This window comes from Pseudomonas sp. AS2.8, assembly GCF_014190935.1.
Lineage (GTDB): Bacteria > Pseudomonadota > Gammaproteobacteria > Pseudomonadales > Pseudomonadaceae > Chryseomonas.
In genome coordinates this window covers 1,417,016-1,529,594 of record NZ_JACHVV010000001.1, presented here as the reverse complement: position 1 = coordinate 1,529,594, position 112,579 = coordinate 1,417,016, and the positions used below count along the sequence as shown (strand labels likewise).

Sequence of the window (112,579 nt, the reverse complement as noted above, 5' to 3'; positions counted from 1 at the left end):
GTGAAACGATGCATCGCCGATGGTAGTGTGGGGTTTCCCCATGTGAGAGTAGGTCATCGTCAAGCGCCTAACACCCAGCACCCCCGCTCAGTTCACTCTGACGGGGGTGTTGTCTTTGGGGCGAGAAAAGTTTGGCCGGGCATCAGGGCGCTTAGGCGCTTGGAGCAGATAATCGGCTAGCGGGCGTCTGACGCTACGGAGCTGGGGCGGCCCTCACCCTAGCCCTCTCCCGGGGGGAGAGGGGGCCAGAAGCGGTGCAGCGGAGGGTTTGGTGCAGTGCCGGCCAGAGGGGTGCTGCCTGGAGCATGCAAGAGCACAAGAGCCCCAACAGCCCCAACAGCCCGGCTGCGCCGGGCTGTCCTGTTTTGAGCGCAAGAGGCGTGATCGCCCGTGAGGATCAGGTCGTAGGTTGGCGCCGAGCGCAGCGAAGCCCAACGCTTTGAGGTCGCTGCGGGCATGGCAGGTCTGGAAAAAAATGACCATCACGACGAGCTCCGGTTAGCTAGGCAGTCGTCTAGCCTGCGCTGCGTATATAGCGGGTCGGCAAATCTACGCTGGTCGAGATCGCCCGCAGCAGTCTGTCCTAAAGCCACCGGAGCCACCGGTAACCTGACCGGGAATGATTCTGATCTGGTACATTTTCCTTAACCTTTTCGGTATACAATGCCCAATGGCCTAAGGCCGGTAGGCAAGGGGTGCGAAGCGTCGTACCCCTTTTTTCTTTGCATGACCAACCAAATTTCTAGCGTGGCCTAGGATCCTATCCCTTGAACGTTAGGATCCACGGACAGGTGTTTAGGTGACGCAAGCGATGAAAGCGCAAGCGAAGGGGATTCGATTTTGATCAAGGTGCTAGTTGTCGACGACCATGATCTTGTTCGTACCGGCATCGTGCGGATGCTGGCGGATGTAACAGGAATCCAGGTCGTCGGCCAGGCAGACAGTGGCGAAAATGCGCTGATGCTGGCCCGTGAGCTCGAGCCGGATGTCGTCTTGATGGACGTCCGGATGCCCGGCATCGGCGGGCTTGAGGCCACGCGCAAGCTCTTGCGCAGCCGGCCTGACCTGAAGGTGGTTGTCGTCACCGCCTGTGAGGAAGATCCCTTCCCGACACGTTTGCTCCAGGCGGGTGCCGCAGGCTATCTGACCAAGGGTGCTGACATCGAAGAGATGATCACCGCCATCAAGCAGGCCTTTGCCGGTCGCCGTTACATCAGTGCGCAGATCGCCCAGCAGCTTGCCTTGAAGCCCTTCCAGTCCAAGGCTGAAGCATCGCCCTTCGATCAGCTGTCCGAGCGCGAGATTCAGATCGCGCTGATGATTGCCGGCTGCCAGAAGGTCCAGGTCATTTCCGACAAGCTCTGTTTGTCCCCCAAGACCGTCAACACCTATCGCTATCGGATCTTCGAGAAATTATCGATTACCAGCGATGTCGAACTGGCCATGTTGGCTGTTCGCCACGGCATGGTAGATGCAACGAGTTGATATGAGTCAATCTTTTGATGCTGCGGCCTTTTTATCCGGTTGCAGTGGACGTCCGGGTGTCTACCGGATGTTCGATGAGGGCGGCAAGCTCCTCTATGTAGGTAAGGCCAAGAACCTCAAGAACCGTCTTTCGAGTTATTTCAGAAAGACCGGCTTGGCGCCCAAGACGGCTTCCATGGTGTCCAAGATCGCCCAGATCGAGACCACCATCACCGGCAACGAGACCGAAGCGCTCTTGCTGGAACAGAATCTCATCAAGCAGTGGCGTCCGCCCTACAACATCCTCCTGCGGGATGATAAGTCCTACCCCTATGTCTACCTCTCTACCGAAGATAAATATCCTCGGCTGACCATTCACCGCGGAGAGAAGAGAGGGAAGGGGCGCTATTTCGGGCCCTATCCCAGCGCCGGTGCCATCCGCGAAAGTCTCAATCTGCTGCAGAAAGCCTTCCAGGTGCGCCAGTGCGATGACAACTATTTCCGCAATCGCACGCGGCCTTGTCTGCAATACCAGATCAAGAGATGCAAGGGTCCCTGTGTTGCGCTGGTGAGTGAGCAGGAATATGGCGAGGACGTTCGCCACTCCGCCATGTTTCTCGAGGGGCGCAGCAATGCCCTGGCCGAAGAGCTGCAAGTCAAGATGGAGAGCGCCTCGGTCAATCTGCAGTTCGAGCGCGCTGCCGAGCTGCGTGATCAGGTTGCCCTGGTCAGGCGTGTCCAGGACCAGCAGAGTATCGAAGGTGGTACCGGCGACGTCGATGTCATAGCGGCGCTCGTCAACCCGGGCGGTGCCTGTGTCCACCTGGTCAGTGTCCGCGGTGGTCGGGTATTGGGCAGCAAGAATTTCTTTCCAGAAGTGGGGATCGAGGAGGATTCCAGCGAGGTGCTGGCCGCCTTCCTGGAGCAGTACTATCTCGCCTACCTGGAGCGGGATCTGCCGGATGAGATCATCGTCAATTCCGTCCATGAAGACTTCGCTACCCTGATCGACGCCTTTGCCGAGGTCCACAAGCGGCAGCTGGTCATCGCTCATCGCGTCCGCGGGACCCGCGCACGCTGGCAGCAGCTGGCAATAACCAATGCTGAGCAGGCGTTGAATACGCGCCTGGCCAATCGGCAGCACATGGGTGTGCGTTTCGACGCCCTGGTCCAGGCGCTGGATCTGCCCGAACCGCCGCAGCGGCTGGAGTGTTTCGATATCAGTCACTCCAGCGGCGAGGCGACCGTGGCATCCTGTGTGGTCTTCGGGCCGGAAGGGCCTCTCAAATCGGATTATCGTCGTTACAACATCGAAGGTGTGACAGCCGGCGATGACTATGCGGCGATGCATCAGGCGCTGACGCGCCGCTTCAGTCGGCTGAAAGCGGGCGAGGGCAAGCTGCCTGACATCCTGCTGGTGGATGGCGGCAAGGGCCAGTTGGCCATGGCTCGTGAGGTACTGAGGGAGCTCGCTGTACCGGACCTGGTGCTGCTCGGGGTCGCCAAGGGCGTTACCCGCAAGCCTGGCCTCGAGGTCCTCTATCTGGACGATCCTTCCAACGAATTCACCCTGCCGGCCCATTCGCCCGCACTGCACCTCATCCAGCAGATCCGCGACGAGGCGCACCGTTTCGCGATCACCGGGCATCGCGCGCGCCGCGGCAAGGCGCGCCGGACCTCCTCGCTGGAGGAGGTCGCCGGTATCGGGCCCAAGCGCCGGCAGGAACTGCTGAAGCACTTTGGCGGGCTCCGCGAATTGCAGCGCGCCAGCATCGAGGAAATTGCCAAAGCGCCCAGCATTAGCAAAAAGCTGGCCGAGCAGATTTATGCCGCCTTGCACAGCGAGTAGAATCGCCTCACGTTCACCAACAGCCGCGCCAATGAATATTCCAAATCTGCTTACCGTACTGCGCGTCTTCCTCATTCCTCTGTTCGTCATCCTGTTCTACCTGCCGGTCCACTGGAGCTACTGGACCGCGAGCACCGTTTTCGCGATCGCCTGCGCGACCGACTGGCTGGATGGATATCTGGCCCGGCGTCTGGGGCAGAGCACGCCCTTTGGCGCCTTTCTGGATCCGGTAGCGGACAAGCTCATCGTTGCTGTGGCCCTGGTATTGCTGGTGCAGGAGCACGCCAACGCCTGGCTGACGCTGCCCGCCGTCATCATCGTCGGTCGCGAGATCGTCGTATCGGCGCTGCGGGAGTGGATGGCCGAGCTGGGTGCCCGTGCCCAGGTCGCGGTCTCCAATCTGGGCAAGTGGAAGACCGCGGCGCAGATGCTGGCGCTGGTCATCCTGCTGGCCAATCCGCCACAGATGACTTTCTGGGTCATTAGCGGCTACGCCTTGCTCATTGTCGCGGCGGCGCTGACACTGTGGTCCATGTGCACCTATCTGATGGCGGCCTGGCCGCATCTAATGAGTGCTGAGAAAAAGAAATAAGTTTTTTGAATCAATGGCTTGACATGAAGGGTGGCTCAGATAGAATGGCGCCCGTCACCAAGCGGGAATAGCTCAGTTGGTAGAGCACGACCTTGCCAAGGTCGGGGTCGCGAGTTCGAGTCTCGTTTCCCGCTCCATGTTTTACATGAGTGTCGCAAGACATTCAGGTTTGAGGCCGGGTGGCAGAGTGGTCATGCAGCGGATTGCAAATCCGTGTACGCCGGTTCGATTCCGACCTCGGCCTCCACTATTGAAAGCCCCGTAGATCTCTGGTCTACGGGGCTTTTCATCATCCAGGGATGTGTGAATACTGGATCAGGTTCTACGAATCCGGTCGTTTGCGGATTCGGTTCTGCCCGAGTGGTGAAACTGGTAGACACAAGGGACTTAAAATCCCTCGACTTAACCGTCGTGCCGGTTCGATTCCGGCCTCGGGCACCATCCAAATGAAAAGGCCACTCCTGTTCGAGTGGCCTTTTTCGTTTACGAGGGAATCGTCCAGTAGGGTGTCTCATCCGCGTCGCGCTCGATGCGTGAGCGGCTGTCGAGGATGAAGGCTTCGAGCATGGCAGCGTCGAGCAATTCGGTGCGGGCGATGGGGCGATTGAGTACCGACTGACCGCTACGAGAGAAGACCTCGACATCGTAGGCGCGTTGATCTCGCGTGGAGATCACGCAGCGCAGGGGCTCGAATCCGCCTTTCAGGGTGTTGAAGGCGCTGGCGAGTTCGACATAGAGGGTCATCCGGAAGAGCTTCCTGTTCAAAGGTGGCACTGTGACAGCATTGGCTGCTACAGGGTTTCACCTTTGCAGATAAGTGCCGTCATATCGCGATGCTAGTCGCAAAATTCCGGCCCTGCTTTCGGAGTTTCATTGCCAGCCTTGCAGCCAGCATTCTGCATCCTGCAACTCGTGCCAGTCCAGCGTCCAGGTGCGGCGAGTGAGAACCGCTTGTATATCTATCTGCGAGATGGGGTCGGTCTCGATGTCCGGGGTATGCACCCGGGTAACGATGAAATGCTTTTGCCGCTCGCGGGGCTGGACGGCCGTCCATTTGCTGAGCAGCAGCTTGTTGGGGTTGATGTGGCGCTGCTTCATCCCTGCATGGCCTCCAGCAGCGGTGCGCTCCGATAACGCTGCAGCAGGGCTTCCAGGTTGCGATCGGGCATGGCATGGGCTCGGAGCGCCGTGATGGTGCGCTCGACGTATTCCAGGGTGGTGCCGAAATGGCCGCAGGCCTCGGTCAGGACCCGGTTGAGGATGTCGTCGGGCAGGCTGCCGGCGTAGCAGGGCAGGTTGCGCTTCAGCACGAAGCCGAGCGCCTGCACCTTGCTGCCGTCTTCCAGGTGGCATTGCAGCCAGCGGGGGCGGTAGGACCCATCAGGCATCTCGCGCTTCCACAGGGCCAGCAGGTGGTCATCCAACTGGTCATCCGGCAACTGGTAGGCGAAACCGGAGCAGGAACCGCCGCGATCCAGGCCCAGCACCAGGCCGGGTTGCTCGGGGGTGCCGCGATGCAGCTGGGACCAGAGATAGAGGCCGCGGTGATAGCCGTGCACCCGCGCCCGGCGAACGTCGACGGCGGGGCACTCGGGGCGCCAGATCAGCGAGCCGTAGGCGAACAGCCAGACCGGACCGGGTTGGCGTTGGGCCAGGGTGGCTTCGAGAGAGGCCACCAGTTCTGGCTGGGTGAGCGGCGTGGCAGGCGCGAGCTTGGGGGGATAGGAATCGTGAATGCTGGAACAAATTTGTCTGTGCATATGCCGCCTGGTCCTCAACCGCTGGAGCTGCCAGGTCTAGGAACCTGGCACTAAGATCCTAACGAAAGTCCGGGAAGAACTCCTAGACCGTTCGTGCCCATCTTTATGACGCCTGGTTAGGTCGCAGCGAGAAACATGCCAACGCCTGGGGAAAAAGCACCAGACGAAAAAAAGCCCGACAGGTGTCGGGCTTGGAATGCAGCTAGAGATCGATCAGGCGCTGGTGCGGATCAGGTGATCGAAGGCGGCCAGGGAGGCCTTGGCGCCCTCGCCCAGGGCGATGATGATCTGCTTGTAGGGCACGGTCGTGACGTCGCCAGCGGCGAAGACGCCGGGCAGGGAAGTCTGGCAGCGCGCGTCCACTTCGATCTCGCCACGTGGCGAAAGCTCCACGGTGCCCTTGAGCCAGTCGGTATTGGGCACCAGACCGATCTGCACGAAGACGCCTTCCAGGTCGATGTGGTGGAACTCGCTGGAGTTGCGGTCCTTGTAGACCAGGCCGTTGACCTTCTGGCCGTCACCTTTGACTTCGCTGGTGAGGGCGCTGGTGATGACGGTCACGTTGGGCAGGCTGAACAGCTTGCGCTGCAGCACGGCGTCGGCACGCAGCTGGCCGTCGTACTCGATCAGGGTGACGTGGGCGACGATGCCAGCCAGGTCGATGGCCGCCTCGACACCCGAGTTGCCGCCGCCGACCACGGCGACGCGCTTGCCCTTGAACAGCGGGCCGTCGCAGTGGGGGCAGTAGGCTACGCCGCGGTTGCGGTATTCCTGCTCACCCGGCACGTTCATTTCGCGCCAGCGCGCACCGGTGGCGAGGATCAGCGTCTTGGCCTTGAGCGAACCGCCATCGGCGAAGCGTACTTCGTGCAGGCCGCCGGCTTCATGGGCCGGAATCAGCTGCTCGGCGCGCTGCAGGTTCATGATGTCGACTTCGTACTGCTTGACGTGTTCTTCCAGCGCCATGGCCAGCTTCGGACCTTCGGTCTCCTTGATGGAGATGAAGTTCTCGATGGCCAGGGTGTCCAGCACCTGACCGCCGAAGCGCTCAGCGGCCACGCCGGTACGGATGCCTTTACGTGCGGCGTAGACGGCAGCTGCCGCACCGGCCGGGCCGCCACCGATGACCAGGACGTCGAAGGCGTCCTTGGCCTTGAGCTTGTCGGCGGAGCGGGCGGCGGCGCCGGTGTCGAGCTTGGCGACGATTTCTTCCAGGCCCATGCGGCCCTGGCCGAAGGGTTCGCCGTTGAGGTAGACGCTGGGCACAGCCATGATCTGGCGGCGCTCGACTTCGTCCTGGAACAGGGCGCCGTCGACGGCGACGTGCTTGACCCGGGGATTGAGCACGGCCATGAGGTTCAGGGCCTGCACCACGTCCGGGCAGTTCTGGCAGGAGAGGGAGAAATAGGTTTCGAACTGGTAGTCGCCGTCGAGGGCCTTGACCTGCTCGATGACGTCCTGGCTGGCCTTGGACGGATGACCGCCGACCTGGAGCAGGGCCAGGACCAGGGAAGTGAATTCGTGGCCCATGGGCAGACCGGCAAAGCGCAGGTCGATGTTCTGACCGGGGGTCAGCAGGGCGAAGGAGGGACGACGCGCATCGCTGCCGTCGGTGCTGAGGCTGACCTGATCGGACAGGCTGGCGATATCCTGCAGCAGGCTGTGCATTTCACGGGACTTCGCGCCATCGTCGAGGGACGCGACGATCTCGATGGGGCGCGTGACGCGTTCGAGGTAGGTCTTGAGCTGGGCTTTCAGATTTGCGTCCAACATGGCGACGTGGCTTCCGTAAAAAATGGGCAAAAAAAGAGCGCGCGGGCAAGGCGCCCGGGCGCTCGGGCTAGATCAGGCGGGGGTTAGATCTTGCCGACCAGGTCCAGCGAGGGGGTCAGGGTCGCTTCGCCTTCTTTCCACTTGGCGGGGCAGACTTCACCCGGGTGGTTGGCGACGTACTGGGCAGCGCGAACCTTGCGCAGCAGTTCGCTGGCGTCACGGCCGATGCCGTTGTCGTGGATTTCGCACAGCTTGATCTGGCCTTCCGGGTTGATCAGGAAGGTGCCGCGCAGGGCCAGGCCTTCTTCTTCGATCAGCACTTCGAAGTTGCGTGCCAGGCGAGCGGTGGGATCGCCTACCAGCGGGTAATTGACCTTCTTGATGGCTTCCGAGGTGTCGTGCCAGGCCTTGTGGGCGAAGTGGGTGTCGCAGGACACGCCGTAGATCTCCACGCCCAGCTTCTGGAACTCGGGGTACAGGTCAGCAAGGTCTTCCAGCTCGGTGGGGCACACGAAGGTGAAGTCGGCCGGGTAGAACACGATGGCGGACCACTTGCCCTTCAGATCGGCCTCGGTCACCTGGACGAATTTGCCGTTGTGGTAGGCGGTCGCGGTGAAAGGCTTCACTTCGGTGTTGATCAGGGACATTGATGACTCCTTGATGGGGTTAAGTCAGGGTTGAAATCGATAGGACGCATACTAATCGCATTTTGACGATTCACCTCATTGTTAAAGGCGATACTGGCGATTAGGCGCCTCTATCGGATACTACAGGTTATGAGCCAAATCAGAGGCTTAGCCGGGCGTCAGGCAGCGCCCAGGGCCTTGGTGGTGGCGGGATGCTGACCCCATTCGCTCCAGGAGCCGTCATAGAGCCGGCCATCCGGGAAGCCGGCGACACTGAGGGCGAGCAGCAGCACCGCGGCGGTGACGCCACTGCCGCAGCTGGTGATCACCGGGTGCAGGCCATCGATACCCAAGGCTTGGAAGCGCTGGCGCAGCTCCTGGGGTGGCAGCAGGGTGCCGGCCGCGGTCAGCAGGCTGTCGTAGGGCAGGTTCTGGCTGCCGGGCATATGACCGGAGGCCACGCCCGGGCGCGGCTCGGGGACCTCGCCGGTGAAGCGCTTGGCGCCGCGCGCATCGAGCACCTGGGTCTGGCCCACGCTGAGCGCGGTCTGGACATCGCCCAGTCCGCAGAGCAGGCGGTTATTGAAGATGACGGGGTAGGGCGGCTGCGATCTGGGCGGGTTCTCACCCGCTTCCAGCGGCAAGCCCTGTTCACGCCAGAGCGGCAGGCCGCCATCGAGCACCATCACCTGATCGTGGCCGAACAGGCGGAACAGCCACCAGGCCCGGGCCGCGGAGAAGAGACCCTTCTGGTCATAGACCACGAGGGTGGTCTCCGGGGTGACGCCCAGTTCGCCAGCCAGCCGGGCGAAGCGTCCGGCGCTGGGGACCATGTGCGGCAGCGCGGTGTCCGGGTCCGAGAAGTGTTCGATATCGAAACGCAGGGCGCCGGGGATGTGCTGTTGCCGATAGGTCTCGTCGGCGACCTGTGGCTCGTTGGGCAGATAGAGACTGGCGTCGAGGATCAGCAGATCCGGGCGGCCGAGTTGCTCGTGCAGCCAGGCGGCGGTGACCAGCGGGGAAGCGATCATGGGTGGCGCTCCTTGATGGGCAAAGGACGACAGCTTAGCGCGCCTGGCGCGACGTGGGCTGTCAGGGACCAGCGGATACTTTATCCTCGTCAGCCTGGCAACTGGATAGATGACTTATGAGCGAACTTAACGGGCAATCCGCGGGCGGCAACGACTGGCAACTAGGGCGCATCGTTGGTGAACTGCATGAGGCGCGCAGCCAATGGCGCGAGACCCATGGACGTTTTCGCGAATTCAGTGGTCGCGAGCTGCCGTCGCGCAGCGTCATGGCCAGCGTGATCGAATCCCTCAGCGGAGCGCTCTTCCCGCTGCGCCTCGGGCCGGATCAGCTGCGCCAGGAAAGCGAGGACTTCTATGTCGGCTTCGAGCTGGAGCGAGCGCTCAATGCCCTGGTGATCCAGGCGAAGCTGGAGCTGGACTATTTCGCCAAGCAGCGTGGCGAGAACGGCGTCAATCGCGGCGATGAGGCACGCCAGCTGGTGCAGGCGTTCGCCCTGGCGCTGCCGGATCTGCGCCGCCTGCTGGATACCGACGTGATCGCCGCCTACCAGGGCGATCCCGCCGCGCGCAGCGTGGACGAGGTACTGCTCTGCTATCCGGGCATCTACGCCATGATCCACCACCGCATCGCCCATCACTTCTATCGCAGCGGCCTGCCGCTGCTGGCGCGGATGGTCAGCGAGCGAGCGCATTCGGCGACCGGGATCGACATCCACCCGGGTGCCCAGATCGGCGAGGGCTTCTTCATCGATCATGGTACGGGCGTGGTGATCGGCGAGACCTGCATCATCGGCGACCGGGTGCGCATCTATCAGGCGGTGACCCTGGGCGCCAAGCGCTTCCCGGCCGATGCCGAAGGCAATCTCAAGAAGGGCCACCCGCGGCATCCCATCGTCGAGGACGACGTGGTGATCTATGCCGGGGCGACCATCCTCGGACGCATCACCATCGGCCAGGGTTCGACCATTGGCGGCAATGTCTGGCTGACCCATGGCGTGCCGGCCAACAGCAACGTCAGTCAGGCCAGCCTGCAGGGCTGCGCCGGCCTGGCTCAGGAATAGTCGGCGGCGCTGTCGCGAACGAACTTGGCCAGGAAGCGCCGGGTTCGTTCTTCACGCGGCTGATTGAACAGCTCGGCCGCCGGACCCTGTTCGACGATGCGGCCACCGTCCATGAACAGCACCCGGTGGGCGACGTCGCGGGCGAAGGCCATCTCGTGGGTGACGATGACCAGGGTACGACCCTCCTGGGCCAGCCCGCGAATCGTCTCCAGCACCTCGCCGACCCGCTCGGGATCCAGCGCCGAGGTGGGTTCATCGAAAAGGATGGCCTGGGGACGCATGGCCAGCGCCCGGGCGATGGCGACCCGCTGCTGCTGGCCCCCCGACAGCTGCCCGGGATAGCTATCGGCCTTGTCCGCCAAGCCGACCTTGGCCAGCCATTCACGGCCGTGGACGATGGCCGTGTCGCGCGCCTCGCCCTGGACGATGATGGGGCCCTCGATCACGTTCTCCAGCGCGGTGCGATGAGGAAACAGATTGAAGTTCTGGAAGACGAAACCCATGCGCTGACGCAACTGGCGGATCACGCTCTGCTGGCCCTTGAGCGGTCGGCTGGCATCAATACGCAGGTCGCCCAGGCTGATACTGCCGGCGTCCGGGGTCTCCAGCAGATTGAGGCAGCGCAGCAGGGTGGTCTTGCCCGAGCCGCTGGGACCGATGATGGCGACCACCTCGCCCTGCGCCACCTGGAGGTCGATGGCCTGGAGCACGGTCTGCTGCCGGAAGGACTTGGACAGCCCCTGCACCTCGATCATGACGGGCCTCGCTCGTTGATATGACGCCCATAGTGCCGCTCCAGGCGGTTCTGCAGGGTGGACAGCAGGCTGGCCAGCACCCAGTAGAGCAGCGCCGCGGCCAGGTAGAGGCTGAAGATCTCGAAGGTGCGGGCGGTGATCAGCTGGGCCTGGCGGAACAGCTCCGGTACCTGGATGGTGGCTGCCAGCGAGGTGTCCTTGACCAGCGCGATGAAGCTGTTGCCCAGCGGCGGCAGGGCGATCCGCAGCGCCTGGGGCAGGATGGCGCGCCTCAGGGTCTGCAGGGGTGTCATGCCGATGCTGGCGGCGGCTTCCCACTGGCCGCGGTCGATGGCGCCGATGGCCGAGCGGATGATCTCCGCGGTGTAGGCGGCCATGTTCAGCGAAAAGCCGATCAGGGCCGCTGGCAGTGGATCGAGCTGCAGACCGAGTTCGGGCAGGCCGTAGTAGATGACGAACAGCTGCACCAGCAGCGGCGTACCCCGGAAAAACGAGATGTAAAGCCGTGCCAGGCTACGCAGCGGCAGACTCTGGGAGCGGCGCAGCAGGGCCAGGCCAAAGCCCAGCAGCAGTCCGAAGAGCATGCCGCCGAGGCTGAGGACCACCGTCCAGATCGCGCCCTTCAGCAGGAAGGGCAGCGAATCGAGCAGAAGCTGTAGCGTGTCGCTCATTGGGTGACGTCGGCCTTGAACCACTTCTCGGAGATCTTGGCCAGGGTGCCATCGGCGCGCAGCTTGGCGATGGCCTGGTCGACCGCGGCATGGAATTCCGGATCGCCCTTGCGTTCGGCGATGCCCGATTCCTGGCGGCTGAAGGGCTCGCCGGCCAAGACGAGCTTGTCCTTGGTCTTGGACAGCAGCTCCAGGGCGGCCAGGCGGTCGACGAGGATGGCGTCGATGCGGCCCACGCGCAGATCCTGGTACTTGGTCGGATCGTCTTCGTAGGTGCGCACGTCCGCCTTGGGTACGTTCTGGCGCAGCCACTGCTCGTAGTTGGTGCCCAGGCCGACGCCGACCTTCTTGCCGGCGAGGTCGGCGGCGGTCTTGATGCTGTCCGCGTCGTCCTTGCGCACCAGGGCCTGGATGCCGGAGACGGTGTAGGGGGTGGAGAAGTCGTATTTCTTCTTGCGCTCTTCGCTGATGGTGACCTGGTTGATCACCACGTCCAAGCGCCGGGATTCCAGGGCAGCCAGCAGGCCATCCCACTTGCCGGGCTGGATCTTGGCGTCGACGCCCAGCTCCTTGGCCAGCGCCTTGGCGAAGTCCACTTCGAAGCCGGTCAGCTGGCCCTGTTCGTTCTGGAAGCTGAAGGGCGGATAGGTGCCTTCCAGGCCGACGATCAGTTCGCCGCGCTGCTTGACGGTCTGCAGGAGGTCTTCGGCCTGGGCGGTGGCCTGGTGGGCCAGGCCCAGGGCGAGCAGCAGGGCGGCGCTACGGAGCAGACGCTGGGGGAGGGGTTTGCGCATGGAAGAGATCCTTGAGTTTATGAGGGTGCGCCACTATGAGGGTGTCTGTTCTGACATCCCAAGTCCGAAAACTGCTGACGTTATGCCATCGTCCCGTGGCTTGGCTAGCCGGTCATGCCAACCAGTCGCCATAGGCGAAGGTGCCCGGGGCGCCGCCGGTGTGCAGGAATACCAGGGGGCCGGGTGGGAGAGCCTCGTTGGCCACCAGATCCAGCAGGCCGGCCATGGCCTTGCCAGTGTAGACCGGGTCGAGCACCAGGCCTTCCAGCCGCCCCAGGCGGCGGATGGCTGCCAGGGTGCCGGGATTGGGCTCGCCATAGCGGGGACCGAAGTAGCCGTCACGCAGGAGTGGCGGATCCTGCGGCAGGGCGACCCCCAGCAGCTCGGCCAGCTGTTGCCGCAGCAGGGCGACCCTGGGCAGCTGTTCGGCCTCGGTACGGGAGACGGTGACCCCGATCACCGGCAACTCTGGTCGCAGCTGGCGGAAGGCCAGGTCCAGGCCCGCCTGGGTGCCGGCACTGCCGGAGGCGAGGATGATGGCAGCCGGTTGCAGGTCCAGCTCGTGCAGCTGAGCGTCGAGTTCCAGGCCAGCACGGACGTAGCCGAGGGCACCCAGGGCGCTGGAGCCGCCGATGGGAATCACCCAGGGCGTGCGCCCTTGCTGGCGCAGGCGCTCGGCTTCGGCTTCCAGCTGGCTGACCGGATCATCGAGCGCGGCGACGGCGCTGATCTCGGCGCCGAAGAGCTCCAGCAGGAGTCGATTGCCGCCATGCAGGTAGCCGGGGTCCGCGGTGGCGATGGGATTTTCCAGCAGGGCGACGCAGCCCAGGCCCTGTTGCGCGGCGACGGCGGCGGTCTGGCGCACATGGTTGGACTGGATGGCGCCGGCGGTCACCAGGGTGTCGGCACCGGCCGCCAGCGCCGCGGCGACCAGGTATTCCAGCTTGCGCACCTTGTTGCCGCCCAGGGCCAGGCTGGTGGTGTCGTCGCGCTTGCAGTAGACCGGTCGGCCCAGCTCTGCCGACAGCCGCGGCAGGACCTCCAGCGGGGTCGCCGAGGATTGCAGCGTCAGGCGCGGAAAGCGGGCGAGGGCGGTGGCGAGCATGGCGGAACCCGGGGCAGTGAAGGGGGCATCACTCTAGGGCCTAGCCGCGCCTGGCAGCAATCCTGCGCTCAGGCGAGGTCCGGGCGCCGCGCCCAGGCCTGGGGTACCAGGGAGCGCAGCAGCACGCCGTAGAGGGGGACGAAGAGCAGCAGGCTGACCGTCAGCTTGACGCCGTAGTCGACCAGGGCGATCTCCGGCCAGTGGCTGGCCATGAAGGGGTTGTCGCTGTGCCAGAAGGCGATGGAAAAGAACGCCGTGGTATCCAGGGCGTTGCCGAACAGGGTCGAGACCGTGGGGGCCAGCCACCAGTGGCGCGAGCGCCGCAGGCGGTCGAACACCTGGATGTCGAGCAGTTGCCCGAGCACATAGGCGCAGAAGCTCGCCAGGGAGATGCGCAGGACGAAGACATTGAGGGCGGCCAGCGCCGTCCAGCCCTGGAAGCTGCCGTCCTGGAAGAGCACGGAAACCCCATAGGAGACCACCAGCGCCGGAAGCATCACCCGGGCGATGACCTGGCGCGCCGACGCCTTGCCCATCACCCGCACGGTGAGGTCGGTGGCGAGGAAGATGAAGGGGAAGCTGAAGGCGCCCCAGGTGGTGTGCCAGCCGAACAGCTGCAGCGGCAACTGCACCAGGTAGTTGCTGGCGATGATGATGAGAATGTGGAAAGCGACGAGCGCGGCCACGAGGGCACGCTGCGGGGTGGCAAGCAAGGCAGACATGGGCAGTCCTTTTTTGGTTACCTGGGGTGAGGGAACCCAGGGCGCGGAGGCGGGGCGACATTCTACGGATTCGCGGGGTGTCTGGCGAGGTCGCGGCGGTCGGGGCCGGATCGACAGTCGCATCGGACCGATGGGCAGAGCGGGCAGCCTCCTGCTAACTTGTATGACTTCCGCACCGACAGAGAGCTTCCTGATGCACTTTCGATCGCTGGGTCGTACCGATCTCAAGGTTAGCGCCATCGCGCTGGGCACCATGACCTGGGGTGAGCAGAACACCGAGGCCGAGGCCTTCGAGCAGCTGCGCGCCGCCAAGGCCGCCGGGGTCAACTTCATCGACACGGCGGAGATGTATCCGGTGCCGCCGCGCGCCGAGACCTACACCCGTACCGAGACCATCATCGGCAACTACTTCCGCCAGCATGGCGATCGCGCCGACTGGGTACTGGCCAGCAAGGCGGCCGGTCCGGGACGCGACATGGACTATATCCGCAAGGGCGGGCTGGCCTTTACCAAGGCCAATCTCACCGCGGCGCTGGACGCCAGTCTCCAGCGGCTCAACACCGACTACCTGGATCTCTACCAGCTGCACTGGCCGGATCGCCGCACCAATTACTTCGGCCAGCTGGGCTATGTGCACAGCGATGCCGACTTCACGCCCATCGAGGAGACCCTGGAGGCGCTCGACGGCCTGGTGAAGGCAGGCAAGGTCCGTCATGTCGGCCTGTCCAACGAAACGCCCTGGGGCGTGCAACGCTTCCTGCACCTGAGCGAGACCCGTGGCTGGCCGCGCGTGGTCTCCATCCAGAATCCCTACAACCTGCTCAATCGCAGCTTCGAGGTGGGGTTGGCCGAGCAGGCCATCCGCGAGCAGGTCGGCTTGCTGGCCTATTCGCCGCTGGCCTTCGGCGTGCTGGCGGGCAAGTACCTGCAGGGCGCTCGTCCCGAGGGGGCGCGGCTGACGCTGTTCGAACGCTTCCAGCGCTACAGTAATCCGCAGACGCAGCGGGCCGCTCAGGCCTATGTCGAACTGGCCCGGGAACGCGGCCTGGATCCGGCGCAGATGGCCCTGGCCTTCGTCACCAGCCGGCCCTTCGTGACCAGCAACATCATTGGCGCCACCTCGCTCGCCCAGCTGGAAAGCAACCTGGCGAGCAGCGAACTGGTGCTGGACCCCGAAACCCTGGCCGCCATCGAAGCCATCCACGTCGATCAGCCCAATCCGGCGCCCTGATCGCGCGCGGTACCCCGGCGCCCGGTACAGCTCCTGTGCCGGGCGCTTTTTTTACGCTCTCGGCTGAAATGCCGGGCTTCGACCAACAGGGCAACGGCGCAAGGGCTGCTGTCCGGGACGCCTATTAAAGCCCGGCGCCCGAGGGGCTAGAGTCGCTCAGACCCTTTCCTGAGTTGCAGGTGTCCGCCATGGCGTCCTACGAGATCGTGCTCCTGGGTGACCAGGATGCGTCCATTGTTGCCCATCGAGCCATCCCCCAGGCCCTGGCGCTGACCGCCACGGCGCTGGGCATCAGCCTGCGGCCGCGCTGGCTGCCGACCGAAGCGGCCGACGGCGTGCTCGCCGACTGCGACGGCCTCTGGTGCGTGCCGGGCAGTCCCTACCGTAATCGAGAGGGGGTGCTGGCGAGCATTCGCACGGCCCGTGAACGGCGCATTCCTTTTCTCGGCACCTGCGGCGGTCTGCAGTACGCCCTGCTCGAATACGCGCACTCCGTGCTCGGGTGGGCGGACGCCGCCCATGCCGAGGAGGATCCCCTGACGTCACGGGCCCTTCTGGCGCCCCTGAGCTGTGCCCGCGTCGAGTATCACAACAGGCTCCGCCTGGCGCCCGGTTCGCGCCTGGTGGCGGAAGACGCCAGTCTGGACGCTCAGGCCGCCTATCACTGCCGGTTCGGCGTGAACCCCGATTACCTGCCGGCATTGCTCGCTGCCGGCTGGCGCGTCCTGGCCTGGGACGAGGAAGAGCTGCCGGTGGCCTTCGAACTGGCGACCCACTCCTGTCATTTCGGCACCCTCTATCAACCGGAACGCGAAGCCCTGGCCGGACAGGTACCGCAGGCGGTGCGGGCCTGGCTGGAAGCGGTAGTCGCGGCGCGGAGCCTACGGACATGAGCCGGCTGGAGCTGCCCGAGGACTGCGTGGTGATCGCCTTCATCTCGCAGCGTGCGGACGAGGACCCCGCCTACGAGCGGATGGCCGCGCGCATGCTGGAGCTGGCGCAGGCACAACCGGGTTTTCTCGGTGTGGAGTCGGTACGCGGGGCCGATGGCCTGGGCATCACCCTGTCCTACTGGACCGACCAGGCCGCGGTCGCCGCCTGGGGCGCCCATCCGGAACATCGGCAGGCGCAGCGGCTGGGACAGGCGCGCTGGTATCGCTGGCATGACACCCGGGTCTTGCGGCTGCTGTCGACCCGCGCCGGTCCCGGCGTCACTCCAGACGAATCGCGCCCAGGGCCGGGGTGACGCGAATCCAGCCGATGCGGCTGTCTTCACCGATCAGCATGACCTTCTTCCAGGGACGAAAGGGTGCGCTGTCCAGGACCAGGATGCGATCGCCCGGCTTGAGCATGGCGATCAGCTGGCGGTTGGCGACCACGCTGCGCTCCGGCATGGCGGGATACTGCATCAGCGGGATCTGGCCGCCGCGAATTTGCCAGGTCTCGCCACTGGCCGCATTGATGAAGGTCGGCAGCCGCGTCAGCAGGATGGCCAGCGCGAAGAACCCGATCAGCAGCAGGACGAGCCGCTGCGTCACGGTGCGGACGGCAACGATATCGGGAGACAGCTTGCCAAGCGAGGACATGGGAATGGCTCTGGGCTGCGGACGGTAGGGGCTCGATGCTACCGTCAGGCGGCCAATTGACATCATTCGCATGAAGGAAAGGTCAACGGCTGCTCATTCGCCAGTGCCAGACTGTGAACGGCCGCAAAAGCGGCCGGCTAGAGGGGGGATTCAGGGCGCCAGCTGGCGGGTGACTTCCAGGGCCTTGTCGAAGGACGGATAGCCGCTCTTGGCCACCGCGAGGTCGCCATAGGCGCTCTTGTAGGTCTGAGCCTGGATCGGATCCGCCTCGGGAACCAGGAAGGGGTCGGTGTACATGCGATAGAGCAGGGCGTAGGCCAGCGGATAGCGATGATCGGCGGAGGCGTGCAGCAATTCCAGGACATCGTCGGTCTGCGGGCCCTGCTTGATGGCGATCACCGCCCGATAGAATTCCACCTCGCCATCGGCGCTGGTCCCGCCATTGCGCAAGAGCAGGGCATCCGCGAGCTTGAGCTGTTCTTCGCTGCCACCGAGGACCAGCAGCTTGGCCTGCAACAGGTCGTTCTGGCGCAGCAGGGTGGTCTGTTCCGCGCTCAGTGGCCGCGTTTCCGCTGCCTCGTGGTGACCGCCCAGGGAGCAGCCGGCGAGGGAAACACACAGCAACGGGAGCATCCATTTCTTCATGTCGAGATCTATCCGCGGAGTCGTGACGCTGGTTCCAAACTTTGGACGATAGCAGTTCTTTGCGGCTTTGCGCAGAACCGGAAGGCAATCCTGGAGTCGTATCCGCACGTCCACAGAGCGCCCATGCCTGGCTATTTCCAGCGTCGCGCGCTTCGGGCATTGTATGCGACAAGCGGCTGGATAGACCGCCGTTCGTTTTGCCTTCACGTACAGATCAAAGGACTCCCATGATCACCAAATGTCTGTTTCCGGCAGCCGGCTATGGCACTCGTTTTCTCCCCGCGACCAAAGCCATGCCCAAGGAAATGCTGCCCATTGTGAACAAGCCGCTGGTGCAGTACGCCGTGGAGGAAGCTCTGGAGGCGGGCCTGCATCAGATCGGGATCGTCACCGGTCGTGGCAAGCGCTCGCTGGAAGACCATTTCGACATCAGCTACGAGCTGGAAAGCCAGATCAAGAACACCGACAAGGAAAAGTACCTGGTCGGTATTCGCAAGCTGATCGACAACTGCACCTTCTCCTACACCCGCCAGGTGGAAATGAAGGGCCTGGGCCACGCCATCCTGACCGGCCGCCCGCTGATCGGTGACGAGCCCTTCGCCGTGGTGCTGGCGGACGACCTCTGCCTGAACCTGGACGGCGACAGCGTCCTCAAGCAGATGGTCAAGCTGTACAACCAGTTCCGCTGCTCGATCGTGGCCATCCAGGAAGTCCCGGCCAACGAGACCAACAAGTACGGTGTGATCGCCGGCGAGATGATCCGTGACGACATCTACCGCGTGAACAACATGGTCGAGAAGCCCAAGCCGGAAGATGCTCCTTCCAACCTTGCAATCATCGGCCGCTACATCCTGACCCCGGACATCTTCGACCTGATCGAGCAGACCGAGCCGGGCAAGGGTGGCGAGATCCAGATCACCGACGCCCTGATGAAGCAGGCCCAGGACGGTTGTGTACTGGCCTACAAATTCAAGGGTCAGCGTTTCGACTGCGGCAGCGCGGAAGGCTTCGTCGAAGCCACCAACTTCTGCTTCGAGAATCTGTACAAGGCGCTGTAAGACGCCCTGTGCACCGGACCAGGCCACCTGCGGGTGGCCTTGTCGTTTCTGGCGGTTGGCCATCCGCGCCGCTGCCCCGGGCGGCCTTGCGTTATGCTGGCGCCAGCAGCTGCAGAGAGAGAGCTCCATGACGACCTATGATTTCGACCTCTTCGTGATCGGCGCCGGTTCGGGCGGAGTGCGCGCGGCGCGTTTCGCCGCCGACTTCGGCGCCCGGGTGGCGGTCGCGGAAAGCCGCTACCTCGGCGGCACCTGCGTCAACGTGGGCTGCATGCCCAAGAAATACTTCATCTATGGCGCCTCCTTTCGTGACGAGTTCCGCCAGGCGCGTGGCTACGGCTGGGACGCCGAAGTGCCGGCCTTCGACTGGAATACCCTGGTCGCCAGCAAGGACCACGAGATCCGCCGGCTGAACGGCATCTATCGGGCCCTGCTGGTCAACAGCGGGGTGACCCTGCTGGAAGCCCATGCCCGCATCCTCGATCCCCACACCGTCGAGGTGGAAGGCCAGCGCTATCGCTGCGAACGCATCCTCATCGCCACCGGTGGCTGGCCGGACGTGCCGGATTTCCCCGGCCGCGAGCACGCCATCACCTCCAACGAGGCCTTCTACCTGCCGGAGCTGCCCAAGCGGGTGGTGGTGGTGGGTGGCGGCTACATCGCCGTGGAATTCGCCTCGATCTTCCAGGGGCTGGGCGCCAGGACGACCCTGCTGTATCGCCGCGAGCTGTTCCTGCGCGGCTTCGACCGGGGCGTGCGCGAGCACCTGCGCGACGAGATGCTCAAACGTGGCCACGACCTGCAATTCAATGCCGACGTGGCGCGGATCGACAAGGCCACCGATGGCAGCCTGCAGGTAACGCTCAAGGATGACCGGGTGCTGGAAGCCGATTGCGTGTTCTATGCCACCGGCCGCCGGCCGATGCTCGATGACCTGGGCCTGGAGAATACCGGGGTCGCCCTGGATGAGCGGGGCTTCATCGTGGTTGGCGAGACCTTCCAGACCGCCGAGCCGTCGATCTACGCCATCGGCGACGTCATTGGCCGGGTGCAACTGACCCCGGTGGCCCTGGCCGAGGGCATGACCCTGGCGCGGCACCTGTTCAGTCCGGACAGCTATCGCCCGTTGAACTACGACCTGATCGCCAGTGCGGTCTTCAGCCTGCCCAACCTGGCCAGCATCGGCCTGAGCGAGGAAGAGGCGCGCGAGCGTGGCCATCGGTTGAAGATCTTCCAGAGCAGCTTCCGGCCGACCAAGCTCAGCCTGACCGATGTCCAGGAGCGCACCCTGATGAAGCTGGTGGTGGATGCCGACAGCGACCAGGTACTGGGCTGCCACATGGTGGGGCCGGATGCCGGCGAGCAGATCCAGTGCCTGGCCATTGCCCTCAAGGCGGGGGCGACCAAGGCCTGCTTCGACGACACCCTGGGCATCCATCCCACCGCCGCCGAAGAGTGGGTCACCATGCGCAAGCCGGTTCGCGAGGACGAGGCGCGCTGATCGGGCGCCTCGCCGCCGCGCGCATCACTTGGGTAGCGGCGCCACCGCGGGGGTGATGGGCGCTACCGCCTCACGCTTGGCGTAGCGCTGGGCCAGCACGGCGCAGACCATCAGCTGGATCTGGTGGAACAGCATGATGGGCAGCAGCACCGGCCCCATGGTGCTGCCGGCGAACAGCACCTTGGCCATGGGCACTCCCGTGGCCAGGCTCTTCTTGGAGCCGCAGAAGACCACGGTGATCTCGTCTTCCTTGCTCATGCCCAGCAGCCGCGCGCTGTAGCGCGTGGCCAGCAGCACCAGGGTCAGCAGGGTGGCGCAGATGAACACCAGGCCCACCAGCGACAGGATCGGCGTCTCGCGCCACAGGCCTTCGATCACCGCGGCGCTGAAGGCGGTGTAGACCACCAGCAGGATTGACCCCTGGTCGACGAACTTGAGCTTGCCCTTGTGGCGATCGACCCAGTGGCCGATCACCGGGCGCAGCAGCTGGCCGGCGACGAAGGGCAGCAGCAGCTGCACGCAGATCTTGACGATGGCATCCAGGGTGCTCTGGCCGTCCGAGCCGCCGTGGGCGTCGAGCAGCAGCCGGACCAGCAGCGGGGTGAGGAAGATGCCGAGCAGGCTGGACAGCGACGCACTGCAGACCGCCGCCGAGACATTGCCGCGAGCCATGGAGACGAAGGCGATGGACGACTGCACGGTGGCGGGCAGGGCGCACATGAACAGCACGCCGAGGTAGAGCTCCGGTGTCACCAGGGGCGCCAGCAGCGGCTGCAGCGCCCAGCCGAGCAGCGGAAAGCTGACGAAGGTGAAGGCGAACACCAGCAGGTGCAGCCGCCAGTGGGTGATGCCGGCCACCAGCGCCTGGCGCGACAGCTTGGCGCCGTGCAGGAAGAACAGCAGGCCGATGGCGATGTTGGTCACCACGTTGGCGACCTGGGCAGCGAGGCCCTGGCAGGGCAGCACGCTGGCCAGGATCACCGTGGCGACCAGCAGCAGGGTGAAGTTGTCGGGCATCAGGCGGGGACGAGCCATGGTCTCTCTCGGGTTGTCTGTGGATGGCCTCAAGGCTATCGTCTCCTGACCTAGCCGACTAACGCGAAAAGCCCCAATGATGTCGTCAAACGGACAGTCTGCGGTCGAACGTCCCGTTCCCGCGCTCGCCCACCTGCCGCGACGGCTCTATGCCCGCGTCGAATCCCTGGCGCAACCGGCCTGGACGCCCTGGCACCGGCATCCCTGGGGGCAGCTGTCCTATGCCATCCGCGGGGTGCTCACGGTGACCACCGCCGAGGGCAGCTACGTCGCGCCACCACAGCGAGCGGTGTGGATCGCCGCCGATGTCGAGCACCAGGTGCGTTCCTCGCCGCAGGCGGAGATGCGCAGTCTCTATGTGAGCGCCGAGGCGGCGCCCTATGTGGGCGAACGCTGTCGCGTGGTGGCGGTGAGCCCCCTGATCCGCGAGCTGATCAAGACCTTCAGTGGCTTCGTCCGGGAATATGACGAGGAGGGCGCCGAGGGAAGGCTGGTGTCGGTGATGCTCGATCAGTTGCAGACGGCGCCCGAGGTGGGGCTGTCGCTGCCGGCGCCCCAGGACGGTCGCCTGCGACTGCTGTGCGAAGCCCTGGCGGCCAATCCGTCGGACGACCGCACCCTGGCACAGTGGTCGGGTGTGCTGGGGGCTTCGGAAAAGACCCTGAGCCGGGCCTTCGTGCGGGATACCGAGCTGACCTTCAGGACCTGGCGCCAGCGATTGCGGCTGATCAGTGCCCTCGAGCGCCTGGAGCGGGGCGCTGCGGTGACCGAGGTGGCGCTGGATTGCGGCTACAACTCACCCTCGGCCTTCATCGCGGCCTTTCGCCGCCAATTCGGCGCGACGCCCGGGGCTTTCGCGCTGGGCGTCTGACCTTCAGGCGGTGGCGCCGAGCAGGCTCAGGTAGTCGCCGAAACCGCCGCGGGCCCGGCAGTCCAGGCGCGAACTGGTGCGCACCCGCACGCTGTTGCTCCAGGCGATGCGCGCGCCCTGGGTCTTGAGTGCGGTGACCAGGGTGACGTCCTCGTCCACGGTCATGGATGGAAAGCCACCGGCGCGCAGATAGGCGGCCGCCGAGATGCCGAAGTTGGCGCCATGGATGTGCTGATGGCCTTCACGATCATGATAGGCCGCCTCGTAGCGCGCTCTCAGGCCAGGAGAATGCGGGGTCCAGTCGTCCACCTCGACCACGCCACAGACGGCATCGGCGCCATAGGCGAGCTGGGCGGCGAACCAGTCCGGTGCCACCTCGGAGTCGGCATCGGTGCAGGCCAGCCAGCGCGCGCCTAGCTGAATCAGATGGGCTGCGCCGGTCGCGCGGGTCAGGCCGACGTTGCAGGCCCAGACTTCCAGGGCGGTCACCGGCAGGCGGCGAACGATATCGGCGGTGCCGTCGGTGCAGCTGTCCAGCACGATGACGACCTCGACGGGTTCACCCAGCAGCGCCGGATGCCGCGCGGCGCGCAGAACCGATTGCAGACAGCGTTCGACGTGTTGCTCTTCGTTATGAGCGGGTATCACGGCACCTATCATAGAAGCTGCTCCCGGCGGGCGACGGAGGTGGGGTCGGAGGACCAGAGGGTGAGGACGAAATCGGCTTCTTCGAGATGGCTCAGGCGATGCAGGCCGGGCAGGGCGGCCATGCGAGCGTGGACCTGGTCGCCGGTCAGGGCGCAACCGTCGATGGGATGGCGCCAGTGACAGCCGAGCAGCACCCCGCCGGGCAACAGGGCACTGTGAGCGCGATCCAGCAGGGCATCCAGGCCGCGCTCGCCGAGGTAGTAGCCGATCTCGCTGATGACGATGAGATCGAAGGCGCCTGCAGGCCAGGCGTCCGGCAACAGCAGGTGGCGGACCTCGACATGCGGCTGGTCGGCCAGGCGCTCGCCAGCGGTGGCGACCGCCGAGGCATTGCCATCGCTGACCAGCAGCCGTTCGCAGCGGTCGGCCAGGCGGCGGGACAGTTCGCCGGTGGAGCAGCCTGGTTCGTAACCCCGGGTGTAGCGGCGGTGCGGCAGCACGGCCAGGGTCAGATCGCGCTTGCGCGCCTCGTACCAGCGATGGCGATAGTCCCAGGGGTCTGCGCTGTTGGCGTAGAGCGAGTCGAAATAGCTCATGGAGACGGTCACGTCAGATAGACCTCCCAGGCACGGGTAAGACGAGCGACCACCGCAGGCGGCAGGATCGGCCCCTGTCCCGTGCTGGCGTCCTCGGTCAGCTGACTGCCAAAGGCGCTGACCGCACGTTTCTTCAGCGCCAGGACGTCTTCTTCCAGATCCAGGCGCCGCGCACGTTCCCAGGGCACGCGCGGATCACCCGGGGCGGCCCAGTGCCAGGTCCAGACCGGCACCTCGATGCAGCGGGCCCCGCGCAGCCGGCAGGCTTCCACCGCCGCGCGGCCGGTCGCCTCGTGATCGGGATGGCCATCCAGCCGCCAGGTGGCGAAGACCACGTCTTCGGGGGTGATGAACTCCAGCAGTCGCTGTTGCAGAGCGCCTTCCTGCTCGCTGACCTGACCGTCCGGGATCGCCAGGCGGGTCACGGTGGCGCGCTCCAGGCGCAGCCGGCGTAGGGCTTCGCGGGTTTCCAGCGGGCGGGTATTGCGCAGGCGACTGGCGGGCCAGAGGGTGGACTGCGGGTGGCTGCCGTCGCCATCGGTGACCGCGACCAGCGCCAGCCGGCGACCCAGTTCGCCCAGCAGGCAGAGCAGGCCGCCGCAGCCGAGGATTTCGTCGTCCGGGTGGGGAGCAACCACCACGGCGCGATGTCCGGGCGGAACCAGTTGCGCGGCTTCGATTGCCGGCATCTCGGTGAAACCGGACCATTGCAGCCACGCCTCGGGCGAGGTGCCGGCTCCTTGAATCTGACGATCGCCTACAGTTGCCAAGGGGCACCCTCCAGCAGATTGAGGTCACCCAGTACCGCCAGGTCACGTTCGGCGTGACTCTGGCGCAGGTAGACGGGGAGGTCCGCCATGTGGCGGGCGCAGTAGGCATCACGGCACAGCGGCGCGGCGCCAAAGGCGCGGCCGGTGTGGCGGATGACGATTTCGGCGCACTGCTCGACCAGCGCCCGCAACTGGCAGACCGGATAGCGCGCATCCGCCTCGGGGTTGAGATCTATCCAGTGCGCCGCCTGGCGCAGGGCAGTGGTGGCGCCGAGCAAGGCGGCGTCCACATGGCCCAGGTGGGCGAGGGCATGGGGCTCGCGATGACGCTTGCAATGAGCGCGCAGGGTGTCGGCGAGGGCGGTGGCCGAGCCATACCAGCAGGCGGCGATGCCACCACCGCCATGCCAGAAGCCGGGGCGGTGCAGGTAGCGGCCGGGGGCTCCGACCAGCACGCCGGCGGCGCCATCGAATAGCACGTCGACGCTACCCGTGTGCTGCATGCCGATGGCACGCCAGCCGTCCTGGGTGACCTCGACGCCGGGTTGCTTCATTTCCACCGCCACCAGCATCGGATGGTCGTCCATCCAGGCGGTGACCAGCGCATGGCTGACCAGGGAGGCGCCGGAGCACCAGGACTTGCGGCCGTGCAGGGTGACCATGCCGTCGGCGCTGTAGCGCACCAGCAGGCGGGCGTCCGGCGGCTCGGCGGCCCAGACGCCCCAGAGGCTTTCGGGGGGCACATAGCCATCCAGTTCGCTCAGGATGGCCAGGGCATCGGTGTGGCCTTCGTACAGCTTGACCAGGCCCAGATCATGATGGGCTACCTGGGCCAGGGCACGCCAACGGTCCAGGGTCTGACCCTGGCCGGGCAAGGGCAGGCGGTCGAGACCGCGCTGGTTGAGAATCTGGAGTCGGTGTTGCAGCAGTGCGGGAGTGACCTCGTCATAGGCCCACTCGTCCAGGGTGTCCTGAAGGCTATCCAGATCGATCGACATCGGCTCCATCCCGTGGCTGGCGACGGCGCTGTCCACGACAGCGCTCGTTAGTGCAGACCACGGGGAGCGATAAGGGGTTTCGCTTAGTCGCTGCGCTTGCCGACGGCAGGCGTGCCGCTAGGCGACGCCCAGCCGTTTGCGCCGCGTCGCCGTGAGGCTCTGACGCACCCCGGCGTACCCGGCCCAGGGATCGTCCTTGAGCCCTTCGAGGCGTTGCAGGAGGGAGTCGAAGCGCCACTGGTCGCTGCCCTGCAGGTCGGTCAGCTCGTCGCGCGCCACGGGCACCGAAACGCCGAGGTGAGGACGGGCGCGCAGGGAAAAGGCGCTGACCGTGGTGGCACCATGGCGATTGCGCAGGTAGTCGACGAAGATCTTCCCCTGACGATTCTGGGCGCCCATCTTGGCAGCGAAGAGCTTGGGCAGGGTGTTGGCCAGGTGCTGGGCGGCGGCCTGGGCGAAGGCCTTGACGGTATCCCAGTCCTGACGCCGATCCAGCGGCACCACCAGGTGCAGGCCGCGGCCGCCGCTGGTCTTGACGAAGGCCTGGAGGTCCAGCTCGTCGAGCAGGGTCAGCACCAGCTCCGTCGCTTCCACCATGCGCGACCAGGGCAGGGCGGGATCGGGGTCGAGATCGAGAATGAAGCGGTCGGGGCGATCGATGCGGGCGGCGGTGGCATTCCAGGTATGGAGCTCCACCGTGCCCATCTGGGCTGCGCCGAGAAGCGCCTCGCGACTGTCGATGACCATCAGCGGCGCGTGACCGGGATCCAGCGTCGGATCGAGTTCGCGGATATGGGGGATCGCCAGGGTCTGCTTGTGCTTCTGGAAGATCTGCTCGCCAGCGATGCCCTCGGGCGTACGGACCAGGGCCACGGGCCGATCGGCCAGGTGCGGCAGGATCCAGTCGGCGACGGCGGCGTAATAGCCGGCCACGTCGAGTTTGCGCGCGCCGCTGGCTTCGTCGATGACGCGCTCGGGGTGGCTGATGCGCACCCCGGCCACGCTAGCCTCCCGCTGGCCGGCACCGGGTTTGCGCCGGGACGTGGCGTCGGGCCGTTCGGCTTCCCGTGCCGGCGTGGCCTGTTCGAGGCCGATGCCCTCGGCGAGCTTGTCGTCACGCAGGCCATGGAAGACGCCCTGGCGGACGATGCGATCCTGGGTCAGCTCGGCATAGGCGATCTCGCACAGCTGCTCGGGCCGCAGCCAGGTCACCCCACGGTAGGCGGCACCCTTGGGCGGATCCACCACCGGTGGCCGATCGACGATCAGCGGCTGGAATCTGGCGTGCAACTGCTTGAGCACGGCGGCGGTAAAGCCGGTGCCGACCTTGCCGGCATAGTGCAGCTGGCCCTGGTCGTCGTGCAGCGCCACCAATAGCGCGCCCAGGTGCTGGCGGCCGCCCTTGGGCGGGGTGTAGCCGACGATGATGAATTCCTGGCGATGGGCGCACTTGAGCTTGATCCAGTCCTTGTTGCGCCGGGAGCGATAGGCGCTGCCCAGGCGCTTGCCGATCACCCCTTCGAGGCCCAGTTCGCAGGCACTGGCCAGGATGCGCTCGGCCGGCACCTCGAAGGCGGCGGAGAAGCGCAGCAGCTCGCTGTCGTTGCTTTCCTCCAGCAGCTTGCCCAGCAGTTCGCGGCGCTGCTCGACCGGTACCTCGCGCAGGTCCGCGCCATTGAGATAGGGCAGGTCGAACAGGTAATAGGTGATGCGGGTCGCCTTGCCGGTCTCGAAGGCATTCTGCAGCGCCTGGAAGCTGGAAACGCCGCTGGCATCGTTGACCACGATCTCGCCGTCCAGCCAGGCGTTTTCCAGGCCGAGGTCCGCCAGGGCCCCGGCCTGCTCCGGCAGGCGCTCGGTCCAGTCGTTGCCACTGCGGGTGAAGAGGCGTACCTCGCCGTCCTCGATACGGGCGAGCAGCCGATAGCCGTCGTATTTCACCTCGTACAGCCAGTCGCCGGCCGGCGGACTGTCGACCAGGGTGGCCAACTGGGCCTCAAGGGTTTCAGGCAACTTGGCCTTGCGCGCCTTGGCCGTGGCCTGGCGTGCCGGCGTACCGGTCGCCTTGGGTTCAGTGGTGGTTTTGCCCTTGGATCTAGACGTGGTCCTGGGCTGCGCCAGCCGCGGCAGGGTCTTGTCGCTCAGCACACTGTCGGGCTCGGCAGCGGTCACCTCGTAGTCGGCGGTGTCGCGGGCCTCAGCGTCGCGCTCCTTGATCAGCAACCACTGCGGCTTGTCGCTGTGGCCCTGCAGGCGGGTGCGCACCAGGGTCCAGTGGCCGCGGAGCTTTTCGCCCCGGAGTTCGAACTTGAGCTTGCCAGCGGCATAGGCTTCGGCGGCATCGCCCTCCGCCTGCCATTCGCCGCGATCCCAGACGATGACATCGCCCGCGCCGTACTGGCCTTCGGGAATGCTGCCTTCGAAGCTGCCGTAGGCGAGGGGATGGTCCTCCACCTGCACCGCCAGGCGCTTTTCACCCGGATCCAGACTGGGACCCTTGGGCACCGCCCAGCTCTTGAGGGTGCCCTCCAGCTCCAGGCGGAAGTCATAGTGGAGGCGACGGGCATCGTGCTTCTGGATGACGAAACTCAGGGCGCCCTTGGTCTTGCGCCGGCGTGGGCGATCCTCGTCGGGCGGCTCGGCGGTGATGTCGAAGTTGCGCTTGCGGTTGTATTCGCTGGACGAGCTGGCCATGGCGGCGGTCCTCACTTGGCCTTGCGGGTACGGCTGGCGGCAGGGCTACGGCGACTGGTCGAGCGACCGGTACCCTTGGGCTTGGGCGCGTCCTTGGCTTTATCCTTCTTGCCGCCCAGGCTGCGCCGCAGCAGCTCGGTGAGGTCGATGACGTCGGCGCCGCTTTCCTCGGCTTCGGGCTCCTCGGTGACGGCTTCGAGCTTGCCATCCTTGAGCTTGCGCTCCACCAGGGCCATGACGTTATCCTTGAAGGTGTCGTGATACTGCTCCGGGTCCCATTGCTCGGTCATTTCCTCCACCAGGCGCTGGGCCATGTCCACTTCCTTCTTGGTGACCTTGGCGTCCAGCCCTTCGAGCCCGACGTCTTCCGCGGACCGCACCTCGTCGGCCCAGCGCAGGGTGTTGAGCACCAGGGCATCTCCCAGCGGCATGATCACCGCCAGGTGCTGCTTGGAGTGCATCACCAGGTTGGCCACGCCCACCTTGCCGGTGGCGCTCAGGGTGTCCCGCAGCAGCGCATAGACCTTTTCGCCGTTCTTGTCCGGCGCCAGGTAGTAGGGCTTCTCGAAATGCAGGATGGAGATCTCCCGCGCCTCGACGAAGGTGAGGATGTCGATGGTGCGGGTGGCCTCGGGCAGCGCGTTGTGGATCTCGTCTTCGCTGAGCACCACGTACTTGCCCTTGCCGTGTTCGACGCCCTTGACGATGTGTTCGCTGGGCACCTCCTTGCCGGTGGTCTTGTTGATGCGCTTGTAGCCCACCGGATCGAGGCTGCGTTCGTCCAGCCAGTCGAAGTCGATGCCCGATTGCCGGGTCGCCGAGACGACCGAAACGGGGATGTGCACCAGGCCGAAGCTGACGGCGCCTTTCCAGATCGAGCGGGGCATGGGCGTTCTCCTTTGGGGTGTCCCCTATGGATAGGCCGGCGATCCACTGGGTTCCGCCCTGGGGAACCCCGCTCCGCTGTTGGGTTCTACCCCCGGAACGACGATTTTGCCGTCGCAGGTGCAGGGTAGAGAGGAGCAGGGCGTGGACAGTGTCGATCAAGAAGTTTTGCGCATGACCCTGGCCTGGCGACGGGCAGGGCATGGCGTCTGCCTGTTCACCGTGGTCCAGACCTGGGGCAGTTCGCCACGGCCGCCGGGCGCCATGCTGGCCCTGCGCGAGGATGGCCAGGTCTGCGGCTCCGTGTCCGGTGGCTGCATCGAGGACGACCTGATCGCCCGCCTGCACGCGGGCCGGTTCGCCGGGGAACGCCCGGAGGTCATCACCTACGGTGTCTCCGGCGACGAAGCCGCGCGCTTCGGACTGCCCTGCGGTGGCACCCTGCGTCTGGTCCAGGAGCAGGTCGGTGAGTGGCGCTGGGTCGAGCAGTTGCTGCAACGCTGCGACGGCCACGAACTGGCCCTGCGTGAGCTGGACCTGGCGACTGGCGAGGTGCGAATCTCCAGCACCACCCGCGATGAGCCGGTCACCCTGGACGAGCAGCGGCTGCGGCTGGTCCATGGGCCGCGTTGGCGACTGCTGCTGATCGGTGCCGGTCAACTGTCGCTGTATGTCGCCGACATAGCGGCCATGCTCGATTTCGAGGTGCTGGTCTGCGATCCGCGCGAAGAATTCCGCCAGGGCTGGGAGACGCGCCAGGCGCGTTTCATCGCGGGCATGCCGGACGATGCCGTGCTGTCGATCTGCCCGGACGAACGCACCGCGGTGGTGGCCCTGACCCATGATCCGCGCCTTGATGACCTGGCGCTGCTGACGGCGCTGCAATCCGAGGCCTTCTATGTCGGCGCCCTGGGTTCGTTGCGCAACAACGACCGGCGGCGTGAGCGGCTGCTGCAGCTGGACCTGCCGGTTGCGGCGATCAATCGTCTGCATGGCCCCATCGGCCTGCATATCGGCAGTCATACCCCGCCGGAGATCGCCCTGTCGCTGCTGGCGGAGGTGGTGGCGGTCAAAAACGGCATCGCCCTGACCCAGAAGAAGCGGGCCCTGGTCGCGGTGGAGCAGGTCGCCTAGGGATGTCCGGCGTTCAGGTGCTGATCCTCGCGGCGGGTGCCGGGAGCCGGTTCCGCGCCGCAGGCGGTGGCGACAAGCTGCAGGCCACCTTGCCTGGTCCGTCCGAGCTGACGGTGTTGCAGGCGACCTTTCGACTGTGGCGAGGCCTGGGCCTGCCATGCCTGGCCGTGGTCTCGGACAACGCCCCCTGGCGCGCCGAGCTGGCGCGGCAGGAAGATCTGGCGGTGCTCAGCCTGCCCACCACCGGCATGGGCGACAGCCTGGCCGCCGCAGTACGAGCGACTTCCGCTGCGACCGGTTGGCTGGTGACCCTGGGTGACATGCCCTTCGTGCAGCCGGCGACGGCCCGACAGCTGCTGGAGCTGCATCACCCCGGGCGCATCGTCGTCCCGACCTGCCAGGGCGGGCGTGGCCACCCCGTGCTCTTTGGTCGGAATTTTGCCGCTGCGCTGGGCGAACTCACGGGTGACGAGGGAGCGAAACGGCTCCTGCGCGAGGGTGCGGTGCTAGAGCGGGAGGTCGCGGACGCCGGTATACACCACGACATCGACACGCCCGCCGACCTGGAAAATACCCGGCAATTGGCCCTAGAACTTCCCCGTTTCGCCGCTCTTCCAACGGAGGAGAACCGCTTTTGGGGACACGCACTCATGAACACCATCGAATCCATGCTGGACTATCTCAAGACGCGCGAACTGCAACTCACCACGGCCGAATCCTGCACGGCCGGCAAGGTGGTGGGGTTGCTGTCCGAGATACCCGGCAGCGGCAGCTGCATCGAATCGGGTTACGTCGTCTATTCGCCCGAAGCCAAACAACGTCTCCTGGGCGTCAGGCCGGAGACCATCGAGCGTCATAACCTCACCAGCGAGGAAGTGGCGCGGGAGATGGCTGCCGGCGCCCTGCGCGACAGTCCGGCCCAAGTGGCCATCGCCAATACCGGACTGGCCGGGCCCGGTGGGGCGGATGGCATTCCCCAGGGCACCGTCTGTTTCGCCTGGGGCTACCGGGTCGGCGATGACATCGTGCTCTATTCTGAAACCCAGCACTTTTCCGGTGATCGCGAGGCCGTGCAACTGGCGGCTGCCCGTCACAGCCTCGGCGCCGTGGTGCCCTATCATCAACGTCTCGAACGCGAATCAGAGGAGAACGCCCGATGACCGAAGCCCTTCAGCGCGACATCATCCAGGCCCTGCAGGTCCCCGAGCATTTCGATCCGGCCGCGGAAGCGGAGCGTCGTATACAGTTCCTCAAGGATTATCTGCTCGGCAGCCGGCAGGAGAGCTATGTGCTGGGCATCAGTGGCGGCGTGGATTCCTCCACCGCTGGCCGCCTTGCCCAACTGGCCGTCGAGCGGGCGCGCGAGGAGAGTGGCAATGCCCGCCTGAGGTTCATCGCCATGCGGCTGCCCTATGGCGTGCAGCGCGATGAGGCGGATGCTCAGCGCGCCCTGCAATTCATCCAGCCCGACGAGACCCATACCGTCAACATCAAGCCGGCCAGCGACGCCATGCTCGCCTCGGTTCGCGAAGCCCGGGTGGCCTTCGATGACGAACTCCACGAGGATTTCACCCTGGGCAACATCAAGGCGCGCCAGCGCATGATCGCCCAGTACGCCGTGGCCGGCGCACGCCGGGGCCTGGTGATAGGCACCGATCATGCGGCGGAAGCACTGATGGGTTTCTATACCAAGTTCGGCGATGGCGCCTGTGATCTGACCCCCTTGCACGGACTCAACAAGCGGCGGGTAAGGGCGGTGAGCGAGTGGCTGGGCGCACCGGCGGATCTGGTGCACAAGGTGCCCACGGCCGACCTGGAATCCCTGTCGCCCGGCAAGGCCGACGAGGATGCCTTCGGGATCACCTATGCGGAAATCGACGATTTCCTCGAAGGCAAGCCAGTCAGCCCGGCAACGCTGGAAATTATCCTCAACACCTACAGGCGCAGTGCGCATAAGCGTGAGCTGCCCTATACGCCATTCCAATGAAATCATTGGGTTAGGAAATTTTTATAATGTTGAATCCTGAGGTTTCCGGTGAAATTTGCCCTGATCTCAGGGAGCACTGCGGGGTCGCGCAAAAAAAGCAGCAAAGTTCTACGTGGAATCTATAAAAAGGATCATTTTGTCGTAGTAAGCAATTGATCTAATTGGATTTTGCGCGATTTCTAGAAGCTGTCAGTCGTTGCCGTTCGGCTGAACTTTTGCGCGCTGGCAGTGCTCAGACTCTTTCAGACACACCCGCGCGAGCGCTTCCGGTAGCAGTAAGGCTGCGGTTGTCTGGAACGGTGCCTTTGCTGGCACCGTTACGGGTCACCGACCCCTCTTGATAGGGCATCAGCCAGCCGGGCCTCTTTGGCGCAAGCCAAGCAGTAGCGGGTTCATGACCAAGGTCGCAGCGCCGGCGCGTTGCGGCCTTTCACGCGTCCCAAGATGGAGTCAGGCTCGATGTCGAACACCGATCTCCCCGGTTCTTTTTCCACCCTTTCCCTCGATCCCGCTACCGCTGCCCAGACCCCGCGCATCGCCATAGAGTCGGTCACCCCGGCCGTGGACAATGGCCAGTTCCCCGCCAAGGGCATCGCCGGGCGGGTGGTCGAGGTGACCGCCAAGATCTTCGCCGATGGCCACGACAAGCTGGCCGCCAGCGTGCTCTGGCGTCAGGAGGGCGAAGAGAACTGGCAACAGGCCCCGCTGACACTCGAAACCAACGACCTCTGGCGTGGGCGCTTCACCCCGCCGGTCGTGGGCCGCTATGAATTCGTGGTCCAGGCCTGGTGGGATGTCTGGGGCACCTACCGCTACGAGATCGAGAAGAAGTACGCCGCGGGTGTCGGACTGAACCTGGAATTGCAGGAAGGCCGCATCCACGTCGAGCAGGCCCTGTCCCGTGCCGAAGGCGAGCAGCGCGGCCCGCTGGAGGCGCTGCTGCAGCGATTGGACCAGGCCGGTAGCGAAGGCGACAAGGTCGCCGTGCTGCTGGCGGGCGAGGCGAGCCAGGCCATGAACCCGGTGGATGCCTATGTCCACCTGACCCACAGCATCGAATACCCGCTGGACATCGAGCGCCTGCGCGCCGAATTCGCCAGCTGGTACGAACTCTTTCCCCGCTCCATCACCGACGATCCCCATCGCCATGGCACCTTCCGCAACGTGATCGGCGAATTGCCGCGCGTCCGCGACATGGGTTTCGATGTGCTGTATTTCCCGCCGATCCATCCGATCGGCCTGGCCCACCGCAAGGGCAAGAACAACACCCTGGGCGCTGGCGCCGATCAGCCGGGCAGCCCCTATGCCATCGGTAGCCCGGATGGTGGCCACGATGCCGTGCATCCCGAACTGGGTACCCTGGACGACTTCCGGGCCCTGGTGGCCGCCGCCGCCGATCACGGCCTGGAAATCGCGCTGGATTTCGCCATCCAGTGCTCGCCTGACCATCCGTGGCTCAAGGAGCATCCGGGCTGGTTCTCCTGGCGTCCGGACGGCTCCATGCGCTACGCGGAGAATCCGCCGAAGAAGTACCAGGACATCGTCAACGTCGACTTCTATGCCCAGGACGCCGTGCCGGATCTGTGGCTGGCGTTGCGCGACGTGGTCTGGCACTGGGTGGAGCAGGGCGTGAAGATCTTTCGCGTCGACAATCCCCATACCAAGCCGCTGCCCTTCTGGGAATGGCTGATCGCCGACATCCGCGGTCGCGACGCCGACGTCATGTTCCTCGCCGAGGCCTTCACCAAGCCGGCGATGATGGCGCGCCTGGGCAAGGTCGGTTACAGCCAGAGCTACACCTACTTCACCTGGCGCAACACCAAGGCCGAGCTGACCGAGTACTTCACCCAGCTCAACGAAGCGCCCCTGCGCGATTGCTACCGGCCGAACTTCTTCGTCAACACGCCGGACATCAACCCGGCCTTCCTGCAGACCAGCGGCCGCCCCGGCTTCCTGATCCGTGCGGCGCTGGCCACCATGGGCTCCGGCCTCTGGGGCATGTACGCCGGCTTCGAACTCTGCGAGGGCGCACCGCTCACGCCGGGCAAGGAGGAGTACCTGGATTCGGAGAAATACGAGCTGCGCCCGCGCGACTTCTATGCCCCGGGCAACATCATGGGCGAGATCGCCCAGCTCAACCGCATCCGCCGGCAGAATCCTGCGCTGCAGACCCACCTCGGGTTGAAGATCTACAACTGCTGGAACGACCAGATCCTCTATTTCGGCAAGCGCACCGACGACCTCGGCAACTTCATCCTGATCGCGATCAACCTGGATCCCTTCAATGCCCAGGAAGGCCACTTCGAATTGCCGCTGTGGGAGCTGGGCCTCGACGATCACGCCACCACCTACGGCGAGGACCTCATGACCGGGCACCGCTGGGCCTGGCACGGCAAGACCCAATGGACACGGCTGGAGCCGTCGATGCCCTTCGGCATCTGGCGCATCCAGGCGGGCCACTAGCGATACCTCAGGCGCGGCGGATCAGGCAGCCCGGGGACGTGCCCCGAACGGCCTGATCCGCTGCGTCATCATCGCCGGACGGCCTGGACGACCGGTGCACGCATCCGCTTCAGACGCCCTGTTAAGGACCTGACGACATGGCAAAACCCAATAAAGCTCGTTCCCGCAAACCTGCCGCCTTCATCGACGATCCGCTCTGGTACAAGGACGCGGTCATCTATCAGGTGCACGTGAAGTCGTTCTTCGACTCCAACAACGATGGCATCGGTGACTTCCCCGGCCTGATCGACAAGCTGGACTACATCGCCAGCCTTGGCGTGAACACCATCTGGCTGTTGCCGTTCTACCCCTCGCCGCGCCGCGACGACGGCTACGATATCGCCGAATACCGCGGTATCCACCCCGACTACGGCACCATGGCCGATGCCAAGCGTTTCATCGCCGAGGCCCACGCCCGTGGCCTGCGGGTGATCACCGAACTGGTCATCAACCACACCTCCGACCAGCATCCCTGGTTCCAGCGCGCCCGGCGTGCCAAGAAGGGCTCGGCGGCGCGCAACTTCTACGTCTGGTCCGATGACGACCAGAAATACGATGGCACCCGCATCATCTTCCTCGACACCGAGAAGTCCAACTGGACCTGGGACCCGGTCGCCGGCCAGTACTTCTGGCACCGCTTCTATTCCCACCAGCCGGATCTGAACTTCGACAATCCGCAGGTGATGAAGGCGGTCATCTCCATCATGAGGTACTGGCTGGACATGGGCGTCGACGGCCTGCGCCTGGATGCCATTCCCTACCTGGTGGAGCGCGACGGCACCAACAACGAGAACCTGCCCGAGACCCACGTGGTCCTCAAGCAGATCCGGGCCGAGATCGATGCCAACTATCCCGACCGCATGCTGCTGGCCGAAGCCAACCAGTGGCCGGAAGACACCCAGCTGTACTTCGGCGATGGCGACGAATGCCACATGGCCTTCCATTTCCCGCTGATGCCGCGCATGTACATGGCCATCGCCCAGGAAGACCGCTTCCCCATCACCGACATCCTGCGCCAGACCCCGGAGATCCCGGCCAACTGCCAGTGGTCGATCTTCCTGCGCAACCACGACGAACTGACCCTGGAGATGGTGACCGACCGCGAGCGGGACTACCTCTGGAACTACTACGCCTCCGATCGCCGCGCGCGCATCAACCTCGGCATCCGTCGCCGCCTGGCGCCCCTGCTGGAGCGCGACCGCCGTCGTATCGAACTGCTCAACAGCCTGTTGCTGTCTATGCCCGGTACGCCGACGATGTATTACGGCGACGAAATCGGCATGGGTGACAACATCCACCTTGGCGACCGCGATGGCGTGCGGACCCCGATGCAGTGGTCGGTCGACCGCAATGGCGGCTTCTCCCGCGCCGACCCAGCCAGCCTGGTGCTGCCGTCGATCATGGACCCGCTCTACGGCTACCAGGCGATCAACGTCGAGGCCCAGTCGCGCGATCCCCATTCGCTGCTCAACTGGACGCGGCGCATGCTGGCCGTGCGCAAGCAGCAGAAGGCCTTCGGTCGCGGCACCCTGAAGATGCTGTCGCCCACCAACAGACGCATCCTGGCCTACCTGCGCGACTTCACCAACGCCCAGGGCGAGCACGAGACCATCCTCTGCGTGGCCAACGTCTCCCGCGCCGCCCAGGCGGTGGAACTGGACCTGTCCAGCTTCGCCGGTCAGGTCCCGGTGGAGATGATCGGTGGCAGCGCCTTCCCGCCCATCGGCCAGCTGCCCTATATGCTGACCCTGCCGCCCTATGGCTTCTACTGGTTCTACCTAGCCGGCAACGAACAGATGCCCGCCTGGCATACCGAGCCGCCGGCCCCCATGCCCGACTACCAGACGGTGGTCATCAAGCGCAATCTGCAGGAGTTGCTGGACGGCGAGCCGCGCCGCATCTTCGAAGAGGTGCTGCCGGTCTATCTGCCCAAGCGTCGCTGGTTCGGTTCCAAGGACGAGGCCATCACCGGTGTGCGTCTGGACTATGCCGTGCAGATCAACACGCCCAAGCTGCCGGTGATGTTCAGCGAAGTGGTGGTGACCAATGCCAAGGGCGAAGAGCGCTACGCCTTGCCGCTGGGCTTCCTCGCCGAGGAAGACCAGCATTGCAGTCCGCTGGCCACCCAGCTGGCGCTTTCGCGCATCCGCCACGTGCGGCGCGTGGGCCTGGTGACCGATGCCTTCGCCCTGACCAGCTTCGTGCATGGCGTGTTCGACGCCTTCCGCAAGGGTGCCAAGCTGGCGTCCCCGGCCGGTGAGCTGAGCTTCGAGGTCTACGACCAGGCCGAGGACTTCGCGCTGGATCCGGCGATCGAGATCAAGCACCTGGGCGTCGAGCAGTCCAACAGTTCGCTGATCGTCGGCGACCACCTGATGCTCAAGCTGATCCGCAAGGTGGCGCCGGGCATCCATCCGGAAGTGGAGATGGGGCGCTATCTGGCCCAGGCCGGGTTCGCCAACATCGCCGCGACCCATGCCGTAGCCCAGCGCATCGCGGCGGATGGCACGCCGCACGTGCTGATGCTGGTCCAGCAGCACATCCACAACCAGGGCGATGCCTGGACCTGGAGCCTCGACGGGCTGGATCGCGTCACCCGTGACCTGCTCAGCGGCGGCATCTCCGACGTGGAGAACGAATTCACCGCCATGGGCGATCTGACCGTCTTCGCCGGTGTGCTGGGCAAACGTCTGGGCGAGATGCATCTCGTGCTGGCGCAGCCCACCGAGGACGCGGCCTTCGCCCCCGAGACCGTGGACGCCCAGGCGGCCAAGGACCTGGCGCACCGGGTGCGCGTGCAGGTGGACGGTGCCCTGGACACCCTGCAGGGCATGGGCGATCAGCTCGACGCCACCGGCAAGGAGCTGCTGCAAGGCCTGGTCGGCAAGCGTGAAGCCCTGGCCAAGCGCATCGAGGCCCTGGCGGCCGACGTCGAGGGTGGACTGCGCATCCGTGTCCATGGCGATCTGCACCTGGGTCAGGTGCTGGTGGCCCAGGACGACGCCATCCTCATCGACTTCGAAGGCGAGCCGGCGCGGTCGCTGGAAGAGCGGCGTGGCAAGTACGGTCCGCACAAGGACGTCGCCGGGGTGCTGCGCTCCTTCGACTACGCGGCGGCCATGGTCACCCAGTCGAGCAACGCCGGCGCCGATACCTCGGAAGAGCATCTGCAACTGCGAGCGAAGGCGGCAGAGACCTACCGCAATGCTTCCTACGCGGCCTTCCTGGAAGGCTACCGCACTGCCGCGGCCGGTATCGGCCACCAGTGGAGCGAGCGGGGCGAGCAGGCGGCGCTGGATCTCTACAGCCTGGAGAAGGCGGTCTATGAGATAGGCTACGAGGCTGCCAACCGACCCACCTGGATCAATATCCCGCTACGTGGCGTCGCCGCCATCGTCGAGACCCTCTTGTCCGGAGCCCGCGCATGACCGATCACAACACCGCTCCTGTCGCTCCGCTGGACGACGCCCGGCTCTCGGCTGCCGAAGCCGAGTCCCTGGCCCGCGGCGAGCACGGCAATCCCTTTGCCGTGCTCGGCCCCCATCCCGATGGCGAGGGCCTGATCGTCCGCGCCTTCCTGCCCAATGCCCTGGGCGCGGAGCTGGTCGATCGCGTCAGCGGTCGGCCACTGGCCCAGATGCAGCCCGGGCGGGTGCCCGGGCTGTTCGTCGCGCGGCTGGAGTACGCCGCGCCCTACAAGCTGGTCATTCGCTGGCCCAGTGGCGTGCAGGAGACCGAGGATCCCTATTCCTTCGGCCTGCTGCTGGGGGAAACCGACCTCTATCTGTTCAACGAAGGTCGCCACCGCAACCTCGGCGAGACCTTTGGCGCCCAGCGCTGCCAGGTCGACGGCGTGGAGGGCGTGCGCTTCGCGGTCTGGGCACCCAATGCGCGCCGCGTCTCGGTGGTCGGCGACTTCAACAGCTGGGACGGGCGCCGGCTGCCCATGCGCCTGCGAGCCAACAGCGGCGTCTGGGAGCTGTTCGTGCCGCGCCTGCCGGTCGGCACCTCCTACAAGTACGAGATCCTCGGCCAGCATGGCGTGTTGCCGCTCAAGGCCGATCCCATCGCCCTGGCCGCGGAATTGCCGCCGCGCACCGCCTCGGTGGTGGCCGACAACAAGCCCTTCACCTGGCACGACCAGGACTGGATGGCCCGCCGTCGCGAGCTGCAGGGCGTAGAAGCGCCCATCTCGGTCTATGAACTGCACGCCGGGTCCTGGCGCCGCGAAGGCGGTGACGAGGGGCGCCAGTACAACTGGCGCGAATTGGCCGAGCGCCTGATTCCCTACGTCCGCGAGATGGGCTTCACCCATATCGAGCTGTTGCCGATCATGGAGCATCCCTTCAGCGGCTCCTGGGGCTACCAGCCCCTGGGCCAGTTCGCGCCCACCTCGCGCTTTGGCACGCCGGCGGATTTCGCCGCCTTCGTCGATGCCTGCCACCAGGCCGACATCGGCGTCATCCTCGACTGGGTACCGGCGCATTTCCCCACCGACGAACACGGCCTGGCCCGCTTCGACGGTACCGCGCTGTACGAATACGAGCATCCCTTCGAAGGCTTCCACCAGGACTGGAACACCTACATCTACAACCTGGGGCGCCATGAGGTGCACGGCTTCATGTTGGCCTCGGCCATGCACTGGCTCAAGCACTTCCACATCGATGGTCTGCGGGTGGATGCCGTGGCCTCCATGCTCTACCGCGACTACTCGCGCAAGCACGGCGAGTGGATCCCCAACATCCATGGCGGTCGCGAGAACCTGGAAACCATCGCCTTCCTGCGGCACCTCAACGAGGTGGTCCACGAGGAAGCGCCGGGTGCCCTGGTGATCGCCGAGGAATCCACCTCCTGGCCGGGCGTCAGTGCGCCGGTCAGCGAGGGCGGCCTGGGTTTCGACTTCAAGTGGAACATGGGCTGGATGAACGACACCCTCCACTACGTGGAAGAGGACCCGGTCTATCGCCAGTACCATCACCACCAGATGACCTTCGGTCTGGTGTATGCCTGGTCCGAGCGCTTCATGCTGCCCATCTCCCACGACGAGGTGGTACACGGCAAGGGCTCGATGATCGAGAAGATGCCGGGGGACGTCTGGCAGAAGTTCGCCAACCTGCGCACTTACCTGAGCTTCATGTGGACCCATCCGGGCAAGAAGCTGCTGTTCATGGGCTGCGAATTCGGCCAATGGCGCGAGTGGAGTCATGACCGCGAGCTGGACTGGTTCCTGCTGGAGCACGGCACCCACCGGGGCGTGCAGCAGCTGCTGGCGGATCTCAACCACCTCTATCGTCACGAGCCAGCGCTGCACGAGCGCGATCACCTGCCCGAAGGCTTCGACTGGGTGGTTGGCGACGACAATGGCAACAGCGTCTTCGCCTGGTTGCGCAAGGACGCCCAGCAGCGACCGCTGCTGGTGATCGCCAACTTCACTCCGGTACCGCGTCACGACTACCGGGTGGGCGTGCCGTCGCTGGGCCATTGGCAGGAGATCTTCAACAGCGATGCCGAGCGCTACGGCGGTTCCAACCTGGGCAATGGCGGCGGGGTGACGGCCGAGGAAATCGGCGCTCATGGCCAGCCGGCCTCGCTGAATCTGCAAGTGCCGCCGCTGGGTCTGCTGGTGTTCAAGCCGCAGGGCTGATCCGGGAGCGCTCCATAGGGGGCGCGTTCCGCTGACAGGCATCCCCGTTCTGGGCGATGCTTGTCAGGCATCTGGCAACCGAGAACACCATGATCGATCTCGCCGAATGGAATCTGACGGTTCCCGTACCCATGCCCGTGGCCCAGGTACAGACCGCCGAACTCAACAGCAGCGCCTTTCGCAGTCCCTATCTCGCGCGCGGCGAGGGGGGATCGCTGGTGTTCTGGGTCCCGGTGACCGGCACGCCGCAACCCTTCAACACCTATCCCGCCACCGAGTTGCGCGAAACGCGCCCGGACGGCAGTGCCTATGCGTGGAAGTATCGCGAAGGGGATGCCCTGCTGCAGGCCGAGGCCGCGGTGCAGCAGGTGCCCTCGCGCCCCGAGGTCATCATCAGCCAGATCGAAGACCAGACCGCCGTGCCGGCAGCGCCCCAGGCACTGTTGCAGCTGGTCTATCAGGTGGAAAGCGTGGCCAGTGGCAAGGGACAGGTCGAGCAGGGCCAGCTCATCGCCCGGCTGCGGGAAAGCCCCAGCGACAGCCCCAAGGACGTCATCCTGCTGGAGCACCTGCCGCTCAACAGCCGCTTCAGCTATGACATCAAGCTGGCCCGCAGTGGCGTGCTCACCGTACGCGCCCATGGCGCCGGTTCGCGCAACGGTGACCTGGGTCTACAACTGGACAGCGCCTGGAGCAGCCATCACCTGTATTTCAAGGCCGGTGCCCGCTTGCGCGATGGGGAGGGGCCCGCCACCGAGGGCGGGCGTGTGCTGTTCTACCGGCTGATTTCCATGCACCAGCCCAACAACCGCTAGGGCACGCCCTAGGAGGCGTGCTTTTCCTGCTGCTTGCGCTCTTCGCGGCGGTCGTTGCTGACCTTGAGTTTCTTGGCTCGGCTTTCCAGGGCGAAGTAGAGCACGGCCGCGATCAGTAGCGGCAGGATGAAATACAGCGTCCGGTAGCCGAGCAGGGCGGCGATGATCTTGCCGTGGGAGAGGCCATCGTTGGCCAGCAGGGCGATGAAGACCGTCTCCAGCACCCCGACTCCAGCCGGGATATGCACGATGACCATGGCGATGCTGGAGAGCAGCAGCACGCCCAGCACATGCAGATAGTCCACCTGGCGACCGAGGAACAGGTAGACGATGGCCGCCATGGCCATCCAGTTGACCGAGGACACCAGCAGTTGCAGGCAGGCCATGCGCAGCGAGGGCAGGGCGAGGCGCTGCTTGCGCACCGTCCATTCGCGCTGCTTGGCGAAGGCGCAGACGCCCAGGTAGAAGACGATGAAGGCCAGCAAGCCGAATCCGGTCAGCCGCAGGGTGGTATCACCGACGAACCAGTTGGGCGGCATGTCCACCACGCCGCTGACGAACACGCCGCCGGCGAGCAGGATGTAGCCGAGCCAGTTGGTGGCGATGCTCAGCGAAAAGATCCGGGTGATGGTGCCGCTGGAAAGTCCCAGTCGCGAATAGAGCCGGTACCTCATGCCGATGCCGCCAACCCAGGTGCTCAGGGTCAGGGTGAAGGCGTAGCAGATGAAGGACACCAGGAACACCTGGCGCTTGACCAGCTTGTGCCCGCAATAGGCGCGCCCGATCAGGTCGTAGCAGCCGTACATGATGTACGACAGCACCACCAGGCCGCCGGCCATGGCCAGCGTCGTCCACTTGTAGCCGGTAAAGACCTTCCAGACCTCGCCCCAGTCCACCTTGCGGGCATAGATCACCAGCAGCACCACCACCGCGATCAGAAAGACCCAGGTGAGGATCTTCTTCGCCAGCACCCAGCGACCGTTCTGCGGTTTGTCGGCGGCCTGCTGGTCGTCCTCGTCGTCGGCGTGATCCAGGGCGTCGCTGTGGCTGCTCATCGTTGGGGATACCTTGAAATCGAGGAATCGACCCGATCCTGGGTTTCGAGCTCGGGCTGCACCGGCGGACTCACCAATTCGATCTTGGGGGTATGACCGGGCAGCCAGCCGACCCAGGCGGGGAAGTGGCGCAGGAAGTGAAAGACCAGCATCGTCTTGGCCAGGTGCCAGTAGGTGCGCTTGGGCACCTTGCTGCTGTCGACGTGCTCGCAGTGATTCTGGATCAGGGTTTCCAGGCGACCGCGCAATTCACGGTTGAAGGCATGGTCGTGGAAGATCAGATTGCATTCGAGATTCAGCGAGAGACTCAGGGGATCGAGATTGCTCGAACCCACGGTGGACCAGTGCTCGTCCATGGTCGCTACCTTGCCGTGCAGGGGGCGCAGGCAATATTCGTAGATTTCCACCCCGGCCTTGACCAGGTAGTTGTAGAGCATCTGGGCGCCGACCTTGACGATAGCCATGTCCGGTTCGCCCTGGACGATCAGCACCACGCGGACGCCACGCTGGGCCGCATTGCGCATCTCCCTGAGCAGTCGATAGCCGGGGAAGAAGTAGGCATTGGCGATCACCACCTCGCGCTTGGCGTTGCGCAGCATCTCCAGGTAGTGCTTTTCGATGTCGGCGCGGTGCTCGTCGTTGTCGCGGAAAACCAGCAGCGCCTGGGCGTTGCCGGGATTGCGGTTGTCGGCCGGCTTCTGCGAACGCTTGCCCCACCAGCGGTGGGTCTCCTCGGGAGAGTTGATGGCATCGCGCGCGAAGCGGTGGATGTCGTCGACGATGGGGCCTTCGACCTCGACGGCATAGTCCTGCTTGGCTTCGGGGCCGAAATCGCCCAGGTGCTCGGCGGAGTAGTTAATGCCGCCGATGAATCCCAGGCGGGCATCCACCACTACGATCTTGCGATGCAGGCGGCGGAAGAGGTTGGTCCTCATGCCCATGACCAGCGGGCGCGGATCGTAGTAGCGAAACCGCACGCCGGCATGCACCATTTCGTCGATGAAGTCGCGTGGCAGATCGGGCGAGCCGTAGGCGTCCACGGTGATGTCCACCTGGACGCCACGCTTGGCCGCCGCGACCAGCTCTTCCTGCAGGGCCTTGCCGACCTTGTCGTAGAAGAGGATGAAGGTCTCGATGATGACTTCGCGCTCGGCCGCGCGGATCGCCTCGAAGACCCGTGGAAAGAAGTCCTCGCCGTTTTCCAGCAAGGCGATGCGGTTTCCGTCCCGCCATTCGAAATTCATAGGTGGAAGTCCGCAGCCAGGGGAGCATGGTCGGAGAGGTGCGACCACGGCTGATTGCCCAGCACCTGTGGGCGCCCGACACTGACGTTACGGGTATAGATACGATCCAGGCAGAGCAGGGGTCGCTTCGCCGGGAAGGTCTTGGGCAGACGCCCCGCGGTCTTCATGAACACCTCTTCGAGGCCCGCGCCCTGGCCGAGGATGTCGTTGGCCTTTTGGCGCCAGTCGTTGAAGTCCCCCGCCACCACGACGGGGGCGTCGCTGGGCAGGGAGTTGATGTGTTCGCAGATCAGCTGCATCTGCATCTGGCGATGTTTTTCACGCAGCCCCAGGTGCACGCAGATGACATGCAGATCCACGGCCTGATCCGGGATACGCAGGACGCAATGCAGCATCCCGCGCTTTTCCGGACCGGCGATGGAAATGTCGAAGTTGTCGTAACTGACGATGGGAAACTTCGACAGCACCGCATTACCGTGATGGCCATCCGGGTAGACCGCGTTGCGCCCGTAGGCGAAATCGGTCCACATCGAATCGGCCAGGAACTCGTACTGCGGTGCTGCCGGCCAGTTCTCGAAGCGCAACGGGTGCTTTTCGTGGGTACCCAATACCTCCTGCAAGAAGACAATGTCCGCTGACACCGTCCGCACCGCCTCGCGCAATTCCGGCAAGATGAACTTGCGGTTGAAGGACGTGAAGCCCTTGTGCGTGTTGATGGTCAGGACCTTGAACGAAAAACCCTGTTGCGCGTTCGTCATGCCTGGCGCTTCCTCCGCTTGGTCTGGGTCAGCTCGAACAGCAATACCGAGCGTCCGGTGACCTGATAGGTATCTCCGAAATTGAAGACGTCGCCAGCGTCCAGGTCTGGCTGATTGGTATCCAGCTGCAGGGACCAATGCTCGCCCATGGGGACTTCCGGCAGGGTGAAATCCACCACGTCATAATGAGCATTGACCAGAATCAGCAGCGAGGTATCCGCGCCCTTGCGACGAATGCCGGTCGGTTGGGCCCGGCCGTCGAGCAGGATGCCCATGCACTTGTTGCTGCCGTCCTGCCATTGCTCGTCGCCCATCTCGGTGCCGCCGGGCTGTAGCCAGGTGACATCCTTGACGCCCAGCTCTTCGTTGTAGGCGCCGGTGAAGAAGCGGCTACGACGCAGCAGCGGGTAGCGACGACGCAGGTCGATCAGGTTGCGCACGTATTCCTGCAGCTCGGCGCTCTTCTCGCTGATCTCCCAGTTGACCCAGCCGATCTCGCTGTCCTGGCAGTAGGCGTTGTTGTTGCCGCCCTGGGTCCGGGCGAATTCGTCGCCGGCCAGCAGCATCGGCGTGCCCTGGGAAAGGAAGAGGGTGGCCAGCAGGTTGCGCATCTGGCGGTAGCGCAGCTCGATGATTTCCGCATCGTCCGTCTCGCCTTCGGCGCCACAGTTCCACGACAGGTTGTGGGAGTGGCCGTCCTTGTTGTCTTCGCCGTTGGCTTCGTTGTGCTTGTCGTTGTACGACACGGTATCGGCCAGGGTGAAGCCATCGTGGGCGGTCACGAAGTTCACGGACGAGTAGGGCTTGCGACCGCGACGATTGAACTTGTCGCCGGAGCCCAGCAGGATCTTCGCGAAATCGCCGATCTTGTCTTCGTCACCCTTCCAGAAGGCACGGGCGGTGTCGCGGAAGGTGTCGTTCCACTCCATCCAGCCGGGCGGGAAGTTGCCGACTTGGTAGCCGCCGGGGCCGCAGTCCCAGGGTTCGGCGATGAGCTTGGTCTCGGCCAGGATCGGATCCTGGCGGCAGGCGTGGAGGAAACCGCCGCCTTCGTCGAAGCCGTCCGGCTCGCGACCCAGGATGGTCGCCAAGTCGAAGCGGAAGCCGTCCACACCCATCTCGGTGGCCCAGTAGCGCAGCGAGTCGGTCACCATCTGCAACACGCAGGGGTGGCTCATGTTCAGGGTGTTGCCGGTGCCGGTGTCGTTGATGTAGTAGCGCGCATCATCGGGCATCAGGCGGTAGTAGTTGGCGTTGTCGATGCCTTTCAGCGAGAGGGTCGGGCCCATCTCGTTGCCTTCGGCGGTGTGGTTGTAAACCACGTCGAGGATGACCTCGAGGCCGGCGTTGTGCATGCGCGCGACCATCACCTTGAATTCGCCGATGGACTGGCTGGCCATGTAGCGCGAGTGCGGGGCGAAGAAGGCCAGGGTGTTGTAGCCCCAGAAGTTTCTCAGGCCCTTTTCCAGCAGGTGGTTGTCATCGAGGAAGTAGTGGATCGGCATCAGTTCGACGGAGGTGATGCCGAGCGACTTGATGTAGTCGATCACTTCGCTTTCCTGCAGCCCGGAGAAGGTACCGCGGGCGCTTTCTGGAACGGCCGGGTGCTGCATGGTGTAGCCACGGACATGGGTCTCGTAGAACACGGTACGATCACGGGGTACCCGCGGGTGGGTGGTGTTGCCCCAGGTGAAGGCCGGGTCGATGACGCGGCAGCGCGGCATGAAGGGTGCGCTGTCACGCTCGTCGAAGGACAGGTCGCCATCGGCGTGGCCGATGGTGTAGCCGAACAGGGCGTCGTTCCACTCCAGCTCACCGACGATCTGCTTGGCATAGGGGTCGATCAGCAGCTTGTTGTGGTTGAAGCGATGGCCATTCTGCGGCTCGTACGGGCCATGCACGCGGTAGCCATAGAGGGTGCCGGGACGGGCGTCGGGCAGATAGCCGTGCCAGATCTCGTTGGTGAATTCCGGCAGTTCGATGCGTTCGATTTCTTCCTTGCCTTCGTCGTCGAAGAGACAGAGCTCCACCTTGGTGGCGTTGGCGGAAAAGATGGCGAAGTTCACGCCGGAGCCGTCCCAGGTAGCGCCCAGGGGGTAGGGCAGGCCTTCACGAACACGAGACTTGGACTTGCTGATGAACGCGGTCGCTTCGGTTAAGGGCTTGTTGGAATCGGTTGATGTCATTTCGACGCTCTCGGGGATAGCTAGGAAGGAAGTAGCTCTGACTCGGCTCTCAATACCTGCCGGTGGCTGAATCGATACAGATCCGGCTACCTGCATATGAAAGGCCCGACGCAGCGCAGTTCCGAGCCCTGATGGCGAACCGACAAAGCGTTGTTTTTTCAGGAAAAATCAGGAGAACAGCGGTAACGCGGGCACCGCAGCGAGGCGGCAGGGGGAAGGCCTGGCCGAACGGCCAGGCCGGAACATCACATCACTCGGTGGCGGCGGGCTTGGCCGTGGCCGCCTTGGCGCGGGAAGGGCGCGGCTTCTTGGGCGTGGCCGGTGCCACACCCACGCCGGTAGCCTCGACGTTGGTGTCAGCCTTGGCCTTGCTGGCCGGGGCCTTGCTCGCGCTGGTCTTGCCTGCACCGGGCTTGACCGCCTGCTTGACCTTGGAGGCGACCTTCTTGGCGGCCGACTCGACCTTCTCGGTCACGGACTCACCGGCAGCCGCGTCTTCGGTCGCGGCCTTCTCGCTGCCACTCTTGGTCTTGCCGGTAGTGCGGGCCTTGCTCGCGACAGGCTTTTCAGCGCTGGCTGCGGCCTTGGTCGCGCGGGGCTTCTTGGCCGCGGTCTTCTTGGCCACGCCTTCCTGTTCGGCTTCGTACAGTCGGGTCGCCATCTCCCAGTGGCGATCGTGTTCGTGGGCCGGCCGTCCTTCGGACTCCCAGATCTGGTAGGCGAGCTGCTGGATGCGTTCGTCTTTTTGGGTCATTGCGGTGCGGCTCCTTGAGTGATGTCTTGTGTGCTGAGCAATCCAAGCGGAAAACGTGCCAGAACCTCGCCGACAGAAAGCTCTTTCTTCTGGTCATGGACAGATGCCGGGGCAAAAGTTTCCCCAAAACGGTACATGGACAAGGTTTCGGGGAGTTTTATCCGGGTGTCCTGCCAAGCCTCTGCGGAAAAGCGCAGTTTTCCGGTGTTCTCCAGCCGTTCGGAGGCATGCACCGGCACGATGACGATCACCGCCTGTTGCTCCCAGGTGCGGGCGAAGGCCAGCACCTGATCGGCATGGGCACCCACTACGGTCAGGGGCAGGTAGCGACCTTCGGTGAACAGTTGCGGCTGCTGCTTGCGCAGTTGCAGTACGGCGGCCAGGACCTGTTGCTTGATCTCGCCGTTCTGCCAGGCATCCAGGACAGCCTCGACGGAGGCGTGCTTGGCCAGCGCCTGCTGCCGTGGGGCATAGTCCACGGCGCGGCGGTTGTCGGGCTCCACCAGGCTGAAGTCCCAGAATTCACCGCCTTGGTAGAGGTCGGGTACGCCGGGTGCGGTGTTGCGCAACAGCATCTGCACCAGGCCGTTCAGGGCGCCAGCCGGAGCCAGCTCGCCTACCGCGGTGACGATCTCGCTGCGCAGGGCGCGGTACTTGTCGTCGGTGAGCAGACCTTCCAGGAAGGCCTTGCAGGCCGCTTCGTAGTCGCCATTCGGCGCCCACCAGTCGGACTCCAGTTTCTCTTCGCGCAGGGCCTTTTCCTGCCATTGCAGCAGTCGCTCCAGATAGGCCTCCAGACCCTTCTGGTCATCGGCCTGGAGATGCAGCGGCCAGCTGGCGAGCAGGGTCTGGTAGAGCATCAGTTCATCGCCCGGCGTCGGCGCCGGGGCGTCGTTCCACTGGCCGCGCAACGGTGCGGCCTGTTCCATCCAGCGGGTGGCCTGGGCGATGTAGGCGTCCGGGCGCTCCGAGACCACCGCCAGGCGCGCGCGGGTGTCCTCGCCACGTTTGTGGTCATGGGTCGCGGTGGTCAGCATGTTGCGCGGGAAGTGCTCGGCGCGCCAACCGCTGGCCTGGTGGAAGGCGCTGACCGGCTGGGCAAAATGCTGCGGATCGAAACCCACGTCGTTGCGCGACAGCAGGGGCGCGGAGCGGTAGCAGGCGGTGTCTTCCACGGCCTTGGCGGCGATGGGCGAGGTGAGCTGCTGGAACTTGGTGATCGCTCGGCGCTGTTCGCGACGGGCCACGCTGCCCACCGGCTTGTGCCGCGGCGCATCACCACCCAGCCAGGCACGCAGCTGTTCGAGTAGCGGTTGCTCGGCCTCGCTGACGTGGGGGCGGGCAGCTTCCAGCGCGGTATCGAACCACTGGGCATCGTTGCCGACGAAGCCCGCCGCGCCGGCGTAGGTGCGGTAGACCTTGAACTGCACGATCAGCTCCAGCAGCACCCGGCGGATGGCGCCCTGGCTGGTGTCGCGGGTGCGCCAGTCCTGTTGCGCCAGCAGGTGCAGGGTGTGCACGGCCGATTCGAATTCGCTGTTCAGCGCCGTGGTGAGTACCAGGCGCCGCGCTTCCCGCACCTCTTCGAGGAAGTCCTCGGTACGGCCGGTCCGCTCGGCCCAGAACCGGCGGAGCGGGGCTTCACCGCTGGCGGCATGCTGCACCGCCGAGACCTCGTTCATGAATTCATAGCCAGTGGTGCCGTCGATGCCCCAGCCTTCGCGGAGCTCTTCGCCTTCGGCAAGGATCTTCTCGATGTAGATGGGGAAGCCATCTTCCGGTGCACCGCCGGCGCGGCTGGCACAGAGGTCGTCCACGCGGCGGCGCAGCTTCCGGCAATAGGCGCGCGGATTGGCCAGGCCGTCGATATGATCCAGGCGCAAGCCATCGAGCAGGCCTTCGCTGATCAGGCGGAAGATCAGCGAATGGGTTTCCTCGAACACCTCGTGGCGCTCCATGCGCAGGCCACCGAGTTCGGTGATGTCGAAGAAGCGCCGCCAGTTGATGTCGTCCGAGGCGGTGCGCCAGCTGGCCAGGCGATAGTGCTGATTCTCCAGCAGGGCGTGCAGGCGTTCCTGATTGGCCGGCTGGCTGCCATCGAAGGCGGCGACCGCCTTGTCGATCGCCGCCGCCACGGCGGGATCCTTGGCGGCATCGGCCAGCTGGCGCTGGGCACCGCGGGCTTCTTCCAGGTCCTTGGCCCGTGCCGAGAAGGCATCGGCGAACAGACTCAGCTGCGGCAGATCGCTTTCGCGCAGGATCTGGCCGTAGGTGCCCGGGTTGATGGGGAAATGGTGGGCGTAGTACTCCACGCGGAAGGCGCCTTGCTCGGCGTCGAACACCAGCTTGAGTTCGCCGGCCTGCAGCACGTTGCCATAGGCGTCACCGAGGAAGGGCAGCAGCACCTGACCCTGCAGATCCGGGTCGGGGCCATACCAGTTGATGTCGTAGAAGCCGGCGTAGCGGCTCTGGCGACCCCATTCGAGGATGTCCAGCCACCAGGCGTTTTCCGAGCCGCCCACGTTGGTGTGGTTGGGCACGAAGTCGGCGATCAGGCCCATGCCGTGCTCGCGCAGGCGGGCGACCAGGCGCCGCAGCGCCGCTTCGCCACCCAGCTCCGGGTTGACCCGGGTCGGGTCGACCACGTCGTAGCCGTGCACGGAGCCGGCGCGCGCGGTGGTGATGGGCGAGGCATAGAAGTGGCTTATACCCAGCTTGGCGTAGTAGTCCACCAGGGGCAGGGCATCGTCGAAGGTGAAGTCCTTGTGGAACTGCAGGCGTACGGTAGCGCGCAAGCGACTCATCGAGTGTTCTCCGGATTATTACGCGCAGTGCTCAGCACGCTCAGGCGTCGTTCAGGGGTAGCAGCGTTCAGCAAGCGTTCGGCTGGGTCGTCCCAGCGGCGCAGCCAATTGGGGTGTTCGTTGGTGGTGCCGGGCAGGTTGGCCTGCTCCAGCTGGCCCAGGGCGTCTTCCACCGGCAGGATGATCAGCGGTGCCGGGGTGCGGCCGATGAAGGCGATGGCGGCATCGACCGCCTGTTCGACGTTGCTTTCTCGGGTGTCGTCCAGCTCCAGCACCTTGGCCAGGTATTGGCGATCCTCGGCCCGCTCGTCGAGTCGGTCCTGGCGCGAGGTGCCGTCGGGCAGCAGCCCCAGCTCCTCCTGCCAGTCGGCATCGCGACCCTGCCACCAGCCGGTAAGGGTCGGCAGGTCGTGGGTGGTGGGCATGCCCATGGCCGTGTCCGACCACTGGGCGGCGGGCTTGAAGTCTTGGCCATCGCGTTCGAACAGCAGCACCTGCATGCCCATGATGGCGCGCTCGGCCAGGCGTTCGCGGAAGCCCTCGGGAACGGTGCCCAGGTCTTCACCCATGACCACGCAGCGATGACGCCAGGATTCCAGGGCGACCAGCCGCAGCAGGTCGTCGATGGGGTAGGAGAGATAGGCACCGTCGGCCGGCGAAGCGCCCTCGGGCACCAGCCAGAGGCGCTGCAGCCCCATCACGTGGTCGATGCGCACGCCGCCGGCATGGGCGAAGTTGGCCCTGAGCATCTCGATGAAGGCGCGAAAGCCATGCTTGACCATGCCGGTGGGCGAGAAGGCGGAAATGCCCCAGCCCTGGCCTTTCTGGTTCAGCAGATCCGGTGGGCAACCCACGGTGACCGAGGCCAGTAACTCTTCCTGACGACTCCAGGCCTGGCTGCCACCACCGTCCGCGCCCACCGCGATATCGGCGATCAGGCCGATCTTCATGCCCGCTTCGCGACACTGCGACTGGGCCGCGGACAGCCCTTCGCTGGCCAGCCACTGGGTGAAGGCATAGAACTCAACGTCCTGGGCGTGGCGTTCGGCGAACTCGGCCACTGCGGGATTCCGCGGATCGCGATACTGCTGCGGCCAATGCTGCCAGCTGGGCGAGGCATCGCCCTGGGTGAAGGAGGCATGCAGGGCTTCGAAGCGGCAGTGGTTTTCCAGGGCATCGCCACCGTCGCGGCGGAACGCCTCGAAGCGCTCGCGCAGCGCACCGCCGGCGGTACGGAAATCCAGGTGCAGGGTGCGCAGCAGGCGCAGGCGCAACCTGGCCAGCGCCGGCCAATCGATCAGCTCCAGCTGCTCCAGGCGTTCGGCTTCCGCCTGCAGACCGGCGCGCTGCATGGCCTGGCGCACGGGCTCGGCGCCCAGCACCAGCTCCGGCGCCGCATAGAGCACATTGAAGAACACCCGACTCGACGGCGAGTAGGGGCTGTAGCGGCTGCCATCGGCGCTGAACATGGCGTGCAAGGGGCTGATGGCCAGGGCATCGGCGCCCTTGTCGCCAGCGGCCTTGGCGAACTGCACCAGGCCCTGGAGATCGCCGGCACCGCTGCCCCCTTCGCGTCTCAGGCTGTAGAGCTGCACGGCCAGACCCCAGAGACGGGCCCGCTCATTGCCGGTGGCGTCGGCGATGGTGAAGCAGCTTTCCGGCGCGACGGCCAGGGTCAGGGCTTCGCCATCGACCTCGGCCTGGTGATAGCCGGCGACGCCGATCGGCGCCAGCTGTCCCCGGTCATCGACCTGGCCTTCCAGACGCTCGCCGCCTTCCAGCTGTACCTGGTAGCGGACGCCGCGTTTGAACTGGTCCGGCGCCCCGACCGGCTTGTCGACCACCGCGGTGATGAGCGGCGGCAAGTGGTGCTTGTCGCCCACCTCGGCCAGCTTGCGCAGGCTGGCGTCGATCTCGTCGTCACTGTCCGCGGGCAATTCGATGGCGTTGAGCAGATTGCGCAGTGCCTCGGGGCTCACCCGCTGGCGCTTGCCGTCGTAGGCGGTCCATTCGATGGCGATGCCGGCGGCCTCCGCCAGTTGTTCCAGACGATCCCCACTCATGCCTTTTTCTCCAGCCAGACCAGTGCCGAATGAGCGGCCAGGGTGCCGCCCTGGCGAGCAGGCGTGGCCGAGGCGTCGCTGCTGTGCAGCAACTCGCCCTGGGGCGCCTCGTCCAGCTGTACGGCCTTGTCGCTCAGGTTGAGTTCGATGGTCAGGCGGCTGCCGTCGGCGAGGCTCCAGCGCGCGCGCACGGCGCGGTCGGCCAGGGCTTCGGCGCCCAAGGGACGAGCCCCTTCCAGACGCGGGAAGAGTTCGCGACGGCGGATCTCCAGCAACTCGCGGTACAGCCCCAGCCAGGCGGCGTGGTCGGGCTGATCGGCTTCGCCGAAATTGGGCCTGGAGTCTTCGAAGGTCTTGGGCGCGTTCGGATCAGGGATCTGCTGGCGATGCTCTTCACTGGTGAAGAAATCGAAGTCCTTGAACTCGTTACGACGGCCATCGCGGACCAGTTCGGCCAATTCATCGTTGTGGCTGGTGAAGAACAGGAAGGGCTGGCGGCTACCCCATTCCTCGCCGATGAACAGCAGCGGAATCATCGGACTGAGCAGTAGGAGGGCGGTGGCGGCTTTCAGCGCCGGCTCCGGTGCCAGGCGGGTCAGGCGTTCACCGAAGGCGCGGTTGCCGACCTGGTCGTGGTTCTGCAGGAAGATGACGAAAGCCGAGGCCGGCAGGTCCTTGCTGGGTTCCCCACGGGCCTTGCCGTGGCGGGTCTGCTCGCCCTGGTAGATGAAGCCTTCGCCCAGGCAGCGCACCAGCTTGGCCGTGGCGTCCTCGGTGAAGTCCTGGTAGTAGCCTTCGTTCTCGTCGGTCAGCATGGGATGGATGACGTTGTGCCAGTCGTCCGCCCACTGCGCGTTGTAGTGCTTGCCGCCCAGCAGGGTGGCGGTGTTGTCTTCGTTTTCCAGCATCAAGTGGATGTGGCGACCCGGCTCGGCGGTGCCGCGGATCTCCTCGGCCATCTCTTCGAGGAAGCCCTTGTCGTTGATGGCATGGACCGCATCGAATCTCAGGCCATCGAAGCGATACTCCATCAGCCACATCAGAGCGTTGTCGATGAAGTAGCGGCGCACGGCGTCCTGGCGGAAATCGATGGCGGCGCCCCAGGGCGTATGGATGTCTTCGCGGAAGAAGCGCTCGGCGTAGGCGTGCAGGTAGTTGCCGTCCGGCCCGAAGTGGTTGTAGACCACGTCCAGGTAGACCATGACGCCATGGCCGTGGGCGGTGTCGATCAGCGACTTGAGATCGTCCGGGGTGCCGTAGGAGGCTTCCACCGCATAGGGCAGCACGCCGTCATAGCCCCAGTTGCGATCGCCGGGAAATTCCGACAGCGGCATCAGCTCGATGGCGGTGACGCCCAGCGCGGCCAGGCGGGGTACCAGTTTCTCGACACCGGAAAAGCCACCCAGGGTGCCGACATGCAATTCGTAGATGACGCTTTCGTGCCAGGGGCGCCCCTGCCACTCGACGCTTTGCCAGTGGTAGGTGGTGGGGTCGATGACGATGCTTGGCTCGTGCACATCGCCCGCTTGGGCGCGCGACGCGGGATCCGGGACCAGCAGGTCCTCGATCTGATAGCGATAACGGGTACCGGCGCCGCACTGGGCCTCGACCGCGAACCAGCCGTCTTGCTCGGCCTCCATGGCGAGGGTCATGCCACCTTCCAGGACCACCGAAACGGCATCGGCGCTGGGTGCCCAGAAGTGGAAGAGCGTGCGGTCCTTGCCCACCAGGGTGGCACCGGCACGGGTTTGCCAGGCATAGCCCCCGGTCACCGCGGCTGCGTCGCGCGAAATATCAGTCATGGATAGAGAACTCCCGAAGCCGGACGGCAGAAAAGACACTGCGACCCAGTTGGCCGCAGTTGCTGTTATGACCGGTGAGAGTTGCTCAAAGTTGGGCGGGGAAAGCGCTTTTCGTCGGCCTTTTGGCGAAGGAAAAGCGCTTGGTAGCCAGGTCGGGCGTCAAGCGCCGACGTGACGCTCCTGGTGCGCGGTGGCCTGGAGCAGATCGAGGTACAGCGAGGCATAGGGCTTGGCGCATTCGGACCAGAAGAACGGGCCCTGCATGGCTCGGTGACGCATGGCCAGCAGCAGGTCCTGACGTTCGAACACGCCCAGGGCGCGGTCGATGGCGCTGATGTAGTTTTCCAGCGACAGGGGGGAGAACAGGAAGCCGGTGGTGCCGTCCTCGATGCTGTCGGCCAGGCCGCCGGTGCGGGTGGCGATCGGCAGGGAGGCGAAGCGCTGGGCGTACATCTGACTCAGGCCACAGGGCTCGAAGCGCGAGGGCATCAGCAGGAAGTCGCTGCCGGCGTACATGCGCCGCGCTTCGGTTTCGCAGAAGCCGATGTGGGCACTGACGCGACCGGGATAACGCAGGGCCAGGGCCCGTACCTGACGCTCGATGTGCGGTTCGCCACAGCCGATGATCATCAGCTGGCCACCGCGGGCAACGATGTGGTCGGCGGCCTGGATGGTCAGGTCGATGCCTTTCTGCTGGACCAGCCGCGAGACCACTGCGAACAGCGGACCGTTGGAGGGCGCCAGACCGAATTCCTCGCGAATGCGCGCCGCGTTGACCGCCTTGCCGTCCCAGTCAGATTCGGTGAATTGCTGGCACAGGTGCGGATCGCTACAGGCGCTCCAGTCATCGTCGATGCCGTTGAGGAGGCCGGTCAGCTTGCCTTCCCGCGCCTTGACCTGCAGCAGCCCTTCCAGGCCGCACCCGAACTCGGGCGTGGTGATCTCGTGGGCATAGGTGTGGCTGACCGTGGTGATGTGGTCGGCATAGACCAGACCGGCCTTGAGAAAGGAGACCTTGCCCCAGAACTCGAGACCTTCCATCTGGAAGGCATGGGCGGGAATGTCCAGGTCGGCCATGACCGAGGCCGGGAACAGACCCTGGTAGGCAAGATTGTGGATGGTGGTCAGGCAGGGGGTGCTCGCACCCTTCCAGCGCAGGTAGCCGGCGGCGAGGCCGGTCTGCCAGTCGTTGAGGTGCAGCAGGTCCGGTACCCAGCGAATGGAGGCGTCGCCCAGGGCGAAGTCGGCGGCTGCACTGGCCAGGCGACCGAAGCGGATGTGGTTGTCGGCCCAGTCGGCGCCGTTCAGGTCGCCATAGGGGTTGCCCGGACGCTCGTAGAGTTCGGGGCAGATCAGCACATAGACGACCAGGCCGTCTTCCAGGTTGACGCGGCCGATCTCGCAGGCCGGCATGGCGGCGCGAGCGGCGATGCGGCCCACCATCTGGACACGGTCCTTGATTGCGGCCATCACCTGACGATAGCCGGGGATCAGCACCCGGACGTCATGGGAGGCGGCGAGGGCGCGGGGCAGGGCGCCCGATACCTCGCCCAGGCCACCGGCCTTGACGAAGTCGGAAATTTCCGGGGTCACGAAAAGGATGCGTTTGCGGCTTTCGACAACGGAGCTCAGCGTCAGCTGAGGCTCATCCGTGCGCTTGCGAGGAGAGCTGGATCTGGTGGAACGAGTGGCGGTTTCAACGGGCTCCAGAGCCCCAAATTTCCCCACGACGGCATTTGCCATGGTGCGCTCCCAATGCAGCAAGTTCGAGACTGAGGTTTACCTGATTGCTTCTTCCTGAAGCTCGATGCTCCTGGTTCAAAAACGCCTACAGCCGAGCTGCTACAGCCTTTTTGCCGGTCACCTCTTCTGAGATGTCTGGATCTAGGCGAGAACTGCTTCGCGGATTTCCAGATTGCTCTCGCACTGACTCTCGGACAACCTCACAAGTTTCCCGCTCGAATGTTGCGGTCCTGCTTCGTATTGCCAAATACATGCCCAAAAGCTGACGCTCACTCTTGGTGCGCTAAGAAATAAGCCGCAGGTGAACCGCTTAATGGCTGCCTGATCGAGGCAATTGGCCGAAAAATCAGACTTCTGGCTGACGAACGACCGGCTCGTGCCTTTCGTCGGATTGTGGTGTGGGCAGTACATCGCGACGTCCCAGTTCGGTTCGCAGCTTGGGCAGGCAGAGGGGGAATTCACGATTGATATAGGTGATCAGCCGCTCCCGCACGAAGCAGCGCAGATCCCAGTTCTTCGAGGAATCGCCCGAGCTCACCAGCACCCGGATCTGGATGGAGTCATGGGACGCATCGGTCACCTGCAGCACGCAGACACGCTCGTCCCATAAATGGGGCACCTCGGCACAGGCGCGTTCCAATTCGGTGCGGATCGGCGCCAGCGGCAGGGAGTAGTCAACCCATATGAAGACGGACCCGATCAGGCTGGAGGAGGAGCGCGTCCAGTTCTGGAAGGGGGTCTCGATGAAGTATTGCAGTGGTACCACCAGGCGACGATCGTCCCAGATGCGGACTACCACGTAGGTGCCGGTGATCTCTTCCACCCGGCCCCATTCCCCCTCGACAATGACCACGTCGTCGAGCCGGATCGGCTGCGTCACGGCGATCTGCAGGCCGGCGATGAGATTGCCCAGTACCGGGCGCGCGGCGATACCCGCGACCAGGCCGGCGACGCCAGCGGAGGCGAGGAGGCTCGCACCTACCTGGCGAACGGCGGGAAAGGTCATCAGCATCAGGGCGATACCCACCAGCAGTACGATGAAGCTGAGGCTGCGTATCAATACTCGATTCTGCGTCTGAATACGGCGCGCCCGCAGGTTGTCCGCCACATCCACGGGATTGCGCAGGGCGATGGTGGCGCCGACGGCCTTGACCGCCCTGAGGCCCAGCCAGGTGAAGGCAGCGATGCTCAGCAGGCCGGTGAGGTGCTGTACCGCACGCAACAGCGGCAGGGCATCGGGTGCGGAATTCCAGACACCTTGCAGCACCACAAGGGGTACCGCCAGCCGCGCCGGCTTCTCGGCGTACTTCACCAGGTTGCGCGCCAGCAGGAAGGGATTGGCCAGCCGGCGAATGGCCGCGAACGCCAGCATCAGGAGGATGCTGCTGATCAGCAGGGCGACCCCTGCCGCGATCAGCGTGGTGATCCAGGGGGCGTTGAGCCAACCTGTCCAGTCGATGGCCGTCATGCGCATTTCCTCAGGCAGACGGCTTCCCGGGATCCTGAAAAGCTGACGCGTCGGAATCGCGGGAAGCCTTTCGAGATACCTGTTTTCCGACTGAGGGGCTTCGCCACGGTTCCCCGCAGGCTCGGCAAAACGCGTTTACTTCTAATACCACCCCTATAGGAGAACGCCTATTCGGCTCCCGGCAGACTTTTCTGTCGATCAGTGGGGCAGGATGTCGCACCTCGCGTCTAAGCTCAGAGGAGACTGCGCAGCGGACGCAGGATAGGAGTAGAATTCGCGCCCCAACGAGATACGTCCAGTCAGATGGCGGACCTGCGGAGATCGAGACGGATTTATGAAGCCAGTGGTAGTGGTTGTCGAAGACGAGAACATGTTGCTCGGACTGATGGAAGAGGTGCTCGAAGGCGAAGGCTTTCAGGTGCACACCTTCGGTACCGCGGACCAAGCCTGGGAATACCTGTCGAGTGCACGTCCGACGCCGGATCTGCTGATCACCGATGTCCGGATGCCGGGTGTCATCGATGGTCTGGAGCTGGCACGCCGCGTCAAGCAGCAGCTGCCGGGTCTGCCCATCATCGTCTCCTCGGGTTATTTCGAAGAACTCCAGCCCGAACGCGCCCCGGATATCTACTATCTGCCCAAGCCCTGGCGCTTCGATGACCTGCTGGCCGGCTGCTTCCGCTTCCTCAATCAGCGCAAAGGCTGATTGCTGTCCTCTGCGGCCTGGTTCCAGGCCGTATGCGTTTCTCGACGCTCAAGGTGTCCGTAGCTGTCCAGCTCCGTACCTAAGCTGATTCCATTTTGTTATTTATCTGACGATCCTTAGATCGTTTAGCTTGGCCTCCAACAGGCATCGAGTCGATGCCGAGGGCGTGCTGCGGCGCGCCTACCGACAAGGAGGCCTTTGTGAATTCGCTGATCAAATCCCTGGTTCTGGCTATAGGCGTGGCAGCCCTGGCGGGGCAGGCGGCCGCTGCTGATCTGGTGGTGGGTTACCAGACAGGTGTCGATCCATCCAAGGTTGCCCAGGCCGATGGCCTCTACGACAAGGCGATTGGCCAGAAGATCGACTGGCGTCGTTTCAACAGCGGTCCCGAGGTCGTCGCCGCGCTGGCGTCTGGTGATGTGCAGATCGGCAATCTCGGCTCCAGCCCGCTGGCAGCGGCCACCTCGCGCAAGCTGCCGCTGGTGACCTTCATCGTCTCCGCCCAGATCGACTCCGCCGAGGCGCTGGTGGTGCGCGATGGCAGCGGTATCGACAAGCCCGCGCAACTGGTCGGCAAGACCATCGCCACCCCCTTTGTCTCCACCTCGCATTACAGCCTGCTCGGAGCGCTCAAGTACTGGGGGGTGGATCCGACCAAGGTCAAGATCGTCAACCTCAATCCCACCGAGATCGCCGCCGCCTGGCGCCGCGGTGACATCGATGGCGCCTTCGTCTGGTCGCCCGCGCTGGGCGAGATCAAGAAGAATGGCAAGGTCCTCGCCGATGCGGCCCAGGTGGGCAGCTGGGGTGCGCCTACCTTCGAGGTCTGGGTGGCGCGCAAGGACTTCGCCCAAAAGCATCCCGAGATCGTTGCCCAATACGCCAAGGTCACCTTGCAGGCCTTCGCCGACTACCAGGCCCACGGCAAGGAGTGGGATGCACAGTCCGAGCAGGCCAGGAAGATCGCTCGCCTGACCGGCGCCGACGCTGCCGACATCCCCGAATTGCTGGCGGGCTCGCGCTATCCGGACGCCCAGGCGCAACTCGGCCCTGATCTGCTTGGTGGTGGCACCGCCAAGGCCATCGCCCGCACCGCCGAATTCCTCAAGGAACAGAAGCGCATTCCCACGGTGCTCGACGACTACTCGCCCTATGTCAGCGCCGAGTACGTCCGCAAGGCCCAGTGACGACCCCTTTCACGCCACGACTCGCCCCTCTCCGGAGGGGCTTTTTTTCCCTGCCGACAGGAGCCGGTCATGAGTCGACTCACCCTGGAACAGGCCAGCCTCGGATTCGTCCGGCGTGGCCGCCAGCACCCCATCCTGCAGCGTCTCGATCTCGCGGTGGAGAAGGGCGCCTCCCTGGTCGTGCTGGGCCCGTCCGGCTGCGGCAAGTCCAGCCTGCTCAACGTGCTCGCCGGTTTCCAATCCCTCGATGAAGGGCGCGTGCAGCTCGATGGCCGGACCCTGGAAGGGCCGGGCGGCGAACGCGGCGTGGTGTTCCAGGACGATGCCCTGATGCCCTGGCTCAATGCGCTCGATAACGTCGCCCTGGGGCTGCGCTTGCGCGGGCTGGGTCGCCGGGAACGCGAGGCCAGGGCCCGCGAGATGCTCGAGCTGGTGGGGCTGGCGCAGCATGCCGAGCACGCCATCGGCGAGCTGTCCGGTGGACAGCGCCAACGCCTGGGTCTGGCCCGCGCCCTGGCGGTGGATCCGGATTTCCTGCTGCTGGACGAGCCCTTCGGCGCTCTCGATGCCCTGACCCGGGAACGCATGCAGGTGCTGTTGCTGGACGTCTGGAAACGCACCGGCAAGGGCCTGTTCCTCATCACCCACAGCGTCGACGAGGCGCTGTTCCTGGCCACGGAGCTCCTGGTGCTGGATGGGCCACCCGCGCGCATCGTCCGCCGCCTGGAGGTGCCGTTCGCCCGCCGCTATCTGGCGGGCGAGCCCGTCCGCGAGATCAAGGCCGATCCCCGCTTCGCCGAGCTGCGCCAGGAGTTGCTCGACCTCTTTCTGCAGGAGTCTCCCGATCATGCCCTCTGACACCCTGACAACCGCCCTGCGGGATACCCGGGAACGCCGTCGACCGCACCTGGACCGCCGCCGCGTGGCAGCGCTGGGCACCCTGGTTGGCGTGGCGACGCTTTGGTGGAGCGCGACCCATCTGGGTTGGGTGGATACCCTGTTCCTGCCATCTCCCGAGCAATTGCTGGTCGCCCTGCGGGGATTGCTCGCCGAGGGCTATCTGGACGCCAGTCTCTGGCAGCATCTGGGCACCAGCCTGCTGCGGGTGCTGGCTGCGCTGCTGGCCGCCGTGCTGACCGCGGTACCCCTGGGTATCGCCATGGGTCTCAACCCGACCCTGAATGCCGCTCTGGACCCGCTGGTGGAGTTCTATCGTCCGATCCCGCCGTTGGCCTACCTGCCGCTGATGGTGATCTGGTTCGGCATCGGCGAGCTGTCCAAGGTGCTGCTGATCTATCTGGCGCTGTTCGCGCCCTTGCTGATCGCCACCGTGGGCGGGGTGCGCCGGGTCGATCGGGCGCGACTCCAGGCGGTGCGCTGCCTGGGCGCCTCGCGCGGCCAGGTGGTGCGTCACGTCATCCTCCCCAGTGCCTTGCCCGACATCCTGACCGGGCTGCGTATCGCCCTGGGGGTGGGCTGGTCGACCCTGGTGGCCGCTGAGCTGATCGCCGCCAATCGGGGCCTGGGCTTCATGGTGCAATCGGCCGCGCAATTCATGGCCACCGATGTGGTGGTGGTGGGCATCCTGCTGATCGCCAGTATTGCCCTGTCCATCGAACTGGGCCTGCGCGCCCTGCAGCGGCGCTACGCCGGTTGGAATTAGGGAGGCGACCATGACCATCACCTTCGAACGTCTGAGCCCCGCGCTTGGTTCCCGCGTCCATGGCCTGGATCTGCGCGAGCCTCTGGATCCCGCGAGTCACGCCGCGCTACACCAGGGTTTGCTGGAGCATCAGGTGCTGTTTCTGCGTGACCAGTTGCTCACGCCACGCCAGCAACGGGACGTGGCGGCCCACTTCGGCGATCTGCACATTCATCCGATCTATCCCAAGCATCCCGAGCAGCCGGAAATCCTGGTGCTGGATACCGAGTTGAACGACCTGAGAGACAACGCGCTCTGGCATACGGATGTCACCTTCATCCAGACGCCGCCGCTGGGGTCGCTGCTCAGCGCGCGCCAGGTGCCCGCCTGTGGCGGCGATACCCTCTGGGCGAGCAATTCGGCGGCCTATGCGGCGTTGTCCGCGCCGCTGCGCGAGTTGCTCGACGGTCTCAGCGCCTGGCATGACCTGAGCAAATCCTTTCCGCTGGAACGCTTCGGCCATACGCCGGAAGGCTTGCAGCGTTTCCATGCGGCACGCGCGGCCAATCCGCCGGTGCGTCATCCGGTGGTAAGGGTCCACCCGGAAACCGGGGTCAAAGGGCTTTTCGTCAGTGCCGGCTTCACCACCCGGATCATCGAGCTGGAAGAAGCCGAGAGCGAGGCGCTGCTGCAATTGCTGTTCGCCCACGCCGCGCGACCGGAATTCCAGGTGCGCTGGCAGTGGCAGGCAGGCGATCTGGCGTTCTGGGACAACCGCATCACCCAGCACTATGCCTGTGACGACTATCGTCCGCAGCGGCGCGTGATGCACCGGGCGACCATTCTGGGTGACCGTCCCTGTGGGCCAGGCGAGAGGAGGTGACGGCCCATCCCGTGGCCGGGATAGGCCAGCGTCTCAGCCGGGCGATCAGTTGCCCAGGACGTCGACCAGCCCCAGCACGAAGAACAGCACGATGCACACCGCCGCCACGGCAACGGGGATGAAGCGCGGATCCTTGATGGCCTTCCATATGGCCTGACGATTGCTGCGCGACCTTTCCATGACACCGCTCCAGGAAGAAAGCCGGCGAGCTTAAAGCATCGCCGGGGGCGGCGAACAGCGGGGCAGTACGGCTCTCGTCGGCATTTCCGGCCGCTTCGGCCGCTAGGCGACGCCGATCTTCCACTGCGGCGGTGGCGGGGTGCCGTTGACCGCGAAGTCGCCGACGATGCGATCCTTGTAGATGCGCGGATTATGAGAGGCGAGGGTACGGGCATTGCGCCAGAAGCGATCCAGTCCCTGTGGTCTCAGCGTGGCCGAAGCGCCCAGGGCGTCGAACAGGCGGCCGGATGCCTCGATGATCAGGTCCGTGACCACATTGAGCGACTGGCAGACCTCCAGTTCGGCCAGTTCCACCGCGCGATCCTCGGCTGCCGGGTCATCCACCTGCCTGAGGTCATGCACGCGCTGCAGCGCCTCGGCATTCTTCAGGGTGATCACCCCGGCGCAGTAGGCGGCGCTGCGCACCTGGCCTACCACGGCCAACACCTGCGGATCCTGGCTGACACGATCGGCATTACCGATGGTGAAGGTGCGGGTGCGAGCGGCGACCGCGGCCGCCACCTCGCTGCTCATGGCCCGCCCCATGCCCGCCAGGTTGGCGAGGTGAAAGACCTGGAAGAAGCCAGGCGAATAGCGGAAGCGCTCGCCTACCGTAACCACGTCCGCAGGCTCCACCCGCACATTGGTAAAGGTGGCCGTGCCGCTGGCGGTCAGCGTCTGGCCGAAGCCATTCCAGTCGTCCACCACCTCCACGCCGGCGGCGTCGCGGCGGATGGTCGCCATGACGCGATTGCCGGCGTCATCGGTGGCGCCCACGTCGATCCAGTCCGCATAGAGCGAGCCCGTGGTATAGAACTTGGTGCCGGAGAGCAGCAGGGCGTCACCCTCCCGGCGCACGCGGGTACTGAATTCGGCCCGCCGGGCATCGCCGACCTCGCTGGAGGCCGGACCCAGGGTTTCACCCGCGGCGATACGGGCGAACCAACGGCTGCGGCGTGCCTGATCGTCGCTGTTGAGCAAGCCCTCGACAAAGCCCATGTGACCGCGCAGCGCCTGCACCAGATTGGAATCGGCCTCGCCCAGTTCGATGAGCAGGGCGAACAGTTCCGGCAGGGTGACGCCCGCGCCGCCATGCTCGACCGGCAACCGCAGGGCGGTGAACCCGGCCGCCTTCAGCCAGGCCAATTCTTCGACCGGCAGTCGCCGCTGCACCTCGCGTTCTATGGCGCCCGCGCGAATACGCTGGAACAACGGCTGAAAGCGGGCCGAGAGTTCGGCATGGCGCGCGGAAGGGCCGGCGCCCCAGCCTGCGGAAATGATGCTCATGGAAGAGGAGATCCTTCTGGTCGTGTCAGCAGAGAGTCGGGAAGCGCGAGCCCAAGACGAGCCAGCTCGAGACGAGCCAGCTCGGTATGGGCGGCTCGGGTGCAGCCGATCAGCACCATTGCCGCTACCAGACGACGGCCCAAGGCACCCACGAGGGATACCCGTGCGCTAGAAACGTATCGGGTGCGCGTTGCCGGTCTGATTCGACTCAGAGGCGTCAGCCTCGATAGCGGAGGGGGCCTGGGCACGTCGAACGCTTCCAGCCCAGCATCGAACTTCACCTGGGGAGTTCGTGCAGCTGGAGGGGGCAGAAGAGTGTCATCAGACAGCGGCATGGCGAACTTCGAAGAAGGTGAAAGTTGGTGGCAGTCTAGATGAGCGCTCAAGAGCGCCGCCAATCTTCAAAGCTGCTAAGGATATGTCTTTAATGGGTCTTCGATGCAGGTGTTGCTCAAGCAACAGCTGAGCGCTGCCTGCAAGGCGTTTGCTTATAAGCTTATGATTTTTGGGACATCTTACTATGTAAGGTAAGACGTACGAGTTGACTAGAAAAGGCGTTAAATCAGACGGAGTTTAAGGAGTGAGGTCGTCGAATAACGTCTTCTTCATGAGGTAATACCTTAACGATATTTGGCTTCTCTATTGTTTTTCCCTAGGGTCAGCTTTGATTTCTCGTTATCAGGACCCTGCGGTGACTGTCTATCTCGATGCGCGGCACCGCCGCCTGATCAAGTTGCTCTTGCATACCGCCACCGGCCGAAGCGAATGGCCAACCTGGAGCCTGATCATCGGTGTCTACGCCAGTTGGCTGACCCTCGTTTGTGCATGGCCGTTACTGGGTTTCTGGATCCTGCCGCCGCTGACGATCGTCGTCGTGCTGCATCAGTCCCTGCAACACGAGCTGATTCATGGCCATCCGACGCGCTGGCCCAGGCTGAACGCCTTGTTCGCCTATCCGCCCCTCGGCCTCTGGTTTCCCTTTCCGCTCTATCGCGATAGCCACCTGGCGCACCATCAGCGCGAGAACCTCACCGATCCGGCCCTTGATCCCGAGAGCCGTTATGTCGATGGCGAACTCTGGGAGCAGCGAGGGCAGGCCGGACGCGCATTGCTCTGGCTGGACAAGACCCTGATCGGTCGACTCCTGGTAGGCCCGGTCCTGTCGCTGCACGGCATGCTGGAGCTCGAAGTACGCCGCGGGTGGCGCGGGGAGCGGGGCGTGCTGCGCGTCTGGCTGATTCATCTGGCACTGTGTGCAGGCGTGCTCCTGGCGAGCTACGGGCTGTCTGGCATGCCCCCGGGAGTCTATGTACTGGGGGTAGCCTGGCCGGCGCTGGCCGTGGCGCTGATCCGATCCTTCTACGAGCATCGCCCGGCGCTGGATCCTGCACAGAGATGCGTACTCAACGAAAGCGGTGGGGCGCTGGGCTGGCTGTTTCTCAACAACACCCTGCATCTGGTTCACCACGACCTGCCGGGTTTGCCCTGGTATTTCATTCCACGGGTCTATCGAGCCAGGCGTGGTGCCTACCGGGCCCGCAGCGGTGATTTCCGGTTTTCCGGCTATCGCGAGTTGGCCCGGCGTTTTGCCTGGCGTCCCGTGGATGCGCCGCTGCATCCCGCCGCGCCGCCGTCAGCACGCCTGCTGACGGATCAGGATCGGGCCTGCGCCTACAGCCTTCCCTGGTAATACCACCCCAAGCAAATAAGTGCCATAGGCTAACTCCTGTGCCACACCGTCACCAGGGAAGGGCGGTGTGCAGAAAAGCCAGGGGTCTCTGCTAGAGTGCCCGCTCCGTCAGTGCTCCGAGGGGATAAGCGTGCAGGACTCAACCTTTGACGTCATTGTCCTGGGCCTGGGCGCCATGGGCGCGGCCACGCTTTACCAACTGGCCAGGCGTGGCGTGAAGGTCGCAGGCATCGATCGCTATGCGCCGCCCCATGAGCTGGGCTCCAGTCACGGCGCGACGCGCATCACCCGTCAGGCGGTGGGCGAGGGCGCAGCCTACGTACCCTTGGCGATTCGCTCGCAGCAACTCTGGCGCGAGCTGGAGGCGGAGCGGGGCGTCCGGCTGTTCGAGCAATGCGGGGTACTGATCATGACCGCCACCGCGACGGCAACCTCCCATCACGGCCGCCCGGATTTTACCCAGGCCACCCTGGAGCTGGCGCGCCAGTACGAGATCCCTCATGAGGCCTGGGACGGCGCCGCCATTCGCCAGCGATTTCCGCAATTCCGGGTAGCAGAAGATGCGCTCGGCTATTTCGAACCGGGCGGCGGTTATCTCTATCCGGAAGCCTGTATCCAGGCACAGCTGGACGGGGCGCGCGGGCGAGGTGCCCAGATCCATACCAATACCGTCATCGAACGCCTGGAGACGGACGGGCAGGGCGTATCGCTGCATTCGGCGCAAGGCCGCTGGCGGGCGAAGCGGGTCATTGTCGCCGCCGGCATGTGGAGCGCTGAACTGCTGGGCGCACCTTTCGACCAACTGCTGCGCGTCTGCCGTCAGACCCTGCACTGGTTCGAAGTCGCCAAGCCCGAACTGTTCCCGGCGGATTCACCGAGCTTCATCCTTGCCCAGGGCAGTGGCGATAGCGATCTCTTCTATGGCTTTCCCCCCTTGGCAGGCGAAAACGCCGTGAAGGTCGCCACGGAGCAGTACCAGGATAATACCACCCCAATAGGGATTAATCGGTCGGTCCGACCGGAAGAACCGAGCAGGCTGTTCAGTAGTCAAGTGGGGAGGTGGGTCGACGGTCTTGCAGACCGGGCAGTGCGCAGCACGGTCTGCGCCTACACGGTCACGCCCGACTTCGGCTTCATCGTCGACGAGCATCCGACGCTACCGGGCGTGACCGTCGTCAGTGCCTGTTCGGGGCATGGCTTCAAGCATTCGGCCGCCCTGGGCAAGGCGCTCGCCCAGCGGGTGACCACCGGGCGCAGCGACATCGATCTCGGCAGCTTCGGCCTGGCGCGATTCGGCTAGCGGCTGCGCACCGTCAGGGTGACCAGCCGGGTGACCACCAGGGCGATGTACATGACACCGGAGAACTGACCGAGCATGACCAGCGAGCGCGCCATCGGCTTGATCGGGTAGATATCACTCAGGCCGACGCCGGAGAGGATGGCGAAGCTGACGTAGAGCAGCTCGGTCCAGGTGCGTGCGGCCAGGGGATCGTTGGCGGCGGTGAAGCTGTTGGGCTGCAGGATCTGGCAGGCCGAATAGGCATGGGCGAAGGCCCAGGCCAGCAGGGTGAAGGTCGCACCCACGGCGAAGAGTTCATCGGTGGTCGCCCGCTGGTCCTCCATCATGTAGGCGATGAGACTGCCCGCGGCATAGAAGTAGAAGATCGCATCGAGGATGGCCAGGGACACCACCAGGTGGCGATTGCCCTGCCACTCGACCAGAACCGTGAGCACCAGGATGCAGCCGGCGAGGATGAACCCCAGCCACTGGATGGTTGGACTCCGTCGCACCATGCGCAAGGCGGTGGCGAGGACGATGATGCCGAAGGCACCGATGATGGCGCGCCCGTGTTCCTCCTGTTCCACGAAGGGGTAGAGCAACAGGCCGAGCAACTGGATGAACAGCAGGTTGGCGGAGGGGTAGCGGACCAGGTAGTGCAGCGGACTCTTCATCGCGACTCGGCGAAAGGCTCAGGGGGCGGCCAGCGTAGCGGGTGACGAAGCGCTTCGCCACGGGAGCCTTATGCTCCCGTGGCGCGGACCTCAGGCCGCCTTGCGGCGAGTGGAGGGCAGCAAGATGGTCAGGATGCCCAGCAGCGGCATGTAGGAGCACAGCTGGTAGACGTATTCGATGCCGCGATGGTCGGCGAGGTTGCCGAGGCCCGCGGCGGCGATGGCACTGACGCCGAACATCAGGCCGAAGAAGATCCCGGCGATCATGCCCACGTTGCCCGGCACCAGTTCCTGGGCATAGACCACGATGGCGGAGAAGGCGGAGGCCAGGATGAAGCCGATGATGACGCTCAGCACACTGGTCCAGAACAGATCGACATAGGGCAGGGCGAGGGTGAAGGGCGCCGCGCCCAAAATCGAGAACCAGATGACCGCCTTGCGGCCGATGCGATCGCCGATGGGACCACCGAAGAAGGTGCCGGCCGCGACCGCACCCAGGAAGAGAAAGAGGTGCAGCTGGGAGCTGGCGACGGAAAGGCCAAAGCGCTCGATGAGATAGAAGGTGAAATAGCTGGTGATGCTGGCCATGTAGATGTACTTGGAGAACACCAGCAGGGCCAGCACGACCAACGCGAAGGTCACCTGACCGCGCGACAGACCGTGGCTGACCGCGGCGGCCTTGCGCCCTTTGGCGCTGCGCAGATGGCTGCGATACCAGCGCGACAGCCCGTATTGCACGCCGATGGCGAACAGGGCGAAGAGCGCGAACCAGGCGACATGCGTCTGACCATAGGGAATGACGATGGCTGCGGCCAGCAGGGGGCCGATGGCGGTGCCGGCATTGCCGCCGACCTGGAAGGTGGATTGCGCCAGGCCGAAACGACCGCCCGACGCCAGGCGGGCTACCCGCGAGGTTTCCGGGTGAAAGGTCGAGGAGCCGACGCCGATCAGCGCCGAGGCGGCCAGGATCGCGGGAAAACTGCCGACGAAGGCGAGCAGCAGTACGCCAATCAGGGTACAGACCATGCCGGCGGGCAGCAGATAGGGTTTAGGATGACGATCGGTATGGAAGCCGATCCAGGGTTGCAGCAGGGAGGCGGTGATCTGGAAGGCCAGGGTGATCAGGCCGATCTGGGTAAACGTCAGGCCATAACTATCCTTGAGCATGGGATAGATCGAGGGCAGGACGGATTGGATCAGGTCGTTGATCAGGTGGGCCAGCGCACAGGAGGCCAGGATTCCCGCAACCATCGGCGAGGCGCCGGGCAGGGCGGCAGTGGGGGTTTCGCCAGGAACGGCTGGCGTGGCAGAGGAAACGGCCATGCAGGTATTACCCTTATTATTTATGTCCAGCCGCTCACTGTGGCATCCTGTGGTATCGGAATCCAGTGCCAGTTACCGGATGTTTCCGGCAACCGAACCCAAGCCAGGCGGCCTTTCGGTCCGCTTTGGGTGCGCGCGCACCTTCCACTCTTTTCACGTTTTGTATGGCAGATTCCATGACAGCCAAAGATCCACTGCTCCTTGACCAGCAACTGTGCTTTTCCCTGTATTCGGCTTCGCTGGCGATGACGCAACTCTACAAACCCCTGCTGGAGAGCATGGGCCTGACCTTCCCGCAGTACCTGATCATGCTGGTGCTGTGGGAGCACGACGGCCTCACGCTCAAGGAGCTGTCCAATCGGCTACGGCAGGATTCCGGTGCCCTGACCCCCGTGGTCAAGCGCCTGGAGGCGGCCGGGCTGGTCACGCGCCGGCGCAGTGCCGAAGACGAGCGCAACCTGTCGATCGAACTGACGCCAGCGGGTCGCACGCTGCGCGATCAGGCCAATGGTGTCAACAGCCGGGTGCGGCAGGTCTGCGCCCTGGGCGATGCGGGCCTGGACGATCTGCGCGAGACCCTGGTGATGCTGCGCACTCGCCTGGACGAGGAAGGTAACCCGACGTCCTGAACCAACCGGGTACGAGCGGTTCCCATGGCTACAGTCGCCGGGGAATTCGCATGACCTTCAAATACCAGCCTGACCAGGATTACCTGCTCGTGGATCTCACCAGCGGGCGCACCGCAGGCAAGTTGCTGCAAGGCGAGCTGCATATCGCCGAAAGCTGCCACGGGGAAGATCCCCGGACCTATGCGCGGCTGCTCGACGAGAAGACGCTGCGCAGCACCCTGGGCGACGAGGTCGGGCAGCGCGAGGGCGATATCCTTACCCTGCGTCGCACCGGCATCAAGCTGCGCCTGGTACCCCTGGAAATCGCCTGCGACTAGGCCGTGGCGCGGCCGAACAGCGCCTTGAACAACCAGGCAACCAGGGCCACGTTGACCAGCGCCAGCAGGCAGAGCAGACCCAGCACCGCGTGGGGGCCATGGTGCTCCAGGACATAGCCGCAGAGCAGGGGCGTGGCGGCCTGACCGAGTAACGCCGGGCGCGCCATGCGGCCGAGGACGGTGGCGTATTCCGCCGGACTCCAGAGCGCCAGTGGCAAGGCGCCGCGAATGATCGCCCTCAGACCATTACCCGCTCCGAAGATCACCAGGCCCACGACCGTTACCCAGACCAGGCCGGGCCCCAGGGTAACCAGCAGCAGTCCGGCGGCCGTGCAGACCACCGAGGCCAGGGCCGTCCACAGCGGGTGGCCGTTGCGGTTGAGCAGATCGATGATCCGCGAGGCGACCTGACTGGGTCCCAGGCAGGCACTCAGGGCCACGGCGCTGGCCAGGCTGTAGCCGATCCCCTGCAGCAGGGTGATCAGCTGGACGGAAATGGCCGTCATCAGCATCGCGCCCAGGGTGAAAAGTGCCGTGAGTACGATGTAGAGCGCCCGGTCGACCGGCACGGTCGATGCGGCCTGGCCGGTCCGGGGCGCCTGGGTGACGAGGACCGGCGCGGGCAGGGCGCGGCGATAGAGCGGCCAGATCGTCAGCAGCAGGACGGCCGCATAGGCCAGGCAGGCACCGCGCCAGCCGAGATGGCTGACCAGGAAGGCCGCCACGGGCCAGGTGATGGCGGTGCAGAAGCCGGAGACCAGGGTGATGCCGCTGATGGCCGAGCGGGCCTGGGTGCCATAGCAGGTGCCCAGGGTTGCGAAAAGGGCATCGTACAGACCCGCGGCCATGCTGATCCCCATCACCATCCAGGCGAGCAGGAACAGCGGCAGATGCTGGGCGCTGGCCATCAGCACCAGCCCGGCGGCCACCCCCAGGCCGCTCAGCGACAGTAGCGTGCGGCCGCCCTGGCGGGCGATCAGGCGGCCGCACGCCGGTGCGAGCAGGCCGGAGACCAGGACCCCGAGCGAGAGACCGCCATAGACCCATTGCCGGGACCAGCCGGTCTCCTGTACCACCGGATCGGCCAGCACCGCGAGAATGAAGAAGGAGCCGCCCCAGACGAGGATCTGGGCGATGCCGAGCAGCAGGATCTGTAAAGGCGAAGCCTTGGCGGAGGGGATAGTCATGACAGCGTCGAGCAGGATGGCGAACGGAGGGGACGGACCTTAGCCCCAGTTACCTTTTGTCGCAATCGTATGATTTTTTCGAATAATGGCATTTTGTAATCAACTCGACATCTTGCTTGCCTAGGCTCTTGTGCCTGACCGTCTTCATGCAGTGACGCCCCCATGCTTCGGATCCTCGCGCCCCTTCGCCGCCTGTCCCGCCGCTCCTGGTTGAGAGCCCTCAAGACCGGCCCGCGGATGCTGTTCTCCTTTACCTTCGCCGCCGTGCTGCTCGCCGGACTCGGCAGCTTTGCGCTGTGGGAGATGCAGCAGCTGCGCCGTCAGGCCCTGAGCATGGAGCAGGACTGGTTGCCCAGTATCGCCATCGCCGATTCCCTGGCGATCAACCTCGGCAAGCTGCGCAACCAGGCTTCGGTTGTCCTGCTCAATGCCGAGGATCCCGGCGCCGTGGCCATGAGCCGGGTCACCCTGGAGCAACTGGTCAACGAAACCGATCAGCTGTTCCGGGACTATGCGCCGGTCGTCACCGATGCGACCGAAGGGGATTCGATCAAGGCCCTGCATGACGCCTACCTGCCTTTCGTGGAAGGACTGCGCGAAGAGGTGCGCCTGATCGAGCAACAGCAGATCCCGGCAGCGCGGATGCAACTGGATACGGTAGTCGGCCTCAAGGGCGATCTGATGGACATGCAGGTGCAACTCCTGCACGAATTGAACAAGCAGGGCGCTGCCCAGGCCAAGGAGGTGGCAAACGTCCAGTTCCTCCAGGCCCGCGCCATCGTCTGGTCGGTCATTGGCGGCGCCATTCTGCTGTTGCTGCTGCTGGCCTGGCGGCTGACCCGTAGCGTGGTGCAGCCGCTGCGCCAGGCGTTGGACATTTCTGCTGGCATCGCCGCGGGTGATCTGCGGCAGGACATCCAGCCCCAGGGACGCGACGAGGCAGCCATGCTGCTGCTGGCGCTGGAGCGTATGCAGGGCAATCTGCGCGAGGTGCTGGCCCACACCGGAAATGCCTCGGAGCAACTGGCCTCGGCCTCGACCCAGGTGAGTGCCGTGATGGATGAAAGCTGCCGCAACCTGGAACAGCAGACGACCGATATCCAGCATGCGGCCAATGCCGTCACCCAGCTCAATCAGGCGGTCCAGGCGGTCTGCGAGCATGCGACCTCCACCTCCGCCGAATCGCAGCGCTGCGTCGATCAGGCCAAGCAGGGGCAGACGCAGGTCCGCCAGACGCTGGCCGCCATCACCCAGCTGGTGGGCAACGTGGACGAGGCGGCCAACCAGGCGGACCAGCTGGCCGAGCAATCCAAGGGCATCAGCAAGATGCTCGATGTCATCCGCAACGTCGCCGAGCAGACCAACCTGCTGGCGCTCAACGCCGCCATCGAGGCGGCACGGGCCGGGGACGCCGGACGCGGCTTCGCCGTGGTGGCCGACGAGGTGCGTGGGCTGGCCCGCCGTACGGGCGACTCCACCCGCGAGATCGAAGGCCTGATCGACGGCATGCAGCAGGTCAGCGAGAGGACGGTGACCGCCCTGGATCAGAGTCGGCTCCAGGCCAGCCATACCCGCGACCAGGCCCAGGCGACCTGGCAGGTGCTGGAAGGCATCACCCAGGCCATCACCGCCATCGGCCAGCGCAACGACGCCATCGCCGCGGCCACCGAAGAGCAGACGGCCACCACGGCGGCGGTCGATCGCAACCTGACGCTGATCCGTGACGCTGCGACCCAGACCGCCGCCGGCGCCCAGCAGACCAGTGCCAGCAGCCAGCAGCTTTCCGCCCTGGCCGCCGATCTCCACGGCGCCCTGCAGCGCTTCGTGGTCTAGGGCGGCCTGGGAGTCAGGCCGCCAGCATCACCCGGTCGCGGCCTTCCTGCTTGCCGCGGTAGAGCGCCTGGTCGGCGCGCTCCAGGGCGCTGGCGAAGGCCTCGCAATCGCGAATCTCGCACACTGCCAGGGTCGCTGTGACCCGCGCGGGACCGCGTTCGAGGGACTGGGTGACGTCGGTCAGGCGCTGGCGGATGCGCTCAGCCACGCCCCAGGCCACTTCGGTCCGCGCCTGGGGCAACAGCACCAGGAATTCCTCGCCACCCCAGCGCGCCGCCAGATCGGAATGTCGCACCTCGCGGCGAATGACGTCGGCGATCCCTTGCAGCACCAGATCACCGCAGTCGTGGCCAAAGCGATCATTGATGTGCTTGAAGTGATCGACGTCGAAGAGGATGAGGCTGCCGGTCACGCCACTGTGCTTTTCCGCCTGGTCGAGAATCCGCCGGCGGTTGTAGAGGTTGGTGAGGCTGTCGTGGCTGGCGGAATGCAGCAGGTCCAGCTGCATCTTGGTGCTGTGGTGGAAGGAAGCGCCGGTGCCGTAGAGCAGCAACCCCAGGGCGCTGATGATATTGATCGTGCCGAACAGCTTCATCGCCAGGGGCGCGAGGGTAGCGGGTGGGTGCAGCAGATAGCCGCCCGCCAGGGTCACCAGGATGCCGGTGACCAGCACCAGATGACGGATCGGCGCGGTGCGGTAGTTGTAGATGACGATCGGCAGGATGCACAGCACGTAGTAGTGGAAGTTGCTGTCCCAGCCGAGTTGCCAGGTGGCGAGCCAGGCGTGGGCGACGATCTCGCAGCACATGGTCAGGCTGGCGATGCGATAACGGCGCTGGCGCAGGGCGGCCAGGCAGCCCACGTAGGCCGCGAGGCTGAGTACGTTGGCCCAGGCCATCAGGATCTGGTCGAGCAGGACGAAGATGACCAGCAACGCCACATGAATGGCCATGGCCGCCTGAACCACGGGCTTGGCGACTTGCCAGAATTTGCCCAGGGAGTCGTTGAGAGCCTGGTTGCGATCACGATAGGAAAGAGCAGTCATGAAGAGGTCACCATAAAGCAGTGCGCCAATGATAAACGCGCTAACAGTAAGCTTAATGGCAAACGGCCAGTCTGGGGGATCCTTTAGCCGAATGGAGGCTGGAAAGGATCGAGCGGAGCGCTGCCGCGACCATCGGCGCTCCTGACGGCGGTTCTGAACTCTGCTTTTTCCGCGCTACCCGCCCAGCCGCCTGCTGATGGCCTGGGCGGCGGCGTGCAGACGGCTTGCGGCGGCGCCTTCGACCTCGGCCTGGAAACCCGGCGCGGCGCCGACCAGGGTCAGCACCCCGGCCAGCCGGCCGCCGGCTCCGAACAGCGGCGCGGACAGTGCATTGACGCCCGCCATCAGCAGGCCATGCACCGGCTGGACGAGGGTTTCCCGCAGCTGGCGTGCGCCTTCCGCCAGATCCGCCGCGGTCGGCGCATCCGCTCGGTGCAGTTCTCCCGCGCGCAACGCCGCGGTCTCGACATCCGGCAAAAAGGTGTTGAATACCAGGCCCGTGGAGGAGCCCAGCAGCGGCAGCACCGAGCCGACCTGGGTCACCAGGGTGACGGCGCGCAGCGCCTGTTCCACCAGCACCACCGTCGGCCCCTTGTTGCCCCAGACCGCCAGAAAGCAGGTCTCGCCGACCTCGTCGCGCAGGTCGGCCAGCACCGGCGCCGCCAGCTTCACCACATCCAGCCGGCCCAGGGCGGCCAGGCCGACGAAGAGGGCGGCCTGACCGAGTCCGTAGTGATTGGTCCGTGGATCCTGTTCGGCGAATCCGCTGGCGATCAGCGCCTGCAGGTAGCGGTGCACCTTGCTGGCGGGCATGTCCAGATGGCTGGCCAGGCGCGACAGGGACGTGGACGGCGCCAGCTCGGCGAGGGCCTTGAGGATGTCGGTACCGACCTCGGCTGCCTGCACCTTCTGTCGCCGGGGAGGCGCTGCTTCGGGGATGTCTGTCATCGGTTCGATCGCGCGGGGAAAGGCAGCGTTATAGCTTGACGCTCTCCTGGGTTCAATTTACTTTTTGCGTAAACCTATTACGCATAATGGGTGGCCCAGGTGAACAGACAAGAACAAGCAGCACCGCCCGTGACCTACCAGGCCGGCTTTGGCAATCATTTCAGTACCGAGGCCCTGCCGGGTGCCCTGCCGATCGGGCAGAATTCGCCGCAACGCGCGCCCTTCGGCCTCTATGCCGAGCAACTCTCCGGCACGGCCTTTACCGTGCCGCGCCACGAGGCCCGACGCTCCTGGCTGTATCGGCTTCGGCCATCGGCCGCCCATGGCCGCTTCGAGCGCTGCACCGGCCAGTTGACCGGCGCCGAACTGGGCGCGCCCACGCCCAATCGCCTGCGCTGGAATCCCTTGCCGATCCCGGCCGCCGCTACGGATTTTCTCGGCGGGCTGGAGCGGATCGTCGCCACCGCCGCAGCCGACCAGGCCGAAGGCGTCAGCCTCTATCGCTATGCCGCCAATGCCAGCATGACCGCCGTCTTCTACGACGCCGACGGGGAATTGCTGATCGTGCCGGAGCAGGGACGCCTGGAGCTGGTGACCGAGTTGGGCCTGCTGCGCCTCGAACCGCTGGAGGTCGCCGTGATTCCACGCGGCCTGAAATTCCGGGTCGAGGTGGTAGCGGGCGAGCCGATACGGGGTTATGTCTGCGAAAACCACGGGCGATCCCTGCGGCTGCCCGAGCTGGGGCCGATCGGCAGCAACGGTCTGGCCAATCCGCGAGACTTCCAGGCACCCGTGGCCCGCTTCGAGGATATGGAGGCACCCACCCGGCTGGTGCAGAAATTCCTCGGCGAACTCTGGGAGACCGAGCTGGATCACTCGCCGCTGGACGTGGTCGCCTGGCACGGCAACAACGTGCCCTACAAATACGACCTGCGCCGCTTCAACACCCTCGGCACGGTGAGTTTCGATCATCCGGATCCGTCGATCTTCACCGTGCTGACCGCCCCGGGCGCCAGCGAGGGGGTGGCCAACATCGACTTCGTGATCTTTCCGCCGCGCTGGATGGTCGCGGAAAACACCTTCAGACCGCCCTGGTTCCACCGCAACCTGATGAACGAATTCATGGGCCTGATCCAGGGCGCCTACGACGCCAAGGCCGATGGCTTCGCGCCGGGTGGCGCCTCCCTGCACGGCTGCATGAGTGCCCATGGCCCGGACCATGTTTCCACCCAGAACGCCATCGCCGCCGAATTGCGGCCGCACAGGATCGAGAACACCATGGCCTTCATGTTCGAAACCGGGCGCGTCCTGCGACCGACCCGTCACGCCCTGGCCTCGCCGCTGCTGCAGCCCGACTACGACGCCTGCTGGGCGGGCCTCACCAACACCTTTGTCGCGCCTGGCGCGGGAGAATCGGCATGACCCACGAATTGCCCAGCTGGGTGGCCTCGGCCAACGGCCATGCGGATTTCTCCCTGCACAACCTGCCGATGGGTGTGTTCAGTCGCGGCGAGGAGACGTCCCGCGGGGGCGTGGCCGTGGGTGACTTCATCCTCGACCTGGGCTTCGCCCTCGAAGCCGGGCTGTTCCGTGGCGAGGCCCAGCGGGCCGCCGAACTGGCCGCCCAGGAGACGCTGAATACCTTCTTCGCCGCCGGCCGGCCGGCGCGGGTCGCCTTGCGCCAGGCGCTGCAGGCGTTGCTGCGCGCCGACCATCCGCAGCGCGAGCAGCTCGAGGAGCTGGCCGAGTATCTGCTGGCACCGCAGAGCGCCTGCCGGATGCACCTGCCTGCGCGGGTCGGTGACTACACCGACTTCTATGTCGGCATCCACCACGCCACCCAGATCGGTCGGCTGTTCCGCCCGGACAATCCGCTGCTGCCCAACTACAAGCACGTGCCCATCGCCTACCATGGCCGCGCCTCGACCCTTGGCGTGTCTGGCGAGGCGTTCAAGCGACCCAAGGGGCAGACGCTGCCGCCCGGGCAGGAGGCGCCCGTGTTCGGGCCGTGCCGGCGGCTGGATTACGAGCTGGAGCTGGGCATCTGGATCGGTCCGGGCAATGCCCAGGGCGAGTCCATCGCCATCGGTGACGCGGCGGAGCATATCGCCGGTTTCTGCCTGCTCAACGACTGGTCGGCGCGGGATATCCAGGCCTGGGAATACCAGCCCCTGGGACCCTTCCTGTCGAAGAGTTTCGCCAGCACCCTGTCGCCCTGGGTAGTGACCGCGGAAGCCCTGGCGCCCTATCGCCAGGCGCAGCCGGCGCGGCCCGCCGGGGATCCCCAGCCCCTGGCCTATCTGTACGACGAACGCGACCAGGCCCAGGGCGCGCTGGACATCGAACTGGAGGTGCTGTTGCGCACGCCGCGCATGGTGGAGCAGGGGCTGCCCGCCCAGCGGATCGCCCTGAGCAATACCCTGAACATGTACTGGACGGTGGCGCAGATGGTGGCCCATCACACCGTCAATGGCTGCGCCCTGCAGCCCGGCGACTTCTTTGGTTCGGGCACCCTGTCCGGGCCGGATGCCGACAGTTGCGGCAGCCTGCTGGAGCTCACCCAGGGCGGCAAGCAGCCGCTGCAGCTGCCAGGCGGCGAGACCCGTACCTTTCTGGAAGACGGTGATGAGGTCACTCTCAGAGCGCGCTGTCAGCGGCCCGGGCTGCCCGCGATCGGCTTTGGCGAATGTCGCGGCCAGGTGCTGGCGGCGGGCTAGGGCGACGTGGATCGCTACCGACCTGAGCGCCGTTGACAAGGCCCCTGGGCAGGTGCAGATTCCTTTTAACGTAATGAACTTACGCATAATAAGAAGCCGACAGGCAAGCGCGGGGCAGTGTCGATGGACCTCTTCACCTATTACCGTTCGACCTCGGCCTATCGGGTCCGCCTGGCGCTGGCGCTGAAGGGGTTGGACTACCATGCCGTACCGGTCAATCTGCTGGCCGGCGAGCAGCGTCAGCCGGCCTATCGCGCGCTCAATGCCCAGGGACGACTGCCCAGCCTGCGCCTCGACAGCGGCGAGGTGCTGAGCCAGTCGCCCGCCATCCTCGAATACCTGGAAGAACGCTATCCTGCGGTTCCGCTACTGCCAGCCGAGCCGCTGCTGCGCGCCCGTCATCGGGGTGTCGCCGCCCTGATCGCCTGTGATGTTCATCCGCTGCACAACGTCTCGGTGCTCAACCGCCTGCGCGGTCTGGGCCTGGAAGAGCCGGCCATCCTCGACTGGATCTCGCACTGGATCGGCGAGGGCCTGGCGGCGGTGGAGACGCAGATAGGGCCCGCGGGCTTCTGCTTCGGCGACGTGGGGCTGGCGGACGTCTACCTGCTGCCCCAGCTCTATGCGGCGCGGCGTTTCCAGGTGGACCTGTCGCCCTATCCGCGCCTCCTGCGGGTGGAGGCCCAGGCCGCCGCGCATCCGGCCTTTCAGCAGGCGCGCCCCGAGGCTCAGCCGGATACCCCGGCACAGGTGGCCCCGTGAAACGCCTGGGCTGTCAGCTGCTCCTGGGTGACTTCCTCGCCCGCAGCGTGCGCGGCATTTCCTGCGCGCCGCCCTTGACGGGCTGCTAGCCCGCGTTACCGACAACGTCCGTCACGTTACCCGTCAAGGAGCCAGTCATGGCCGATCTGTTTGAAAATCCCATGGGTCTCATGGGTTTCGAGTTCATCGAATTCGCCTCGCCCACGCCCAACGTCATCGAACCCGTGCTGGAAAGTCTCGGCTTCAGCCACGTTGCCAACCACCGATCCAAGGATGTGGTGCTGTTCCGCCAGGGCGATATCAACGCCATCGTCAATCGCGAGAAGACCGGCCATGCGGCCTATTTCGCCGCCGAACATGGTCCTTCGGTCTGCGGCATGGCCTTCCGTTGCCGCGACTCCCACCACGCCTATGCCAAGGCGCTGGAGCTGGGCGCCCAGGCGGTGGAAATGCCCACCGGACCGATGGAATTGCGCCTGCCGGCGATCAGGGGCATCGGCGGCGCGCCGCTGTACCTCATCGATCGCTACGAGGAGGGCAGCTCCATCTACGACATCGACTTCGTCTTCCTAGACGGGGTCGAGCGCAAGCCGGTGGGGGCTGGTCTCAAGGTGATCGATCACCTGACCCACAACGTCTATCGCGGGCGCATGGCCTACTGGGCCGACTTCTACGAGCGACTGTTCAATTTCCGCGAGTTGCGCTACTTCGACATCAAGGGCGAGTACACCGGTCTGACCTCCAAGGCCATGACCGCACCGGATGGCCTGGTGCGCATCCCGCTCAACGAGGAATCCTCCCGCGGCGCCGGGCAGATCGAGGAATTCCTCATGCAGTTCAACGGCGAGGGTATCCAGCACGTGGCCTTTCTCACCGACGACCTGGTCGCCACCTGGGATCGGCTCAAAGCCTGTGGCACCCGCTTCATGACCGCGCCGCCGGAGACCTACTACGAGATGCTCGAAGGGCGGGTGCCCAACCATGGCGAACCGGTGGAGCAGCTGAAGGCCCGCGGTATCCTCCTTGACGGTAGCTCCGAAGGTGGCGAGCGCCGCCTGCTGTTGCAGATCTTTTCCCAGACCCTGCTGGGGCCGGTGTTCTTCGAATTCATCCAGCGCAAGGGCGACACCGGTTTTGGCGAGGGCAACTTCAAGGCGCTCTTCGAATCCATCGAGCGCGACCAGGTGCGGCGTGGGGTACTGAGCACCTCGGAGTAGCCTCTCCCGTAGCTCCACTGGCTTGCCCAGCGGTGGAGGCGCCTCTAAGGTGACGGCGCGCCATGCCGGCGTCCTTCAACCTCCGAGGTAGCCATGGAGCTGAGTCAGACCCTGGCGCAGGAAATCGTCGAACGCGCCATGCGTATCCTGCCCGGCAACGTCAATGTCATGGATGCGGCCGGGCTGATCATCGGCTCGGGCGATCCCGCGCGGCTGTTCACCCGCCATGCCGGCGCGCGCCAGGTCATCGCCGAGGGCCGTGCCGTGGCGCTGGATGCCGTCGCCGCCGCACGGCTGGCCGGCGCCCAGGCCGGTATCAATCTGCCGTTGTATCGCGCGGGTGAGCTGGTGGGCGTGCTTGGCGTGTCCGGGGAGGACGCCGAGCAGTTGCGCCTGCCCGCCGAGCTCCTGCGCCTGACCGCGGAAATGCTCATCGAGCAGGCCGCCGGCCAGCCGCCCGTGACCAGCCGCATGACCGCACCCTTGCTGCGTCAGCTGCTCGCACCGGGCGCCGCGCCCGAACTGGGGCGCCACGCCAGTCTCCTCGGCTTGCGGCCGGAGTTGCCACGGGATGTCCTGCTGCTCGAATTCGCCGTGCCTGCGCCGGGCTTTGGCGACTGGGCGCAGCAGCGGCTAGCGCACAGCTGGTGCCTGCCGCGCGAAGAAGGGCAGTGGCTCTGGTATCGGCCCGGCGCGGAAGCGCCCGAGGCGCTGCTGGCGGAGCTGCCGGGGCAGGGCTGGTCGTTGCGGCGCAGTGCCTGGATCCCCGAGGCCCGACCCTGGACGGGGCTGGCCGAGACGAGCCAGCGGGCCGTGGATCTGCTGGCGGTGGCCCGACGCCTGCGCCCTGATCTCGTCCGGGTGGCGCAGGACCACCTGGCCCTGCCTACCTGGCTCCAGGGTCAGGCCCAGCGCTCGCACGGTACCTGGTTGCTGGAGCCGCTGCTGCGCCTGCGCCAGGCTGACCGGGACGGCCAGCTGCTGGCGACGCTGCGCAGCTGGTTCGCCCAGGACGCCAGCCCCCAGGCCTGCGCCGAGGTGCTGGGCCTGCATCGCAATGGCCTGCGGCATCGACTGGAACGGATCCAGGCGCTGACCGGCCGGGATCCGCGGCGTTTCGCCGAGGCCGCCGAGTTGTACTGCGCGCTGCTGTTGCTGGATCAGGACTGGGCGATTCCACAGCCCTGACCTCACCAAGCTGGGCTTTTGTCCTGTTGTGGCGCCGGCTGAACCGGGAAACACTCGGCGCATAACAACGGAGAATCGCCCATGAAAATCGTCGTCGCCCCTGATTCCTTCAAGGAAAGTCTGTCCGCTGCCGGTGTCGCCCGCGCCCTGGCCCGTGGCCTGCGTCAGGCCCTGCCCGAGGCTGAGGTCATCGAGTGCCCGCTGGGCGACGGCGGAGAAGGCACCCTGGATGCCGTACTGGCCGCGACCGGCGGCGAGGTGCGCGAGGCGCGGGTGACCGGTCCCCTGGGCGAGCCGGTGACCGCCCGCTGGGGCTGGCTGGCCGAGCAGCGTACCGCCTTCGTCGAGATGGCCAGTGCCAGCGGCCTGGAGCTGGTCTCCAGAACCCGGCGCGACGTGCTGGTCGCCACTTCCCGCGGCACGGGCGAACTCCTGCACGCCGCGCTGGACGCCGGTGCCGAGCGCCTGGTGCTGGCCATCGGCGGCAGTGCCACCAATGACGGCGGCGCGGGCGTGCTCCAGGCCCTTGGCGTCCGGCTGCTGGACGGGCAGGGCCAGGCGCTGGCACCGGGCGGTGCGGCGCTGGCCTCCTTGGCCAGCCTGGACGTGACGGGCCTGCATCCGCGCCTGGCGGCGGTGGAGGTGGTCATCGCCGCCGACGTCGACAATCCGCTCTGTGGTCCCCAGGGCGCCAGCCAGATCTTCGGCCCGCAGAAGGGCGCCTCACCCGAGCAGGTGCGGGAGCTGGACGCGGCCCTGGCGCATTTCGCCACGGTCACCGCCACGACCCTGGGCCGTGATGTCAGCGAGCAACCGGGAGCCGGCGCCGCCGGTGGCGTCGGCTTCGCCGCTCTGGCCTTTCTGCAGGCCACCTTTCGTCCCGGCATCGAGGTGGTCGCGGAACTGGTGGGTCTGGAAGAAGCCCTGCAGGGCGCCGATCTGGCGGTGACCGGGGAAGGGCGGCTGGACGGCCAGACCCTGAGGGGCAAGACCCCGGCAGGCGTACTGCGCCTGGCCCAGCGCCACGGCGTGCCGGTGGTGGCCGTGGCCGGCTCGCTGGGCGAAGGCTACGACGCCCTCTATCAACAGGGCCTCGCCGCCGCCTTCAGCCTGGTACCGGGCCCGCTCAGCCTGGAAGAGGCCCTGGCCCAGGCCGAAGGGCTGCTGGAACGCACCGCCCGCGATATCGGTCGGCTGTGGCAGGCGGCGCAGAGCTGAGATCGATCAATCGACTTCGCTGGCCGGCTCTTCGAGGTGGTCGATACGCTGGAAGCGTTCCACCAGGAAGTCGATGAAGTGGCGCACCTTGGCCGATAGGTGATGGTGTTCGGAATAGACCGCATAAACATCTGCCGAAGGCGGTCTGGCGTCCTCCAGAACCCGACGCAGCCGCCCGCTACGCACGTAGCGGGCGATGTCCCATTCCGCCCGAAGCAGGATGCCGCGGCCCTCGAGTGCCCAGTTCAACGCCACCTCACCATCGTTGCAGCTCAGGTTGCTGCGGACCTTGATGCTGCGGGTGCGCGACCCTTCGAGAAACTCCCAGACGCCGTGGATGCTGTCGTTCTGTCGCAGGAAGATGCAGTTGTGCGTTGCCAGATCCTGCAACCGTTGCGGTGCACCGTAGCGCTCCAGATAAAGCGGTGAGGCGCAGAGCAAGCGGCGATTGCTGGCAATGCGTCGGGCGTGATAGCCCGCGTCCGGGGCCACGCCGAAGCGGATGCCCAGGTCCAGCCCGTGGGCAGCCAGTTCCATGGGATGGTCGCTGAGCAGCAGTTGAGTCTCCACCTCCGGGTAGCGGTCGATGAAGGCTGCCAGCGCCGGGCCTATGTAGCGTCTACCAAAGCCCAGGGAAGCGTTGATCCTCAGCAGGCCTTTGGGCTGGCTCCGGCGACTGGCGACCATGTCTTCCACTGCTTCGATGTCACCGAGAATGCGCCCGGCATGGCGGAAATAAAGCTCGCCCTCGGGCGTGAGACCCAGGGAGCGAGTGGTCCGGTTGACGAGCCGAACGCCTAACCGTTTTTCCAGTGCGGTCAGTCGTTTACTGATTGCAGAGGGCGTGATGCCCAGCTCGCGTGCCGTGGCGGCCAGGTTGCCCTGCTGGGCCAGTTGGTGAAAAAAGGTCAAATCCTGGGGGCGACTCATTATCAACCTCAGTTCACGTAAGTGATGAGTTCAGGTGAATCTTAGCTCAGGTTTCACTACCTATACTCGGCCCAGCGCTGCCAGTCGGCGTCTCACCCAACGAACCAGAGCACAGGGCCCAGCCATGAAGAACTACAAGATCGCAGCCATTCCCGGAGACGGTATCGGGGTCGAAGTCATTGCCGCCGGCCTTGAGGTCCTCGAAGGCCTGGCCAGGCGCCTGGGCAGTTTCGCCTTTGATGTCAGCCACTACCCCTGGGATTCGGAGTACTACCTCGAGCATGGTCACTACATCCCGGAAGGGGGGCTGGACGAGATCAAGCAGGCCGATGCCATCTTTTTCGGCGCGGTAGGAAGCCAGAAGGTGCCGGATCATATTTCCCTCTGGGGCCTGCGGCTGCCGATCTGCCAGGGCTTCGACCAATACGCCAACGTGCGGCCGGCGCGGGTGTTACCCGGGGTTAAAAGCCCGCTGACCAACGGCCAGGCCATTGACTGGGTGATCGTGCGGGAGAATTCCGAAGGCGAATACTCCGGCAGCGGTGGTCGGGTCCACCAGGGGCTGCCCATCGAGGTAGCCACCGAGGTCTCCACCTTCACCCGCGTCGGCGTCGAGCGTATCCATAGATTCGCCTTCGAACTGGCCCGCAGCCGGCCGGCCAAGCACCTGACCCTGGTGACCAAGTCCAACGCCCAACGCCACGGCATGGTGTTGTGGGACGAGGTGTTCGCCGAGGTGGCGAAGGATTATCCGGACGTGCGCACCACCCGCGAACTGGTGGATGCAGTGACCACCACCATGGTGCTCAAGCCGAGCAACCTGGACGTGATTGTCGCCACCAACCTCCACGCTGACATCCTCTCTGACCTGGCCGCAGCGCTTTCCGGCAGCCTGGGTATCGCGCCTACCGCCAATCTCAATCCCGATCGGAGTTTTCCGTCGATGTTCGAGCCCATCCACGGCTCAGCCTTCGACATCACCGGCAAGGGCGTCGCCAACCCCATCGCTACCTTCTGGACCGCGGCGCTGATGCTCGACCACCTTGGCGAGCGCGAGGCCAGTGCCCACCTGATGCGGGCCATCGAGGAGGTCACCGCCAGCGGCCTGCACACGCCAGACCTGGGCGGTACGGCCACCACGCGCCAGGTCACCGACGCCGTGCTGGAGCTGATCGCCCGCTAGCTCGGCGTTCCCACCCGCGGCGAGCTAGCGGGTGGGAAGGCCTCAGCACTTTCACGGGCGACCGCCCGCCGGCGCGGTCGCTTCCATTACAAGAACAACAATGGATATCCCATGAAGCGCCTACTCGGAAAACTCTACGTCCAGGTTGTCATCGCGGTTATTGCCGGCGCCTTGCTCGGCGTCTTTTACCCGGACTTCGCCACCTCGCTCAAACCCATCGGCGATGCCTTCATCAAGCTGATCAAGATGCTGCTCGCGCCGGTGATCTTCCTTACCGTGGTCACCGGTATCGCCAAGATGAACGACATGAAGGAGCTGGGCCGGGTGGGCATCCGCGCCTTCATCTACTTCGAGGTGGTCTCGACCCTGGCGCTGATCGTCGGGCTGGTAGTGGTCGATACCTTCAAGCCCGGCGCTGGCATGAACATCGATCCAGCCACCCTCGACAGCTCCGCCATCGCCAGCTACACCGAGGCCGCCAAGCATGAATCCTTCATCGCCTTCATGATGCAGATCATCCCCAACACCCTCGGGGATGCCTTCGCCAAGGGCAACATCCTGCAGATCCTGCTGTTCTCCATCCTGCTCGGCGTGGCCCTGGCACGCTGTGGCGACAAGGGCAAGCCAATCATCCGCACGCTCGACAGTCTGATGCACGGCATGTTCGGCATCGTCAACATCGTGATGCGTCTGGCGCCGCTGGGGGCCTTTGGCGCCATTGCCTTCACCATCGGCAAGTATGGCTTCGGTTCGCTGTTCTCCTTGGGCAAGCTGATGGCCTGCTTCTATGTGACCTGCATCCTGTTCGTTGCTTTGGTGCTGGGACCGATCTGTCGAGTCGCCGGCTTCAGCCTGTGGAAGCTGCTCAGGTACCTCAAGGAAGAGCTGTTTACCGTGCTGGGCACCAGTTCGTCGGAGTCGGTGCTGCCGCAGATGATCCGCAAGATGGAAAACGCCGGCTGTTCGAAGCCGGTGGCCGGCATGGTCATCCCCTCCGGCCTGACCTTCAACCCGGACGGCCAGGCCATCTACTACACCGCCGCCGCGACCTTCATCGCCCAGGCCACCAACACGCCGCTGAGTCTGACCGACCAGCTCATCATCATGGCTGTGTTGATGCTCACCTCCAAGGGTTCGGCCGGCGTCACCGGTTCCGGTTTCATCACCCTGGCGGCGACCCTCGCCAGTCTTGGCACCATCCCGGTGGCCGGCATGGTGCTGCTGCTGGGCGTAGACCGCTTCATGTCGGAGGCCCGGGCCATCACCAATACCATAGGCAATGGCGTAGCGACCCTCGTCATCGCACGCTGGGTCGGAGCGCTGGACATGGCTCGCCTAAAGACCGCGCTGGATGGCAAGGCAAATCCCGCTTTTGAGGCGGAGGTACAGGAACGTGCGGCGATGGCTGAGCCGGGCCTGTCCGCCCTGGGTCGCAAGGCGCTCTAGCCCTCTATTGCTGGTCGGTTGGCGGGATATGCCTCATGCTGGCGATCCCGCTTCCGACCGACTGCCGCGATGACCTCGTCTGCGATCCTGCGTACCGGCCTGCTGACCGCGGCCCTGCTGCTGACAGTGCCTGCCGTCCAGGCGGCCATTCCCAGTCTCAAACCGGCCAACATCTGTGTGCGCAGCGCCTTCGTGCTGCGCTGCCAGGACGGGCAGGGTGGCTGGTACGGGGTGGCGGTGCAGGGCAACGACACCCTGATGCGTGGCTACGATGCGGTCTCTGGTCGCTCCTGGGCGCAGACCAGCACCCGCCTGGGACGGCTGCAGTTCTTCAGCGGCCTGACCAGCGACGGTAATCTCTGGCTGGGCCGCACCCGGCAGCTGGGCTGGAACGTCATCAGTCGCTTCTCCACGTCCCAGGGCGACCGCGCCCGCACCAGTTGCAACCGGGTGGCGGGGTGCGAGTGGCGTTAGGTGAACCGGCCAATCGGCTCACCAGATGAGCTGATTAGCCGATTTATTCGGCTCAGGCGTGACGCCCAGGTCGGGTTGATACCTGATTGCCAGTTCAACCCAGCGCCTGAGTCAGCAGCGCGAACTGATCCAGGCCATCGCGCGACAACGGCGCCTTGCCCCGGGCCATCTGCTCGACCTCATCGACCTGGGGAACGCCGATTTCGCTCAGCCAGGGATTGAGACCGCTGCGGGCCGTCACGTCGAATCTCACGTAACGCCCTTCGGCATGGCGCAGCAGGGCGAGGATCAGGGCCTTGGCCTGGTCGGTGGATTCGGCGATCACCGGACCGACCGACAGGCCGCGGCCGTAGGGGCGCAGCAGGGCGAAACCGCGCAACTGGCCCTCCTGTTCCAGGCCGACGATGCGCTCGGCCTGGGGCAGCAATTCCTGCAGCAGGGCGCTGCGATCCAGGCCGGTAGCGGCCTGGGCGAGGGGCTCCAATCGGGGCGCCGCTGCCGGGGTCAGCTCACGGACCTGGCCTTCCAGCGGATGGTGCTCACCCATGGCCGGCAGACTCGCCACCTGATGCTGATAGATACGCTCATAGGATTCGAAGCCCTGGCTGCGGTACAGCGGGGCGCCACGCAGGGTGGCGACCAGCAGGGGCGTGCGGTTGCCGGCCAGTTGCAGCAGGCCGTCCATGAGGCGGCGGCCATGGCCCTGGCCCTGGTGGCTGTCGGCGACGATCACCAGGCCGATGGTGGCGAAGTCGCCCTGGGGCACGCAGAAGCCGGTGCCGAACACGCCCTGGTCATCTTCCAGCACCAGGCCTTCGCCGGTATGGAACAGGCATTCCCAGTCAGCCAGTCGGTGTGGCCAGTGCAGCGCCTGGGACAGCTGGTGGGCGGTGGCGAGGTCGGTTTCGCGCAGGGGTCTTAAGGTCGCGTGGGACACGGTAGGTCTCCGGTTCGGGTCTGGCTAATTCAGGCGTCAGCCTAGCAAGCCGCGACGGCAGATTCGGTTGCCGGTGGGCGGGCGCGCCACTGCGCGGCACCGAAGGCCCCTGCCAGTTCGGCAAAAGATGGCGACCCGCGCGCCTAGCATGGGGCCAAGCCCACAGCCCTAGCGGAGCGCGCCATGGCCTCGTTCGACCCCAGAGCAATTGCGGTTCGTTGTGCCCATTTCATCGGGGGTCGCACCTGCGACGCCCAGGCCGAGCTGGAGGTGTTCCGGCCCTCCGATGGCGGCTTCCAGAGCGGGTTGCCGTGTGCCTCGGCGGATCTGGTGGACGAGGTGGTGGAGGGCACCTGGCGCGCCTGGAAGGCCAGCGACTGGGCCAGCCGGCCGCCGCGCGAGCGGGCGCGGGTGATGCGCCGCTGGGCCGATCTGGTCGAAGCCGATGGCGAAATTCTCGGCCCATTGGAGGCGGTGGGTTCGACCCGTCCGCTGCGCGAGGTGCTGGCCTGGGACATCCCCTATGTCGCCGAGGGCATCCGTTTCTTCGCCGAGTTCGCCGACAAGCACGGCGGCGAGGTGGCGGCCACCGCCACCAGCCACCTGGGCCTGCAGATCACCGAGCCCTATGGCGTGGTGGGCGCCATCGCGCCCTGGAATTTTCCGCTGAGCATGGCCGGCTGGAAGATGGCGCCGGCGCTTGCGGCGGGCAATGCCGTGGTGATCAAGCCGTCGGAGCTGACGCCTTTTTCCATTCTGCGTCTGGCGGAGCTGGCCGTGCTGGCGGGTCTGCCGGCCGGCATCCTCAGCGTGGTCCAGGGCGATGGCCGGACCACCGGCGACGCCCTGTGCCGCCATCCGCGCATCGGCAAGGTCACCTTTACCGGCTCCACCGGGACCGGCACCGCCATCATGACCGCCTGCGCCGAAAGCGGGCCCAAGCCGGTGACCCTGGAGCTGGGCGGCAAGAGTCCGCAACTGGTGTTCGCCGACGCCCCGGATCTGGCCCGTACCGCCCGTAGCGTGGCCGCCGCCATCACCGGCAACGCCGGTCAGGTGTGCGTCTCGGGCTCGCGGCTGCTGGTACAGCGTGCCGCCCTCGAGCCGATGCTGGAGGGCATCCGTGCGGCCTTCGCCGCCTTGCGCCCAGGGCCGACCTGGTCGGCGGAGGCCACCCTGGCGCCGATCATTTCCCATCGCCAGGGGCAGCGCATCCAGGACATCGTCTCCCGCAGCCGGGCGGCCGGTGCGGAGATCCTGGTCGGCGGCGCCCTGGAGGAAGGCATGGGCGGCGCCTACTATCAGCCGACGCTGATCGCCGGGGTCGGCGCGGACAACCCTGCGGTGCGCGAAGAGATCTTTGGCCCGGTGCTGACCGTGCAGGTGTTCGACGAGGAAGCCGAGGCGCTGGCCCTGGCCGACCATCCCACCTACGGCCTGGCCGCCGGGGTGCACACCGCCGACCTCGGGCGGGCGTTGCGCCTGACGCGGGCGCTGGAAGCCGGTACCGTCTGGGTCAATCGCTATGGCCGCAGCCACGACTGGATCATTCCCACCGGCGGCTACAAGAGGTCCGGCATCGGCAAGGACCTGGGCCGCGCCGCCTACGAGGCGACCCTGCGCAGCAAGAGCGTGCTGATCGACCTGGAGCATTCCTGAGGTCGCCGCAAACAATGCTGGGCCCTACCGCTAAAACGGTTTTTTCTGTCTCCCGCGGCGCCTGAAAACGGACAACTGTCAGGCCCGCCGATGCTGTAATGCTTGCCAGGGACGCGACCGGCGTCCCGGCCTCTCACTCATGACCCCTGTCAAAGGACCCTTGCCATGACCGCCTTTCGGCCCAAGTACATCACCTTCGACTGCTACGGCACCCTGACCCGTTTCCGCATGTCCGACATGGCCCGCGAGATGTTCGCCGACCGCATTCCAGCCGAGGCGATGGACCAGTTCTGCAAGGATTTCAACGGCTATCGCTTCGACGAGGTGCTCGGCGCCTGGAAACCCTATTCGGAGGTGCTGTACTCGGCGGTGGAACGTACCTGCAAGCGCTGGGGCATCTCCTTCACCGACGCCGAGGCCAATGCCTACTACGAGGCGGTGCCGAGCTGGGGGCCGCACCCGGACGTGACCGCGGGCCTGGCCAAGATCGCCGACAAGATCCCGCTGGTGATCTATTCCAACGCCGCCGACGAGCAAATCATGTCCAACGTCGACAAGCTGGGCGTACCCTTCCACCGGGTCTTCACCGCCGAGCAGGGCCAGGCCTACAAGCCGCGCCTGCAGGCCTTCGAATACATGCTGGACAACCTGGGTTGCGGCCCGGAAGACGTGCTGCACGTGTCGTCGAGCTTTCGCTACGACCTCATTCCGGCCGACTACATGAACATCAAGAACAAGGTGTTCGTGAATCGCGGCCATGAGCCGAGCACGCCGTTCTACAGCAACACCGAGATCAAGGACATCGGCGGCCTGGCCGCGGTCGTCGGTCTCGAATAACCCCCTGAGCTGCCGGAGCGCCCGCCCATGAGTCTTGGCCCAGCATCGTCCGATTCCTACTGGCTCGCGACCGCGCCGGGCTTTACCGGGGCCACCCCCGGGCCGGTGGCGGGCGAGGTGGATGTCGTCGTCATCGGCGGCGGCTTCACCGGACTCTCCGCGGCAGTCGCCTTGCGCCGGCGCGGTGCCAGCGTGGCGGTGCTGGAGGCCGGTCGGGTGATCGGCGAAGCCTCCGGGCGCAACGGCGGCCACTGCAACACCGGCGTCGCCCAGGACTACGCGGCCCTGCACGCCAGCCTGGGCGCCGAAAAGGCCCGGGCCTTCTACCAGGCTTATGCCGATGCGGTGGCCAGCGTCGAGGCGGTGATCGCCGAAGAGGGCATCGCCTGCGACTTCCACAAGGCCGGCAAGCTCAAGCTGGCGGCCAAGCCGCAGCACTACGACAACCTCGCGCGCACCTGCGAATTGATCCGCCAGGAGGTGGACCCGCAGGTCGAACTGCTCAGCGCCGCCCAGGTACGGGTCGAGGTGGCGTCCGACGATTTCCATGGGGGGCTGCTGCAGCACAACGGCGCCCAGATGCACATGGGGCGCTTCGGCGTGGGACTGGCGGACGCGGCGGTGCGGCGGGGCGCCCAGGTCTACGAAGGCACGGCGGTCAGCGATCTGCAGCGCCTGCCCGATGGCAGCTTTCGCGTGGTCAGCGCCAAGGGCGAGCTGCGCGCCCGCCAGGTGCTGGTGGCCACGGGTAACGCCAGCGTCGGTCCCTTCCAGTGGTTTCGGCGCCGCATCGCCTCGGTGGGCAGTTTCATCATCGCCACGGCGCCCCTGCCCAAGGCGCAGCTGGACGAACTGCTGCCCAATCGGCGCACCTATGTCACCAGTCGCATCATCGGCAACTATTTCCGCACCACCCCGGATCACCGCCTGATCTTCGGTGGACGGGCGCGTTTCGCGCTGTCCGATCCGCGCCAGGACGCCAAGAGCGGCGCCGTGTTGCGCGCCGCCCTCGGCCAACTTTTTCCCAGCCTGGCCCAGACGCCCATCGACTATTGCTGGGGCGGCCTGGTGGACATGACCGCCGACCGCCTGCCCCGCGCCGGCGAGCAGGATGGCCTGTTCTATGCCATGGGCTACAGCGGCCACGGCGTGCAGATGTCGGTGCACATGGGCCGGGTGATGGCCGAGGTGCTGGAAGGCCGTAGCCAGGCCAATCCCTGGCGGGTGCTGGACTGGCCGGCCATTCCCGGGCATTTCGGCAAGCCTTGGTTCCTGCCCCTGGTGGGCCTCTACTACCGGGTCCAGGATCGCCTGCACTAGGCCTTGATCCAGCGACCGCCCATCCAGGCCCTGCCACGCAGCGCCTGGATGGGCGGTTTTTTCGTTTTTGCACCGCAGCCTCCAGATACAGCCGTCGCCGCTGCGCAGAAACTGCCGCCGCCGCGGGCTTGGCGTGGTCATCCAGCCTCTCGTCCCGGTACGCAGTACGCTCGGCCAACCCAAGCGGAACGCCGCGCCAGCGCGCCAAAGGCGGGCGTTGCAGGCTTCGATGCGCCGTCGCGACGCACACCGCAAACAATGCTGAGCGGCTTGGTCAAAACGGTCTTTTCTGTCTCGCCGTGGGGCCAAATCGACGGTAATCGACGAGGGGGCGGTGCTGTAATGAACCAGGCCGCATGACAAGGCGGCCAAGCGGACAGCTCCGCGCTCCCGGGGAGGGGCCGCGCGGACTGGCGACCAAGTCCCCCACGAGCGAGCCGACATGACCGAGAAAAAGACTGGAAGTCCCCTGATAGGAGCTGCTGAAAGCGTTCGGGCCTTCGAGGCCCTGCATCGGGGGGTGTCGCGGCGCGACGCGCTGCGCCTGGTGGGCGCCGCCGGATTGCTGGCGACCGGGGTGGGCAGTCTGCTCGGTCGTGATGGCCAGGCCTTCGCCGCAGAAGATGCGGTCACCGGCACCCCGCGTCGCGGCGGTCGGGTCCGCGCGGCGGCGGCCGGTTCGTCCACCGCCGACACCCTGGATCCGGCAAAGGGCTCGTTCTCGGGCGACTATGCCCGCCAGTATTTCTTCTACAACGGCCTGACCGTCTTCGACAGCCATCTGCAACCCCAGATGGCCCTGGCCACCAGCGTGGAGACCCAGGACGCCCTGACTTGGACGATCAAGCTGCGCCAGGGCGTGCAATTCCACAACGGCAAGACCTTCGACAGTGCCGACGTCGTCTACTCGCTGCTGCGCCACAAGGACCCGGCGGTGGGTTCCAAGGTCAAGGCGCTGGCCGACCAGTTCGCCGAGGTCACCGCGGTGGCGCCCGACGAGGTGCGCATCCGCCTGGTATCGCCGAACTCCGAGTTGCCCGCGGTGCTGGCCATCTCGCCGTTCCTGATCATCGCCGACGGGACCAAGGACTTCTCCACCGCCAACGGTACCGGGCCCTTCAAGGTCAAGGAATTCAAGCCGGGCGTGCGCACCGTGGGCGTGCGCAACGAAAACTACTGGAAGTCCGGCAAGCCCTATCTGGACGAGATCGAGCTGATCGGCATCGGCGACGAGCCTTCGCGGGTCAACGCCCTGCTAGCCGGCGACGTCCAGCTCACCGTGTCGGTGGATCCGCGCTCCGCCGAGCGCCTCAAGCAGAGCGGCAAGCTCAAGGTGGTGGCCAACACCTCGGGTGGCTACACCGATCTGATCATGCGCATTCCCAACCGACCCTTCGACGATCCCAATGTGGTCGAGGGCATGAAGCTGCTGTTCGATCGCGAGCAGATCCTCAAGTCGGTGTTTCTCGGCTACGGCACCATCGGCAACGACCAGCCGATCATGCCCGGCACGCCCTATTACGCCGCGGACCTGCCCCAGCGGCCCTATGATCCGGACAAGGCCAAGTTCCTCTTCCAGAAGGCCGGCATCGCCGGGGCGAAGCTGCCCCTGGTGACCTCCACCGCCGCCGACAATGCCAACGAGATGGCCCTGGTGCTGCAGCAGTCGGCGCGCCAGGCCGGGCTCAACCTGATGGTCAACCGGGTCAGTGCCGACGGCTACTGGAACAGCCACTGGATGAAGGACCCGCTGGGCTTCGGCAACATCAACGCGCGGCCCACGGCCAACATCCTGCTGTCGCAGTTCTTCAAGTCCGATGCGCCCTTCAACGAGTCGGGCTGGAAGAACGAGCAGTTCGACCAGCTGCTGGTGGCCTCCCGCGGCGAGACGGATGTCGCCAAGCGCAAGCAGATGTATGCCGACATGCAGCTGCTGATCCACCAGCACTGCGGCATCGGCCTGCCGATCTTCACCAGCTCCATCGATGCCCACTCGCCCAAGCTCGGCGGCTACGGGATCATCCCCATCGGCGGCTTCATGGGCTACATGTTCGCCGAGCACGTCTGGCTCGAGGCCTGACGCCCGGTGCCTCACGGCGAGTCGGTCCCCAGGGCCTGGCTCGCCGCTCCACGCTCAAGCAGGAGGTGGCTTTGGACCTTTCCGTCTTCACTCTCATCGCCAGACGCCTCGCGGGCGGGTTGCTGACCCTGCTCATCGTCTCGTTGCTGGTGTTCTTCGTCTCCGCGCTGCTGCCGGGCGATGCCGCGCAGCAGGCGCTGGGGCAGTTCGCGCTGCCCGAGCAGGTCGCGGCGCTGCGGGCCCAGATGGGCCTCGACCAGCCGGCCCTGCTGCGCTACGTCCACTGGCTGAGCGGCCTCCTGCACGGCGATCTCGGCCAGTCGCTGGCCAGCCAGATGCCCATCACCAGCATGATCGGTGACCGCCTCGGTGGCTCCCTGATGCTGGCCGGGGTCACCGCCCTGGTATCGGTGCCCCTGGCGCTGGGCCTGGGCATCGTCTCGGCGATGAATGCCGGGGGGCGGCTGGATCGCGCCCTCAACGTCTTTACCCTGGGCATCGTCGCGGTGCCGGAATTCCTGGTGGCGACCCTGGCGGTGCTGGTCTTCGCCGTGCACCTGCAATGGACCTCGGCGCTGACCTTCGCCCATGACATCGACGGCCCCCTGGACTTCCTGCGCGCCTATGCGCTGCCGGTGGGCACCCTGTGCTGCGTGATCGTGGCGCAGATGGCGCGGATGACCCGCGCCGCCCTGGTCGAGCAGCTGCAGAGTCCCTATGTGGAGATGGCCCGGCTCAAGGGCGTCGGGCCGGTGCGCGCCGTCCTGCGCCACGCCTTGCCCAATGCCGTGGGCCCCATCGCCAATTCCATCGCCCTGAGTCTTTCCTACCTGATGGGCGGGGTGGTGATCGTCGAGACCATCTTCAACTACCCGGGCATCGCCCAGCTGATGGTGGACGGCGTCGCCAGTCGCGACCTGCCGCTGATCCAGGCCTGCGCCATGCTGTTCTGCTGCGCCTACCTGGTGCTCATGACCCTGGCGGATCTCTGCGCCATCCTGTCCAATCCGAGGCTGAGAACGCTATGACCCGACCCGTGATTCCCGTACGTGCCGCGTCCGTCGTGCCGGTGGATGGCAAGACCCTCGATGCCCAGCTGTCACCGCCGCGGACCCGCCGGCGCAGCCGCTGGTCGCTGACCGCGATCCTCGGCGGCGTGCTGGTGGCCTTCTGGCTGTTCATCGCCGTGTTCGGCGCCTGGCTGACACCCTACGATCCGGGCGCCCTGGGCGACAGCGCCATCCTCGCCAGCTACAGCGCCGCTCACCCGCTGGGCACCGACTACCTGGGTCGCGACGTGCTCAGCCGCATCCTCGATGGCGCTCGTTTCACGGTCGGGCTGGCGCTGATCGCCGCCGTGCTCTCCTGCGTGCTGGGCACCGGGCTCGGTCTGCTGGCGGCGCTGTCCGGCCGCTGGGTGGACGAGCCGCTGTCGCGGCTGATCGATGCGCTGATCTCGCTGCCGAGCAAGATGCTGGCGCTGGTGATGGTCTCGGCCTTCGGCTCCTCGGTGCCGCTGTTGATCGTCATGGCGGTGGTGGGCTATGCCCCCGGTTGCTATCGCATCGCCCGCAGCCTGGCGATGAACCTCACCGAGCTGGAGTACGTCCAGGTCGCCCGCACCCGCGGCGAAGGCCGGCTGTACATCGCCCTGCGCGAGATGCTGCCCAACATGCGCCTGCCGCTGCTCACCGACCTGGGCCTGAGATTCGTCTACATCGTGCTGCTGCTCAGCGGCATGAGCTTTCTCGGACTCGGCGTGCAACCGCCGAATGCCGACCTGGGCTCCCTGGTGCGGGAAAACATCGGCGGTCTGGCCGACGGCGCCCCGGCGGTACTGATGCCGGCGCTGGCCATCGGCACCCTGACCGTGGGCGTCAACCTGCTCATCGACCGTTTCGGCGCACGACGCCGGGGAGGGCGCTGAGATGGAACTGCTGGTAGAGGTCAAGGACCTGCGCGTGGTCGTCCAGAGTGACGACGGCAGCGAAACCGCCATCGTCAAGGACGTCGGCTTCAACCTGGCCAAGGGCGAGGTGCTGGCGCTGATCGGTGAATCCGGCTCGGGCAAGACCACCATCGCCCTGTCGCTGCTCGGCTATGCCCGCGAGGGCTGCCGGCTGGCCGGCGGCTCCATCCGCGTCGGCGACACCCAGGTGCTGGAACTGGACGCTGGTGGCCTGCGCCGCCTGCGCGGTCGCACCGTGGCCTATATCGCCCAGAGCGCGGCGGCGGCCTTCAATCCGTCGCGGCGGCTGATGGAGCAGATCATCGAAAGCGCGCTGATCCATGGCGTGCTGACCCGCCGGGAAGCCGAGGCGCGGGCGCTGCAGCTGTTCAGGGAGCTGGCGCTGCCGGATCCCGAGCACATCGGCCAGCGCTATCCGCACCAGGTCTCGGGCGGGCAGTTGCAGCGGCTGATGGCGGCCATGGCGCTGATCACCGATCCGACCCTGGTGATCCTCGACGAACCCACCACGGCGTTGGACGTCACCACCCAGATCGAGGTGCTGCGCGTCTTCAAGCAGGTGGTGCGCGAGCGGGGCGTGACCGCCATCTACGTCTCCCACGACCTGGCCGTGGTGGCCCAGATGGCCGATCGCATCCTGGTGCTCAATGGCGGGGAGGTCTACGAGAATCGCCGCACCGAACGTCTGCTGGCCAGTGCCCGCCATCCCTATACCCGCAGCCTGTTGGCCGCGGCCCAGCCGGAGCCCCTGGCGGAACGTGGGCTGCCCACCGTGGAGACTGCGGCGCCGGTGCTGGAGGTCAAGGATCTGGTGGCCGGCTATGGCCCCATCGGCGCCGACGGCCTGCCGCGCTATCGGGTGCTGGAAGGCATCGACCTGAGCATCGGCGCCGGCCAGGCGCTGGGCGTGATCGGCGAATCCGGTTCGGGCAAGTCGACCCTGGCGCGGGTGATCGCCGGCCTGCTGCCACCGGCCCAGGGCAGCGTGCGCCTGGGTGGCGAATTGCTGCCGCCGGGTCTGGAAGGCCGCACCCGCGAGCAGTTCCGCCGGGTGCAACTGGTCTACCAGAATGCCGACACGGCGCTCAATCCGGCCCACAGCGTGGAGCGCATTCTGATGCGCCCGCTGGAGACCTATCACGCCTTCGACAAGGCCACCCGCCAGCGCAAGGTCCGCGAATTGCTCGACCGCGTGCAACTGCCGGCCAGCCTCGCCAGCCGGCGTCCGGGCGAGCTCTCCGGTGGCCAGAAGCAGCGGGTCAACCTGGCCCGGGCGCTGGCCGCCGAGCCCGCGCTGATCCTCTGCGACGAGGTTACCTCGGCGCTGGATACCGTGGTCGGCGCGGCCATCCTCGATCTGCTCGCCGAATTGCGTCGCGAACTGGGGCTGGCCTATCTGTTCATCAGCCACGACATCTCCACGGTGCGCAGCCTCTGCGACGAGGTGCTGGTGCTCTATGCCGGCCAGCCGGTGGAGCTGGGCACTCCGACCACGTTGCAGCATCCGCCGCTGCATCCCTACACCGAATTGCTCACCGCCTCGGTACCGGCGCTGCGTCAGGGCTGGCTGGAAGAGCAACCGATCCGCACGCCCGTGCCCCTCGTCTCCTCGCCGCCCGCCAGCGGTCGGCTCTGCAGCTTCCTGCAGCGCTGCCCGGTGCGGGTCGAAGGCCGTTGCGACCGGGTGCCGCCCCGGCCCCAGACCCTGGCCGGCGGCAACCGCATCCTCTGTCATCATGACGGCGAGACCTTGCAGCGCCTGCAGGGCGGCGCCGTGCTGCACACCCAAGGAGTTCGCGCATGACTTCCCGCTTCCAGCGACTCGGCGAGACCGGCCGGCCGCAGGTCAGCCTCAGCGTCGACGGCCTGCCGGTCACGGCGCTGGCCGGCGACACCCTGATGGTCGCCTTGCTCGCCAATGGCCCGGCGCTGCGCCGTTCCGAATTCGGCGACGAGCGCCGCGCCGGTTTCTGCCTGATGGGCGCCTGCCAGGATTGCTGGGTCTGGACCGCCACGGGCGAGCGCCTGCGCGCCTGCGGCACCGAGGTTCGCGAAGGCCTGCAGATCCTCACCACGCAACCGGAGGCGGTATGGAATCGGGTCTAGCGAACGCGGGCGGGAGCCCACCGCGAGTGGTTATCGTCGGCGCCGGTCCGGCCGGGGTGCGCTGCGCGGAAACGCTGCTGGCCGCCGGCCTCACCCCGGTGGTGATCGACGAGAATCGCCGTGACGGCGGCCAGATCTATCGCCGCCAGCCCGAGGGCTTCCAGCGTCCCTATGCCACCCTCTATGGCAGCGAGGCGGGCAAGGCCGAAAGTCTGCACCGCACCTTCGACGGCTTGCGCGGACGCCTCGACTACCGCCCCGACACCCTGGCCTGGCACCTGCACGAACGCACCCTCTACACCGTGCAGGGCAATCGCCAGCGTACCCTGGACTTCGATGCCCTGGTGCTCTGCACCGGGGCCGGTGACCGCCTGCTGCCGGTGCCGGGCTGGAACCTCGCCGGCACCTATACCCTCGGCGGCGCCCAGATCGCCCTCAAGGCCCAGGCGGTGTCCATCGGCCGGCGGGTGATCTTTCTTGGCAGCGGCCCCTTGCTCTACCTGGTCGCCGCCCAATACCAGCAGGCCGGTGCCACGGTGGCCGCGGTCCTGGACACCGCGCCGCTGCGCCTGCGCGCCCAGGCCACGCCCAAGCTGCTGGCCCGCCCGGGCGTGGCCTGGAAGGGCGTGCAACTCATGGCCTCGCTCAAGCGCGCCGGGGTGCCGCTGCACTTTGGCGTCACCCCGCTGGAGATCCTCGGCGATGCCGAACAGGGCGTGCGCGGCGTGGCTTTCGCCGATGCGCGTGGCCTGCGCCAGGAGGTGGCGGGTGACGCCGTGGGCCTGGGCTATCACCTGCGCCCGGAAACCCAGCTGGGCGATCTCGCCCGTTGCGCCTTCGAATTCGAGCGCGCCACTGGCCAATGGGTGCTGCAACTGGATGCCGATGGCCGCACCTCCACGCCGGGGGTCTATGCCGCCGGCGATGGCGCCCGGGTGCGGGGCGCCGACGGGGCCGAGCTGGCCGGGCAACTGGCCGCCTGCGCGGTCCTGAGCGATCTCGGCCGCACCCCGCCCGATGGCCTCGTCGAGCGCTGCCGCGAGGCGCTGGCGGTCCAGGAGCGCTTTCGCCTGGGCTTGGCCGAGGCCTTTCCCTGGCCCGCGAAACAGATGGCCAGCCTGCCGGACGGGTCGGTGGTCTGCCGCTGCGAGGGCATCACCGCCGGTGAATTGCGCGCCGTGGTGCGCGAGAAGGGCGCCCAGGAAGCCAACCGGGCCAAGGCCTTCAGCCGCGTCGGCATGGGTCGCTGCCAGGGGCGCTATTGCGCCCAGGCCGGCGCCGAGATCATCGCCGCCGAATCCGGGGTGCCGGTGGAGACCGTCGGCCGCCTGCGCGGCCAGGCACCGGTCCGGCCATTGCCGCTGGGCATCGTCACCAGCGAAGAGGAGCTTTCGTCATGAACCAGACCGCCAACCGCGCCGACGTCATCGTCGTCGGCGCCGGCATCATGGGCAGCGCCAGCGCCTTCTTCCTGCGCCGCCGGGGCCTGTCGGTGCTCCTGCTGGAGCGCGACCAGGTCGGACGTTTCGCCAGCGGCACCAATTTCGGCAACGTCCGCCGGCAGGGCCGCTACCTGACCCAGGTGGCGCTGTCCAACCGTTCCCGCGGTATCTGGGGTCGTCTGCCCGAGTTGATCGGCGATGACCTGGAATTCATCCCCGGCGGCCATCTGCGGGTGGTCTACGATCCCGGCCGCATCGCCATGCTGCACGAGTACGCCCGGGCGCCGGAGACCGCCGCCCTGGATCTGCAGGTGCTCGAAGGCACCGCCCTGCACGAGAAGTTTCCCTACCTGGGCCCCGAAGTGGTGGCCGGCTCCTATGCGCCCCACGACGGCCATGCCAATCCGCGCCTGGCCGCGCCGGCCTTTGCCCGCGCCGCGGTGCGCGAGGGCGTCAATCTGCAGGAAGGGGTGGAAATCACCCAGGTTACCAAGCCGGATGGCGACTTCCTGGTGCAGGCCGCCGACGGCCGCCACTATCGGGCGCCGCGGCTGCTGATCACCGCCGGGGCCTGGGGCAGTCGGCTGTCGAGCCAGTTCGGCGAGCCGGTGCCCATCGAGACCCACGGACCGCAGATGGGCGTCACCGAGCCCTTGCCCTATGCCTTCAAGGAAGCGGTGGGCGTCTCTTCGCCGCTGGTGAGCGAAACCATCTACTTCCGCCAGATTCCGCGCGGCAACGTCATCTTCGGCGGCTGCTTCCGCACCCGGCCGGATCTGGACACCCGCCTGGCCCGCGCCGAACCCCATGGCCTGCTCAACCAGCTCACCCAGCTGCGACGCCTGGCGCCGGCCCTGGCCAGAGTCAACGTGATCCGCACCTGGAGCGGGGTGGAAGGCTATATCGCCGACGACCTGCCGATCATGGGGCCGAGCAGCCAGATGGACGGTCTCTACTACGCCTTCGGCTTCTGTGGCGCCGGCTTCCAGCTCGGCCCGGGCGTGGGCGACACCATGGCCGAACTGATCGCCACCGGTCGCACCGAGACGCCGCTGGCGGCCTTCGACATCGGCCGCTTCGCGCAACCCCGCAGCGAGAGCCTGGCCGGATGAACAGCCAGGACCTGCTGCGTACCCTGATCGGCTTTCCCACCGTTTCCGCCGACTCCAACCTGGCGCTGATCAGGCATGTGCAGGGGCTGCTGGAGGCCGCCGGCATCGCCTGCCGCCTTGTGCTCGACGAGAGCGGGCGCAAGGCCAATCTCTTCGCCAGCGTCGGCCCGAGCGACGTACCCGGCGTGCTGCTCTCCGGGCATACCGACGTGGTGCCGGTGGCCGGCCAGGCCTGGACCCTGCCGCCGTTCGAGGGAACCCTCAAGGACGGCCGGATCTATGGGCGCGGCGCCTGCGACATGAAGGGCTTCGTCGCCTGCGCCGTGGTGGCGCTGCTGGCCGCTGCCCGGGGCGCACCGTTGAAACGCCCGTTGCAACTGGCCCTGTCCCACGACGAAGAGATCGGCTGCGTCGGGGTGCGCCGACTGCTGGATGTGCTGGAGCTGGCGCCGCTGCGGCCCTTCCTCTGCATCGTCGGCGAACCCACGAACCTGCAGGTCGCCCTCGGCCACAAGGGCAAGGCCGCGCTGCGCGCCCACTGCCATGGCCAGGAGGGCCATTCCTCCTTGGCGCCACTGCACGTCAACGCCATCCACCTGGCCAGCGACCTGGTCGGCGCCCTGCGCGCCAGCCAGCGGCGCCTGGCGGAAGAGGGCGCGCACGACGCGGCCTACGACATTCCCTATACCACCCTGCATGTCGGGCGGATCGATGGCGGCAAGGCGCTGAACATCGTGCCCAACCTCTGCACCCTGGACTTCGAGATCCGTCACCTGCCGGCGGACGATCCCGCCAGCCTGGTCGCCGCGCTGCAGGAAACGGCGGACGGCCTGGTCAGGGAGGCACGGCAAACCTCGGCCAAGGCCGCCATCGAGATCGAGACGGTCAACGCCTATCCGGGCCTGGACACCCATCCCAGCGTCGACGCCGTGCGCTTCCTGCAGACCCTGGTCGAACCCGGCACCACCCAGCTCAAGGTGGCCTTCGGCACCGAGGGCGGTCTCTTCGCCCATCGGCTGGACACCCCGGTGGTGGTCTGCGGCCCCGGCAGCATCGAGCAGGCGCACAAGCCGGACGAGTATGTCGAATTGAGCCAGCTCGATGCCTGTGACGCCTTGCTGGGGCGGTTGCGGGTGGCCCTGGGGTGAGGCCACCCGGACCGCTCAGTAGCCCCGCTGGCGATCCACCAAACCCCGCATGGGCTCCCCGCGCTGATGGCGCCGGATATTGTCCAGCAGCACGGTGAACGCCGTTTCCGGCACCGTCATGGCGCCCACGTGGGGCGTCAGCCAGATCCGCGGATGCTGCCAGAACGGATGGTCGGCTGCCGGCGGTTCCGGCTCCACCACGTCCAGCACCGCCTGGCCCAGCTGACCGCTGGCCAGCGCCGCCAGCAGGTCGGCCTCCACCAGCTGGGCGCCACGGCCCAGGTTGATCAGGCTGGCGCCGCGGGGCAGGGCGGCGAAGAGGCGGGCGTCGAGGATGCCGCGGGTTTCCCCGGTCAGCGGCAGCAGGCAGATGAGGATCTCGCAGTCGGCCAGAAACGCCGGCAGCTGCTCGGCGCCGGCATGGCAGCGCACCCCCGGCAGGTCATGGGCCGAGCGCGACCAGCCCGAGAGCTGGAAACCGAAGGTGGCGAGCCGCTCCAGCACCGCCTGGCCGATCTGGCCGAGACCCAGCACGCCCACGCGTCTATTCTCCGCCGTCACCAGGGCATGTTCCTGCCAGCGTCCCGCGGCCTGCTGGTCGAGATAGAGCGGCAACTGGCGATGCAGCGCCAGCACCATGAGGGTGGCGTATTCCACCATGCCGGCGACGATGCCGGGGTCCAGCATCCGCACCACGGGCAGCGCCGGCGGCAACAGGTCCAGGTCGAACTGGTCGACGCCGGCCGAGGTGGCAAACAGCACCTCCAGGTTCGGAAAGCGGCTGGCCAGGTCCTCCGGCGGTTGCCAGCAGGCCAGGTAGCGGATCTCTTCCGGATTGCCCACGTCCGGCCATTGGCGGAATTCGATATCGGGCGCGCGTTCCTGGAACAGGTGTCGCCAGGCCTGGCCGCGTTCGGGATCGGCCTTGTAGAGCAGTGTCATGGGGAGGTCTCCGGCAAAGCCCAAGGATGGCGTAGTGGGGCGGTAGTTTGTCCCGAAATCTCCCCTGCTGCCGCCATGATCGGTGGTGCGGTGGAAACTGCGCCGCATCTGGGAAAAACGGCAGCTTCTGTACGGGCCTGGGCCCCAAAACGCCATAACCCCGCCGCTCTGCAAGTCGATACTGGCCGGGTCCGCGGCACGCCTGCCGCGCCGCCCGACACGAGGATCCGCCATGCCCTTGCTGCACTACTGCCAGCCGCTCGGTGACCGCCAGCTGCCCCGCGCGCTCCAGCCCCTGCACGATGATCCCCTGGCCGCCGGCCGCGAATTGCACCTGCACGATGGCCGCCTGGGCTATGTGATGGGCAGCGCCGTCGCCCATTCCGCCGATTGCCAGTTGGACGACTACCCCTGGGTGGAGGTCAGCCTCATCGAGGCCGGGGAGTTGCACCTGGAATGGGACGGGAATGCCCTGCAACTGAAGGCCGGCGATGCTTTCATCCTGCCACGGGGCCTGAGCTGCCGCTGGCGTCACAGCGGCGAATTGCGGCGCCTGTTCATGGCCTTTCCCGGCCGGGCCAGCGAAGGTCCCATGCCCCAGGCACCCGTGCTGCTGGATCCCTCGGCCCCGCGCGAACCCTCGCCGCCGCCAGCGGCCAGCGTGCTGCTCAGCCCCGAGCCCACGGCCACCGGCTGTGACCTGTTCGAAAGCGGCGGCGGGGCCCTGCGGATCGGCATGTGGGAGTGCACGGCCTATACGCGCAAGGCGGTGAGCAATCCCCACTGCGAGCTGATGCTGCTCTATGCCGGCGCCGTGACCCTCGCGGTCGAGGGCGAAGCGCCCTGTCAGGTCAACGCGGGCGAGGCGGTACTGGTACCGGCGAATACACCGATGGCCTGGGACAGCCGGGAGCGGGTGCGCAAGCTCTATTGCATCCTGCGCTGAGAAGAGGGCGCTCCGGCAGCGGGATGCTGGCGGAGCATCGCGGCGAGGGGGTCAGCCGGCCTTGATCAGGCTGCGCAGCGGCAGGGCGTTCTTGACCACCGGCGACTTGATGACGATGTAGCTGAAGTACTTCTCGATGCCGACGTTGCGGTCGAGGATGGATTCCATCAGCTCCTGGTAGTGGCCGATGCTGCTGCACATGAAGCGCAGCAGGTAGTCGTAGCCGCCGCTGATGAGGTGGCATTCGAGGATCTCGTCGACGCCGCGGATGAAGGACTCGAACTTCACGAAGTCGGCACGCTTGTGGTCGGAAAGGGTGACCTCGGTGAAGACCGTCACCGAGTTGGCGATCTTGGCGAGGTTGACGTGGGCTTCGTAGCCGCTGATGTAGCCGGCCGCCTCCAGGCGCTTGACGCGCTGCAGGCAGGGGCTGGGCGAGAGGCCCACGGCTTCGGCGAGACTGACATTGGTCATCCGGCCATCCTTCTGCAGTTGCACCAGGATGTTGATGTCGATGCGGTCCAGTTTTGTTGCGGCGTCCATCGTCGTTCCTCGCAGTCGTGAACGGCAGGCTAGGCACGCAGGGCGGTCTGATGCGCATGCACCAAATCGGCGAGACTCGCGTACTCGCACCGCGTGCCATCCAGGGCCTGCCGCGAAAGGTTCCAGGGCCGCGAGCGATCACGGCGCAAGGTACACAGCGGAAAATCCACCAGGGGGTTCCAGGGGTCGTCCGGTTCGCTGCCCCTTACCGGCAGCAGATCCCCGCGCGCCAGGCCAAGCTCTTCCAGGGTGTTGTCCAGCGCCAGGCGCAGATCGCCGCCGCGGTTGGGGATCACGGCGGCGAACACCTCGGGCAAGCGTGCCGTGACCGCCGCGGCGTCGCCGTCATCGGGCGAAGCCAGCAACACCAATCGATAGAACTTGCTCAGGTACTGCAGCGCGCCCGGCGCATCCTCGAACACCGGCCAGCACGACGTGGCGTTTCCAAAGGCCACGCTGGCATCCAGGTCGTCTTCCTGCTGCAACTCTTGCGCCAGACGCTGGTGGATACGCAGGTGCAGGCTGGTCTGGCTGGCGTTGGGCGTAGCCTGGCGCAACTCGCGGGCGAGGCGGTGATAGCTGCCGAGCAGCCAGTCGGGATGGGTGCTGAGGCCCGCCTGCGCCACAAGGGGGCGCAGGGCTTCGAGGATGCCCCCTTCGCGGTCGACGAGGGTGCCGTAGCAGGAAAAGCCTATGGCCTGGTAACGCGTGATTCTCATGATCGGTTTCCCCTTGGCGCCGCTCTGCCGATGTCAGGCGGCGTTACGTTCGACCTCAGGCACCGGCCTGGGCGAGGGCTTGGCCGAACATGTGCAAGGCTTCGGCCAGTTGTGCCTCGGTGGTCACCAGCGGTGCCAGGAAGCGGATGACGTTGCGTTCGACACCGCACTTGATCACCAGCAGGCCCGCCTGGCGGGCGCCGTCGATGACCTGCTGGGCGAGGGCGGCGTCCGGGCTGTGGCCATCGGCGCCGACCATCTCCACCGCCAGCATGAAGCCGCGGCCGCGCACCTCGCCGATGCGTGGATGCCGCCGCTGCAGCTCGAGCAGACCGCTGCGCAGCTGCTCGCCGAGGGCTACGCCATGGGCAACCAGGTCCTCTTCCGCGAACACGTCCAGCACCGCCAGCGCCGCGGCGCAGGCCAGGGCGTTGCCGCCATAGGTGCCGCCGAGGCCGCCGGGCAGGGGCGCGTCCATGATGGCGGCGCGACCGACCACCCCGGAGAGCGGCAGGCCACCGGCCAGGCTCTTGGCCACCGTCACCAGGTCGGGCTGGACACCGGTCTGCTGGAAGGCGAACAGGCTGCCGGTGCGGCCGAAGCCGGTCTGGATCTCGTCGGCGATGAGCACGATGCCGTGCTGGTCGCAGAGGGCGCGCAGCGCCTGGAGGAATTCCACCGGCGCCGGGCGGAAGCCGCCGTCGCCCTGCACGGGTTCGATCAGGATGGCGGCCACCTGGTCGGGCGCGACCTGGGTGGCGAAGACCTCGCGCAAGCCGGCCAGGGCCTTCTGGCTATCCATGCCGCGGAAGGCATCGGGGTAGGGCGCGTGGTAGATGTCTCCGGGGAAGGGACCGAAGTTCTGCTTGTAGGGCTGGGCGAAGCCGGTGAGGGTCACGCCGAGCAGGGTGCGGCCATGGAAGCCGCCGCGGAAGGCGATCACCCCGGGCCTCTTGGTGTGGGCCCGAGCGATCTTGATAGCATTTTCCACGGCTTCGGCGCCGGAGGTCAGCAGCAGCGTCTTGTAGGCCTCGCCGTTGCCGATGAGGGTATTGAGACGGCTGGCCAGTTCCAGGTAGGGCTCGTAGGCCATCACCTGGAAGCTGGCGTGGGAGATCTCCCCGACCTGGCGGCGCACGGCCTCCACCACCCGTGGGTGATTGTGGCCGACGTTGAGCACGCCGATGCCGCCGACGAAATCGAGGTAGCGGCGACCGTCCACGTCCCAGACTTCGCTGCCCTGGGCGCGGGCCACCACGACGGGATGGGCGGTGATGATGCCGCGGGGAACGCCTTGTTCGCGAAGACCCAGCAGGCGGTCGGTGGCTTTGGCAGCGGAATTCATGCAGCGATACTCCAGGCAGGGGCGAGAGTTCCAGCCTACGCAGGCCGCAGGGTCGGTAACGCTGAAGTTGCCGGCCCCGGCATCGTGATCGGCTGTTTTGCTTGGGGGCGGCGGCATTTTCGGTTGCCTGCCGCCGATGGGTTTCAGTCGAGGCCGCCGAGGTGCCAGGCCTTGACCTCCAGGTACTCGTCCAGTCCCAGGTGCGAGCCTTCGCGACCCAGGCCGGATTGCTTCACGCCGCCAAAGGGCGCGACCTCCATCGACAGGGTGCCGGTGTTGAGGGCCACCATGCCGAATTCCAACTGTTCACCGACGCGCCAGGCGCGGCGCAGGTCCTGGGTGTAGTAGTAGGCGCCCAGGCCGTAGGGCGTGGCATTGGCCAGCGCCAGGGCCTCGGCTTCGTCGCGGAAGCGGAACAGCGGTGCCACCGGGCCGAAGGTCTCCTCGCGGGCCAGCAGCATGTCCGCCGTGGCGCCGGTGAGTACCGTGGGCGCGACGAACTGGTCGCGGCCGCTGGGCAAGCCGCCGAACAACGCCTTGGCGCCCCGGGTCAGGGCGTCGTCGACATGGCGTGCGACCTTGTCCACCGCCAGGCGATTGATCAGTGGGCCGAGGGTCACGCCGGCCTCCAGGCCGTTGCCGACCTTGAACTTGGCCACCTCGGCGGCCAGCCGCGCGGCGAAACGGTCGTGGATGCCGTCCTGCACCAGGATGCGGTTGGCGCAAACGCAGGTCTGGCCGGCGTTGCGGAATTTGCTCTGCAGCACCCCGGCGATGGCGAGGTCCAGGTCGGCGTCGTCGAAGACGATGAAGGGCGCATTGCCGCCCAGTTCCATGCTGGTGCGCTTCACCGTGGCCGCGCACTGCGCCAGCAGCAGCTGACCGATGCGCGTGGAGCCGGTAAAGGACAGCTTGCGCACCGCCGGGTTGCCGGTCAGCTCGCCGCCAATGCCGGCGGGCATCCCGGTGACCACGTTGAAGACCCCGGGCGGAAAGCCGGCGCGATCGGCCAGTTCGGCCAGCGCCAGGGCCGACAGCGGGGTGAGATCCGAGGGCTTGATCACCACGGTGCAGCCGGCGGCTAGCGCCGGAGCGGCCTTGCGGGTGATCATGGCGTTGGGGAAATTCCACGGGGTGATGGCGGCGGCGACCCCCACCGGCTGCCGCAGCACCAGCACCCGGCGATCCCGGGCCGGTGCGGGCAGGATGTCGCCAAAGCTGCGCCGGGCTTCCTCGGCGAACCATTTGACGAAGCTGGCACCATAGGCGATCTCGCCACGGGCCTCGGCCAGCGGCTTGCCCTGTTCCAGGGTCATCAGCAGGGCCAGGTCGTCCTGGTGCTCCAGCATCAGCGCATGCCAGCGCTCCAGCAGCGCGGCGCGCTCGGCGGCCGGACGCTCGCGCCAGGCCGGCCAGGCCGCTTCCGCCGCGGCGATGGCGCGGGCGGTTTCCCCAGCCTCCAGGGCGGCGACCTGGGCGAGGGTCTCGCCGGTGGCGGGGTTGTCCACGGCAAAGGTGGCGCCGTTGTCGGCGGCGATCCAGTGGCCGTCGACATAGGCGGAAGCTTTGAACAGGCGGGGATCCCGCAGATCGAGGTGCAGCGGCATGGTGGCGCTCCCAGTGGCAGGTCAGGCCCTGAGTCTAGGGAGCGGCGGCGGTGGCGAATGCCGAAATCGACCGCTGTGAACCGGCGGCGAACGCGTTCGCGGCGACGTTGCCGCACTTTCTGCGGTGGCTTCCTGGCCGGCCGCTAGTGAGGGGCCGCGCCCGCGTCCAGCCCCTTCACCGCCAGGTCAAGGAAGCTGGCCAGCGCCTGGAGGCGGGCACTACGCTGCTTGCGGGCGGGGACCAGGAGGGTGATGGGCGCACTGTCGAAGCGCCACGCCGGCAGCAGTCGGACCAGGGCGCCGCGCGCGATGGCATCGGCGACGTCCCATTGGGAACGCAGCACGATGCCCAGACCCTGTTCGGCCCAGCGGCGGGCCACGCTGCCATCGTTGGTGAGCAGCGCCGGTTCGATGCGCAGCGTCTGGCGCTCCTGGTCGTTGCGCAGTTGCCAGAGGGTCACGTCCTCGTCGTTCTCGCGGATGCAGATGCAGCGGTGCTGCAGCAGCGCCCTGGGCTCCCGCGGCAGCCCGTGCTGCTCCAGGTAGGTCGGACTGGCGCACAGCCAGCGTTCGTTGTGGGCCAGGGTCTTGGCGATCCAAGAGCTGTCGTCGATGGCGCCGATATGAATGACCGCATCGCTGTCGTGTCGGTCGGGCCAGGGGGTCTCGCGCAGGTCCAGTTGCAGGCGCAGCTGCGGATGCAACACGGCGAAGCGCGCCAGCAGCGGGGCGATGCGCTGGCGGCCGTAGCCGAAGGGCGCGGCGAGGCGCAGGGTGCCCACCAGCTGCCGATCCTGGCGGGCGAAGGTGTCGGGCAAGGCCTCCAGCCGTTCGAGCAGTTCGCTGCATTGCTGGGCGAAGCGCTCGCCGTCGGGGGTCAGGCTCAGCCGCCGGGCATCGCGATTGGCCAGGGCCACCCCCAGCCGTGCCTCCAGCTTGCGCAGGCGGGTGGAGAGCGCGGGCGGCGAGACGTTGAGGGCGCGCGCCGCCGCGCTGAGGGATTCACAGCGGGCCAGGAGTACCACCAGGCGCAGGTCTTCGATGGCGATCATTAATCTGGACTAAAGGAATGCATCAGCAGGATTGAATCACAGGTTTACGAAGGGCGGCTACAGTCCGCCCATCGTCCACCGGTCGAGTCCTTGCCATGACCCTCTCCCTGCTCACCCTCGATACCCCTGCCGCGCTCATCGACGAAGCCCGGATGATGCGCAACATCCACCTCATGCAGGCGCGCATCGACGCCCTCGGCGTCCGCCTGCGGCCCCATGTGAAGACCAGCAAGAGCGAGGCGGTCATCCGCCGGCAACTGGCGGCAGGCGCCCAGGGCGTGACCGTCTCCACCCTCCAGGAGGCCGCGGCCTGTTTCGCCCTGGGCATCACCGACGTGCTCTACGCTGTGACCATCGCCCCGGCGCGGCTGGAACAGGTCAGCGCGCTGCGGCGGCAGGGTTGCCGGCTAGGCATCCTGACCGACAGCCTGGCCGGGGCCCAGGCCATCGTCGCGGCCGGCCAGCGCTACGACGAAGCCTTCGAGGTCTGGCTGGAGATCGACTGCGATGGACATCGCGCGGGCCTGCAACCGGACGATCCCCGGCTGGTGCAGATCGCCGGGCTGCTGAGGGCGGGTGGCATGCGCCTGGCGGGGGTGCTCACCCATGCCGGATCCAGCTACGCGCTGGACGACCCCCAGGCGCTGCAGGCCCTGGCCGAGCAGGAGCGCGCCTGTTGCGTGGCGGCGGCCGAGCGGCTGCGTGCCCAGGGTCTGGCCTGTCCACAGGTAAGTATCGGCTCGACGCCCACGGCGCTGTCAGCCCTGGATCTGACCGGGGTTACCGAGGTTCGCGCCGGGGTCTACGTCTTCCAGGACCTGGTGATGCACAACGTCGGCATCTGCCGGGCCGAGGATCTGGCGCTGAGCGTCCTGACCACGGTGATTGGCCATCAGGTGGAGAAAGGCTGGGTGCTGGTGGACGCCGGCTGGATGGCCCTGAGTCGCGACCGGGGCACCCAGCGGCAGCGGCGTGACTTCGGCTATGGCCAGGTCTGCACCCTGGACGGCCGCTGGCTCGACGGCGCCCTGCTGACCGGTGCCAACCAGGAGCATGGCATCGTCAGCTTCGCTGGGGGCTGCCCGGACGACCTGGAGCAGCGCTTCCCGGTGGGTAGCCGACTGCGCATCCTGCCCAACCATGCCTGTGCCACCGGTGGCCAGTTCGAGCGCTATCACGCCGTGGACGCCAGCGGCATGGTCACCCCCTGGAGTCGCCTGCATGGCCGCTGATACGCGCTTCATCCAGACTGCGGCCGCGGCGCCAGCGGGTGGCCACTATTCCCAGGCGGTGGCCTACCAGGGGCTGCTCCACGTATCCGGGCAACTGCCGGTACGACCCGACGGCAGCCATGCGCCCGCGGCGAGTTTCGCTGAGCAGGCCCAGATCGCCCTGGACAATCTCTGCGCCATCCTGGCCGCGGCAGGGCGGGGGCCGCAGGATCTGCTCAAGGTGACTGTCTATGTCGTTGGCATCGAGCACTGGCCCACCTTCGACCGCCTCTATGCCGGGTACCTGGGCGAACACCGACCGGCGCGGGCGGTGGTGCCGGTGCCGCAGCTGCACCATGGTTATCTCGTCGAGATCGAGGCGCTGGCGCGCGCCGACTGATCGCCCGTCGCCATCTGGGAGCCACCCTCATGCTGCTGGACCCTAGGTTGCAACCACTGATCGATCACCCAGGTGACCCGCTGCTGCTATCTCGCCGGCCACTGGGTACCGGTGCCTGGCGCCGCCCGGGCCACGGTGACGGATCCCGCGACCGAACGTCCGCTCGCGCCCAACGGCTGGAGCGCCTGCAGACCTTGCTGACACAGCGTGCCGACACCTTCGCCCAGGTGATTTCCCGGGAGATGGGCGCGCCCCTTGCCGCGGCCCGGGCCCTGCAGGTGCCCCTGGCCCTGGAACACCTGCGCGTGGCGCGCGAGGGGGTAGGCGACTACGCCTTCGAGCGCGCCTGGAGACCAAGGCGATCCTCGGCCATTGAGGGATTCAGGCGAACAGCGGATTGTCCCTGAGCGCCGCCACCGCGAGATCGATGAAGGCCCGTACCTTGGCCGGCGCCTGGCGGCCTTCGGGGTAGATGAGGTGAATCGGCAGCGGCGCTTCCTCGTGCTCGGCGAGAACGATCTGCAGCGCGCCTTCGGCCAGGGCCGGCGCGATCTGGTAGTGCAGGACCCGGGTGAGGCCGCGACCGGCCCTCGCCGCGCTGATGGCGGCCTCGTTGGTGTTGCAGTGCAGCAGCGGATCTACGCTCACCCGGTGCCCATCGGCAAAGCGCCATTCCGGTGATGACCAGGCGCTGTGGGACACCAGGATGCGGTGCTCACGCAGTGCGGCAGGGGTAGCGGGCATGCCCTGGGCCTGCAGATAGGCGGGGGCGGCGCAGACCACCCGGCGCACGCGCCCGACCTGGATGGCGGTGAAGCCCGAATCGGGCAGGTGGCCGATGCGCAGGGCGACGTCCATGCCTTCCTCGACGATGTTCACCGGCCGGTCGACGAAGAAGGTGCGGGCGCGCATCTGTGGATAGCGTTCGAGATAGTCCAGCAGCAGCGGCAGCACGTGCAGCTGCCCGAACAGCAGCGGGGCGGTGATGGTCAGGGTACCGACCGGCTTGGCGTAGTGGCCGGCCGCGGCCAGCTCCGCCTCGGCGATCTCGGCGAGGATGCGCCGGCAATCCTGCAGGTAGCGGGCGCCGGCTTCGGTGGGCCTGACCGACCGGGTGGTGCGCACCAGCAGGCGCGCACCGACCCGTTCCTCCAGCGCGGCCACCAGGCGGGTCACCGCCGGTGCGCTCAGGTGCAGCTCCCGGGCGGTACGGGCGAAACTCTCGGTTTCCGCCACCTTCACGAACACGCGCATCGCCTGCCAACGATCCATCTGCCTCGCCGTCCTGTCTTGTCGACCAGGCTCCATGGTAGTCAACTTCAGGCGGCGTGGATCATAGATCGAGCTCCAGGCGGGCGGTGCCAGCCGCCGGCACCGCGCAGCACAGCAACGCCTCGCCGTCGGCGACCCGCGCCACCGGCTCGCGCGCATAGGTGACGGCGCCGCCGAGCAGCCGTGTCCGGCAACTGCCGCAATGACCTTCGCGGCAGCTGAAGGCGGGATCGAGGCCACGGGCTTCGGCCAGTTCCAGCAGCGAGCCCGCCGCGGGTGTCCAGCGCGCTTCCTTGAGCGAGGCGGTGAAGACCACTGGCACGCTGTCCGTGGCCGCGGCTGGACGCACAGGCGCCGCCGCTTCCAGGGGCTGACTGCGGCGCAGCGCCGCCGGACCGAAGGCTTCGGCATGGATACGCGCGTCCTCGATGCCGTAACCGCGCAGGCCGTCGTACAGTGCCTGGGTGAAGGCCGCCGGGCCGCAGAGGTAGAAGGTGTGATCGCCGAAGGGCAGGAAGCGGCCCAGCACGCCCAGGTCGATCCGCCCGGTCACCTCGTAGTCGGTATCCGCCACGGCCCCGCGGGTATCGCTCAGCGCCCGCACCAGGCGCAGCGAGCCTCCGGCGGCGGCCACCAATTCGGCCAGTTCCGCATCGAAGGCGCGCTCGGCCTTCGACCGGGCGCCGTAGAAGAGGGTGATCCGGCGCTGGCGCTGGGTCCGGCGTCCTTCGTGAACGAGGTGCCTGAGCATCGCCAGCAGCGGGGTGATGCCGATGCCGGCAGCCAGCAGAACCAGGGACTGGTCGGCGGCGGTCAGGGTGAAGTCCCCCGCCGGCGGGCGCGTGTCGAGCAGATCGCCCTCGCGCAGCCGTTCATGCAGCCAGGTGGACACCAGCCCCTCGCGCTTGACGCTGATACGGTAGTGCCCGTCGGCCGGCGCGCTGGAGAGGCTATAGCTACGCAGCGCCGGGGCCTGGCCGGCGGTCCGGATGAGGCGTACCGGCAGGAACTGGCCGGCCTGGGTGGGCGGCAAGGCGGTGCCGTCCGCCGCGGCGAGATGGAAGGAGCGGATGGTGGCGCTCTCCTCGACGATGCGGATGACGCGCAAGGGTCGCCAGCGGTTGCCGAGTGCCCTGCTCAGCAGACGCTCGCGCGCTTGCACCCAGCTGCCGGTCAGCTGGCTGCTGTCCGACTCGCCCCCGGCCCGCGCCCGCCAGCGCAGCGCCAGGGCGGCGCGACGACGGACGATACGCTGCGGGCGAAAGGTCCAGAGGCGTTCGGCGCCCTCGAAGGCGGCGATCTCCGGCGAGTCGAACACCACCTCGGCGGTGCCACTCAGCTGCAGCAGATCGCCGCGCTCGTCGTCGACGAACAGCAGTCCGGCCTGGCCGTTGATGACGATGTTGCCCAGGGTGTTGAAGAACAGGTTGCCGTTGAAGTCGGGAATGGTCAGCACGCCCTCGCCATCCACCCGGACGAAGCCCGGCTTGCCGCCACGGTGGGAGACGTCTACCCGGCGCCGTCCCTCCTGCTCGGCATAGGAGGCGACGAAGAGGGTATCGGCCCCTTCGATCAGCTGGCGTGCCGCCTCATCCAGTGCCTCGAGGGGTTCGGCGGCCGGCGCGGGCGTCTTATCCGGTGGCTGGTTGGGTTGCAGGTCGCGCAACTGGATGTAGCGCGGGCAGTTGCCGAAGCTCTGGTCCACGGTCACCTGCAGGCCCTGGGGCGTCAGCTCGACCTCGCCATTGATACGATTGCGGCGCCGAGTGTGCAGCTCGATGCCCAGCAATCCCACGGCGGTGCCATCCGCCAGGCCAGCGCCGGCTGGATCACCTGCCGGTAGGCTGGCCGCGATGTCCAGCCGCGTTGGCGTCGGTGCGCTGACGAAGCCCGGCGCGCCTTCCAGGATCGTCGCCCAGGCCGCGCCGGTCGCGTCCACGCTACCCAGCACCAGAAAGGGCAGTTGCTGGTAGAAGGCGCGGTGCTGGTCGGGCATGAAGCTGCGGATCACCCGCGGGCCGACCTCGGCCATCCGTTGGCGGACGCCAACGCGCTCCTGCAGGGCGGTTTCGCCGGGGTGCCAGGTGGGCAGAGCGTTCAGGGGCGTGCTCATCGAGGTTGCTCCTCGCGGTGGGGAAGGCGGGTGATCCAGCTGCCTTAGGCGCGCAGACCGGCAGCCGTCTGCGGAAAGGGCACGAAGCCGGGCAGGGCTTCCACCCGCTGCAGAAAGGCCCGCACAGCGGTATAGGGGGCCAGGTCCACGTTGCCTTCCGGCGCGCCGGCCAGATAGCTGTAGAGGGCGACGTCGGCGAGGGTTGGATGATCGGCGGCCAGCCAGTCGCGGTTCGCCAGATGAGCCTCCAGCCGCTCTAGGAGGACGTGGGCGCGGGCGATGACTTCCTCGGCATTCAGCCGGGCACCGAATACCGTGATCAACCGCGCCGCTGCCGGGCCATAGGCCAGTTCGCCCGCGGCCACCGACAGCCAGCGCTGGACGGCGGCGGCCCCGGCGGGGTCTTCCGGCAGCCAGTCGGTACGGCCCATTTTCTTCGCCAGGTAGACGAGGATGGCATTGGAGTCGGCGACGATCACGCCATCGTCATCCAGCACCGGCACCTGGCCGAAGGGATTGAGGGCGAGGAACGCCGGGGTGCGGTGCTCGCCGGCCGCGAGGTCGACCTCGACGAGTTCGGGCGCGAGGCCCAGCAACGAGGCGAACAGCACGGCGCGATGGGCATGACCGGATAACGGCAGGTGGTAGAGCTTCATGATCCAACTCCTGGCAGGCAGCGGGCCGAGGGTGGGCCCGCTAGGTGCTACCAGCTTGGGATAGGAGCGCTTTCGAGGGAATGGGCCTTCTGGTCAGTTCAGCGTTCCGCAAAATGGAATGATCGGGCTAGCGGCAGGCGAAGGCCAACACCCGCCCCAGCATGGCATCGCAGCCGTCCAGCTGCGCCTGGCTGATGAATTCGTCCGGCTTGTGACCCTGGGCCATGCTACCGGGCCCGCAGACCACGGTGGGAATGCCCGCCGCGGCGAACAGACCGCCTTCGGTACCGAAGGCCACCGTGCCGAAGTCGCGGGAGCCACAGAATTGCGCGACCCATTCGGCCGCCTCGCTTTCGACGGCGGTATCCAGGCCGGGATAGCTCGACAGCTCGGTGAAGCGGATGGCGCTCTGACCGCTGATGGCGCGCATGGCCGGTAGCAGGGTCGCCGCGGCATGGGCCTGTAGCTGATGGATCACCTGGTAGGGATCCTGGGCGGG

General features: G+C 66.2%; 100 protein-coding genes, 3 tRNA genes and 2 pseudogenes (1 of these 105 only partly in view). 56 read left to right on the top strand and 49 right to left on the bottom strand.

Features of this window, described 5'->3' with window-relative positions; genetic code table 11:
- The first annotated feature begins 840 nt into the window (after positions 1-840).
- From uvrY to FHR73_RS06895, 6 genes are all read left to right on the top strand, one after another.
- Positions 841-1,485: a UvrY/SirA/GacA family response regulator transcription factor gene (gene uvrY, locus FHR73_RS06920; RefSeq protein ID WP_158895839.1), complete on the top strand. Its 645-nt coding sequence runs from the start codon at positions 841-843 to the stop codon at positions 1,483-1,485.
- A gap of 1 nt (position 1,486) precedes the next feature.
- The gene (gene uvrC, locus FHR73_RS06915) at positions 1,487-3,313 is read left to right on the top strand and encodes an excinuclease ABC subunit UvrC (protein WP_183630157.1); all 1,827 of its coding nucleotides are present in this window, start codon (positions 1,487-1,489) and stop codon (positions 3,311-3,313) included.
- Positions 3,314-3,344: 31 nt separating this feature from the next.
- The gene (gene pgsA, locus FHR73_RS06910) at positions 3,345-3,905 is read left to right on the top strand and encodes a CDP-diacylglycerol--glycerol-3-phosphate 3-phosphatidyltransferase (RefSeq protein WP_133861891.1); all 561 of its coding nucleotides are present in this window, start codon (positions 3,345-3,347) and stop codon (positions 3,903-3,905) included.
- 61 nt (positions 3,906-3,966) lie between these two features.
- Positions 3,967-4,042 (top strand) — tRNA-Gly (locus FHR73_RS06905).
- A gap of 36 nt (positions 4,043-4,078) precedes the next feature.
- A tRNA-Cys gene (locus FHR73_RS06900) sits at positions 4,079-4,152 on the top strand.
- A 107-nt stretch (positions 4,153-4,259) separates the two neighbouring features.
- Positions 4,260-4,346 (top strand) — tRNA-Leu (locus tag FHR73_RS06895).
- 42 nt (positions 4,347-4,388) lie between these two features.
- Here the strand turns inward: FHR73_RS06895 and FHR73_RS06890 are convergent.
- The 6 genes from FHR73_RS06890 to sseA form a co-directional block, all read right to left on the bottom strand.
- On the bottom strand, positions 4,389-4,649 hold the full coding sequence (locus tag FHR73_RS06890; RefSeq protein WP_007161858.1) for a hypothetical protein: 261 nt from the start codon (positions 4,647-4,649) through the stop codon (positions 4,389-4,391).
- 126 nt (positions 4,650-4,775) lie between these two features.
- Positions 4,776-5,003, bottom strand: coding sequence for a TIGR02450 family Trp-rich protein (locus FHR73_RS06885; protein ID WP_183630156.1), 228 nt, complete (start codon positions 5,001-5,003; stop codon positions 4,776-4,778).
- Positions 5,000-5,665: a gamma-glutamylcyclotransferase gene (locus FHR73_RS06880; RefSeq protein ID WP_183630155.1), complete on the bottom strand. Its 666-nt coding sequence runs from the start codon at positions 5,663-5,665 to the stop codon at positions 5,000-5,002. Before FHR73_RS06880 ends, FHR73_RS06885 begins: the two co-directional genes overlap by 4 nt.
- Positions 5,666-5,878: 213 nt before the next feature.
- Entirely contained in the window at positions 5,879-7,438 is a 1,560-nt protein-coding gene (gene ahpF, locus FHR73_RS06875; RefSeq protein WP_183630154.1) for an alkyl hydroperoxide reductase subunit F, read from the bottom strand.
- Positions 7,439-7,521: 83 nt separating this feature from the next.
- A complete protein-coding gene (gene ahpC / locus FHR73_RS06870; RefSeq protein ID WP_007161854.1) occupies positions 7,522-8,085 on the bottom strand; it encodes an alkyl hydroperoxide reductase subunit C in 564 nt (187 codons plus the stop codon).
- A 158-nt stretch (positions 8,086-8,243) separates the two neighbouring features.
- A complete protein-coding gene (sseA, locus tag FHR73_RS06865) occupies positions 8,244-9,095 on the bottom strand; it encodes a 3-mercaptopyruvate sulfurtransferase (protein WP_183630153.1) in 852 nt (283 codons plus the stop codon).
- A 116-nt stretch (positions 9,096-9,211) separates the two neighbouring features.
- On the opposite strand from sseA, the gene epsC reads away from it, so the two are divergent.
- Entirely contained in the window at positions 9,212-10,156 is a 945-nt protein-coding gene (gene epsC / locus FHR73_RS06860; RefSeq protein ID WP_183630152.1) for a serine O-acetyltransferase EpsC, read from the top strand.
- Here the strand turns inward: epsC and tcyN are convergent.
- The 5 genes from tcyN to FHR73_RS06835 form a co-directional block, all read right to left on the bottom strand.
- On the bottom strand, positions 10,147-10,911 hold the full coding sequence (gene tcyN, locus FHR73_RS06855) for an L-cystine ABC transporter ATP-binding protein TcyN (RefSeq protein WP_183630151.1): 765 nt from the start codon (positions 10,909-10,911) through the stop codon (positions 10,147-10,149). The genes epsC and tcyN overlap by 10 nt on opposite strands.
- Positions 10,908-11,582 (bottom strand): cystine ABC transporter permease, encoded by a 675-nt coding sequence (tcyL, locus tag FHR73_RS06850; protein WP_183630150.1) that lies wholly within the window; start codon positions 11,580-11,582, stop codon positions 10,908-10,910. The genes tcyN and tcyL overlap by 4 nt, the downstream gene beginning before the upstream one ends.
- On the bottom strand, positions 11,579-12,376 hold the full coding sequence (gene tcyJ, locus FHR73_RS06845) for a cystine ABC transporter substrate-binding protein (protein ID WP_183630149.1): 798 nt from the start codon (positions 12,374-12,376) through the stop codon (positions 11,579-11,581). Before tcyJ ends, tcyL begins: the two co-directional genes overlap by 4 nt.
- A gap of 112 nt (positions 12,377-12,488) precedes the next feature.
- Positions 12,489-13,481: a D-cysteine desulfhydrase gene (locus tag FHR73_RS06840; protein WP_183630148.1), complete on the bottom strand. Its 993-nt coding sequence runs from the start codon at positions 13,479-13,481 to the stop codon at positions 12,489-12,491.
- Positions 13,482-13,549: 68 nt separating this feature from the next.
- Positions 13,550-14,203 carry a 7-cyano-7-deazaguanine/7-aminomethyl-7-deazaguanine transporter gene (locus FHR73_RS06835; RefSeq protein WP_183630147.1) on the bottom strand — a complete coding sequence of 218 codons (654 nt, stop codon included), beginning with the start codon at positions 14,201-14,203 and terminating at the stop codon, positions 13,550-13,552.
- Between the two features lie 193 nt (positions 14,204-14,396).
- On the opposite strand from FHR73_RS06835, the gene FHR73_RS06830 reads away from it, so the two are divergent.
- The 3 genes from FHR73_RS06830 to FHR73_RS06820 all read left to right on the top strand — a co-directional run bounded on the left by FHR73_RS06830 (position 14,397) and on the right by FHR73_RS06820 (position 16,680).
- A complete protein-coding gene (locus tag FHR73_RS06830; RefSeq protein WP_183630146.1) occupies positions 14,397-15,434 on the top strand; it encodes an NADP(H)-dependent aldo-keto reductase in 1,038 nt (345 codons plus the stop codon).
- Positions 15,435-15,622: 188 nt separating this feature from the next.
- The gene (locus FHR73_RS06825) at positions 15,623-16,327 is read left to right on the top strand and encodes a glutamine amidotransferase-related protein (protein ID WP_183630145.1); all 705 of its coding nucleotides are present in this window, start codon (positions 15,623-15,625) and stop codon (positions 16,325-16,327) included.
- Entirely contained in the window at positions 16,324-16,680 is a 357-nt protein-coding gene (locus tag FHR73_RS06820) for an antibiotic biosynthesis monooxygenase (RefSeq protein WP_183630144.1), read from the top strand. Before FHR73_RS06825 ends, FHR73_RS06820 begins: the two co-directional genes overlap by 4 nt.
- Here FHR73_RS06820 and FHR73_RS06815 read toward each other — a convergent pair.
- Together FHR73_RS06815 and FHR73_RS06810 are read right to left on the bottom strand one after the other, a co-directional pair.
- On the bottom strand, positions 16,646-17,020 hold the full coding sequence (locus FHR73_RS06815) for a hypothetical protein (protein WP_007161842.1): 375 nt from the start codon (positions 17,018-17,020) through the stop codon (positions 16,646-16,648). The two genes, FHR73_RS06820 and FHR73_RS06815, sit on opposite strands and share 35 nt — an antisense overlap.
- A gap of 150 nt (positions 17,021-17,170) precedes the next feature.
- Positions 17,171-17,653, bottom strand: a complete 483-nt coding sequence (locus tag FHR73_RS06810; protein WP_260175616.1) for a hypothetical protein — start codon at positions 17,651-17,653, stop codon at positions 17,171-17,173.
- A 239-nt stretch (positions 17,654-17,892) separates the two neighbouring features.
- Between FHR73_RS06810 and galU the strand changes: the two genes are divergently transcribed.
- Positions 17,893-18,723: a UTP--glucose-1-phosphate uridylyltransferase GalU gene (gene galU, locus FHR73_RS06805; RefSeq protein ID WP_059314756.1), complete on the top strand. Its 831-nt coding sequence runs from the start codon at positions 17,893-17,895 to the stop codon at positions 18,721-18,723.
- Positions 18,724-18,850: 127 nt separating this feature from the next.
- Complete coding sequence (gene gorA / locus FHR73_RS06800; RefSeq protein ID WP_183630142.1) at positions 18,851-20,224, top strand: glutathione-disulfide reductase; 1,374 nt, start codon at positions 18,851-18,853, stop codon at positions 20,222-20,224.
- Positions 20,225-20,248: 24 nt separating this feature from the next.
- On the opposite strand, the gene FHR73_RS06795 is transcribed toward gorA, so the two are convergent.
- Positions 20,249-21,259, bottom strand: a complete 1,011-nt coding sequence (locus FHR73_RS06795; RefSeq protein WP_183630141.1) for a bile acid:sodium symporter family protein — start codon at positions 21,257-21,259, stop codon at positions 20,249-20,251.
- Positions 21,260-21,338: 79 nt separating this feature from the next.
- Here FHR73_RS06795 and FHR73_RS06790 point away from each other — a divergent pair, with 79 nt between their 5' ends.
- A complete protein-coding gene (locus FHR73_RS06790; RefSeq protein WP_409258670.1) occupies positions 21,339-22,130 on the top strand; it encodes an AraC family transcriptional regulator in 792 nt (263 codons plus the stop codon).
- Positions 22,131-22,133: 3 nt separating this feature from the next.
- On the opposite strand, the gene FHR73_RS06785 is transcribed toward FHR73_RS06790, so the two are convergent.
- The 6 genes from FHR73_RS06785 to FHR73_RS06760 all read right to left on the bottom strand — a co-directional run bounded on the left by FHR73_RS06785 (position 22,134) and on the right by FHR73_RS06760 (position 28,723).
- Positions 22,134-22,790, bottom strand: coding sequence for a glycosyltransferase family 2 protein (locus tag FHR73_RS06785; protein WP_183630139.1), 657 nt, complete (start codon positions 22,788-22,790; stop codon positions 22,134-22,136).
- Entirely contained in the window at positions 22,787-23,374 is a 588-nt protein-coding gene (locus FHR73_RS06780) for a class I SAM-dependent methyltransferase (protein ID WP_183630138.1), read from the bottom strand. Before FHR73_RS06780 ends, FHR73_RS06785 begins: the two co-directional genes overlap by 4 nt.
- Positions 23,375-23,382: 8 nt before the next feature.
- Complete coding sequence (locus tag FHR73_RS06775) at positions 23,383-24,063, bottom strand: PIG-L deacetylase family protein (protein ID WP_183630137.1); 681 nt, start codon at positions 24,061-24,063, stop codon at positions 23,383-23,385.
- 68 nt (positions 24,064-24,131) lie between these two features.
- Positions 24,132-25,142, bottom strand: a complete 1,011-nt coding sequence (locus FHR73_RS06770) for an acyl-CoA dehydrogenase (protein ID WP_409258669.1) — start codon at positions 25,140-25,142, stop codon at positions 24,132-24,134.
- Positions 25,143-25,259: 117 nt separating this feature from the next.
- Positions 25,260-27,836, bottom strand: a complete 2,577-nt coding sequence (gene ligD / locus FHR73_RS06765) for a DNA ligase D (protein ID WP_183630135.1) — start codon at positions 27,834-27,836, stop codon at positions 25,260-25,262.
- Positions 27,837-27,847: 11 nt separating this feature from the next.
- Positions 27,848-28,723: a Ku protein gene (locus FHR73_RS06760; RefSeq protein ID WP_183630134.1), complete on the bottom strand. Its 876-nt coding sequence runs from the start codon at positions 28,721-28,723 to the stop codon at positions 27,848-27,850.
- 142 nt (positions 28,724-28,865) lie between these two features.
- On the opposite strand from FHR73_RS06760, the gene FHR73_RS06755 reads away from it, so the two are divergent.
- The 8 genes and pseudogenes from FHR73_RS06755 to FHR73_RS06725 all read left to right on the top strand — a co-directional run bounded on the left by FHR73_RS06755 (position 28,866) and on the right by FHR73_RS06725 (position 40,803).
- Positions 28,866-29,855 carry an XdhC family protein gene (locus tag FHR73_RS06755; RefSeq protein WP_183630133.1) on the top strand — a complete coding sequence of 330 codons (990 nt, stop codon included), beginning with the start codon at positions 28,866-28,868 and terminating at the stop codon, positions 29,853-29,855.
- Positions 29,856-29,857: 2 nt separating this feature from the next.
- A pseudogene (locus tag FHR73_RS22515) lies at positions 29,858-30,340 on the top strand (NTP transferase domain-containing protein); the annotation flags it as partial.
- 165 nt (positions 30,341-30,505) lie between these two features.
- Positions 30,506-31,015, top strand: coding sequence for a CinA family protein (locus FHR73_RS22510; RefSeq protein ID WP_260175653.1), 510 nt, complete (start codon positions 30,506-30,508; stop codon positions 31,013-31,015).
- Positions 31,012-31,842 carry an ammonia-dependent NAD(+) synthetase gene (gene nadE, locus FHR73_RS06745; RefSeq protein WP_183630131.1) on the top strand — a complete coding sequence of 277 codons (831 nt, stop codon included), beginning with the start codon at positions 31,012-31,014 and terminating at the stop codon, positions 31,840-31,842. The genes FHR73_RS22510 and nadE overlap by 4 nt, the downstream gene beginning before the upstream one ends.
- Before the next feature lie 459 nt (positions 31,843-32,301).
- Positions 32,302-34,305, top strand: a complete 2,004-nt coding sequence (locus FHR73_RS06740) for an alpha-1,4-glucan--maltose-1-phosphate maltosyltransferase (protein WP_183630130.1) — start codon at positions 32,302-32,304, stop codon at positions 34,303-34,305.
- 137 nt (positions 34,306-34,442) lie between these two features.
- A complete protein-coding gene (treS, locus tag FHR73_RS06735) occupies positions 34,443-37,772 on the top strand; it encodes a maltose alpha-D-glucosyltransferase (protein ID WP_183630129.1) in 3,330 nt (1,109 codons plus the stop codon).
- A complete protein-coding gene (gene glgB / locus FHR73_RS06730; RefSeq protein ID WP_183630128.1) occupies positions 37,769-39,988 on the top strand; it encodes a 1,4-alpha-glucan branching protein GlgB in 2,220 nt (739 codons plus the stop codon). The genes treS and glgB overlap by 4 nt, the downstream gene beginning before the upstream one ends.
- An 89-nt stretch (positions 39,989-40,077) precedes the next feature.
- Positions 40,078-40,803: a polysaccharide lyase family 7 protein gene (locus FHR73_RS06725; protein WP_183630127.1), complete on the top strand. Its 726-nt coding sequence runs from the start codon at positions 40,078-40,080 to the stop codon at positions 40,801-40,803.
- 8 nt (positions 40,804-40,811) lie between these two features.
- Here the strand turns inward: FHR73_RS06725 and FHR73_RS06720 are convergent, their stop codons facing one another.
- The 10 genes from FHR73_RS06720 to FHR73_RS06675 form a co-directional block, all read right to left on the bottom strand.
- Entirely contained in the window at positions 40,812-41,858 is a 1,047-nt protein-coding gene (locus tag FHR73_RS06720; RefSeq protein ID WP_221191411.1) for a YbhN family protein, read from the bottom strand.
- Positions 41,855-43,102, bottom strand: a complete 1,248-nt coding sequence (gene clsB / locus FHR73_RS06715; RefSeq protein ID WP_183630126.1) for a cardiolipin synthase ClsB — start codon at positions 43,100-43,102, stop codon at positions 41,855-41,857. The genes FHR73_RS06720 and clsB overlap by 4 nt, the downstream gene beginning before the upstream one ends.
- Positions 43,099-43,860, bottom strand: a complete 762-nt coding sequence (locus FHR73_RS06710) for an endonuclease/exonuclease/phosphatase family protein (protein WP_133861799.1) — start codon at positions 43,858-43,860, stop codon at positions 43,099-43,101. The genes clsB and FHR73_RS06710 overlap by 4 nt, the downstream gene beginning before the upstream one ends.
- Complete coding sequence (gene glgX, locus FHR73_RS06705) at positions 43,857-46,046, bottom strand: glycogen debranching protein GlgX (protein ID WP_260175615.1); 2,190 nt, start codon at positions 46,044-46,046, stop codon at positions 43,857-43,859. The genes FHR73_RS06710 and glgX overlap by 4 nt, the downstream gene beginning before the upstream one ends.
- A gap of 250 nt (positions 46,047-46,296) precedes the next feature.
- The gene (locus FHR73_RS06700; protein WP_183630125.1) at positions 46,297-46,800 is read right to left on the bottom strand and encodes a DUF2934 domain-containing protein; all 504 of its coding nucleotides are present in this window, start codon (positions 46,798-46,800) and stop codon (positions 46,297-46,299) included.
- The gene (gene treY / locus FHR73_RS06695; protein ID WP_183630124.1) at positions 46,797-49,604 is read right to left on the bottom strand and encodes a malto-oligosyltrehalose synthase; all 2,808 of its coding nucleotides are present in this window, start codon (positions 49,602-49,604) and stop codon (positions 46,797-46,799) included. The genes FHR73_RS06700 and treY overlap by 4 nt, the downstream gene beginning before the upstream one ends.
- Entirely contained in the window at positions 49,601-51,667 is a 2,067-nt protein-coding gene (gene malQ / locus FHR73_RS06690) for a 4-alpha-glucanotransferase (RefSeq protein ID WP_183630123.1), read from the bottom strand. The genes treY and malQ overlap by 4 nt, the downstream gene beginning before the upstream one ends.
- A complete protein-coding gene (gene treZ, locus FHR73_RS06685; protein WP_183630122.1) occupies positions 51,664-53,469 on the bottom strand; it encodes a malto-oligosyltrehalose trehalohydrolase in 1,806 nt (601 codons plus the stop codon). Before treZ ends, malQ begins: the two co-directional genes overlap by 4 nt.
- A gap of 159 nt (positions 53,470-53,628) precedes the next feature.
- Positions 53,629-55,212, bottom strand: a complete 1,584-nt coding sequence (gene glgA / locus FHR73_RS06680; protein ID WP_260175614.1) for a glycogen synthase GlgA — start codon at positions 55,210-55,212, stop codon at positions 53,629-53,631.
- A 346-nt stretch (positions 55,213-55,558) separates the two neighbouring features.
- Positions 55,559-56,680, bottom strand: a complete 1,122-nt coding sequence (locus FHR73_RS06675) for a mechanosensitive ion channel family protein (protein WP_183630121.1) — start codon at positions 56,678-56,680, stop codon at positions 55,559-55,561.
- Positions 56,681-57,014: 334 nt separating this feature from the next.
- Between FHR73_RS06675 and FHR73_RS06670 the strand changes: the two genes are divergently transcribed.
- The 5 genes from FHR73_RS06670 to tauD all read left to right on the top strand — a co-directional run bounded on the left by FHR73_RS06670 (position 57,015) and on the right by tauD (position 61,098).
- Positions 57,015-57,386 (top strand): response regulator, encoded by a 372-nt coding sequence (locus FHR73_RS06670; protein ID WP_108581805.1) that lies wholly within the window; start codon positions 57,015-57,017, stop codon positions 57,384-57,386.
- Positions 57,387-57,541: 155 nt separating this feature from the next.
- The gene (gene tauA / locus FHR73_RS06665; protein ID WP_183630120.1) at positions 57,542-58,573 is read left to right on the top strand and encodes a taurine ABC transporter substrate-binding protein; all 1,032 of its coding nucleotides are present in this window, start codon (positions 57,542-57,544) and stop codon (positions 58,571-58,573) included.
- A 69-nt stretch (positions 58,574-58,642) separates the two neighbouring features.
- The gene (locus FHR73_RS06660) at positions 58,643-59,431 is read left to right on the top strand and encodes a taurine ABC transporter ATP-binding protein (protein ID WP_183630119.1); all 789 of its coding nucleotides are present in this window, start codon (positions 58,643-58,645) and stop codon (positions 59,429-59,431) included.
- Positions 59,421-60,236 (top strand): taurine ABC transporter permease TauC, encoded by an 816-nt coding sequence (tauC, locus tag FHR73_RS06655; protein WP_183630118.1) that lies wholly within the window; start codon positions 59,421-59,423, stop codon positions 60,234-60,236. Before FHR73_RS06660 ends, tauC begins: the two co-directional genes overlap by 11 nt.
- Positions 60,237-60,246: 10 nt before the next feature.
- Positions 60,247-61,098 (top strand): taurine dioxygenase, encoded by an 852-nt coding sequence (tauD, locus tag FHR73_RS06650; RefSeq protein ID WP_183630117.1) that lies wholly within the window; start codon positions 60,247-60,249, stop codon positions 61,096-61,098.
- 45 nt (positions 61,099-61,143) lie between these two features.
- On the opposite strand, the gene FHR73_RS22505 is transcribed toward tauD, so the two are convergent.
- Complete coding sequence (locus FHR73_RS22505; RefSeq protein ID WP_260175613.1) at positions 61,144-61,278, bottom strand: hypothetical protein; 135 nt, start codon at positions 61,276-61,278, stop codon at positions 61,144-61,146.
- 102 nt (positions 61,279-61,380) lie between these two features.
- Positions 61,381-62,604, bottom strand: coding sequence for an acyl-CoA dehydrogenase family protein (locus FHR73_RS06645; RefSeq protein ID WP_183630116.1), 1,224 nt, complete (start codon positions 62,602-62,604; stop codon positions 61,381-61,383).
- Between the two features lie 691 nt (positions 62,605-63,295).
- Between FHR73_RS06645 and FHR73_RS06640 the strand changes: the two genes are divergently transcribed.
- Both FHR73_RS06640 and solA read left to right on the top strand, forming a co-directional pair.
- On the top strand, positions 63,296-64,294 hold the full coding sequence (locus tag FHR73_RS06640; RefSeq protein ID WP_183630115.1) for a fatty acid desaturase: 999 nt from the start codon (positions 63,296-63,298) through the stop codon (positions 64,292-64,294).
- A 130-nt stretch (positions 64,295-64,424) separates the two neighbouring features.
- Complete coding sequence (solA, locus tag FHR73_RS06635; protein ID WP_183630114.1) at positions 64,425-65,594, top strand: N-methyl-L-tryptophan oxidase; 1,170 nt, start codon at positions 64,425-64,427, stop codon at positions 65,592-65,594.
- Here solA and FHR73_RS06630 read toward each other — a convergent pair.
- Positions 65,591-66,247 carry an ion channel gene (locus FHR73_RS06630; protein ID WP_133861899.1) on the bottom strand — a complete coding sequence of 219 codons (657 nt, stop codon included), beginning with the start codon at positions 66,245-66,247 and terminating at the stop codon, positions 65,591-65,593. The two genes, solA and FHR73_RS06630, sit on opposite strands and share 4 nt — an antisense overlap.
- Positions 66,248-66,337: 90 nt before the next feature.
- The gene (locus FHR73_RS06625; RefSeq protein ID WP_409258654.1) at positions 66,338-67,570 is read right to left on the bottom strand and encodes an MFS transporter; all 1,233 of its coding nucleotides are present in this window, start codon (positions 67,568-67,570) and stop codon (positions 66,338-66,340) included.
- A gap of 176 nt (positions 67,571-67,746) precedes the next feature.
- On the opposite strand from FHR73_RS06625, the gene FHR73_RS06620 reads away from it, so the two are divergent.
- Positions 67,747-68,199: a MarR family winged helix-turn-helix transcriptional regulator gene (locus FHR73_RS06620; RefSeq protein ID WP_183630113.1), complete on the top strand. Its 453-nt coding sequence runs from the start codon at positions 67,747-67,749 to the stop codon at positions 68,197-68,199.
- Between the two features lie 50 nt (positions 68,200-68,249).
- The gene (locus tag FHR73_RS06615; RefSeq protein ID WP_183630112.1) at positions 68,250-68,516 is read left to right on the top strand and encodes a hypothetical protein; all 267 of its coding nucleotides are present in this window, start codon (positions 68,250-68,252) and stop codon (positions 68,514-68,516) included.
- Here FHR73_RS06615 and FHR73_RS06610 read toward each other — a convergent pair.
- On the bottom strand, positions 68,513-69,703 hold the full coding sequence (locus FHR73_RS06610) for an MFS transporter (RefSeq protein ID WP_183630111.1): 1,191 nt from the start codon (positions 69,701-69,703) through the stop codon (positions 68,513-68,515). The genes FHR73_RS06615 and FHR73_RS06610 overlap by 4 nt on opposite strands.
- Before the next feature lie 162 nt (positions 69,704-69,865).
- Between FHR73_RS06610 and FHR73_RS22740 the strand changes: the two are divergent.
- Both FHR73_RS22740 and FHR73_RS22735 read left to right on the top strand, forming a co-directional pair.
- Positions 69,866-70,681, top strand: a pseudogene (locus FHR73_RS22740) (MCP four helix bundle domain-containing protein); the annotation flags it as partial.
- Positions 70,673-71,536, top strand: coding sequence for a methyl-accepting chemotaxis protein (locus FHR73_RS22735; protein ID WP_409258668.1), 864 nt, complete (start codon positions 70,673-70,675; stop codon positions 71,534-71,536). The pseudogene FHR73_RS22740 and the gene FHR73_RS22735, both read left to right, overlap by 9 nt.
- Positions 71,537-71,549: 13 nt before the next feature.
- Here FHR73_RS22735 and FHR73_RS06600 read toward each other — a convergent pair whose 3' ends face one another.
- Both FHR73_RS06600 and FHR73_RS06595 read right to left on the bottom strand, forming a co-directional pair.
- Complete coding sequence (locus FHR73_RS06600; protein WP_183630109.1) at positions 71,550-72,581, bottom strand: diguanylate cyclase; 1,032 nt, start codon at positions 72,579-72,581, stop codon at positions 71,550-71,552.
- 174 nt (positions 72,582-72,755) lie between these two features.
- Positions 72,756-73,529, bottom strand: coding sequence for an IclR family transcriptional regulator (locus tag FHR73_RS06595; RefSeq protein WP_183630108.1), 774 nt, complete (start codon positions 73,527-73,529; stop codon positions 72,756-72,758).
- Between the two features lie 99 nt (positions 73,530-73,628).
- Between FHR73_RS06595 and hmgA the strand changes: the two genes are divergently transcribed.
- From hmgA to FHR73_RS06565, 6 genes are all read left to right on the top strand, one after another.
- Positions 73,629-74,951 (top strand): homogentisate 1,2-dioxygenase, encoded by a 1,323-nt coding sequence (hmgA, locus tag FHR73_RS06590; protein WP_183630107.1) that lies wholly within the window; start codon positions 73,629-73,631, stop codon positions 74,949-74,951.
- Entirely contained in the window at positions 74,948-76,246 is a 1,299-nt protein-coding gene (fahA, locus tag FHR73_RS06585) for a fumarylacetoacetase (RefSeq protein ID WP_183630106.1), read from the top strand. The genes hmgA and fahA overlap by 4 nt, the downstream gene beginning before the upstream one ends.
- A gap of 123 nt (positions 76,247-76,369) precedes the next feature.
- Positions 76,370-77,008, top strand: coding sequence for a maleylacetoacetate isomerase (gene maiA / locus FHR73_RS06580; protein ID WP_183630105.1), 639 nt, complete (start codon positions 76,370-76,372; stop codon positions 77,006-77,008).
- Between the two features lie 137 nt (positions 77,009-77,145).
- A complete protein-coding gene (gene hppD / locus FHR73_RS06575) occupies positions 77,146-78,225 on the top strand; it encodes a 4-hydroxyphenylpyruvate dioxygenase (protein ID WP_183630104.1) in 1,080 nt (359 codons plus the stop codon).
- Positions 78,226-78,318: 93 nt separating this feature from the next.
- Entirely contained in the window at positions 78,319-79,413 is a 1,095-nt protein-coding gene (locus FHR73_RS06570; protein WP_183630103.1) for a sugar diacid recognition domain-containing protein, read from the top strand.
- A gap of 81 nt (positions 79,414-79,494) precedes the next feature.
- Positions 79,495-80,631, top strand: coding sequence for a glycerate kinase (locus FHR73_RS06565; protein ID WP_183630102.1), 1,137 nt, complete (start codon positions 79,495-79,497; stop codon positions 80,629-80,631).
- A 6-nt stretch (positions 80,632-80,637) separates the two neighbouring features.
- Here the strand turns inward: FHR73_RS06565 and FHR73_RS06560 are convergent, their stop codons facing one another.
- Entirely contained in the window at positions 80,638-81,561 is a 924-nt protein-coding gene (locus tag FHR73_RS06560) for a LysR family transcriptional regulator (RefSeq protein ID WP_183630101.1), read from the bottom strand.
- 124 nt (positions 81,562-81,685) lie between these two features.
- On the opposite strand from FHR73_RS06560, the gene FHR73_RS06555 reads away from it, so the two are divergent.
- The 3 genes from FHR73_RS06555 to FHR73_RS06545 all read left to right on the top strand — a co-directional run bounded on the left by FHR73_RS06555 (position 81,686) and on the right by FHR73_RS06545 (position 84,664).
- Positions 81,686-82,744: a tartrate dehydrogenase gene (locus tag FHR73_RS06555; RefSeq protein WP_183630100.1), complete on the top strand. Its 1,059-nt coding sequence runs from the start codon at positions 81,686-81,688 to the stop codon at positions 82,742-82,744.
- Between the two features lie 111 nt (positions 82,745-82,855).
- Complete coding sequence (locus FHR73_RS06550; RefSeq protein ID WP_183630099.1) at positions 82,856-84,190, top strand: dicarboxylate/amino acid:cation symporter; 1,335 nt, start codon at positions 82,856-82,858, stop codon at positions 84,188-84,190.
- Positions 84,191-84,259: 69 nt separating this feature from the next.
- Positions 84,260-84,664 carry a hypothetical protein gene (locus FHR73_RS06545; protein WP_183630098.1) on the top strand — a complete coding sequence of 135 codons (405 nt, stop codon included), beginning with the start codon at positions 84,260-84,262 and terminating at the stop codon, positions 84,662-84,664.
- A 94-nt stretch (positions 84,665-84,758) separates the two neighbouring features.
- On the opposite strand, the gene FHR73_RS06540 is transcribed toward FHR73_RS06545, so the two are convergent.
- The gene (locus tag FHR73_RS06540; RefSeq protein WP_183630097.1) at positions 84,759-85,601 is read right to left on the bottom strand and encodes a GNAT family N-acetyltransferase; all 843 of its coding nucleotides are present in this window, start codon (positions 85,599-85,601) and stop codon (positions 84,759-84,761) included.
- Positions 85,602-85,784: 183 nt separating this feature from the next.
- Here FHR73_RS06540 and FHR73_RS06535 point away from each other — a divergent pair, with 183 nt between their 5' ends.
- The 11 genes from FHR73_RS06535 (at position 85,785) to argE (FHR73_RS06485) (ending at position 99,274) form a co-directional block, all read left to right on the top strand.
- The gene (locus FHR73_RS06535; protein WP_183630096.1) at positions 85,785-87,260 is read left to right on the top strand and encodes an aldehyde dehydrogenase; all 1,476 of its coding nucleotides are present in this window, start codon (positions 85,785-85,787) and stop codon (positions 87,258-87,260) included.
- 165 nt (positions 87,261-87,425) lie between these two features.
- Positions 87,426-88,097: a haloacid dehalogenase type II gene (locus tag FHR73_RS06530; protein WP_007161789.1), complete on the top strand. Its 672-nt coding sequence runs from the start codon at positions 87,426-87,428 to the stop codon at positions 88,095-88,097.
- 27 nt (positions 88,098-88,124) lie between these two features.
- Positions 88,125-89,417 carry an FAD-binding oxidoreductase gene (locus FHR73_RS06525; protein WP_183630095.1) on the top strand — a complete coding sequence of 431 codons (1,293 nt, stop codon included), beginning with the start codon at positions 88,125-88,127 and terminating at the stop codon, positions 89,415-89,417.
- Between the two features lie 442 nt (positions 89,418-89,859).
- On the top strand, positions 89,860-91,497 hold the full coding sequence (locus FHR73_RS06520; protein WP_183630094.1) for an ABC transporter substrate-binding protein: 1,638 nt from the start codon (positions 89,860-89,862) through the stop codon (positions 91,495-91,497).
- Positions 91,498-91,568: 71 nt separating this feature from the next.
- Complete coding sequence (locus FHR73_RS06515; RefSeq protein WP_183630093.1) at positions 91,569-92,525, top strand: ABC transporter permease; 957 nt, start codon at positions 91,569-91,571, stop codon at positions 92,523-92,525.
- The gene (locus FHR73_RS06510; protein WP_183630092.1) at positions 92,522-93,424 is read left to right on the top strand and encodes an ABC transporter permease; all 903 of its coding nucleotides are present in this window, start codon (positions 92,522-92,524) and stop codon (positions 93,422-93,424) included. Before FHR73_RS06515 ends, FHR73_RS06510 begins: the two co-directional genes overlap by 4 nt.
- A gap of 1 nt (position 93,425) precedes the next feature.
- On the top strand, positions 93,426-95,270 hold the full coding sequence (locus tag FHR73_RS06505; RefSeq protein WP_183630091.1) for an ABC transporter ATP-binding protein: 1,845 nt from the start codon (positions 93,426-93,428) through the stop codon (positions 95,268-95,270).
- Positions 95,267-95,572, top strand: a complete 306-nt coding sequence (locus tag FHR73_RS06500; RefSeq protein WP_183630090.1) for a (2Fe-2S)-binding protein — start codon at positions 95,267-95,269, stop codon at positions 95,570-95,572. The genes FHR73_RS06505 and FHR73_RS06500 overlap by 4 nt, the downstream gene beginning before the upstream one ends.
- Positions 95,557-96,972 carry an NAD(P)/FAD-dependent oxidoreductase gene (locus tag FHR73_RS06495; RefSeq protein ID WP_183630089.1) on the top strand — a complete coding sequence of 472 codons (1,416 nt, stop codon included), beginning with the start codon at positions 95,557-95,559 and terminating at the stop codon, positions 96,970-96,972. Before FHR73_RS06500 ends, FHR73_RS06495 begins: the two co-directional genes overlap by 16 nt.
- Entirely contained in the window at positions 96,969-98,126 is a 1,158-nt protein-coding gene (locus FHR73_RS06490; protein WP_183630088.1) for an FAD-binding oxidoreductase, read from the top strand. Before FHR73_RS06495 ends, FHR73_RS06490 begins: the two co-directional genes overlap by 4 nt.
- Positions 98,123-99,274 (top strand): acetylornithine deacetylase, encoded by a 1,152-nt coding sequence (gene argE / locus FHR73_RS06485; RefSeq protein WP_183630087.1) that lies wholly within the window; start codon positions 98,123-98,125, stop codon positions 99,272-99,274. Before FHR73_RS06490 ends, argE (FHR73_RS06485) begins: the two co-directional genes overlap by 4 nt.
- Before the next feature lie 15 nt (positions 99,275-99,289).
- Here the strand turns inward: argE (FHR73_RS06485) and FHR73_RS06480 are convergent, their stop codons facing one another.
- Entirely contained in the window at positions 99,290-100,216 is a 927-nt protein-coding gene (locus FHR73_RS06480) for a glyoxylate/hydroxypyruvate reductase A (protein ID WP_183630086.1), read from the bottom strand.
- Between the two features lie 232 nt (positions 100,217-100,448).
- On the opposite strand from FHR73_RS06480, the gene FHR73_RS06475 reads away from it, so the two are divergent.
- A complete protein-coding gene (locus FHR73_RS06475) occupies positions 100,449-101,162 on the top strand; it encodes a cupin domain-containing protein (RefSeq protein ID WP_183630085.1) in 714 nt (237 codons plus the stop codon).
- A gap of 51 nt (positions 101,163-101,213) precedes the next feature.
- Here the strand turns inward: FHR73_RS06475 and FHR73_RS06470 are convergent, their stop codons facing one another.
- The 5 genes from FHR73_RS06470 to FHR73_RS06450 all read right to left on the bottom strand — a co-directional run bounded on the left by FHR73_RS06470 (position 101,214) and on the right by FHR73_RS06450 (position 106,428).
- On the bottom strand, positions 101,214-101,705 hold the full coding sequence (locus FHR73_RS06470) for an Lrp/AsnC family transcriptional regulator (protein ID WP_007161776.1): 492 nt from the start codon (positions 101,703-101,705) through the stop codon (positions 101,214-101,216).
- Positions 101,706-101,734: 29 nt separating this feature from the next.
- Positions 101,735-102,424, bottom strand: a complete 690-nt coding sequence (locus tag FHR73_RS06465) for a hypothetical protein (RefSeq protein WP_183630084.1) — start codon at positions 102,422-102,424, stop codon at positions 101,735-101,737.
- 55 nt (positions 102,425-102,479) lie between these two features.
- Entirely contained in the window at positions 102,480-103,769 is a 1,290-nt protein-coding gene (gabT, locus tag FHR73_RS06460; RefSeq protein ID WP_183630083.1) for a 4-aminobutyrate--2-oxoglutarate transaminase, read from the bottom strand.
- Between the two features lie 143 nt (positions 103,770-103,912).
- Positions 103,913-105,376 carry an NAD-dependent succinate-semialdehyde dehydrogenase gene (locus FHR73_RS06455; RefSeq protein ID WP_183630082.1) on the bottom strand — a complete coding sequence of 488 codons (1,464 nt, stop codon included), beginning with the start codon at positions 105,374-105,376 and terminating at the stop codon, positions 103,913-103,915.
- A 143-nt stretch (positions 105,377-105,519) separates the two neighbouring features.
- Complete coding sequence (locus FHR73_RS06450; RefSeq protein ID WP_183630081.1) at positions 105,520-106,428, bottom strand: LysR family transcriptional regulator; 909 nt, start codon at positions 106,426-106,428, stop codon at positions 105,520-105,522.
- Between the two features lie 95 nt (positions 106,429-106,523).
- On the opposite strand from FHR73_RS06450, the gene FHR73_RS06445 reads away from it, so the two are divergent.
- From FHR73_RS06445 to FHR73_RS22730, 3 genes are read left to right on the top strand one after another with little or no spacing between them, the layout of a single operon-like run.
- Entirely contained in the window at positions 106,524-107,660 is a 1,137-nt protein-coding gene (locus FHR73_RS06445; RefSeq protein WP_183630080.1) for a DSD1 family PLP-dependent enzyme, read from the top strand.
- Positions 107,650-108,039 carry a RidA family protein gene (locus FHR73_RS06440; RefSeq protein ID WP_183630079.1) on the top strand — a complete coding sequence of 130 codons (390 nt, stop codon included), beginning with the start codon at positions 107,650-107,652 and terminating at the stop codon, positions 108,037-108,039. The genes FHR73_RS06445 and FHR73_RS06440 overlap by 11 nt, the downstream gene beginning before the upstream one ends.
- 29 nt (positions 108,040-108,068) lie before the next feature.
- Positions 108,069-108,446: an aldehyde dehydrogenase family protein gene (locus FHR73_RS22730; protein ID WP_409258653.1), complete on the top strand. Its 378-nt coding sequence runs from the start codon at positions 108,069-108,071 to the stop codon at positions 108,444-108,446.
- Here the strand turns inward: FHR73_RS22730 and FHR73_RS06430 are convergent.
- The 4 genes from FHR73_RS06430 to argE (FHR73_RS06415) all read right to left on the bottom strand — a co-directional run.
- Entirely contained in the window at positions 108,421-109,311 is an 891-nt protein-coding gene (locus FHR73_RS06430) for a LysR family transcriptional regulator (RefSeq protein ID WP_183630077.1), read from the bottom strand. The genes FHR73_RS22730 and FHR73_RS06430 overlap by 26 nt on opposite strands.
- Positions 109,312-109,372: 61 nt before the next feature.
- A complete protein-coding gene (locus FHR73_RS06425) occupies positions 109,373-111,424 on the bottom strand; it encodes a pyridoxamine 5'-phosphate oxidase family protein (protein WP_183630076.1) in 2,052 nt (683 codons plus the stop codon).
- Between the two features lie 44 nt (positions 111,425-111,468).
- Positions 111,469-112,080 (bottom strand): glutathione S-transferase family protein, encoded by a 612-nt coding sequence (locus FHR73_RS06420; RefSeq protein ID WP_183630075.1) that lies wholly within the window; start codon positions 112,078-112,080, stop codon positions 111,469-111,471.
- A 127-nt stretch (positions 112,081-112,207) separates the two neighbouring features.
- A protein-coding gene (gene argE, locus FHR73_RS06415; RefSeq protein WP_183630074.1) for an acetylornithine deacetylase crosses the window boundary here: on the bottom strand, positions 112,208-112,579 show its end. 780 nt of this gene lie beyond the right edge of the window; 372 of the gene's 1,152 nt are visible here — the last part of the coding sequence; its start codon lies beyond the right edge, outside the window; it ends in the stop codon at positions 112,208-112,210.

Coding starts and splice junctions, on each gene's coding strand:
- uvrC (WP_183630157.1), top strand. CDS start 1,487: ATGAGTCAATCTTTTGATGCTGCGGCCTTTTTATCCGGTTGCAGTGGA.
- FHR73_RS06740 (WP_183630130.1), top strand. CDS start 32,302: ATGTCGAACACCGATCTCCCCGGTTCTTTTTCCACCCTTTCCCTCGAT.
- FHR73_RS06525 (WP_183630095.1), top strand. CDS start 88,125: ATGAGTCTTGGCCCAGCATCGTCCGATTCCTACTGGCTCGCGACCGCG.
- FHR73_RS06560 (WP_183630101.1), bottom strand. CDS start 81,561: ATGAGTCGCCCCCAGGATTTGACCTTTTTTCACCAACTGGCCCAGCAG.
- FHR73_RS06770 (WP_409258669.1), bottom strand. CDS start 25,142: ATGTCGATCGATCTGGATAGCCTTCAGGACACCCTGGACGAGTGGGCC.
- FHR73_RS06530 (WP_007161789.1), top strand. CDS start 87,426: ATGACCGCCTTTCGGCCCAAGTACATCACCTTCGACTGCTACGGCACC.
- FHR73_RS06810 (WP_260175616.1), bottom strand. CDS start 17,653: ATGCTCCCGTTGCTGTGTGTTTCCCTCGCCGGCTGCTCCCTGGGCGGT.
- FHR73_RS06710 (WP_133861799.1), bottom strand. CDS start 43,860: ATGACGAACGCGCAACAGGGTTTTTCGTTCAAGGTCCTGACCATCAAC.
- FHR73_RS06675 (WP_183630121.1), bottom strand. CDS start 56,680: ATGACGGCCATCGACTGGACAGGTTGGCTCAACGCCCCCTGGATCACC.
- FHR73_RS06820 (WP_183630144.1), top strand. CDS start 16,324: ATGAGCCGGCTGGAGCTGCCCGAGGACTGCGTGGTGATCGCCTTCATC.
- FHR73_RS06760 (WP_183630134.1), bottom strand. CDS start 28,723: ATGCCCCGCTCGATCTGGAAAGGCGCCGTCAGCTTCGGCCTGGTGCAC.
- FHR73_RS06595 (WP_183630108.1), bottom strand. CDS start 73,529: ATGACAGACATCCCCGAAGCAGCGCCTCCCCGGCGACAGAAGGTGCAG.
- FHR73_RS06570 (WP_183630103.1), top strand. CDS start 78,319: ATGGAGCTGAGTCAGACCCTGGCGCAGGAAATCGTCGAACGCGCCATG.
- FHR73_RS22735 (WP_409258668.1), top strand. CDS start 70,673: ATGCAGGGCAATCTGCGCGAGGTGCTGGCCCACACCGGAAATGCCTCG.
- FHR73_RS06545 (WP_183630098.1), top strand. CDS start 84,260: ATGACCTCGTCTGCGATCCTGCGTACCGGCCTGCTGACCGCGGCCCTG.
- FHR73_RS06625 (WP_409258654.1), bottom strand. CDS start 67,570: ATGGCCGTTTCCTCTGCCACGCCAGCCGTTCCTGGCGAAACCCCCACT.
- FHR73_RS06425 (WP_183630076.1), bottom strand. CDS start 111,424: ATGAGCACGCCCCTGAACGCTCTGCCCACCTGGCACCCCGGCGAAACC.
- FHR73_RS06505 (WP_183630091.1), top strand. CDS start 93,426: ATGGAACTGCTGGTAGAGGTCAAGGACCTGCGCGTGGTCGTCCAGAGT.
- FHR73_RS06445 (WP_183630080.1), top strand. CDS start 106,524: ATGACCCTCTCCCTGCTCACCCTCGATACCCCTGCCGCGCTCATCGAC.
- FHR73_RS06725 (WP_183630127.1), top strand. CDS start 40,078: ATGATCGATCTCGCCGAATGGAATCTGACGGTTCCCGTACCCATGCCC.
- tauD (WP_183630117.1), top strand. CDS start 60,247: ATGACCATCACCTTCGAACGTCTGAGCCCCGCGCTTGGTTCCCGCGTC.
- FHR73_RS06480 (WP_183630086.1), bottom strand. CDS start 100,216: ATGACACTGCTCTACAAGGCCGATCCCGAACGCGGCCAGGCCTGGCGA.
- clsB (WP_183630126.1), bottom strand. CDS start 43,102: ATGAATTTCGAATGGCGGGACGGAAACCGCATCGCCTTGCTGGAAAAC.
- FHR73_RS06785 (WP_183630139.1), bottom strand. CDS start 22,790: ATGATAGGTGCCGTGATACCCGCTCATAACGAAGAGCAACACGTCGAA.
- maiA (WP_183630105.1), top strand. CDS start 76,370: ATGGACCTCTTCACCTATTACCGTTCGACCTCGGCCTATCGGGTCCGC.
- FHR73_RS22730 (WP_409258653.1), top strand. CDS start 108,069: ATGCTGCTGGACCCTAGGTTGCAACCACTGATCGATCACCCAGGTGAC.
- FHR73_RS06890 (WP_007161858.1), bottom strand. CDS start 4,649: ATGACCCTCTATGTCGAACTCGCCAGCGCCTTCAACACCCTGAAAGGC.
- FHR73_RS06510 (WP_183630092.1), top strand. CDS start 92,522: ATGACCCGACCCGTGATTCCCGTACGTGCCGCGTCCGTCGTGCCGGTG.
- tauC (WP_183630118.1), top strand. CDS start 59,421: ATGCCCTCTGACACCCTGACAACCGCCCTGCGGGATACCCGGGAACGC.
- argE (WP_183630087.1), top strand. CDS start 98,123: ATGAACAGCCAGGACCTGCTGCGTACCCTGATCGGCTTTCCCACCGTT.
- FHR73_RS06825 (WP_183630145.1), top strand. CDS start 15,623: ATGGCGTCCTACGAGATCGTGCTCCTGGGTGACCAGGATGCGTCCATT.
- FHR73_RS06630 (WP_133861899.1), bottom strand. CDS start 66,247: ATGAAGAGTCCGCTGCACTACCTGGTCCGCTACCCCTCCGCCAACCTG.
- treS (WP_183630129.1), top strand. CDS start 34,443: ATGGCAAAACCCAATAAAGCTCGTTCCCGCAAACCTGCCGCCTTCATC.
- glgA (WP_260175614.1), bottom strand. CDS start 55,212: ATGGCAAATGCCGTCGTGGGGAAATTTGGGGCTCTGGAGCCCGTTGAA.
- ahpF (WP_183630154.1), bottom strand. CDS start 7,438: ATGTTGGACGCAAATCTGAAAGCCCAGCTCAAGACCTACCTCGAACGC.
- FHR73_RS06455 (WP_183630082.1), bottom strand. CDS start 105,376: ATGCCGCTGCACCTCGATCTGCGGGATCCCCGCCTGTTCAAAGCTTCC.
- FHR73_RS06565 (WP_183630102.1), top strand. CDS start 79,495: ATGAAAATCGTCGTCGCCCCTGATTCCTTCAAGGAAAGTCTGTCCGCT.
- ligD (WP_183630135.1), bottom strand. CDS start 27,836: ATGGCCAGCTCGTCCAGCGAATACAACCGCAAGCGCAACTTCGACATC.
- treZ (WP_183630122.1), bottom strand. CDS start 53,469: ATGACTGATATTTCGCGCGACGCAGCCGCGGTGACCGGGGGCTATGCC.
- glgB (WP_183630128.1), top strand. CDS start 37,769: ATGACCGATCACAACACCGCTCCTGTCGCTCCGCTGGACGACGCCCGG.
- galU (WP_059314756.1), top strand. CDS start 17,893: ATGATCACCAAATGTCTGTTTCCGGCAGCCGGCTATGGCACTCGTTTT.
- FHR73_RS06450 (WP_183630081.1), bottom strand. CDS start 106,428: ATGATCGCCATCGAAGACCTGCGCCTGGTGGTACTCCTGGCCCGCTGT.
- FHR73_RS06790 (WP_409258670.1), top strand. CDS start 21,339: ATGTCGTCAAACGGACAGTCTGCGGTCGAACGTCCCGTTCCCGCGCTC.
- sseA (WP_183630153.1), bottom strand. CDS start 9,095: ATGATCGCTTCCCCGCTGGTCACCGCCGCCTGGCTGCACGAGCAACTC.
- FHR73_RS06610 (WP_183630111.1), bottom strand. CDS start 69,703: ATGACTATCCCCTCCGCCAAGGCTTCGCCTTTACAGATCCTGCTGCTC.
- FHR73_RS06645 (WP_183630116.1), bottom strand. CDS start 62,604: ATGAGCATCATTTCCGCAGGCTGGGGCGCCGGCCCTTCCGCGCGCCAT.
- FHR73_RS22510 (WP_260175653.1), top strand. CDS start 30,506: ATGAACACCATCGAATCCATGCTGGACTATCTCAAGACGCGCGAACTG.
- hppD (WP_183630104.1), top strand. CDS start 77,146: ATGGCCGATCTGTTTGAAAATCCCATGGGTCTCATGGGTTTCGAGTTC.
- malQ (WP_183630123.1), bottom strand. CDS start 51,667: ATGAGTGGGGATCGTCTGGAACAACTGGCGGAGGCCGCCGGCATCGCC.
- FHR73_RS06620 (WP_183630113.1), top strand. CDS start 67,747: ATGACAGCCAAAGATCCACTGCTCCTTGACCAGCAACTGTGCTTTTCC.
- FHR73_RS06600 (WP_183630109.1), bottom strand. CDS start 72,581: ATGACTGCTCTTTCCTATCGTGATCGCAACCAGGCTCTCAACGACTCC.
- FHR73_RS06840 (WP_183630148.1), bottom strand. CDS start 13,481: ATGCTCGCCACCGCCCTCGCCCGCTTTCCGCGCCTGACGCTGCAATCC.
- FHR73_RS06660 (WP_183630119.1), top strand. CDS start 58,643: ATGAGTCGACTCACCCTGGAACAGGCCAGCCTCGGATTCGTCCGGCGT.
- glgX (WP_260175615.1), bottom strand. CDS start 46,046: ATGACATCAACCGATTCCAACAAGCCCTTAACCGAAGCGACCGCGTTC.
- FHR73_RS06835 (WP_183630147.1), bottom strand. CDS start 14,203: ATGTCTGCCTTGCTTGCCACCCCGCAGCGTGCCCTCGTGGCCGCGCTC.
- FHR73_RS06775 (WP_183630137.1), bottom strand. CDS start 24,063: ATGCCGGCAATCGAAGCCGCGCAACTGGTTCCGCCCGGACATCGCGCC.
- FHR73_RS06700 (WP_183630125.1), bottom strand. CDS start 46,800: ATGACCCAAAAAGACGAACGCATCCAGCAGCTCGCCTACCAGATCTGG.
- FHR73_RS06795 (WP_183630141.1), bottom strand. CDS start 21,259: ATGGCTCGTCCCCGCCTGATGCCCGACAACTTCACCCTGCTGCTGGTC.
- gorA (WP_183630142.1), top strand. CDS start 18,851: ATGACGACCTATGATTTCGACCTCTTCGTGATCGGCGCCGGTTCGGGC.
- FHR73_RS06720 (WP_221191411.1), bottom strand. CDS start 41,858: ATGAGCAGCCACAGCGACGCCCTGGATCACGCCGACGACGAGGACGAC.
- epsC (WP_183630152.1), top strand. CDS start 9,212: ATGAGCGAACTTAACGGGCAATCCGCGGGCGGCAACGACTGGCAACTA.
- nadE (WP_183630131.1), top strand. CDS start 31,012: ATGACCGAAGCCCTTCAGCGCGACATCATCCAGGCCCTGCAGGTCCCC.
- tcyJ (WP_183630149.1), bottom strand. CDS start 12,376: ATGCGCAAACCCCTCCCCCAGCGTCTGCTCCGTAGCGCCGCCCTGCTG.
- FHR73_RS06500 (WP_183630090.1), top strand. CDS start 95,267: ATGACTTCCCGCTTCCAGCGACTCGGCGAGACCGGCCGGCCGCAGGTC.
- FHR73_RS06780 (WP_183630138.1), bottom strand. CDS start 23,374: ATGAGCTATTTCGACTCGCTCTACGCCAACAGCGCAGACCCCTGGGAC.
- tauA (WP_183630120.1), top strand. CDS start 57,542: ATGCCGAGGGCGTGCTGCGGCGCGCCTACCGACAAGGAGGCCTTTGTG.
- FHR73_RS06880 (WP_183630155.1), bottom strand. CDS start 5,665: ATGCACAGACAAATTTGTTCCAGCATTCACGATTCCTATCCCCCCAAG.
- FHR73_RS06550 (WP_183630099.1), top strand. CDS start 82,856: ATGAAGCGCCTACTCGGAAAACTCTACGTCCAGGTTGTCATCGCGGTT.
- FHR73_RS06520 (WP_183630094.1), top strand. CDS start 89,860: ATGACCGAGAAAAAGACTGGAAGTCCCCTGATAGGAGCTGCTGAAAGC.
- treY (WP_183630124.1), bottom strand. CDS start 49,604: ATGAGTCGCTTGCGCGCTACCGTACGCCTGCAGTTCCACAAGGACTTC.
- FHR73_RS06615 (WP_183630112.1), top strand. CDS start 68,250: ATGACCTTCAAATACCAGCCTGACCAGGATTACCTGCTCGTGGATCTC.
- tcyL (WP_183630150.1), bottom strand. CDS start 11,582: ATGAGCGACACGCTACAGCTTCTGCTCGATTCGCTGCCCTTCCTGCTG.
- FHR73_RS06420 (WP_183630075.1), bottom strand. CDS start 112,080: ATGAAGCTCTACCACCTGCCGTTATCCGGTCATGCCCATCGCGCCGTG.
- FHR73_RS06465 (WP_183630084.1), bottom strand. CDS start 102,424: ATGAGAATCACGCGTTACCAGGCCATAGGCTTTTCCTGCTACGGCACC.
- FHR73_RS06885 (WP_183630156.1), bottom strand. CDS start 5,003: ATGAAGCAGCGCCACATCAACCCCAACAAGCTGCTGCTCAGCAAATGG.
- FHR73_RS06815 (WP_007161842.1), bottom strand. CDS start 17,020: ATGTCCTCGCTTGGCAAGCTGTCTCCCGATATCGTTGCCGTCCGCACC.
- FHR73_RS06470 (WP_007161776.1), bottom strand. CDS start 101,705: ATGGACGCCGCAACAAAACTGGACCGCATCGACATCAACATCCTGGTG.
- FHR73_RS06430 (WP_183630077.1), bottom strand. CDS start 109,311: ATGGATCGTTGGCAGGCGATGCGCGTGTTCGTGAAGGTGGCGGAAACC.
- tcyN (WP_183630151.1), bottom strand. CDS start 10,911: ATGATCGAGGTGCAGGGGCTGTCCAAGTCCTTCCGGCAGCAGACCGTG.
- pgsA (WP_133861891.1), top strand. CDS start 3,345: ATGAATATTCCAAATCTGCTTACCGTACTGCGCGTCTTCCTCATTCCT.
- FHR73_RS22505 (WP_260175613.1), bottom strand. CDS start 61,278: ATGGAAAGGTCGCGCAGCAATCGTCAGGCCATATGGAAGGCCATCAAG.
- FHR73_RS06495 (WP_183630089.1), top strand. CDS start 95,557: ATGGAATCGGGTCTAGCGAACGCGGGCGGGAGCCCACCGCGAGTGGTT.
- fahA (WP_183630106.1), top strand. CDS start 74,948: ATGACCCACGAATTGCCCAGCTGGGTGGCCTCGGCCAACGGCCATGCG.
- FHR73_RS06440 (WP_183630079.1), top strand. CDS start 107,650: ATGGCCGCTGATACGCGCTTCATCCAGACTGCGGCCGCGGCGCCAGCG.
- FHR73_RS06555 (WP_183630100.1), top strand. CDS start 81,686: ATGAAGAACTACAAGATCGCAGCCATTCCCGGAGACGGTATCGGGGTC.
- gabT (WP_183630083.1), bottom strand. CDS start 103,769: ATGAATTCCGCTGCCAAAGCCACCGACCGCCTGCTGGGTCTTCGCGAA.
- FHR73_RS06535 (WP_183630096.1), top strand. CDS start 85,785: ATGGCCTCGTTCGACCCCAGAGCAATTGCGGTTCGTTGTGCCCATTTC.
- FHR73_RS06490 (WP_183630088.1), top strand. CDS start 96,969: ATGAACCAGACCGCCAACCGCGCCGACGTCATCGTCGTCGGCGCCGGC.
- FHR73_RS06670 (WP_108581805.1), top strand. CDS start 57,015: ATGAAGCCAGTGGTAGTGGTTGTCGAAGACGAGAACATGTTGCTCGGA.
- FHR73_RS06830 (WP_183630146.1), top strand. CDS start 14,397: ATGCACTTTCGATCGCTGGGTCGTACCGATCTCAAGGTTAGCGCCATC.
- FHR73_RS06475 (WP_183630085.1), top strand. CDS start 100,449: ATGCCCTTGCTGCACTACTGCCAGCCGCTCGGTGACCGCCAGCTGCCC.
- ahpC (WP_007161854.1), bottom strand. CDS start 8,085: ATGTCCCTGATCAACACCGAAGTGAAGCCTTTCACCGCGACCGCCTAC.